Annotated in this window: 111 protein-coding genes and 1 pseudogene (2 of these 112 running past the window's edge); 65 read left to right on the top strand and 47 right to left on the bottom strand. The window is 67.8% G+C overall.

Translation table 11 applies throughout. The features are described from left to right. The 8 genes in view from cbiG to NO878_RS04055 are tightly spaced (at most 2 nt apart) and all read left to right on the top strand, a layout consistent with a single transcriptional unit that may run on beyond the window. Window positions 1–89, top strand: the final stretch of a protein-coding gene (gene cbiG / locus NO878_RS04090) for a cobalt-precorrin 5A hydrolase (protein ID WP_256404685.1). Its footprint begins 880 nt before the window's first position; 89 of the gene's 969 nt are visible here — the last part of the coding sequence; the start codon falls outside the window, past its left edge; it ends in the stop codon at window positions 87–89. Next, window positions 86–901, top strand: a complete 816-nt coding sequence (locus NO878_RS04085; protein ID WP_256404684.1) for a precorrin-3B C(17)-methyltransferase — start codon at window positions 86–88, stop codon at window positions 899–901. The genes cbiG and NO878_RS04085 overlap by 4 nt, the downstream gene beginning before the upstream one ends. A gap of 2 nt (window positions 902–903) precedes the next feature. Then, window positions 904–1920 (top strand): precorrin-3B C(17)-methyltransferase, encoded by a 1017-nt coding sequence (gene cobJ / locus NO878_RS04080; RefSeq protein WP_256404683.1) that lies wholly within the window; start codon window positions 904–906, stop codon window positions 1918–1920. Between the two features lies 1 nt (window position 1921). Then, the gene (locus NO878_RS04075; RefSeq protein ID WP_256404682.1) at window positions 1922–2164 is read left to right on the top strand and encodes a ferredoxin; all 243 of its coding nucleotides are present in this window, start codon (window positions 1922–1924) and stop codon (window positions 2162–2164) included. Beyond that, on the top strand, window positions 2161–2820 hold the full coding sequence (locus tag NO878_RS04070) for a cobalamin biosynthesis protein (protein ID WP_256404681.1): 660 nt from the start codon (window positions 2161–2163) through the stop codon (window positions 2818–2820). The genes NO878_RS04075 and NO878_RS04070 overlap by 4 nt, the downstream gene beginning before the upstream one ends. After that, window positions 2817–4028 carry a CbiX/SirB N-terminal domain-containing protein gene (locus tag NO878_RS04065; RefSeq protein WP_256404680.1) on the top strand — a complete coding sequence of 404 codons (1212 nt, stop codon included), beginning with the start codon at window positions 2817–2819 and terminating at the stop codon, window positions 4026–4028. Before NO878_RS04070 ends, NO878_RS04065 begins: the two co-directional genes overlap by 4 nt. Beyond that, window positions 4028–4405: a DUF3209 family protein gene (locus NO878_RS04060; protein WP_256404679.1), complete on the top strand. Its 378-nt coding sequence runs from the start codon at window positions 4028–4030 to the stop codon at window positions 4403–4405. Before NO878_RS04065 ends, NO878_RS04060 begins: the two co-directional genes overlap by 1 nt. Next, on the top strand, window positions 4405–5637 hold the full coding sequence (locus NO878_RS04055; RefSeq protein WP_256404678.1) for an outer membrane protein assembly factor BamB family protein: 1233 nt from the start codon (window positions 4405–4407) through the stop codon (window positions 5635–5637). Before NO878_RS04060 ends, NO878_RS04055 begins: the two co-directional genes overlap by 1 nt. Here the strand turns inward: NO878_RS04055 and NO878_RS04050 are convergent. Next, on the bottom strand, window positions 5634–7817 hold the full coding sequence (locus NO878_RS04050) for an ATP-binding protein (RefSeq protein WP_256404677.1): 2184 nt from the start codon (window positions 7815–7817) through the stop codon (window positions 5634–5636). The two genes, NO878_RS04055 and NO878_RS04050, sit on opposite strands and share 4 nt — an antisense overlap. Before the next feature lie 49 nt (window positions 7818–7866). Between NO878_RS04050 and cobN the strand changes: the two genes are divergently transcribed. From cobN to NO878_RS04030, 4 genes are read left to right on the top strand one after another with little or no spacing between them, the layout of a single operon-like run. Continuing rightward, complete coding sequence (cobN, locus tag NO878_RS04045; protein ID WP_256404676.1) at window positions 7867–11673, top strand: cobaltochelatase subunit CobN; 3807 nt, start codon at window positions 7867–7869, stop codon at window positions 11671–11673. Next, window positions 11666–12343, top strand: a complete 678-nt coding sequence (locus NO878_RS04040; RefSeq protein WP_256404675.1) for a precorrin-8X methylmutase — start codon at window positions 11666–11668, stop codon at window positions 12341–12343. Before cobN ends, NO878_RS04040 begins: the two co-directional genes overlap by 8 nt. After that, a complete protein-coding gene (locus NO878_RS04035; RefSeq protein WP_256404674.1) occupies window positions 12336–13103 on the top strand; it encodes a cobalt-precorrin-7 (C(5))-methyltransferase in 768 nt (255 codons plus the stop codon). The genes NO878_RS04040 and NO878_RS04035 overlap by 8 nt, the downstream gene beginning before the upstream one ends. Continuing rightward, entirely contained in the window at window positions 13100–14407 is a 1308-nt protein-coding gene (locus NO878_RS04030; RefSeq protein ID WP_256404673.1) for a cobyrinic acid a,c-diamide synthase, read from the top strand. The genes NO878_RS04035 and NO878_RS04030 overlap by 4 nt, the downstream gene beginning before the upstream one ends. Window positions 14408–14442: 35 nt before the next feature. Here the strand turns inward: NO878_RS04030 and NO878_RS04025 are convergent, their stop codons facing one another. Then, a complete protein-coding gene (locus NO878_RS04025) occupies window positions 14443–16248 on the bottom strand; it encodes a PAS domain S-box protein (RefSeq protein ID WP_256404672.1) in 1806 nt (601 codons plus the stop codon). Window positions 16249–16387: 139 nt separating this feature from the next. Here NO878_RS04025 and NO878_RS04020 point away from each other — a divergent pair, with 139 nt between their 5' ends. From NO878_RS04020 to NO878_RS04000, 5 genes and pseudogenes are all read left to right on the top strand, one after another. Beyond that, window positions 16388–17902, top strand: a complete 1515-nt coding sequence (locus tag NO878_RS04020; protein ID WP_256404671.1) for a sensor histidine kinase — start codon at window positions 16388–16390, stop codon at window positions 17900–17902. 2 nt (window positions 17903–17904) lie between these two features. Further along, window positions 17905–18342 (top strand): response regulator, encoded by a 438-nt coding sequence (locus NO878_RS04015; RefSeq protein WP_256404670.1) that lies wholly within the window; start codon window positions 17905–17907, stop codon window positions 18340–18342. Between the two features lies 1 nt (window position 18343). Continuing rightward, window positions 18344–19444: an ATP-binding response regulator gene (locus NO878_RS04010; protein ID WP_256404669.1), complete on the top strand. Its 1101-nt coding sequence runs from the start codon at window positions 18344–18346 to the stop codon at window positions 19442–19444. A gap of 221 nt (window positions 19445–19665) precedes the next feature. Continuing rightward, on the top strand, window positions 19666–20082 hold the full coding sequence (locus NO878_RS04005) for a DUF8009 family protein (RefSeq protein ID WP_256404668.1): 417 nt from the start codon (window positions 19666–19668) through the stop codon (window positions 20080–20082). A 319-nt stretch (window positions 20083–20401) separates the two neighbouring features. Continuing rightward, window positions 20402–20626: pseudogene (locus NO878_RS04000) on the top strand (potassium transporter TrkG); the annotation flags it as partial. A gap of 253 nt (window positions 20627–20879) precedes the next feature. Here the strand turns inward: NO878_RS04000 and NO878_RS03995 are convergent. The 3 genes from NO878_RS03995 to NO878_RS03985 all read right to left on the bottom strand — a co-directional run bounded on the left by NO878_RS03995 (window position 20880) and on the right by NO878_RS03985 (window position 23127). Further along, window positions 20880–21851, bottom strand: coding sequence for a tyrosine-type recombinase/integrase (locus tag NO878_RS03995; RefSeq protein ID WP_256405458.1), 972 nt, complete (start codon window positions 21849–21851; stop codon window positions 20880–20882). Between the two features lie 38 nt (window positions 21852–21889). Next, the gene (locus NO878_RS03990) at window positions 21890–22264 is read right to left on the bottom strand and encodes a DUF5805 domain-containing protein (protein ID WP_256404666.1); all 375 of its coding nucleotides are present in this window, start codon (window positions 22262–22264) and stop codon (window positions 21890–21892) included. A gap of 176 nt (window positions 22265–22440) precedes the next feature. Next, window positions 22441–23127, bottom strand: coding sequence for an SOS response-associated peptidase (locus NO878_RS03985; protein ID WP_256404665.1), 687 nt, complete (start codon window positions 23125–23127; stop codon window positions 22441–22443). Between the two features lie 560 nt (window positions 23128–23687). On the opposite strand from NO878_RS03985, the gene NO878_RS03980 reads away from it, so the two are divergent. The 14 genes from NO878_RS03980 (at window position 23688) to NO878_RS03915 (ending at window position 42702) form a co-directional block, all read left to right on the top strand. After that, entirely contained in the window at window positions 23688–27482 is a 3795-nt protein-coding gene (locus tag NO878_RS03980) for a PAS domain S-box protein (protein WP_256404664.1), read from the top strand. Between the two features lie 352 nt (window positions 27483–27834). Continuing rightward, the gene (locus NO878_RS03975; protein WP_256404663.1) at window positions 27835–31380 is read left to right on the top strand and encodes a PAS domain S-box protein; all 3546 of its coding nucleotides are present in this window, start codon (window positions 27835–27837) and stop codon (window positions 31378–31380) included. Between the two features lie 90 nt (window positions 31381–31470). Further along, window positions 31471–31839 (top strand): ArsR/SmtB family transcription factor, encoded by a 369-nt coding sequence (locus NO878_RS03970; protein WP_256404662.1) that lies wholly within the window; start codon window positions 31471–31473, stop codon window positions 31837–31839. 343 nt (window positions 31840–32182) lie between these two features. After that, window positions 32183–32782, top strand: coding sequence for an SRPBCC family protein (locus NO878_RS03965; RefSeq protein WP_256404661.1), 600 nt, complete (start codon window positions 32183–32185; stop codon window positions 32780–32782). Between the two features lie 2 nt (window positions 32783–32784). Beyond that, on the top strand, window positions 32785–33285 hold the full coding sequence (locus NO878_RS03960) for a (2Fe-2S)-binding protein (protein ID WP_256404660.1): 501 nt from the start codon (window positions 32785–32787) through the stop codon (window positions 33283–33285). A gap of 2 nt (window positions 33286–33287) precedes the next feature. Next, window positions 33288–35684 (top strand): xanthine dehydrogenase family protein molybdopterin-binding subunit, encoded by a 2397-nt coding sequence (locus tag NO878_RS03955; RefSeq protein ID WP_256404659.1) that lies wholly within the window; start codon window positions 33288–33290, stop codon window positions 35682–35684. Next, window positions 35684–36571, top strand: a complete 888-nt coding sequence (locus NO878_RS03950; RefSeq protein ID WP_256404658.1) for an FAD binding domain-containing protein — start codon at window positions 35684–35686, stop codon at window positions 36569–36571. The genes NO878_RS03955 and NO878_RS03950 overlap by 1 nt, the downstream gene beginning before the upstream one ends. Window positions 36572–36589: 18 nt before the next feature. Continuing rightward, complete coding sequence (locus NO878_RS03945) at window positions 36590–37510, top strand: AAA family ATPase (protein ID WP_256404657.1); 921 nt, start codon at window positions 36590–36592, stop codon at window positions 37508–37510. Continuing rightward, entirely contained in the window at window positions 37507–38835 is a 1329-nt protein-coding gene (locus tag NO878_RS03940; protein ID WP_256404656.1) for a vWA domain-containing protein, read from the top strand. The genes NO878_RS03945 and NO878_RS03940 overlap by 4 nt, the downstream gene beginning before the upstream one ends. 91 nt (window positions 38836–38926) lie before the next feature. Further along, window positions 38927–40066 carry an XdhC family protein gene (locus tag NO878_RS03935; RefSeq protein ID WP_256404655.1) on the top strand — a complete coding sequence of 380 codons (1140 nt, stop codon included), beginning with the start codon at window positions 38927–38929 and terminating at the stop codon, window positions 40064–40066. Further along, the gene (locus tag NO878_RS03930) at window positions 40063–40257 is read left to right on the top strand and encodes a hypothetical protein (RefSeq protein ID WP_256404654.1); all 195 of its coding nucleotides are present in this window, start codon (window positions 40063–40065) and stop codon (window positions 40255–40257) included. The genes NO878_RS03935 and NO878_RS03930 overlap by 4 nt, the downstream gene beginning before the upstream one ends. 72 nt (window positions 40258–40329) lie before the next feature. Next, entirely contained in the window at window positions 40330–41136 is an 807-nt protein-coding gene (locus NO878_RS03925; RefSeq protein ID WP_256404653.1) for a DUF7847 domain-containing protein, read from the top strand. A 45-nt stretch (window positions 41137–41181) separates the two neighbouring features. Continuing rightward, entirely contained in the window at window positions 41182–41931 is a 750-nt protein-coding gene (locus tag NO878_RS03920) for a ribonuclease H-like domain-containing protein (RefSeq protein WP_256404652.1), read from the top strand. Between the two features lie 42 nt (window positions 41932–41973). Then, complete coding sequence (locus NO878_RS03915) at window positions 41974–42702, top strand: dolichyl-phosphate hexose transferase (protein WP_256404651.1); 729 nt, start codon at window positions 41974–41976, stop codon at window positions 42700–42702. Here the strand turns inward: NO878_RS03915 and NO878_RS03910 are convergent. Next, window positions 42699–42896: a DUF5800 family protein gene (locus tag NO878_RS03910; RefSeq protein WP_256404649.1), complete on the bottom strand. Its 198-nt coding sequence runs from the start codon at window positions 42894–42896 to the stop codon at window positions 42699–42701. The genes NO878_RS03915 and NO878_RS03910 overlap by 4 nt on opposite strands. A 114-nt stretch (window positions 42897–43010) precedes the next feature. Between NO878_RS03910 and NO878_RS03905 the strand changes: the two genes are divergently transcribed. Then, entirely contained in the window at window positions 43011–43862 is an 852-nt protein-coding gene (locus NO878_RS03905; protein WP_256404648.1) for a polymer-forming cytoskeletal protein, read from the top strand. A gap of 10 nt (window positions 43863–43872) precedes the next feature. On the opposite strand, the gene NO878_RS03900 is transcribed toward NO878_RS03905, so the two are convergent. Then, complete coding sequence (locus NO878_RS03900; RefSeq protein WP_256404647.1) at window positions 43873–44301, bottom strand: type II toxin-antitoxin system VapC family toxin; 429 nt, start codon at window positions 44299–44301, stop codon at window positions 43873–43875. Continuing rightward, on the bottom strand, window positions 44298–44573 hold the full coding sequence (locus tag NO878_RS03895) for a hypothetical protein (RefSeq protein ID WP_256404646.1): 276 nt from the start codon (window positions 44571–44573) through the stop codon (window positions 44298–44300). The genes NO878_RS03900 and NO878_RS03895 overlap by 4 nt, the downstream gene beginning before the upstream one ends. A 120-nt stretch (window positions 44574–44693) precedes the next feature. Between NO878_RS03895 and NO878_RS03890 the strand changes: the two genes are divergently transcribed. Then, complete coding sequence (locus tag NO878_RS03890; RefSeq protein WP_256404645.1) at window positions 44694–45875, top strand: redox-regulated ATPase YchF; 1182 nt, start codon at window positions 44694–44696, stop codon at window positions 45873–45875. A gap of 216 nt (window positions 45876–46091) precedes the next feature. Here the strand turns inward: NO878_RS03890 and NO878_RS03885 are convergent, their stop codons facing one another. After that, window positions 46092–47213: a pyridoxal phosphate-dependent aminotransferase gene (locus tag NO878_RS03885; RefSeq protein ID WP_256404644.1), complete on the bottom strand. Its 1122-nt coding sequence runs from the start codon at window positions 47211–47213 to the stop codon at window positions 46092–46094. Then, window positions 47213–47371: a hypothetical protein gene (locus tag NO878_RS03880; protein WP_256404643.1), complete on the bottom strand. Its 159-nt coding sequence runs from the start codon at window positions 47369–47371 to the stop codon at window positions 47213–47215. The genes NO878_RS03885 and NO878_RS03880 overlap by 1 nt, the downstream gene beginning before the upstream one ends. 51 nt (window positions 47372–47422) lie before the next feature. Here NO878_RS03880 and NO878_RS03875 point away from each other — a divergent pair, with 51 nt between their 5' ends. Then, window positions 47423–48769, top strand: a complete 1347-nt coding sequence (locus NO878_RS03875; protein WP_256404642.1) for a DEAD/DEAH box helicase — start codon at window positions 47423–47425, stop codon at window positions 48767–48769. A 91-nt stretch (window positions 48770–48860) separates the two neighbouring features. Here NO878_RS03875 and NO878_RS03870 read toward each other — a convergent pair whose 3' ends face one another. Both NO878_RS03870 and NO878_RS03865 read right to left on the bottom strand, forming a co-directional pair. After that, complete coding sequence (locus tag NO878_RS03870; protein ID WP_256404641.1) at window positions 48861–50204, bottom strand: APC family permease; 1344 nt, start codon at window positions 50202–50204, stop codon at window positions 48861–48863. A gap of 179 nt (window positions 50205–50383) precedes the next feature. Then, a complete protein-coding gene (locus NO878_RS03865; RefSeq protein ID WP_256404640.1) occupies window positions 50384–50770 on the bottom strand; it encodes a transcriptional initiation protein Tat in 387 nt (128 codons plus the stop codon). A gap of 88 nt (window positions 50771–50858) precedes the next feature. Between NO878_RS03865 and NO878_RS03860 the strand changes: the two genes are divergently transcribed. After that, window positions 50859–52361: a DUF790 family protein gene (locus tag NO878_RS03860; protein WP_256404639.1), complete on the top strand. Its 1503-nt coding sequence runs from the start codon at window positions 50859–50861 to the stop codon at window positions 52359–52361. A 116-nt stretch (window positions 52362–52477) separates the two neighbouring features. Here NO878_RS03860 and NO878_RS03855 read toward each other — a convergent pair whose 3' ends face one another. From NO878_RS03855 to NO878_RS03840, 4 genes are read right to left on the bottom strand one after another with little or no spacing between them, the layout of a single operon-like run. Then, window positions 52478–53278 carry an energy-coupling factor ABC transporter ATP-binding protein gene (locus NO878_RS03855; RefSeq protein WP_256404638.1) on the bottom strand — a complete coding sequence of 267 codons (801 nt, stop codon included), beginning with the start codon at window positions 53276–53278 and terminating at the stop codon, window positions 52478–52480. Continuing rightward, entirely contained in the window at window positions 53266–54078 is an 813-nt protein-coding gene (gene cbiQ, locus NO878_RS03850; protein WP_256404637.1) for a cobalt ECF transporter T component CbiQ, read from the bottom strand. The genes NO878_RS03855 and cbiQ overlap by 13 nt, the downstream gene beginning before the upstream one ends. Then, on the bottom strand, window positions 54075–54374 hold the full coding sequence (locus NO878_RS03845) for a PDGLE domain-containing protein (RefSeq protein WP_256404636.1): 300 nt from the start codon (window positions 54372–54374) through the stop codon (window positions 54075–54077). The genes cbiQ and NO878_RS03845 overlap by 4 nt, the downstream gene beginning before the upstream one ends. Next, window positions 54371–55024, bottom strand: coding sequence for an energy-coupling factor ABC transporter permease (locus NO878_RS03840; RefSeq protein ID WP_256404635.1), 654 nt, complete (start codon window positions 55022–55024; stop codon window positions 54371–54373). The genes NO878_RS03845 and NO878_RS03840 overlap by 4 nt, the downstream gene beginning before the upstream one ends. A 127-nt stretch (window positions 55025–55151) precedes the next feature. Between NO878_RS03840 and NO878_RS03835 the strand changes: the two genes are divergently transcribed. Together NO878_RS03835 and NO878_RS03830 are read left to right on the top strand one after the other, a co-directional pair. Beyond that, on the top strand, window positions 55152–55580 hold the full coding sequence (locus tag NO878_RS03835) for a CopG family ribbon-helix-helix protein (RefSeq protein ID WP_256404634.1): 429 nt from the start codon (window positions 55152–55154) through the stop codon (window positions 55578–55580). A gap of 587 nt (window positions 55581–56167) precedes the next feature. After that, entirely contained in the window at window positions 56168–56971 is an 804-nt protein-coding gene (locus NO878_RS03830) for a TrmB family transcriptional regulator (RefSeq protein ID WP_256404633.1), read from the top strand. Between the two features lie 45 nt (window positions 56972–57016). Here the strand turns inward: NO878_RS03830 and NO878_RS03825 are convergent, their stop codons facing one another. Then, entirely contained in the window at window positions 57017–57319 is a 303-nt protein-coding gene (locus NO878_RS03825; protein ID WP_256404632.1) for a HalOD1 output domain-containing protein, read from the bottom strand. A gap of 181 nt (window positions 57320–57500) precedes the next feature. Between NO878_RS03825 and NO878_RS03820 the strand changes: the two genes are divergently transcribed. The 4 genes from NO878_RS03820 to NO878_RS03805 all read left to right on the top strand — a co-directional run bounded on the left by NO878_RS03820 (window position 57501) and on the right by NO878_RS03805 (window position 62295). Next, window positions 57501–57974, top strand: a complete 474-nt coding sequence (locus tag NO878_RS03820) for an Lrp/AsnC family transcriptional regulator (protein WP_256404631.1) — start codon at window positions 57501–57503, stop codon at window positions 57972–57974. Window positions 57975–58154: 180 nt separating this feature from the next. Further along, the gene (locus tag NO878_RS03815) at window positions 58155–59639 is read left to right on the top strand and encodes a proton-conducting transporter transmembrane domain-containing protein (protein ID WP_256404630.1); all 1485 of its coding nucleotides are present in this window, start codon (window positions 58155–58157) and stop codon (window positions 59637–59639) included. Further along, window positions 59629–62019, top strand: coding sequence for a DUF2309 domain-containing protein (locus NO878_RS03810; protein WP_256404629.1), 2391 nt, complete (start codon window positions 59629–59631; stop codon window positions 62017–62019). The genes NO878_RS03815 and NO878_RS03810 overlap by 11 nt, the downstream gene beginning before the upstream one ends. Before the next feature lie 126 nt (window positions 62020–62145). Further along, window positions 62146–62295, top strand: coding sequence for a hypothetical protein (locus tag NO878_RS03805; RefSeq protein ID WP_256404628.1), 150 nt, complete (start codon window positions 62146–62148; stop codon window positions 62293–62295). 20 nt (window positions 62296–62315) lie between these two features. Here NO878_RS03805 and NO878_RS03800 read toward each other — a convergent pair whose 3' ends face one another. The 4 genes from NO878_RS03800 to NO878_RS03785 all read right to left on the bottom strand — a co-directional run bounded on the left by NO878_RS03800 (window position 62316) and on the right by NO878_RS03785 (window position 65747). After that, window positions 62316–62831 carry a DUF7122 family protein gene (locus tag NO878_RS03800; RefSeq protein ID WP_256404627.1) on the bottom strand — a complete coding sequence of 172 codons (516 nt, stop codon included), beginning with the start codon at window positions 62829–62831 and terminating at the stop codon, window positions 62316–62318. Next, window positions 62828–63760 carry an RsmB/NOP family class I SAM-dependent RNA methyltransferase gene (locus NO878_RS03795; RefSeq protein ID WP_256404626.1) on the bottom strand — a complete coding sequence of 311 codons (933 nt, stop codon included), beginning with the start codon at window positions 63758–63760 and terminating at the stop codon, window positions 62828–62830. Before NO878_RS03795 ends, NO878_RS03800 begins: the two co-directional genes overlap by 4 nt. A 55-nt stretch (window positions 63761–63815) precedes the next feature. Further along, window positions 63816–64493 (bottom strand): 6-hydroxymethylpterin diphosphokinase MptE-like protein, encoded by a 678-nt coding sequence (locus NO878_RS03790; protein WP_256404625.1) that lies wholly within the window; start codon window positions 64491–64493, stop codon window positions 63816–63818. Between the two features lie 105 nt (window positions 64494–64598). Next, the gene (locus NO878_RS03785; RefSeq protein WP_256404624.1) at window positions 64599–65747 is read right to left on the bottom strand and encodes a dihydropteroate synthase; all 1149 of its coding nucleotides are present in this window, start codon (window positions 65745–65747) and stop codon (window positions 64599–64601) included. Between the two features lie 167 nt (window positions 65748–65914). On the opposite strand from NO878_RS03785, the gene NO878_RS03780 reads away from it, so the two are divergent. Both NO878_RS03780 and NO878_RS03775 read left to right on the top strand, forming a co-directional pair. Beyond that, a complete protein-coding gene (locus tag NO878_RS03780) occupies window positions 65915–66499 on the top strand; it encodes a DUF8114 family protein (RefSeq protein WP_256404623.1) in 585 nt (194 codons plus the stop codon). Continuing rightward, window positions 66496–67263 (top strand): RNA methyltransferase, encoded by a 768-nt coding sequence (locus tag NO878_RS03775; protein ID WP_256404622.1) that lies wholly within the window; start codon window positions 66496–66498, stop codon window positions 67261–67263. The genes NO878_RS03780 and NO878_RS03775 overlap by 4 nt, the downstream gene beginning before the upstream one ends. Window positions 67264–67344: 81 nt before the next feature. Here NO878_RS03775 and NO878_RS03770 read toward each other — a convergent pair whose 3' ends face one another. Together NO878_RS03770 and NO878_RS03765 are read right to left on the bottom strand one after the other, a co-directional pair. After that, entirely contained in the window at window positions 67345–67782 is a 438-nt protein-coding gene (locus tag NO878_RS03770; RefSeq protein WP_256404621.1) for a MaoC/PaaZ C-terminal domain-containing protein, read from the bottom strand. 86 nt (window positions 67783–67868) lie between these two features. Then, on the bottom strand, window positions 67869–68789 hold the full coding sequence (locus tag NO878_RS03765; RefSeq protein ID WP_256404620.1) for an HhH-GPD family protein: 921 nt from the start codon (window positions 68787–68789) through the stop codon (window positions 67869–67871). A gap of 88 nt (window positions 68790–68877) precedes the next feature. Here NO878_RS03765 and NO878_RS03760 point away from each other — a divergent pair, with 88 nt between their 5' ends. From NO878_RS03760 to NO878_RS03745, 4 genes are all read left to right on the top strand, one after another. Then, complete coding sequence (locus tag NO878_RS03760) at window positions 68878–69207, top strand: ribbon-helix-helix protein (protein ID WP_256404619.1); 330 nt, start codon at window positions 68878–68880, stop codon at window positions 69205–69207. Between the two features lie 75 nt (window positions 69208–69282). Continuing rightward, window positions 69283–70470 (top strand): UxaA family hydrolase, encoded by a 1188-nt coding sequence (locus NO878_RS03755; RefSeq protein WP_256404618.1) that lies wholly within the window; start codon window positions 69283–69285, stop codon window positions 70468–70470. Continuing rightward, window positions 70467–70778, top strand: a complete 312-nt coding sequence (locus tag NO878_RS03750; RefSeq protein WP_256404617.1) for a UxaA family hydrolase — start codon at window positions 70467–70469, stop codon at window positions 70776–70778. Before NO878_RS03755 ends, NO878_RS03750 begins: the two co-directional genes overlap by 4 nt. Next, complete coding sequence (locus NO878_RS03745; protein WP_256404616.1) at window positions 70778–71917, top strand: UxaA family hydrolase; 1140 nt, start codon at window positions 70778–70780, stop codon at window positions 71915–71917. Before NO878_RS03750 ends, NO878_RS03745 begins: the two co-directional genes overlap by 1 nt. A 70-nt stretch (window positions 71918–71987) precedes the next feature. On the opposite strand, the gene NO878_RS03740 is transcribed toward NO878_RS03745, so the two are convergent. Continuing rightward, a complete protein-coding gene (locus NO878_RS03740; protein WP_256404615.1) occupies window positions 71988–72434 on the bottom strand; it encodes a ribbon-helix-helix domain-containing protein in 447 nt (148 codons plus the stop codon). 130 nt (window positions 72435–72564) lie between these two features. Here NO878_RS03740 and NO878_RS03735 point away from each other — a divergent pair, with 130 nt between their 5' ends. From NO878_RS03735 to NO878_RS03725, 3 genes are all read left to right on the top strand, one after another. Further along, window positions 72565–72828, top strand: a complete 264-nt coding sequence (locus NO878_RS03735; protein ID WP_256404614.1) for a BolA family protein — start codon at window positions 72565–72567, stop codon at window positions 72826–72828. 43 nt (window positions 72829–72871) lie between these two features. Continuing rightward, window positions 72872–74290, top strand: coding sequence for a class II fumarate hydratase (locus tag NO878_RS03730; RefSeq protein ID WP_256404613.1), 1419 nt, complete (start codon window positions 72872–72874; stop codon window positions 74288–74290). Window positions 74291–74425: 135 nt separating this feature from the next. Next, entirely contained in the window at window positions 74426–74584 is a 159-nt protein-coding gene (locus NO878_RS03725; RefSeq protein ID WP_256404612.1) for an HVO_2901 family zinc finger protein, read from the top strand. On the opposite strand, the gene NO878_RS03720 is transcribed toward NO878_RS03725, so the two are convergent. After that, the gene (locus tag NO878_RS03720) at window positions 74585–76186 is read right to left on the bottom strand and encodes a M61 metallopeptidase family protein (RefSeq protein WP_256404611.1); all 1602 of its coding nucleotides are present in this window, start codon (window positions 76184–76186) and stop codon (window positions 74585–74587) included. 91 nt (window positions 76187–76277) lie between these two features. Between NO878_RS03720 and NO878_RS03715 the strand changes: the two genes are divergently transcribed. The 4 genes from NO878_RS03715 (at window position 76278) to NO878_RS03700 (ending at window position 81266) form a co-directional block, all read left to right on the top strand. Next, complete coding sequence (locus NO878_RS03715; protein ID WP_256404610.1) at window positions 76278–78062, top strand: PAS domain-containing protein; 1785 nt, start codon at window positions 76278–76280, stop codon at window positions 78060–78062. Between the two features lie 38 nt (window positions 78063–78100). Next, window positions 78101–79387 (top strand): cytosine deaminase, encoded by a 1287-nt coding sequence (locus NO878_RS03710; RefSeq protein WP_256404609.1) that lies wholly within the window; start codon window positions 78101–78103, stop codon window positions 79385–79387. A 48-nt stretch (window positions 79388–79435) separates the two neighbouring features. Next, window positions 79436–79975, top strand: a complete 540-nt coding sequence (locus NO878_RS03705; protein ID WP_256404608.1) for a helix-turn-helix domain-containing protein — start codon at window positions 79436–79438, stop codon at window positions 79973–79975. Between the two features lie 88 nt (window positions 79976–80063). After that, window positions 80064–81266 (top strand): alanyl-tRNA editing protein, encoded by a 1203-nt coding sequence (locus NO878_RS03700; protein ID WP_256404607.1) that lies wholly within the window; start codon window positions 80064–80066, stop codon window positions 81264–81266. Here NO878_RS03700 and NO878_RS03695 read toward each other — a convergent pair. Next, entirely contained in the window at window positions 81263–82483 is a 1221-nt protein-coding gene (locus tag NO878_RS03695; protein ID WP_256404606.1) for a carboxypeptidase-like regulatory domain-containing protein, read from the bottom strand. The two genes, NO878_RS03700 and NO878_RS03695, sit on opposite strands and share 4 nt — an antisense overlap. A 171-nt stretch (window positions 82484–82654) precedes the next feature. Between NO878_RS03695 and NO878_RS03690 the strand changes: the two genes are divergently transcribed. The 3 genes from NO878_RS03690 to NO878_RS03680 all read left to right on the top strand — a co-directional run bounded on the left by NO878_RS03690 (window position 82655) and on the right by NO878_RS03680 (window position 85815). After that, window positions 82655–83221 carry an HAD family hydrolase gene (locus NO878_RS03690; protein WP_256404605.1) on the top strand — a complete coding sequence of 189 codons (567 nt, stop codon included), beginning with the start codon at window positions 82655–82657 and terminating at the stop codon, window positions 83219–83221. A gap of 198 nt (window positions 83222–83419) precedes the next feature. Next, window positions 83420–84772 (top strand): ribonuclease J, encoded by a 1353-nt coding sequence (locus NO878_RS03685; RefSeq protein WP_256405457.1) that lies wholly within the window; start codon window positions 83420–83422, stop codon window positions 84770–84772. Continuing rightward, the gene (locus tag NO878_RS03680) at window positions 84769–85815 is read left to right on the top strand and encodes a polyprenyl synthetase family protein (protein ID WP_256404604.1); all 1047 of its coding nucleotides are present in this window, start codon (window positions 84769–84771) and stop codon (window positions 85813–85815) included. The genes NO878_RS03685 and NO878_RS03680 overlap by 4 nt, the downstream gene beginning before the upstream one ends. Window positions 85816–85836: 21 nt before the next feature. On the opposite strand, the gene NO878_RS03675 is transcribed toward NO878_RS03680, so the two are convergent. The 8 genes from NO878_RS03675 to NO878_RS03640 all read right to left on the bottom strand — a co-directional run bounded on the left by NO878_RS03675 (window position 85837) and on the right by NO878_RS03640 (window position 90850). After that, the gene (locus tag NO878_RS03675; RefSeq protein ID WP_256404603.1) at window positions 85837–86790 is read right to left on the bottom strand and encodes a metal-dependent hydrolase; all 954 of its coding nucleotides are present in this window, start codon (window positions 86788–86790) and stop codon (window positions 85837–85839) included. A gap of 72 nt (window positions 86791–86862) precedes the next feature. Next, complete coding sequence (locus tag NO878_RS03670) at window positions 86863–87414, bottom strand: mechanosensitive ion channel domain-containing protein (RefSeq protein WP_256404602.1); 552 nt, start codon at window positions 87412–87414, stop codon at window positions 86863–86865. A gap of 41 nt (window positions 87415–87455) precedes the next feature. Next, entirely contained in the window at window positions 87456–87800 is a 345-nt protein-coding gene (locus NO878_RS03665; protein WP_256404601.1) for a DUF7116 family protein, read from the bottom strand. 50 nt (window positions 87801–87850) lie between these two features. Beyond that, window positions 87851–88120, bottom strand: a complete 270-nt coding sequence (locus NO878_RS03660) for a DUF5816 domain-containing protein (protein WP_379823876.1) — start codon at window positions 88118–88120, stop codon at window positions 87851–87853. Then, window positions 88098–88463, bottom strand: a complete 366-nt coding sequence (locus tag NO878_RS03655; protein WP_256404600.1) for a HesB/IscA family protein — start codon at window positions 88461–88463, stop codon at window positions 88098–88100. Before NO878_RS03655 ends, NO878_RS03660 begins: the two co-directional genes overlap by 23 nt. Before the next feature lie 48 nt (window positions 88464–88511). Continuing rightward, window positions 88512–89192: a DUF8071 domain-containing protein gene (locus tag NO878_RS03650; RefSeq protein ID WP_256404599.1), complete on the bottom strand. Its 681-nt coding sequence runs from the start codon at window positions 89190–89192 to the stop codon at window positions 88512–88514. A gap of 40 nt (window positions 89193–89232) precedes the next feature. Further along, on the bottom strand, window positions 89233–90501 hold the full coding sequence (gene hisD / locus NO878_RS03645) for a histidinol dehydrogenase (protein WP_256404598.1): 1269 nt from the start codon (window positions 90499–90501) through the stop codon (window positions 89233–89235). A 70-nt stretch (window positions 90502–90571) separates the two neighbouring features. Further along, window positions 90572–90850 carry a DUF8028 family protein gene (locus NO878_RS03640; protein WP_256404597.1) on the bottom strand — a complete coding sequence of 93 codons (279 nt, stop codon included), beginning with the start codon at window positions 90848–90850 and terminating at the stop codon, window positions 90572–90574. 298 nt (window positions 90851–91148) lie between these two features. Between NO878_RS03640 and NO878_RS03635 the strand changes: the two genes are divergently transcribed. Next, a complete protein-coding gene (locus NO878_RS03635; RefSeq protein WP_256405455.1) occupies window positions 91149–92231 on the top strand; it encodes a putative sulfate/molybdate transporter in 1083 nt (360 codons plus the stop codon). On the opposite strand, the gene ggt is transcribed toward NO878_RS03635, so the two are convergent. Both ggt and eif1A read right to left on the bottom strand, forming a co-directional pair. Further along, window positions 92228–93847, bottom strand: coding sequence for a gamma-glutamyltransferase (ggt, locus tag NO878_RS03630; protein ID WP_256404596.1), 1620 nt, complete (start codon window positions 93845–93847; stop codon window positions 92228–92230). The two genes, NO878_RS03635 and ggt, sit on opposite strands and share 4 nt — an antisense overlap. Window positions 93848–94083: 236 nt before the next feature. Beyond that, complete coding sequence (eif1A, locus tag NO878_RS03625; protein ID WP_256404595.1) at window positions 94084–94368, bottom strand: translation initiation factor eIF-1A; 285 nt, start codon at window positions 94366–94368, stop codon at window positions 94084–94086. A gap of 161 nt (window positions 94369–94529) precedes the next feature. Here eif1A and NO878_RS03620 point away from each other — a divergent pair, with 161 nt between their 5' ends. Beyond that, window positions 94530–95549 (top strand): alcohol dehydrogenase catalytic domain-containing protein, encoded by a 1020-nt coding sequence (locus NO878_RS03620; protein ID WP_256404594.1) that lies wholly within the window; start codon window positions 94530–94532, stop codon window positions 95547–95549. A gap of 8 nt (window positions 95550–95557) precedes the next feature. Here NO878_RS03620 and NO878_RS03615 read toward each other — a convergent pair whose 3' ends face one another. Continuing rightward, a complete protein-coding gene (locus NO878_RS03615; RefSeq protein ID WP_256404593.1) occupies window positions 95558–97204 on the bottom strand; it encodes a potassium channel family protein in 1647 nt (548 codons plus the stop codon). Window positions 97205–97207: 3 nt separating this feature from the next. Next, window positions 97208–98530, bottom strand: coding sequence for an MFS transporter (locus tag NO878_RS03610; protein ID WP_256404592.1), 1323 nt, complete (start codon window positions 98528–98530; stop codon window positions 97208–97210). 91 nt (window positions 98531–98621) lie between these two features. Here NO878_RS03610 and NO878_RS03605 point away from each other — a divergent pair, with 91 nt between their 5' ends. Then, entirely contained in the window at window positions 98622–99629 is a 1008-nt protein-coding gene (locus NO878_RS03605) for a sodium:calcium antiporter (RefSeq protein ID WP_256404591.1), read from the top strand. 21 nt (window positions 99630–99650) lie between these two features. Here the strand turns inward: NO878_RS03605 and NO878_RS03600 are convergent, their stop codons facing one another. Both NO878_RS03600 and NO878_RS03595 read right to left on the bottom strand, forming a co-directional pair. Beyond that, on the bottom strand, window positions 99651–101492 hold the full coding sequence (locus NO878_RS03600; RefSeq protein ID WP_256404590.1) for a formate/nitrite transporter family protein: 1842 nt from the start codon (window positions 101490–101492) through the stop codon (window positions 99651–99653). Window positions 101493–101570: 78 nt separating this feature from the next. Next, window positions 101571–102602 (bottom strand): proline racemase family protein, encoded by a 1032-nt coding sequence (locus NO878_RS03595; protein ID WP_256404589.1) that lies wholly within the window; start codon window positions 102600–102602, stop codon window positions 101571–101573. Window positions 102603–102968: 366 nt separating this feature from the next. Here NO878_RS03595 and NO878_RS03590 point away from each other — a divergent pair, with 366 nt between their 5' ends. Then, complete coding sequence (locus NO878_RS03590; RefSeq protein WP_256404588.1) at window positions 102969–104327, top strand: cytochrome P450; 1359 nt, start codon at window positions 102969–102971, stop codon at window positions 104325–104327. Window positions 104328–104389: 62 nt separating this feature from the next. On the opposite strand, the gene NO878_RS03585 is transcribed toward NO878_RS03590, so the two are convergent. Continuing rightward, window positions 104390–106930 carry a DUF5059 domain-containing protein gene (locus tag NO878_RS03585; RefSeq protein WP_256404587.1) on the bottom strand — a complete coding sequence of 847 codons (2541 nt, stop codon included), beginning with the start codon at window positions 106928–106930 and terminating at the stop codon, window positions 104390–104392. 160 nt (window positions 106931–107090) lie between these two features. Then, complete coding sequence (locus NO878_RS03580) at window positions 107091–108599, bottom strand: uracil-xanthine permease family protein (RefSeq protein WP_256404586.1); 1509 nt, start codon at window positions 108597–108599, stop codon at window positions 107091–107093. 107 nt (window positions 108600–108706) lie between these two features. On the opposite strand from NO878_RS03580, the gene NO878_RS03575 reads away from it, so the two are divergent. Continuing rightward, window positions 108707–109342: a hypothetical protein gene (locus NO878_RS03575; protein ID WP_256404585.1), complete on the top strand. Its 636-nt coding sequence runs from the start codon at window positions 108707–108709 to the stop codon at window positions 109340–109342. A 46-nt stretch (window positions 109343–109388) separates the two neighbouring features. Beyond that, window positions 109389–110186 (top strand): RIO1 family regulatory kinase/ATPase domain-containing protein, encoded by a 798-nt coding sequence (locus tag NO878_RS03570; protein ID WP_256404584.1) that lies wholly within the window; start codon window positions 109389–109391, stop codon window positions 110184–110186. Window positions 110187–110472: 286 nt separating this feature from the next. On the opposite strand, the gene NO878_RS03565 is transcribed toward NO878_RS03570, so the two are convergent. From NO878_RS03565 to NO878_RS03550, 4 genes are all read right to left on the bottom strand, one after another. Then, complete coding sequence (locus NO878_RS03565) at window positions 110473–111282, bottom strand: carbon-nitrogen family hydrolase (protein WP_256404583.1); 810 nt, start codon at window positions 111280–111282, stop codon at window positions 110473–110475. 1 nt (window position 111283) lies between these two features. Then, on the bottom strand, window positions 111284–111709 hold the full coding sequence (locus tag NO878_RS03560; protein WP_256404582.1) for an SRPBCC family protein: 426 nt from the start codon (window positions 111707–111709) through the stop codon (window positions 111284–111286). A 37-nt stretch (window positions 111710–111746) separates the two neighbouring features. After that, window positions 111747–111971 (bottom strand): DUF7123 family protein, encoded by a 225-nt coding sequence (locus tag NO878_RS03555; protein WP_114586681.1) that lies wholly within the window; start codon window positions 111969–111971, stop codon window positions 111747–111749. Between the two features lie 67 nt (window positions 111972–112038). Beyond that, window positions 112039–112221: a DUF7525 family protein gene (locus NO878_RS03550; RefSeq protein ID WP_256404581.1), complete on the bottom strand. Its 183-nt coding sequence runs from the start codon at window positions 112219–112221 to the stop codon at window positions 112039–112041. A 91-nt stretch (window positions 112222–112312) separates the two neighbouring features. On the opposite strand from NO878_RS03550, the gene NO878_RS03545 reads away from it, so the two are divergent. Both NO878_RS03545 and NO878_RS03540 read left to right on the top strand, forming a co-directional pair. After that, a complete protein-coding gene (locus tag NO878_RS03545) occupies window positions 112313–113452 on the top strand; it encodes an acyl-CoA dehydrogenase family protein (protein WP_256404580.1) in 1140 nt (379 codons plus the stop codon). A 41-nt stretch (window positions 113453–113493) separates the two neighbouring features. Beyond that, the gene (locus tag NO878_RS03540; RefSeq protein ID WP_256404579.1) at window positions 113494–113760 is read left to right on the top strand and encodes a DUF7111 family protein; all 267 of its coding nucleotides are present in this window, start codon (window positions 113494–113496) and stop codon (window positions 113758–113760) included. 11 nt (window positions 113761–113771) lie between these two features. On the opposite strand, the gene NO878_RS03535 is transcribed toward NO878_RS03540, so the two are convergent. Further along, window positions 113772–113901, bottom strand: the 3' portion of a protein-coding gene (locus tag NO878_RS03535) for a protein sorting system archaetidylserine synthase (protein ID WP_256404578.1). The gene runs 551 nt beyond the window's last position; the window shows 130 of its 681 coding nt (coding positions 552–681); its start codon lies off the right edge, out of view; its stop codon occupies window positions 113772–113774.

Raw genomic sequence — 113901 nt, 5'->3', positions numbered from 1 at the left:
CGAGCGCCATCGCCGCCGGCCGCGAGCACGAACTCCTCATCGAGAAGCGGCGACACGACGATGCGGTCACCGTGGCGGTGGGTCGATGACCGACGGTCACGGGACGCTCTACGTTGTCGGCATCGGCCCCGGACTTCCCGCACACATGACCCAGCGCGCCCGGGAGGTCATCACCGGCGCCGACTGTGTCATCGCCTCGAATCTCTACCAGGAGTTTCTCCGGGACGACGGGACCCTCCCGCCGGAGGGCGAGGAGCGCGACACGGACCCAGAGGTCGTCCGCTCGTCGATGGGCCAGCAGGTCGAACTCACCCGTGAGGCGTTCGAACGCGTCCGCGCTGGCGAGGACGTCGCCCACGTCTCGGGCGGCGACCCGAACGTCTACGGCAAGTCCGACCTCGTGTTTACGATGGCCGACGCGGACGACGCGACGGACGTCCCCATCGAAATCGTCCCCGGCGTCACCGCGGCGCTCGGCGGCGCGGCCATGATGGGCGCACCCCTCTCGAATGACTTCTGCACGATTTCGCTGTCCGATAAGTGGCGAGGCTGGGACGAAATCGAGGAGAAACTCCGGGCGGCCGCGGTTAGCAACTTCGTGATCGTCCTCTACAACTGTTGGCGGAACTACGAGCGGGCGATCACCATCCTCCGCGAGGAACGGGCCGACGATGTGCCGGTCGGCATCTTCAACGACGCCGGTCGCGGCGACGCCGGACGGAACGTCGACGGCGAGGCGTTCACCGTCACGACCCTCGGCGACGCGACGGCCCACGAGGAAGAGGTCGGCGGGATGGGGACGTCCATCCTCGTCGGCACCCACGAGACCGACACGTGGAGCAACGACTTCGAAACGTATCTCGTCACCCCGCGCGGCGGGCGTGACGTTGAGGACTTCTAACCATGAGCGAGAGCAACGCGAACGACGGATCGACGTGTGGCGCGACGACCGAGGCCGACACGGAGTCGACCGGTGCCTCGGAGTCGAAGTGTGGCGGAGCGACTGAGGCCGACACGGAGTCGGCCGATACCTCGGAGTCGACCTGTGGCGGGTCGAGCACCGAGACGTCGGGATCGACGTGCGGCGGGTCGAAATCCGACACGACCGACGAGAACGTCGCGGCGACGGCCGACGACTTCGACGCCGACCCCGGCCGCCTCGTCGCCGTCGGTCTCGGCCCTGGTGAACCGAGTGGCATGACCGCCCGAGCCATCGAGGCGCTCCGGGGTGTCGAGCATATCGTCGGCTACACCACGTACGTCGACCTCCTGCCGGACGACGTCGTCGAGGGCGCCGAGGATATCTACTCGACGCCGATGTGCGGCGAGGTGTCGCGCACGGAGGAGGCTGTCGACCGGGCGCTCGCCGGCAACGACGTCGCCATCATCGGGAGCGGCGACCCGAACGTCTACGCGCTCGGTGGCCTCGCACTCGAAATTCTGGAGTCGAAGGGTGGATTGGCCAGCGCCGTCGACTTCGAGGTCGTACCCGGGGTGCCGGCCGCCCAGTCGTGTGCGGCCCGCCTGGGTGCCCCGCTCGTGAACGACACCGTCAGCATCAGCCTCTCGGACCATCTGACGCCGATGTCGACCATCGAGTCCCGACTCCACGCGGCCGCCAAGGAGGGGTTCACGATTGCGGTCTACAACCCCTGGAGCCGCAAGCGCCGCGAGAACTACGAGAAGTGCTGTGAGATCCTCCTCGAACACCGCGACCCCGAAACGCCGGTCGGAATCGTCCACGCCGCAGGCCGCGAGGACGAGGAGATCGAAATCGTGGAACTGCGCGACCTCCCCGAACTCGGCGAGTCGGATCTCGTCGACATGACGACGACGCTACTGGTCGGCAACGACGAGACCTACGTCTGGGACGGCCGGATGGTAACGCCGCGTGGCTACGAGCGAAAGTACGAGTACTGAGATGTTCCGCATCGAAATCGACCGCGAGGCCTGCGACGGCATCTTCGCCTGTCTCGCCCGCGACGACCGCTTCGTCGAGGACGAGACCGGCCTCGCGACTATCGACCCCACGGCCGAGAGCGTGATCAGCGTCGAGCGGTCGGACGAGCGGGTGATCGCCACCGTCGACGGCGACTACGAGGACGCCACCCTGGCCGCGCGGGCCTGCCCGCCCGACGCCATCACCGTTCAGGAGGAGCCATGACCGCCGACAGCCCGTCCTCCCTGCTGGAGTGCCACCCCGAGACGGCCTACTTCTGGGGACACGTCGCCGGCGACGGCGAGGTGCGAGCGGACGACCTCACCGTCCGAGCGCCGGACGAGGGCTGTGCCGACCGCCTCGTCGCTATCGCGGGCGGCGGCGACGTCGACCACCACCGGACGGAACGGGAGTACGCCCACGACACGTCGATCACCCGAACCGAGGACGAGTACCACGTCACCGTCGCCGGCGACGTGGCCGCGCGGGGAAGCGCCGCCTTCGGTCTCCCGACGGGCGAGAACCGGGGTGGTTACCGCTTCGACGCCCTCGCCGACGCCAACCGCCAACTCCTCCGTGGCCTCCTGGAGAGTTGCGGGACGGTCTGTTTCAAGTCCTCGGCCGGCGTCGTCGGCATCTCCTTCGTCCACGACGACCGGACGCTTCTGGAGACGATCCAGGGGCGTCTGGACGCCTGCCCGGTCGACGTCCCGACCGACGACATCGCGGAGACGTCCTCCGGGGGCTACTGGTTCGGCGTCGACGACGCGGCCGGGGACCGGTTCGGCCGGTGGGTGTACGACGGAAGCGAAGCGACCGACCTCTTCGCACCGACGCGTCGACAGAAACTGCTGCGGAGCCTGGAGCAGGCCGAGGGATGATCGACGAGCAACCGCTCGACGACGACGCGATCCTCCTCGTTGGCCACGGCTCCCGCCGCGAGAAGGCAAACGAGCAGGTGCGGACGCTGGCGGCGGACCTCGAAGCCGAACTCGACCTGCCGGTCGACGCGGCCTACCTCGAACTCGCGGACCCACCAATCGGGGAGGCTATCGAGACGCTCGCGCCCGCCTGCCGGACCCTGACCGTCGTGCCGCTGTCGCTGTTCGGCGCGAGTCACGTCAAAAACGACGTGCCACTAGCCGTCCAGACGGCGCGGGCCCAACACGACGACCTGACGATCCACTACGGCTCACACCTGGGCGTCCACCCGTCGCTCGTGGACTTGCTGGATGACCGTGTTCGCGCCGTCGAGGCCGACCTCGGGGTCGACCGGACCGAGGACGACGTAGCCGTCGTCGTCTGCGCCCGAGGGTCGAGCGACCCGGATTCGAACGCCGACGTCCACAAACTCGCGCGCCTCCTCTACGAGGGTCGCGAGTTCCACCGTGTCGAGGCCTCGTTTATCGGCGTGACGTCGCCGCTGCTCGACGAGACACTCCACACCGTCACGAAGAGCCGTCCGGACGCGGTGGTGGTCGTTCCCTACATGCTCGGCGACGGGACGCTGACGGGCCGCATCGTCGACACGGCTGAGTCCTTCGACGACGAGTACCCGTACGTCGCCGCGGGTGCGGGCGACCCCCTCGGGGTCGACGACCGCGTGGTCGACGTCCTCGCCGACCGCTGGCGGGCGGCCCGCTCCGACAGCGTCGAGATGTCCTGTGACACCTGCAAGTACAAGGTCGAACTCTCGGGCTACGAGGACGACCAGGGGGGCGCGCGGGCGATGCTTCGCTCGCTCGTCCACCAGGCGGAACACGCCGACCGCGAGGACGTCGACGACGACCCGCACGTCCACGACGCACCCGAAAAGCACGTGGCGGTCTGCACCAACCAGACGTGTGCCGAGAGCGGGTCGGCGGCGGTCATCGAACGGCTCCGACAGGAGGTCCGCGACGCCGAGGACTGCGACGCCCGGATCACCCGCACCTCCTGTCTCGGCCAGTGCGGCGACGGCCCGATGGTCGCTGTCTACCCCGACGGCGTCTGGTACGGCGGCGTCACCGCCGACGACACCGACCGCATCGTCTCGTCCCACCTCGACCGGGACCGCATCGTCTCCGACCTCGTACACCAGACACTATAATGGCTTGCGCAGAACTCGAAGCACTCCGACTCGCACTGATGAATCTGACCGGCACCGTCGACGAGAGCGTCAAACAACACGCCGAGGCCGAAATCGGCGACGAACTGGCGGCCGGCGGCCCCATCGCGGCGCTGGCCGAGGCCGAGACGCTCGACGAGATACAGCGACACCTCGAAGCGGCCCTAATCGACTTAGAGGAGGAGGCCATGGCCGCCGACGCCACCGACCCCCAAGGAGCGTATCTCCGAGGACGGGTCGTCGCCGTCCGCGACGCCGAGCGCACGGTGCGCCGTCTCCGTGAACGCACCGACGCCATGCTCGACGATTTCGGCGAGGCTCACCACACGCTCCACGAGACGTTCCCGACCGAGGAGTGATGTCCACACTCGCCGACCCGGCGCGCCGTCTCCTAGACGACCTTCCCCCTGCGGGGAGCCGTCACAACTGGTCGCGCTCCGCGGTGTCCATCGTCGACGGCCGGATCGTCACGGGTGGCCCCGACGGGCACGTCACCGCCCACCACCCCGACGCGACGCCCGTCGACGGCTGGACGGGGCCGGGCGATTCGGCGGCTGGCGAGCGCTACGCCGTATCGCTGGCAGCGGCTGCCGACCGACTCGTCGTCGGCCAGCGTGGCCCCGACGGGCGCGTCGCCGTGCTGTCGCCCGCCACGGGCGCGGTTCGGTGGCGCCACGAGACGTCCGCGGACGTCGGGACGGCGAGCCGGGAGTCCCTCCTTTTCCAGCCCTACGTCGTCGACGTCGCCGTGGCCGGCGACACGACGGTCGTCGCCGCCAGGCGGTACGAACGCGACGGCGACGAGCGAACCTGGTCGAGTGTCGTCCTCGGAATCGACCCCGACGGGACGGTTCGGTGGCGCTACCACGCCCGCGCCTCACCTATTTCCCTCGCTGCTGACGACGGGCGCGTCGCCGTCGCGTACAACCGCTGTTCGGCCGACCACGTCCACGGCCTGGTCGTCCTCGACACCGACTCCGGGACCCTCCTCGCCAACTGGGACCCCGGAACGGAGGGCGACCGCCGCGTCGGCGACGTGGCGGTTCTCGACGGCGGCATCGCCGTCGCGAGTCACGGCGACAAACACGGCTACCTGCTCGACCACGACGGTGGCGAGCGGTGGCGCGTCGACCTGGCGAGCGAGCGGTCGGTCGACGGCGAGACGGTCTACGCCTATCCGACCCACGTCGCCGCCGTCGACGGGACCGCCGTCTTCGTGACGGGCAACACCTTCGCCGCATCGACACGCGACCCGGACGCCCGCCACCCGCGGGAACATACGGTCGTCGCCGTCGACGGCGGTGACGTGGCCTGGACCCACGAGGTCGGCGGCTTCGCCCGCGGCCTCGCCGTCGACGGGTCGCTCCTCGCCGTCCCCTCGGCCCAACACTTCCGCGAGCGGTCGGCGGACACCCACGCCGTCCACCTCCTCGATTCGGCTCGGGGTCACCTCGACTCGCAGCCGATTCCCGGTATCGCGTCGGCCGCGGCGCTCGGTGACGGGACGCTCGCCGTCGTCGAGGAACCCGTCGAGTACCACGACGAGGGTGTCACCCGCGGGGCCCATCGCCTCCACGTCTGGCGGGATTAGGCGTCGTCGGCCGACGCCGCCGCGTCGGCGACGACGTCGGCGGTAAGCTCGGACAGGGGAATCCGTCGCCCGCCGGTCTCGGCCTCGATGACGCCCGTCACGCCCGCACCGCCGTCGCCGGCGTCGACGAGGACGACCGACGCGTCACTCTCGGCTAGTCGGCCGGCCGCGGCACGGGTCGCCGCGGTCGGACTCCCCTCGGCGACGTTCGCGCGGCCGTCGGTCACGACGACGACCAGTCCCGCGTCCGCGTCGGAGCGGGTCACGAGTCGGGTCGCCGTATCGAGTCCGTCCGGGAGGGGCGTCCGGTCGCCGGTCGGCAACTGCTTGAGGTGGCGGGCCGCGAGCGTGACGCTGTCCGTCGGCGGGAGTAACACCTCCGCCGCGTCGCCGGCGACGGCGACGAACGCCACCTCGTCTCGCCGCTCGTACGCGTCGCGCAGGAGCGCCATGACCGTCCCCTTGGTCTCGCGCATGGCTGGGCGCATCGACGCGCTCGCGTCGACGACGAAGACGACGAGCGTCCCCGCCGTTCCGCGTCGCACCGACCGCCGCAGGTCCTCTTCGCCCACCTCGGTCCGCCCCGCGGCCGCGGCGGCCCGCACCGACGCCGCCGGGTCCACGTCGTCGCCCGGGTCCGCACGCTCGGTCCGCACCCGCGAGCCACGCGACCCCTCGGCGGCCTCCGCGCGGGCGCGCGATCCACTTCCCTCGCCCGTCGACGCCGTCACCTCGTCGACGGGTGGGGACGCCGCCTCACCAACCTCCGCCCGCCGCTGGCCCGGGACGAGCGGCGTCGCTTCCTCGTCGGCGTCCGTGTCGCCGTCGGAGTCCTCCCCGTCACCGTCCCTGCCGTCGCCATCGTCCGATCCCGACGGATCGGCGCCCGAGGGCGTCGGCTCCCGGGCGGGACCGTCGTCGGGTCCGTCGTCGCCGTCCCCGTCGCTCCCCCGGTCGCCGTCGCCCGGTTCGTCCTCGGGTCCGTCGCCGTCCCCGTCGCTCCCCCGGTCGCCGTCGCCCGGTTCGTCCTCGGGTCCGTCGCCGTCGCCCGCATCCTCCGTTCCACTCTCGCCGTCGCCATCACCGTCAGCGCCCCCTCCCTCGTCGTCGCCCTCACCGTCGCCGTCAGCGTTGCCTTCCTCACCGTCGCCCTCGGAGCCGTTCCCCTCGTCCTCGTCGTCGAAGTGATCGTCGAGGACGTCGTCGGGGTCGGGTTCGTCGTCGAAGGGGCGGCGCCGGAGTCGGTGGGGGAGCGCGAACATCGCCGCCTCGCGGATATCGGAGCGGAGCACTTTCGTCCGGCCGTCGAGTGCCGCGAGCGTCCGCGCGGTGCGGGCGGTGGCGATGTCGGCCCGGTGGCCGTCGACGCCCGCGTCGCGGCAGAGTTCGGCGATGTCGGCTTTGAACTCCTCGGGAAGCGTCACGTCGTCGACGAGTCGTCGCGCGTCGCACAGTCGCTCGCGGAGGGCGTCGGTCTCCGCTTCGTACGCCGTCGCGAAGCCCTCGGGGTCGTCGTTTCGGTCGAGGGCGCGGTCGATGACAGCCACGCGGTCCTCGACGGCCTCACAGCCCGTGACCGTCGCCTGGAGGGCGAACCGGTCGCGAAGCTGTGGCCGGAGGTCCCCCTCTTCGGGGTTCATCGTGCCGACGAGCGTGAACTCCGCCGGGTGGGTGCGGCTCACGCCGTCGCGTTCGACGCGGTTGACGCCGCTCGCGGCCGCATCCAGCAGAACGTCCACGAGATGGTCGTCGAGGAGGTTCACCTCGTCGATATAGAGGACTCCCCGGTTGGCGCGGGCGAGAAGGCCGGGATCGAACGACGCGTCGCCGTCAAGGGCGTCGGCGACCGACAGCGTCCCGACCACGCGCTCGCGGGTCGCACCCAGCGGGAGCGTCACGAGGGGGACGGGTCGCGTCTCGACCGGCGGGTCGACCCGCTCCCGACACGACACACACTGTCGCTCCGGGTCGTCCGGCGGACAGCCGTACGGGCAGTCTGCCACCGCACGTTGGTCGGGTAACAGGTCGACCAGCGCTCGGACGGCCGTCGACTTGGCCGTCCCCTTCTCCCCGCGGACCAGCAGGCCGTCGAGCGCGTCGTTCGTCCCAACGGCAAGCAACGCCCGCTTCAACTCCTCCTGCCCGACGATTGCCGGGAACGGTGTGTGGCGACGCTCCATGTGAATACGAAAGTTTACTTGTAGTACCGCAATAACGCTTTATCAACTCATGCCGACCATCGGGCTGTACACGGCGACCGAAAACGAGTTGGGCGCGGTCCAGCGGGCGGCGGGGCGGTTGGACGATATCGATCTGGTGGTCCGCTCCGAAAGCGACCTCGACGATACGACCGACACCGACGCGTTCGTCGACGAGGTGGAGTCCGCGACTGCCGTGGTGCTCTGGTTACACGGCTCGGAGGGGAGCATGCCCGGCTACGATCATGCCATCGAGCGACTCCGGGACGCGGGCGTCCCCCTGATCGTCAAGGCGACGGGCGACGCCTTCGCGTTCGAGGATACGACCGTCGCCGCGAGCGACCGCGACCGAGTGTACGAGTACCTCGACGGCGGCGGCGTGGTGAACCTCGCCAACTGCTGTCGCTATCTCGTCGCCGCGTACGACGACGCCGACGTCGCGTACGACGACCCCGTCGCCCTTCCGACTGAGGGCGTCTACCACCCCGACCACCCCGGAATCGAGTACGAGGAACTCCTGGCGACCCACGACCCCGACAAGCCCACCGTCGGCGTCTGGTTCTACGAGTCCCACTGGACGCACGCGAACACGCGATACGTTGACGCGCTCGTCCGAAAACTGGAGGCGTTGGGGGCGAACGTCCTCCCGGCGTTCTGTAACCCGGCGACCGACAAGGACGGCCAGGAGAACGCCGAGTGGGTCGCGCGCAACTGGTTCAGCGACGACGACGGCCCCCTCGTCGACGCCGTCGTGAGTTCGTTCATGTTCTCGCTGTCGATGAGCGAGCGCGGCCGTGCCGCGAGCGACGAGGGCGAGGACGCCGAGGAGGTCTTTCTCACCGAACTGGGCGTGCCCGTCCTCCAGGCCATCACGACCATGCGCTCCCGGTCGCGCTACGAGGCGAGCGACACGGGCGTGATGGGCTTCGAACTCGCACTGTCGGTCGCGCTCCCCGAGTTCGACGGCAACGTGGTTACCCACCCAATCAGCGGCAAGGAGCGCATGGACGACGAAGCTGGCATCGGGAGCGCTCCGAAACAGCATTTCCCCATCGACGACCGGATCGACCACGTCGCCCGCCTCGCGATCAACTGGGCGCGTCTCGGCTACCTCCCCAACGCCGAGAAGGACGTGGCGGTCGTCCTCCACAACTACCCGCCGAGTGACGACGGCATCGGGACCGCCTTCGGCCTCGACAGCCCCGAGAGCACCGTCAACTTGCTCGACGAACTCGACGGGCGAGACTATACGGTCGAGGACCCCCCGACGGACGGCGCGGCGCTCATCGACCGACTCACCGCCCAGTTGACCCTCGACTCGCGGTGGGTGGCGCCCGAGGATGTCCGCGAGATGAGCGTCGACGTGGTCGATCCCGAGCAGTACGCCGCGTGGTTCGCCGACGCCGACGAGCGGTTTCGCGAGGCGGTGATCGAGGAGTGGGGCGACCCGCCAGACCGTCCCTTCGCCGTCCCCGGCGTCGAGTACGGGAACGTCCTCGTGACCGTCCAGCCACCTCGCGGGTTCGGGATGGACCCCTCGAAGGTGTATCACGACTCTGACCTCCAGCCACCACACGACTACTACGCCTTCTACGCGTGGCTCCGCGAGGAGTTCGACGCCGACGCAGTCGTCCACCTCGGTACCCACGGGAGCCTGGAGTGGCTCCCCGGCAAGACCGTCGGCCTGAACGGTGCGAGTGCGCCGGATCAGTTGATCGACGACCTCCCGAACGTCTACCCGTACATCGTCAACAACCCCGGCGAGGGAACACAGGCCAAGCGTCGCTCCTACGCGGCGGTCGTCGACTATCTGACGCCGGTGATGCAGACGGCCGGCACCTACGACGAACTGGCGGACTTAGAGGAACTCGTCCGGGAGTACCGCCGCGCGGGGATGGAAGACGCCCGCGCCGACGACGGGGAACAACTCCGCGAGCGGATCGAGGCGGCCGTTGCCGACCTCGACCTCGCGACCGACCTCGGCGTCGACGACGCCGACGCCCTCCACTTCGACGAACTCGTCGAGCGAGTGCACGAGTATCTCACGGACGTGAAGACCACGCAGATCCGGATGGGCCTGCATACGATGGGCGAACCGCCGACCGGCGACCGCCTCGTCGAGTATCTGGTCGCGCTCACGCGCCTGGAGAACCCCGGTGCCCCGAGCCTCCGCGCGGCCGTCGCGGGCGTCCTCGGCGTCGACTACGACCGGATGCTGAACGAACCGGGGGCATACGACGCGGACCTGGGCATGTACCTCTCGGAGGCGGCGGATCGTGTCCACGAACAGTCAATCGAACTCGTCGAGACGCTCGCCGCCAACGACTTCGACGTGCCGGCGTCCGAGGCGGCGGCCGGCCCCGACGACGAGGTGAACATGAACCTGCTGGTGGTCGATATCGACCCCTTAGGGGATGCCCGCGCCAAACGAGGGGCGCACGACGACCTCCGGGAGATTCTGGCGTACATCTGCGAGGAGGCGGCCCCGCGGGTCGCGGGCGCGAACGCGGAGATTCCACGGACGGCGGACGCACTGAACGGCGCGTACGTCCCGCCGGGTGGGAGCGGGGCGCCGACCCGCGGTGGGGTGGACCTGCTGCCGACGGCACGGAACTTCTACACGCTCGATCCGCGGAAGGTCCCCGCGAAGACGGCCTGGGAAGTAGGTCGGCGGGTGGCCGATGGCGTCGCCGAGCGCCACCGCGACGAGCAGGGGTCGTACCCCGAGGAAATCGGCGTCGTGGCGTGGGGGACGCCGACGGTGCGGACCCGCGGCGAGACGGTCGCGCAGGTGCTCGCGCTCATGGGCGTCGAACCCGTCTGGACCGACGCCGGCCGCGTCGACGACGTGGAGCCGATCCCGCTGGACGAACTCGGGCGGCCGCGCATCGACGTGACGACCCGGGTCTCCGGACTCTTCCGTGACGCCTTCCCGCAGGCTGCGAGCGTCGTCCACGACGCCGTCGACGCCGTCGTCGGCCTGGACGAACCACACGACCGGAACTACGTGAAAAAACACGTCGAGGCGGAGGCGGCGGCCCTCGAAGCCGACGGCGTGGACGAAGACGAGGCCGTCGACCTGGCGAAACAGCGTGTCTTCACGACAAAACCTGGCGGTTACGGCGCGGGGACGAACAAGGCCGTCGACGAGGGCGAGTGGGACGACCGAAGCGACCTCGCGGACGTCTACGTCCAGTGGGGCGGCTACGCTCTCGGCTCCCGCGGCCGGGTCTCGGAGGCACACGAGAGCTTCGAGCGCCGCCTCGGCTCCGTTGAGGCGACGGTGAAAATCGAGGATACGGCCGAGCAAGACGAGTTCGACTCCTCGGACTGGTACGCCTTCCACGGCGGGTTCGTGTCGGCGGTCGGTGAAATCTCGGGTACCGACCCCGCCTCCTACGTCGGCGACTCCAGCGACCCCGAGAATGTGACCGTCTACACCAACGAGGAGAAGGTGCGCAAGACGATGCGGGCCCGCGTCCTCAATCCCGACTGGCTGGAGAGCATGGAGGAACACGGCTACAAGGGTGCCGGCGACCTCTCGACGACCGTCGACGTGGCCCTCGGCTGGGACGCGACGACCGGCGTCGTGAGTGACACGCTCTGGGCCGACCTCGCGGACGCGTACGCGTTCGACGCGGACCGCCAGGAGTGGATGCGGGACGTGAACCCCTGGGCGCTAGAGAGCATCACCGCGACGCTGCTAGAGGCCATCGACCGCGACCTCTGGGACGCCGCCCCCGAGGTGGCGGACCGACTGCGCGACATCAACCTCTCGGTCGAGGGCGACCTGGAGGCAAAGACCAGCGACACGAACGAGGCACTCTCCGATGACTGACGAAGACTACGCCGACCTCGGCGCGACGACAGAAGAGGCGATGGATATCGCGGAGACGAGCATGGACATCGTTCACTCGTTTGTCCCCGCGGACACACTGAACGACCGGTTGCGGGCAAAAGCGGTCCACTCGACGGGCTCCCCGGACTTTCAGCACCTGATGCGGTTTCAGAACGACCCCGTGGTCGCCGGTGCGCGGGCCGTCCTCGACGAGCGACCCATCGTGACTGACATCACGATGGCCAAGGCGGGGATCACGGGCCGGGGTCACGACTGTCCGGTTCGGAAGGCTATTGGGAGCGGGGCGGAGTTGGCCGCCGAGACGGGGATGACCCGGACGGCGGCGTCGGTCCTCGAACTCGACCGCGAAGGAGTCTACGACGGCGCTATCGCCGTCGTGGGCAACGCTCCGACCGGCGCTCTCGCGCTCTGTGACTGCATCGAGGACGGCACTCGCCCGGCCGTCGTCGTCGCGACGCCAGTCGGCTTCGTCAAGGCCGCCGACAGTCGCAAGCGGGTCCGTGCGGTCGCCGCCGAGTACGGGATTCCCGCCGTCACGAACGTCGGCACCCGCGGCGGGAGCGGTCTCGGTGCGGCGCTCGTAAACGAACTCGTCCACGTTGCCAGCGACGCGCGCGAAGGCGACGTGACCCTGCCCGGCGATGACTGAGGACTACGACCTCGATTCGGGGCCGGACCCGGCAGCGGCCGCCGCGGCGACGCCCGAATCCGACGCGGACGCCGCCGACGATACGGTTCGGGCCGTCGGGATCGGCCCCGGCAATCCGGACTACCTCACCCGCCGTGCCGCGCGCGCGGTCCGCGAGGCGGACGTGGTCGTCGGCTTCGAGACGGTCGTCGATTTCGTCGCCGACGAGACGACGGCCGACCTGCTCACCTGTGGCTACGCCGACGAGGCGGCGACGCTCGCGGCGTTCGCCGAACGGGTGGCCGCCGGCGACCGCGGGACGGCCGTCCTGATGGGCGACCCCAACCACTCGGGCTACCAGTTTCTCGGCAAGGTCGAGCGGGCGGTCGACACGCCGGTGACGGTGATTCCGGGGGTTTCGTCGCTTCAAGTCGCCGCGAGTCGGGCGCGGACGCCGATGGAAGACGCTGCGTTCGTCACCCTGCACAAGAGCGGTGACCTCGACCCCGACCGGGCCCGCCTCGTCGACGCCGTCGGCGACCGACACCTGCTGGTCCTCCCACGGCCGTTCGACTGGATGCCCGGGGACATCGCGGACCTGCTGGTCGAGTCGGGCGCCGATCCCACGCTCGACGCCCTCGTGTTCGAACGCCTGACCCACCCGGACGAGCGCGTGACGCGGACGACCCTCGACGACCTCCGCGTATCGGCCGGTGGAGGCGACCGTGAGTCGACACCGTACTCCGATCTCTCCGTGCTCGTCGTGCGGGCCGACCCATGAAGGGCGTCGTCCTCGCGGGGACGAAGTCGGGCGTCGGCAAGACCGTCGCGACCCTCGCCGTCCTCCAGGCCCTGGACTCCGAGGGATACGACGTCCAGCCGGCGAAGGCCGGCCCCGACTTCATCGATCCGAGCCACCACGAGGCCGTGACGGACACCGCCTCCCGAACCCTCGATCTGTGGCTCGAAGGGTCGGAGGGCCTGCGCCGCAACTACGTGCGCGGCGACGGCGATATCTGCGTTGTCGAGGGGGTGATGGGCCTCTACGACGGTGACTGCTCCAGTACCGCGATGGTCGCGGAGGCGCTCGACTTACCGGTGGTGCTGGTCGTCGACGCGAAGGCGGGCATGGAGAGCGTCGCCGCGACGGCCCACGGCTTCCGCGAGTACGCGACCCACGCGGGGCGAGACGTCGATGTCGTCGGCGTGATCGCCCAGCGCGCCCACGGCGGCCGCCACGAGTCGGGAATCCGCGAGGCGCTGCCCGACGATCTCGCCTACCTCGGCCGAATTACGCCGCGCGAGGATCTGTCGATCCCGGAGCGCCACCTCGGTCTCCACATGGGCGCCGAGGCACCGCTCGACGAGTCGGCTCTCGACGCGACCGCCGAATCGATCCGGACGGACCGACTGGTGGACGTGGCGCGGACGCCGCCGCGGGCCAGTCCCACCACCGTCGGCGACCCGACTGGGGCACGGATTGCGGTCGCCCGCGACGCCGCCTTCGGATTCGTCTACCCGGCGACGGTCGAGCGACTGCGCGACCGGGCGACGGTCGTCACGTTCTCGCCGCTCGCAGGCGACGACCTGCCCGCCTGTGACGGCGTCTACCTCCCAGGGGGCTATCCGGAACTTCACGCCGCCGACCTCGCGGCGAGTCCGACGCTGGACGCTCTCGCGGCGGCGGCCGCCGACGGCACCGCTATCCTCGGCGAATGTGGGGGGCTGATGGCACTCACCGAGTCGCTCACCACGGCCGACGACGAACGACACGGGATGGCAGGCGTTCTACCGGCCGAGGTCCGGATGCACGAGCGGTACCAAGCCCTGGATCACGTCGAGTTGCGAGCGCGGCAGGACACCCTGACCGCCGCGGCCGGCGACCGGCGGCGGGGACACGAGTTTCACTACTCCAGTGCGACCGTCGACGGCGACGCCCGCTTTGCCTTCGACGTCGTCCGAGGATCGGGCATCGACGACGACCGGGACGGCCTGGTCGAACACCGGACGCTCGGCACCTACTGTCACCTCCACCCCGAGAGCGGGGCCTTCGATGCGTTCGTCGAGCGGGCAGCCGAACGGTGACGCTGGTGTGCGGCGAGCACCCAACTAGACGCCCGTTACGATCCGCCGACTCCCTGCACGTCGAAGCGGGCGCCGCCCGCCTCGCTTTCGGTCACGTCGACCGTCCAGTCGTGGATATCCGCGAACTCGCGGACGATTTCGAGGCCGAAGCCCGTTCCGTCGGCGTTCGTCGAGTAGCCCGCCTTGAAGACGTCGTCACGTTTGTCTTCGGGAATGCCGGGGCCGTCGTCGGCGACGTAGAAGCCGTCCGCTGTCTCACCCACGGTGACGACCACCTCGTCGCCGCCGTGTTCCACCGCGTTGCCGAGGAGGTTCGTCAGAAGCCGTCGGAACCGGCGTGATTCGGCGCTGACAGTCCGGTCCGTCTCGACCCGCAGTGTTGCCGACCGGGTCTCGATGTCGGCCCAGCACCGCTCGACCATCTCCGACAGCGACAGGCGTTCCCACTCGATGTCGCCCTCGGTGTCTCGGACCAGCGTCAGGAGGTCGTCGATCAGTGCCTCCATCCGGTCGTGGGCGTCCGCGACGGCATCGAGGTGTTCGTGGCCGTCCTCGGTCGCACACCGGGCGAGTTCGAGTTCCCCTGCCGCCACCGTCAGCGGATTTCGGAGGTCGTGAGAGAGCACGCCGGCGAAGCGTTCGAGGCGTTCGTTCTGCCGTTCGAGCCGACGACGGTACCGGCGGCGCTCGGTCACGTCCTCCTGGAAGCCAACCCAGCGGGCCACCTCGCCGTCGTCGTCGTGGAGCGGCGCGACGCTCACGCGGTTCCAGAACGGGTCGCCGTCCTTCCGGTAGTTCCGGAGGGTGACCGTCGCCGACTCGCCGGCCTCGATGGCGTCGCTCAGCCGCTCGACCGCCTCGGTCCGCGTCTCCGGTCCCTGCAGGAACCGGCAGTTGCGGTCGAGGGCCTCCTCGCGGTCGTAGCCCGTCATTTCGACGAACGCGTCGTTGACGTAGATCATCGGGTTGTCCGCCCGGGACGGATCGGTCATCGCGATTCCCGTCGGCGCCTCGTCCATGGCGCGGGTCTTGTAGCGGAGTTCGCGTCGGCGCTGTCGCTCGGTCGAGATATCACGGAGGATGCCGACGCTCCCCTCGAAACACTCACCGTCGTACGGGAGAGCAGCCATGTGGTCACGACACCGGATCGGCTCGCCCTCCTTCGGGACGATGTCGACCTCGAACTGGGTGGTGTTGGGACCCGTCGAGGAGAGGATGCGACCGAGTTCCGACTCGGCCTGCTCGACGGCCGCCTCGTCTTTGATCAGTGCGGGGGAGCTACCGATGATCGTCTCCCGGTCGTACCCCGTGAGTTCCGCGAGGGGTTCGTTGACGAACTCGAACTGTCCGTCGTCGTCGACGACGTATATCGGGTAGCCCAGCGCTTCGAGGACCGTCGAATAGCGGTCGGCGACGGCCTGTGTCCGGCGATCCTCGAGGACCTGTTCGACGCGGTTGGCGAGGCGACGCTGCTGGTCCGGCCCGCCTTTCTGGAAGTAGCCGGTGACGCCGGCGTTGAGCGCTTGGCTGGCGATTTCCTCGCTTCCTTTGCCCGTATAGAGAATAAACGGCGTCGTGATCCCGTGATCGCGAAGTGCCTCGAAGAACGCCAACCCGTCCATCCCGGGCATGTCGTAATCGCTGATGATACAGTCGACGTTGACGCCGGCGTCGGACGCCTCGGCGTCGTCGACGATCCGCGAGAGCGCCACCTCCGGCTTGGGCTCGGTTAGCGTCGTGACCTCCCAGTCGAGTTCCCGGTCGAGAAATGCCGACGTGAGATCCAGGATCGCCGGATCGTCGTCGACGTGTAACAGCCGAAACGTGTCGGTCGCACTCATGTGGTCGCGGTGTATCGCAGTCGGTTCGCCATGATTCACGTCTGATAAGGGCGCCACGGCAAAATACGCGTCCCTACGATTACCAGCTGTGAAAACAGGAGCGACAGACGACTAAGTGCGCCCCCGGTACTGTCAGCGAATGCCACCGAATCGACGGACGTCCCTGGTCGTGCTGTCCGGCATTGGGGCGATACTTGCTGGTGTGTTGCTGTTCGACGTTTACGAGGACTGGCAGGTACAGGGAACCACCCTCACCTCGACCGTCGTCGAGAATGCGCTCCCGTTCGTGCTTCTCCTGGGAACGTTTTACTTGATTCGACGGCTCTACCGCGGAGCATACGACGACGCCTTCGTGGGGACCGTGACGATGTGGACGGCCGCGGGCGCGTTAACGATTGGTGGCCTCGTGGCTTGGGTCGTCGGCATCCAGGTCCTGCAAAACGAGATCAAACCCGTCATCATCGTGTTGCAGACGGCGGTGGTCGGCACCGCCGCGGGACTGCTCGTCGGGCAACGAACCGCTAGCGTCCAGCAGGAACAGGAGCGGACCCGCCGCGAGAAAGAGCGGTTCCGGGCACTCTTCGAGAACGACCCCTCCGGAATCGCCTCGCTCCGGCGACACGGCGACCGCCTCGTCGTCGAGTCGGCGAACCCGAGTTTCGCGTCGCTGTTCGGATCGACCGAGGGCAAGGCGTTGGAGGCCGCACTCCCACAACTGGCCGCGGAAGCGGTCGCGGCCTTCCGGGAACACACGACCGAGCGCGAGCGATTCACGACGGAGACGACACTCCGGACCGAAGACGGGACGAAACACTTCGTGATCGAGTTGGTGCCGTTCGGTGCCGAGGAGGTAGCCGAGCCACAGAGTTACGTCATCTTCCAGGACGTAACCGAAATCAGAGAGACGAAGGCGGAACTCGAACGGACCGTCGAACAGCTCGAACGCTCCAACGAACAGCTCCAGCAGTTCGCCTACGTCGCCTCCCACGACTTGCAGGAGCCGTTGCGGATGGTCTCTAGTTACGTCGACCTGCTCGCCTCGGAGTACGAGGACGAACTCGACGACGAGGCCGACGAGTACATCGAGTTCGCGGTCGACGGCGCCCAGCGGATGCAGGCGATGATCGACGACCTCTTGCAGTACTCCCGGGTCCACACGCAGGGCGAGGACTTCGCGGAGACCGACCCCACGGCGGTCCTCGAACGGGTGTTACGGGACCTCGAACTGCTGATCGAGGAGCAGTCGGCGACGGTTACACACGGTGACCTCCCCGCCGTCGTCGCCGACGAGAACCAACTCGGCCAGCTCTTCCAGAACCTCCTCAGCAACGCCATCGAACACGCGGGCGACGCCGACGACCCGCCGACGGTCCACGTCGACGGCGAGGAACGCACGGACACGGTCGTGTTCTCGGTCACTGACGACGGGCCGGGCATCCCCGAGGATCAGCAAGAACGGATGTTCGAACTCTTCGAGCAGTCCAGCCGCGACGACGAAGGGACGGGCATCGGTCTCGCCGTCTGCCGGCGGATCGTCGACCGCCACGAGGGGGACATCTGGATCGAATCCGCGGCGGGCGAGGGGACGACGTTCCACATCGCACTCCCTACGCGTGCGCCCCAACAGTCAACATCTAGCGGCCGCATAGAGTGATTATGTCGGAGCGCGAGCCTGTCGAAATCCTCCTAGCGGAGGACAATCCAGGGGACGTCAAGCTAACACGAAAGGCCCTGGAGAAAGGGCGACTGGCGAACAACCTCCACGTCGCCAACGACGGGGTCGAGACGATGCAGTTCCTCCGAGGGGAAGGCGACTACGCGGAGACGCCGCGGCCGGATCTCGTCTTGCTCGATCTGAACATGCCGCGGAAGGACGGCCGGGAAGTCCTCGCGGAGATCAAAGAGAGCGACGACCTCCGGCGTATTCCGGTGATCGTCCTGACGAGTTCGGAGGCCGAGGAGGACGTGATCAAGTCCTACGAACACCACGCGAACGCCTACCTGACAAAGCCCGTCGACTTCGACGGCTTCATCGACGTCGTCGGCACGCTGGAGAAGTTCTGGTTGCAGGTGGTCAAACTCCCACCCGAGTGAGATGCCGAGCGAACCGGAAGAGCCGCTCGATGTCCTCCTCGTCGAGGACAACGACGGCGATGCCCAACTGATCCGCCACCACCTCCGCGTCGACACCAGCAGTGTCTTCCAGCCGCCGAATCTGACACACGTCGAGTCGCTCCCAGCCGCCGTCGACCGACTCGCCGCATCGACGTACGACCTCGTCTTGCTCGACCTCGGCCTCGCGGACAGTCAGGGCATCGAGACCCTCGAACGCCTGACCGAACGCATCGAGGCTGACGACGACCTTGCTCCGCTCCCGGTCGTGGTGCTGACGGGACTTTCGGACGACGAGACGGCGCTCCAAGCCATCCAAGCCGGGGCCCAGGATTACCTTCTCAAGAACAACCTTGACGGTGCCCTCCTCGAACGGGCGATTCGCTACGCGATGGAGCGCCACCGCCAAGAGCGCCGGCTGAAACGACAAAACGAACGCCTCGAACGCTTCGCCAGCATCGTCTCTCACGACCTCCGGAACCCGCTGAACGTCGCACAGGGACGACTCTCCCACGAGATGGGTCGGCGCGAAGGGACCGACGTCTCGACCGAACACGTCGCGGAGGCCGTCGACGCCATAGATCGGATGGAGGAACTCGTCGACGACCTGCTTACGCTCGCTCGCGATGGACGGACGGTCGACGAGTTCGAGACAATCGACCTCGCGTCCCACCTCCGGTCGGCTTGGGAGAACGTCGCGGCGCCAGCCAGCGAACTCCACGTCGACGTCTCGGGGACCGCCGCCGCCGATCCCGGCCGTCTGACACAGTTGTTCGAGAATCTGTTTCGGAATAGTGTCGAACATAGTTCGACGGGCAGCCGGACAGAGTCCGACGGCGTGACGATCACGGTCGGGCGAGTCGGAGACGGCCTCTACGTCGCCGACGACGGGCCAGGCATCCCCGAGGACGAACGTGACGACGTCTTCGAGGCGGGTTACTCGACGAACGCGGACGGAACGGGCTTCGGCCTCGAAATCGTCCGAGAGATTGCCGACGCTCACGGCTGGACGGTCGGAGTGACCGAGAGTGCGGCGGGTGGCGCCCGCTTCGAGATCACCGGGATGGGACTCGACGGCGAGTAGCCGTCGTCGATTCCGATCCCACCCCGTGGTAACATTTAACACGGGGAGTGTCGTACAGTATCGTGATGTCGGAAGGGTCGCCACTCGAATGCGAGTCGTGTAACCAGCGTGTGAGTCCCATCTCCTACCGAGCGACGTGTCCCGACTGTGGCGGCACGTTGCGACGCACGCCGGTACGGTAGCCGAGACGTTTTCCCTCCGGTGGTCCCTACAAGTGGTCGATGTCGGACGACGACGCGACCGATCCGACGGCCATCACTCTGATCGCGGTCACCGTCGAAGACGTGGTGACCGCCCTCGAAACCAACCGACGGAGCGACCGCCACACCGTCCTCCGGGTCACTCCGCCGTTCTCGGGGCGCATGCGGGCCCGCATCCACCGGCCCGCCGCCGCCGACCCGTCGGCGATCCACCTCGATCCGTCGGCGTTCGTCGAGGACCCGCCCCCGTACCCTCACCCCGACGAGACGGCGGACCGCCTCCGCGAGGCCGGGCGGTACACCACCGAACGTCACCACGACCGCCACACCGCGGCCGTCGACGCGTGGCGTGACACCATCCGGGATACCCTCGCCGACACCGTTGACCTGCCCGCTTCCGACGGTTCCCACCCCGTCGACGTCGCGTATCTGGGGTGACTGAACGGAGTCGGCCACCCCTCGGCAGGGATTGGCTGTTCGGACCGTTCGACAACGAACGGTCGCTGACAGTAACCCCGACTGAAGCTGAACGGATCGGGACTTGCCGCCCCTATGCATACAGGAATCGTCCTGCGCTACTTCGGAAGCACACCGGTTCCAAGCCGGACCCCCGGCGAACACGAGAGCGCAGTTGCTCACCCCGACTGAGCACACCGAGGTTAGCTATGAGTGTTTCCTGCCGGTGGATCGGTCAGTCACCGGTAAACGCTTCGAGTGTCTCTTCAGTGACGCCTGACCGGGAGTGAATCGTGACGAGGTCCTTCTCCGCGTGCTCTCACCGGCTCACCCACTCGAGTACGTCATCTTCGACGTGATGAGCGCACAGAGTAACGTCGGCCTCAGCAGCGGTATCACCGGGCCAACCATGCCAGCTACCGCAAAGGCGATGTTGATCCTCAATATGTGGGTCGGACGGCTCGAAATCATTCCCATCGCGGTGCTAATCGGATCCGTCCTACAGCGACTCAATCTCTACCGTTGAGGGAGGCCAGACTGGCGGACGTCGGCATTCGCAACTTCGTCCGTCGAACGGATTTTCACGATCCATCGAGTGTCGACGTAGTAGAACGGCCTGTTTCCCTGTCGCTTAGCAAAACTACTCAGTCTCACCCTGGGTGCCAGCGGAGGTAGGTACCCGTTTGCTCGCCGATTTCTAAGCTGCTAGCCTCTGCTCGGCCACGCGACCGATTTGGTATCGCGACATATGATTTATTGCTTCGTCTCTCGCAGCGGGTTCAAGTCAACTCGTAGATATTTTCCTCGTACGTCCGGCGGACGCGGTCCCCCCAGTCGTGGGTGTAGGTATCGATGATGTCGCTGGCAACGTCTCCGCGGAGGTACTTGACGATGCCCCGGTCGCCGGTTCGGTCCCGGAGGTGGGTCGTGAAGAAGTGCCGAAAGTAGTGGGGCGTGACGTTCTCCTCGGCGCCGCCGCCGTCGCGGTGCCACCCGTGATCGCTCGCGTGGGTTTCGACAGCGTGGTGGACGACGTGAGGTGTCACCCGCCGGCCCCAGCTATCGCCGGTCCCCACGAACAGGGGATCCGCGCGGGAGACTGAATCGGGCCGAACGGCCAACCAGCGGACGAGGCTCCGACGGAGTTCGTCGTCGACGGGGATTACCGTCGCCCGCTTGCGCTTGTTGGCCGCCGTCCGGCGTTCGCCTTCGGTGACATCGCCCACGGCGCGGTCGGCGGCGACGAACAGCGCATCGCCCCGGCCGTCGAGTTGTGGGCGGACAGCCACGTCGAGTGTCTCCCGGGTCTCCGGAATCGAGAGGTCCCGCAGATCTAGGTTACAGAGTTCACCGACTCGGACCCCGGTCTTGAGCATCGTCACCAGGAGCGCACGGTCGAGCGGGTGGGCGATATCGCCGAGGAAGGTCCGCATCTCGGAGACCGAAATCTCACGGCGCGTCGGGTCGGTGTTGATCCGCTCGTCCATTTCCTCGACGACGAGAGTCATCGGGTTGCCGTCGAAGGTCCCCACCTGCGTCATGTAGGCATAAAATCGGTGGAGGTACGCCGCGTAAGTCGCGACAGTGCTCTCCGCGACGGTGCCGCGCAATCGGTGAATCCACGCCATGCAGTCCCGGTGCTCGGCCGCCGCGGGACCCACGCCCTGTTCCTCGTCGAGAAACGTCTCGAACTTCCGCAAGACACGCTCGTAGGCCGCGCGCGTGCGGTCGGTCTTCCCGTGGTAGGTCATGTCTTGGAGGAAATACCCCACAGGGTCGTCGGTGTCGCTCACGGGTCCTCCACGAGGCGGTAGCCACCCGCCCGGCCGCTGTACTGGACCACGTTCTGCTCTTGTAGGTCCGCAAGTGTCTCTTCGAGGCGGTTCTCGATGTCCTCGGTGACGTGCGCGAGGAGGTCGTCCCACGAACATCCGTCCTCCCCGGTTAACGCGTCTTTCACCCGGGGTTCGAGCCCCGAACTCTCTGCTTCACCGGGTTCCTCGCGCTCGGCCGGATCGGGCACCTCGAAGTCCCGGCGGCCAGCTTGGACCATCGTCCGCACGAACTCGCTTTGACTCATCCCTAAGCGGTCGGCGTGCTCTCGCCAGCGGTCCTTCTGGTACGGTGGCACGTAGGTCTTCACCGCGACGCTATCGTTGCCCATACACCCTCCTGTATCGCCGGGGACTTCAAGGTAGTCCCACTCACCGAGATAAGTGGACTTATTTAGATTTGTAGTACCATCTTACCGCCGCATTAGGTTGGTTATTTGTGAGTACAGTACTACTCTTCGCGGATGAGTAGTGACAGATTCACAAATACATATTCACGCCGTGACTCCTACGCCTCGACCGGTTCGATCAGATCCGGTGAGTCGTTTCGCGGATCGTTTACGCGCGTCGAGACTGGGTATGCTTGCATCTCCGCCGCCGGATGTGGCTCTAGGAGTGCCGCCGCCTCGTCGACGGAGCCGTGGAGCCACGTCGACTCCGCCTCCGGGTCCAGGATGACCGCCATGCGGTGGTGCAGGTCGGCGACGAGGTCGTTCGGCTCCGTCGTCACGACGGCGAAGGATTCCACCGGATCGGGGTCGGCGGAGACGTCTCCCGCGCCGAACTCGCCGAGACCGGTCTGTCGCGACGGCGGTTCCCAACTCGACCAGATCCCCGCCATCGCGAAGGCCCGGTCGTCTTCGAAGGCCACGCGGTAGGGACGCTTGCCCGCCGAGCGGTCGACCCACTCGTAGAACCCGTCGGCAGGGACGAGACAGCGGCGCTGCTCGAACGCGTCCGCGAAACTCGGCTTCTCGGTCAGGGTCTCGGCCCGAGCATTGATCAGATCCGTCGACGCTTGGTCGGCCCACGATGGCACCAACCCCCACTGTTGGGTCCGCATTCGGTCGTCCGCGGTCACGACCGGTAATGTCTGCCCCGGCGCGCAGTTGTACCGCGGTGACCACTCCACGTCCACCCCGAACCTGTCCGCCAGCGCTTCGGCCGGCGTGAACAGGCTGTACCGCCCACACATGCACGCCGGTTTGGTCGCTCCGGGCATAACCGTTCGGACACGCCCGACTGTGGATTCACGGACAGAGCTCAAAGCCTTGCACCCATCCGGTCCGTACCGGGCCACTCCGAACGCTTCCCGACGGAGCGTGCTGACTGTCCCGTCTACGGCCGTCCGTCTCGGACTCCGGGAACCCTTTCGTATATCGTATGTCGCTATATCGAATAGCGACACAGACTCACTCCCATCGATAACCGTGCTTGCGTAGTCTCGATGAAGGGGTCTGGCCCCTCGACGCCTGCTGACGGTGGAAGTCGATGGCGATGTGGCCGGACTGATGAGCAGTTCAGACACAGGACCCTGGCTTGCCCAATCGGGGCATACCAACGGGTGAGGTTGCATCCGCCACAGGAGCGTATTCCAAAAATACCATCCGTGATTATCTACACTACGGGGACAGGTGACGGTTCAGAGCCAGTATGACCCAATCGCTGCCTGAAGGGCTCGATCTCCTCGGCGAACCCGTTCTTCTGTTCGATAGCGAGGGGCAAGTAATCGGGTATAACGACTGTGTTGCGGATATGATCGGTGACCCTCTCGAACAGGGTGCTGTGGAAGCGCAACTCAGTTGGGAGGACAGCCAGGAGAGTATTCGTCGAATCGGGAGTCGCGGAGAGCCGTTCGAAACCACGGCAGAGATGTCACTCAGTACAAAAGCACCCGACACCCGACGATTCACATTCAGCCTTCGGAAGCTTCCCGCTGCGGAGACTGGAGCAGTGATTGGGGTCGGCCGGGAACGCACAGACACTCGGGCGGAGTCAGACCGCACTAACGCTACGCAAGGGGGGCAGCGGACACTGGCGGCGCGCGAACGCGCGCTCCGACGAGCGTACGACATCATCGCCGACTCGGAACGCTCCTTGGAGCAGAAGATACACGACATGCTCGGTGTCGTCCGTGAGACAATCGGGACGGATTTCGCCACGCTGTCCCAAATCGACGGCACGGAGTACATCATCGAAGCTGTCGATGGACCACGTGACGTTACGTTCGAAGGGCCCGACGGAAACGCCATCACCGAGGGCGATTCAGTTCCGCTGTCGTTTACGAACTGCCAACGGGTCGTCGCCGACACAGAGACACTCGCTATCGAAGATATCGACGCCGATGCGCCAAAACTGGCCGACCGACCGGTCAACGCCGAACTGGGCATCTCGTGTTATCTCGGTACTCCGGTCACTGTTGAAGGTGAGAACTACGGAACGTTCTGTTTTTATGATCTGGCGCCGCGGAGCGACCAGTTCACCGACTGGGAGGTTACCTTCGTCGAGTTGCTCGGCAATTGGGTGGGATACGAACTGGAACGCGAGCGATTGATGGAACAGATCCGCACTGAGGAACGCGAGCGATACGAAACGCTCGTGAAACAAAGCAGCGACGGCGTCGCCGTCGTCCAAGATGGCCGGTGTGTCTTTGCTAACGATCGGTTTCTCGAACTTATCGGTCGACCCCGAAAAAGCGTATATGGAAGCTCCATTGAGCAATATTTCGCCCCTGAATATCGAGATGTCGTCACAGACCAGCATCGACCCATCATCGACGACGAAGGGTCACCGAACCGGTACGACGTCGAGATCGAAACCCCGAACGGAACGGTTCGGACACTCGAACTCGCCAGGTCCCGAATCGAACACAACGGCGAGCCAGCGATGCTGGCTACGTTCCGTGACATCACGGCCCGCAAGCGCCGCGAAGAGTCCATCAGAGCACTCCAGCGGGCCACGAGCAGGATGCAAACGGCGGAAACCCCCGAACAGATTGCGGAGATAGCTGTACACGCGGCCAGAGATGCACTCGAATTGCCGCTCTCGATCTGCTGGTTCTACGAATCTGACGAAGAGCGGCTAGAGCCGGTCGCAGCGACGGATCCGGTTCGGGACGGTGGGTATTTCGAGCCGCTATCCCCGGACCAGTACGAGTTCGACGCGTTTCGCGATGGTGCAGTCGTCCACTACAATCCGACGGACACGGGCTATGACCGGTTGGAGACCGGTGTCTTGCTCCCACTGGGAGACCACGGCTTGCTGGCGGCTGGCCAGAGCAGCCTCACTGACCACGACGCTGTCGTGCTCGACGTTGCCCGGACGCTCTCGGAACACACACGGATTGCGCTCGATAGGATCGAACGGACCAGGGAACTCGAACGCACTCAGGCTCGGTTCCGGGCACTGACAGAGAACACCTCGTACGGTGTCGTCACTATCGACGATACTAGTACCGTCAGGTACGCAAGCAGCGGTATCTCGGATGTACTCGGCTACGAACCAGCCGAGCTGGAAGGAGGCTCGCTGCTGGGCATTATGCCCGAACGGTTCCATCAGACCCACGAGAGTGCCCTTGCGCGATATCTTCGCGAAGGAGACAAACAGCTCGACTGGAGTTGGATCGAGTTGCCTGGTGTCCACAAGGAGGGACACGAGGTTCCGCTTGGCATCTCGTTCGGTGAAGCCACGGTCGACGGTGACCGGCGGTTCTCGGCGGTCATCAGGGATATCAGCGAACAAAAACAGCGCCAGCAGGAACTCCGCGAAGAGCGTGCGTTCACCGAGAGCATATTCGCTGCGTTGCCGGACGTGTTCTATGCGTTTGACGAACAGGGGGAGTTTCTCCGCTGGAACGGTCAGTTGAGGGAGGTCACGGGATACACGGACGAGGAAATCGCGTCGATGCATCCCACGGAGTTCATCGCCGCCGACGATCAGGCGGAGGTCATTACAGCCATCGCCGAGGTGTTCGAACACGATACCACCGTGACCGTCGAAGCACAGTTCGAGACGAAAGACGGCACCCGTATTCCGTACGAACTCACCGGCGCAAAGCTCACCGACGATACCGACGAAGTACGTGGGCTTGTCGGGATCGGGCGTGACATCTCCGACCGTAAAAAGCGGCAGCGTCGCTTCGAAGCAGTGTTCGACAATACGTACCAATTCACCGGCCTCATGCAGCCAGACGGAACACTGATCGAAGTCAACGAGGCAGCACGCGAGTTCGGCGATCTCGACCGCGCGGACGTCGTCGGGAGCAAAGTGTGGAACGCCTTCTGGTTCACTCATTCCGAAGACCTCCAAAGACAGGTACAGTCAGCGGTCGAGCGTGCGGCAGAGGGCGAGTTCGTCCGCGACGAGATCCCGGTCCAGGGTTCCGAACGAGAGGCGATTATCGACTTCTCGATCCGACCCGTTCGTGACGACAACGGGGCGGTGACGTTGCTGATTCCGGAAGGCCGGGATATCACCGAACTCAAAGAGCAGGAAGAGGAACTCCGACGGGAGCGAGATCACGTCCGCCGTACCGAAGAACTGGCCAATGTCGGGGGCTGGGAGTTCATTCCGGAGACAGAGACGTGCTACTGGACACAGGGCACACGGCAACTCTGCGAGGTAGGGGAGTCCTTCACGCCGACGGCGGAGAAAGCACTGGAGTTTGTCCACCCAGAGGACAGAGATGCAGTTACGCAGGCACTCACAACCTGTCGGGAGACGGGGAATCCGTTCAATCTCGAAATTCGGATTGTCACGGCACAGGGGCGAACGCGATGGATCCGAATCGAAGGCGAGCAGGTCGATGACGATGGGACAAAGAAGCTGCGTGGGGTTATCGGTGATATCACCGACCGCAAGGAGCGTGAACAGCGCTTGATGGTACTGAACCGAATCCTCCGACATAACCTTCGGAACAAGCTCTCTGTGGTCTCTGGCTTTGCCGATAGGCTAGAAGCGGTACTGAACACAGCGCCAGCGGAACGTGACACGTCGGTCGATGAAACGGTGCAGTTCACACAGAAGATCAAAGAGAATGCGAGCGACTTGATCACGCTGGGTGAGAAGGCCAGAGCGTTCGAACGCGCAGTTGAGGAAGCTGACACGACGGGATTCGTCGCGGTCCAACCGGTCGTCAGCGAGGTCGTGTCCACATACCGCGAGCAGCACCCTGCTGCCACGATTACGACCGAGCTGACCGACGTTGCCATCCAGGGTAACGCCGAATTTCTACGGCTTGCTGTGCGAGAGCTTATCGATAACGCAATTCGTCACAGTGAACTCTCCGATCCGACAGTCACCATTGAAACGTCCCGCGTTTCGAGTGAACAGGTCGAAATCAGGATTTCGGACAATGGCCCGGGGATTCCGGAGATGGAACGCAAGACCCTGACCGAAGGGGAGGAAAGTCCGCTTCTCCACGGGAGTGGCCTCGGTCTCTGGACGGTCAATTGGCTCGTAACCCGCATTGGAGGTCACATCTCTATTACGGACAATGATCCGACGGGAACGGTCGCGGTGCTTCGACTCCCGACGAGAACAGATCAGTGAACCACTGTCGAGATATCCACCATCTTCCGTATCACGCTCGTAGACGCCCGGTCCTGTGTGCCGTTGTGACTGTGTTTCTACGGAGTATCGGTGCCTCTGACTGCGTTTCGTGAGATCAACGCGGTCGTGTCGAAGCGCCCAGGTATTCGCCGGGGTGAGCATCGTGGCAAATCGTACGTGACTGATCCAGACGACCCCGCCGCACCTACGTTGCGTTCATCCGCAGGAATCTCCGGGCACGCCGGGGCACGGCCTGCATGTGGCCTCGAACGCTCTCGATGCGGCCGCCCAGCGTGGTTACGCGACCGGTCGCCGCCGAACGTTTTTGAGTATTCGGAACGGCCGATGAGTCATGTCATCGCTCCGTTCCGGACCGATTACCGTCGCCGTCGTCGGCACCGACGGAACGGTGGCCGCGTTCCGGTCGGGGGTCGATGCCGACACGTCTCCGGTACACGTCGAGACCGTTCCACCCGCCACCGCACCCGAGGCAGACGCCGACTGCCTCCTCGTCGACGACGACGCCCCCGGCGTCGACGGTGCGGCTGTCACCGACGCCGCCACGGGTCCCGTCGCGGTACTGGTCGACGACAGCTACGAGCGGACGACGGCGGCCCTGTCGGCCGGGGCAGCCGCCGTCCTCCCTCGCCGTCTCGTCGTGGACGACCCCGACCTGTTGGTGAGTCGTCTCACCGCAATCGTGGACTGCGAACACGAACGGGCCGTGGCCGAGGAACGGGAGAAGTACTCGACGCTGGTCGAGCAGAGTTCGGACGGCGTCGCCGTCGTACAGGACGGAGAGTTCACCTTCGTCAACGAGCGGTTCGTGGATATCACCGGCTACGACCGCGAGACGCTTCTCGATGGGCCGTTCCACGAGGTGTTCACGCCGGAGAGCCAGGCATTGGTCCGGGACCGCTACCAGCGCCGCGTCGCCGGCGAGTCGCCGCCGGATCGGTACGACGTTCGCGTCGAGACGGCCGGCGGCGACGTCCGGACACTCGACCTAGTCGTTTCGCGCATCCGGCACGGCGGGGAGCCGGCGACGATGGTCAACTTCAGAGACGTGACCGAGCGCCGGCGCCGCGAGCGCGAGTACGAACAGATCTTCGACGGCGTCAACGACACCGTCTCGGTTCACGACCCCGAATCCGGCGAAATGATCGACGCCAACGAGAGCCTGTGTACGCTCCTCGGCTACGAGAAATCCGAGTTGCTCGACGTGGGGGCGGCGGCAATCAGCGTCGAACACGAGGGGTTCACCGAGGAGCGCGGCAAGGAGATCATCGAGTCGGTCGTCGAGTCCGGCGAGTCGAAGCAAGTCGAGTGGCAAGTCGAGACGCGCGACGGCGAGCGCCGGTGGTTGGAGATCAGCGGGACGACCGCCCGAATCGGCGGCGAGACGCGCTATCTGGCCATCGGCCGCGACGTGACCGAGCGGAGGCGTCGCCGCCGCGAGTACGAGCAGATCTTCAACGGCGTCACCGACGTCATCAACGTCTACGATCCCGAGTCGGCCTCCATCGTCGCGACCAACGACGCGATGTGTGACCTGACCGGCTACGACCGCGAGACGATCCTCGGAAGCGGGCTAGAGACCGTTACCGCGGACGGCGAGGGGTACACCGCCGACCGGGCGGTCGAACTGATCCAGGAGACTGCGGACACCGGCGAGCCCCAAGAACTGGAGTGGGCACTGGAGACGGCCAACGGCGAGATCCGATGGCTCGACGTCACCGCGACACCGACGACGATCAACGGCGAGGACCGACTGCTCACCATCTCGCGTGACGTGACCGAGCGCCGGCGCTCGGAGCGCCGACTGCGGGCGATCCTCGACCGCATCGACGAGGCGGTCTTTCTGGGCCGGGTGGACGAACTCGATCACGCCTCGCCCAACCCCGACTTCCTGAGTTCCGGCTACGAGGAGATCTGGGGACAGCCGCTCTCGACGCTCCACGAGCGGTATCCGGACGGCTTCTTCGGCACGCTCCACGAGGACGACGAGACGGAGTACCGCGCCTCCATCGAGGGGATTCAGCGGGACGTCGCCGGCGGGTCGGCCGCGGATCGCTACGCCCACGAGTACCGGATCGAGCGCCCGGACGGCGAGATCCGGTGGGTCCACTCCGACTTCTACCCAATCGCCTGGACGAACGGGCCGACACGGATCGTGATCGTCAGCCGCGACGTGACAGAGCGAAAGGCCCGCGAGCGCCGGATGGCGTCGTTCAACACCGCGACCGAGGACATCGCGACCGCGGACCACCCGGCCGAGGCCGCACGGATGGCCGTCGAGGCGGCGACCGAAACGCTCGATCTCTCCGTGGTCTGTGCCTTCCTCTACGACGACAGCGACGGCGTCCTCCGGCCCGAGGTGTGTGCCGGTCGCGTCCCCGAGGGTCTCCACGGGCGGACCGTCGGTGCCGACGGCGGACCGCTCTGGGACGCGTTCGCGACCGGGACGGTCGCCACACCGGCCGACGACGGGAAGATTACTGGTCTCGCCGACTGGCGGGCGCTCGCGCTCGGCAACCACGGCGCCCTCCTGGTTGGAACCCCCGACCACTCGCTCGATCCGGACACGATCCAGGCCGCTCACGTCCTGGCGGCGACACTCGACGCCGCGCTCAATCACCTGCGAGGCAAGCGACGCCTCGCCGCACAGGAGGAACGCCTCCGCACCCAGACGGAACGCGCCGAGCGTCTGGACCGCATCGCGACCCTCACCCAGCGGGTCGAAGCGGCGATCACCGACGCCTCGGGCGCCTCGGAGGTCGAACGAGCGGTGTGTAACCGCCTGGCCGACGCCGGGCCGTACGAACGCGCCTGGATCGGCGGCGTCGAGGTCGGTGCCGACCGACTCACCCCACGCGTCGCCGCCGGCGTGTCGCCGGAAGCCGTCGCTCCCGCGGGGACGGCCCTCTCGACGGCGGCCGCTGGTCCCGACCCGCACCCTGCCGTCCGAGCCTGGCGGTCCGACGACGTACAGGTCGCCGAGTCGGTGGTCGGCGACGGGCCGAGCGCCGACTGGCGCCGGGCGGCGCTCGCCGACGGTGTCCAGTCGGTCTGTGCCGTCCCCCTAATCTACGATGGCATCACGCACGGCGTCCTCGTGGTTGGTGCCTCCTCGCCGAATGCCTTCGGCGACCGGGTGCGGGACGTCCTCGACCAACTCGGCACGTCGGTCGGCTACGCCCTGGTCGCCATCCAACGCCGACGCGCCTTGGAGTCCGACGAGACGGTCGAACTCGTCTTCCGGGGAGACGACGCCGTCTCGGTGCCGTTCTCGCGGGCCGCGCGCATGGCCGACTGCCGGGTACAACACGAGCGCACCGTCGCGCGGGACGGCGGCGTGAGCGTCTTTTTCACCCTCGAAACCGACGCCGACACCGCCGAGTCGGTGGCCGACCGCACCCTTCCCGGATCGACATCGGTCGTGACCGACGACGCCGACTCCACGCTCGTCGAGGCCCGGACGGATTCCTGGTTCGGGTCGCCGCTCGCGGAGTACGGCGCCGTCCTCCGGCGGGCGGTGGCGACCCCTGCCGAGACGACCATCGTCGTCGAGGTGTCGGCCCAGGCCGACGTGCGTTCGTTCGCCGACCGTCTCCGCGAACTCGCCCCCGCGGTCGAACTGGTCGCGAAACGACAACACAGCCGCCAGGACCGGACGGCGGGGGAACTCCGCGACCGGGTGACCGAGCGGCTCACCGACCGCCAGCAGGAGGCCCTGACCACGGCGCTCGCGGCAGGGTACTTCGAGTGGCCCCGCGAGAGCGACGGCTGTGCGGTCGCGGAACGCCTCGACATCACACAGCCGACGCTCAACAAACACCTCCGTCTCGCCGAGCGGAAGACGTTCTCCCTGCTGTTCGACGACGCCGACGGCGGCTAACACAATACATATAGCCCCAGACGCAGACAGGGGCGACGCTCGTAGACAGCAGGATTGGGTGGTCGGAGCGAGAGTGTTCAGGTGAAATCGATGACGTCGTATACGCCGTCTTCTACCCCAGACGAGCAACGGGACACGGATCGAACCGACGAGGTGTTGGCCCTCTTGGAGGACGACTACAGTCGGGCCATCCTCGAAGCACTCCACGCCGAACCGCGGGCGGCCCGAGGCCTGGTCGAGGCGTGTGAGGCGTCTCGTGCGACGATTTACCGTCGCCTAGACCGCCTCGAAGACGCCGGGCTGGTGGATTCGCGGCTATCGTACGACGCCGACGGGCACCACCGTACCGTCTTCGAAACCACCCTCGACGCCGTGACCGTGGGACTCGACGCCGACGGCATCGGCGTGACCGTCAGCACCGACGACGTGCCTGCTGACAGCTCCGTCGTTGGCGACTGATTCCAGTCTACCTTCTCTCCTAAACGGTCCGGAGACAGATTCCGGCCACGGACGGCGTCGAGTAGCGGTCATTCGATGTCGTCCCCAGCGACTCGGCCCCGTGCGCGTTCCGGTCGAATATGGTCACAGACGAAACCGAATATAGTTTCTCAATCTGAGAGTGGCAGCCAAAGTGTGGTATATTCAGCGTCCTAGCCTGAAGCGCTAGCGCAGAGTAATTGCTTTCAGTTTCTATTGCACGCAAAATCTTTATTATGTTCGTTGTAATGGTTACTGCCACAGTAGTTCACTAATGATAGCACAATCACTTAACATCGGCACGTCTGACGGGGTGACCCGGTAGATGGAGTTCGACGGAACGTTCGGACTGGCGGATGTGACGACCGAGGAGGTGTGGCTCGCCCTTTCGGACCCGGTGATGATCAAGAACGCGTTGCCGGGGTGTCAGTTCCTCGTCGAGGTGGACAACCCCGACGACGTCGACTTCGACGCACTTGAGGAAGCGGCGGCCGAGGAGGAGGATCCGGCGACACTTCCCGAGGCGGATCCGGAGGAGGTAGCCGAACGGGGCTTGGCCCAAGGGGGTCACTACGCCGCCCTCGTGCAGGTCGGCGTCGGGAGCGTCAAACCCCGATTCGAGACGGTCGTGACCATCGACCGACGGGAGTTCCCCGAGATGGACGCCTCCGGGCAGGGGAGTGCGAGCGACTCCTCGTTCGAGATGGATTCGGGCATGACGCTCGTCGAGACGGACGACGGCGTCGACGTGGAGTGGTGGACCGAGGCGGACGTGTTCGGCCGAGTCGCCCAGATGGGCCAACGCGTCATCAACCCGGTCGCTAACCGCGTCGTCGGTCGGTTCTTCAAACAGGTACAGAAGGAACTCAGCGACGTTGGCGACGAATCGTCCGGTCTCCGTGACCGTATCAGCAGCTACATCTGACGATGACACGTGACATTTCACTCACGGTAAACGGCACCGAACACGAACTGAGCGTCGAGCCACGCGCCCTACTGATCAGCGTCCTCCGGGACGAACTCGACTACACCGGCCCGAACGTCGGCTGTGAGAGCAGCATGTGTGGGGCGTGTACGGTCCACCTCGACGGCGAAGCTGTCAAGTCCTGCACCGTTCTCGCGGTTCAGGCCGACGGCTGCGACGTAACCACCGTCGAGGGACTCGCCACTGACGGCGAGTTCCACCCCATCCAGCAGGGGTTCCAGGAGGAACACGGCCTGCAGTGTGGTTACTGTACGCCCGGCATGATGATGACCGCGACCGAACTGCTGGATCGAAATCCGGACCCGAGCGAGGAAGAGATCCGGGAGGCACTCGAAGGCAACCTCTGTCGGTGTACCGGCTATCAGAACATCGTCCGCGCGGTGGAGAACGCGGCCGAGAAGATGCAACAGGAACCGGCGGTCGCCGACGGGGGAGGTGACTGACGATGGGTGCCGAATCCGAGTCCGGATCGGGCGTCCAGTCGGTCGACCCCGACGACGTCGACGCCGCGGACATCCTCGGCTCTGCCATCGAACGCCGCGAGGACCCGGCGCTTCTGACCGGCGACGCCGAGTACACCGACGACATCGAACTGCCTGGGATGGTCCACATGACCATCAAGCGAAGCCGGCACGCCCACGCCCGCATCGAGAATATCGACACGAGCGAGGCGGAGGCGATGGACGGCGTGATCGAGGTGTTCACGGCCGCGGACATCGAGGCGCCGGGCAACCTGCCGACCGGCTGGTTGCTCGACTCACTCGAACAGGTCGATCACCCGATTCTCGCCGAGGACCGCGTCCGCTATCAGGGCGACGCCCTCGCGGTGGTGGTCGCCGAGGAGCGCTACATCGCCCACGACGCGACCGACCGGATCGACGTGGACTACGACCGCCTCGGCGCGGTGACGGAGCCGAGCGAGGCGCTCGCCGACGACGCGCCGGCCGTCCACGACGACGCCAGCGGCAACGTCGCCTTCGACTGGGATATCGGCGACGCCGAGAAGACCGACGCCGCCTTCGACGACGCCGACCACGTCGTCGACCTCGACTTGGAGAACCAACTCCTGATCCCGAACGCGATGGAACCCCGGGCGGCGGTGGCGGAGTACAACCCCTCGAACGATGAGCTGGCGGTCCACATGACCTCCCAGAACCCGCACCTGCACCGCCTGCTCATGTCCGGTGTCATCGACCACCCCGAACACAAACTCCAGGTCCGTGCGCCGGACGTCGGCGGTGGCTTCGGGAGCAAGATCCACCACTACGCCGACGAGGCGCTGGTCGCGCTGGCGGCAAAGCGCCACGAGCGCCCGGTGAAGTGGACGGCCACCCGCACCGAGACGTACCTCACCGACGCCCAGGGGCGAGGCCACGACACCCACGCCGAGATGGCGCTCTCCGACGACGGCGACATCCTCGGGTTCCGTGTCGACACCGCCGCCAACCTCGGCGCGTACCTCTCGACGTTCGCGCCCGCGGTGCCGACGTACCTGTACGGCACGCTCCTGTCCGGGCAGTACGACATTCCGGCCATCTACTGTTCGGTCACCGGGGCGTTCACGAACGTGCCGCCGGTCGACGCCTACCGCGGCGCCGGCCGTCCCGAGGCGTCCTTCGTCGTCGAGCGGATGATCCACCGCGCCGCAAAGGAGGTGGGAATGGATCCCGCGGAGTTCCGGCGACGCAACTTCGTCGAGGAGTTCCCCTACCAGACGCAGGTGGCCGTCGAGTACGACAGCGGTGACTACGAGAAGACACTCGACCGAGCGCTCGACCTCCTCGATTACGACGAACTCCGCGAGCGGCAGGAAGCGGCGCGTGCGGAGGGGAAGTACGTCGGCGTCGGTCTCTCGGCGTACATCGAAGCCTGCGGGCTGGCTCCCTCGGAACTCGCCGGTGAACTCGGCGCTCAGGCCGGTCTCTGGGAGAGCGGGCTCGTCCGATTCCACCCCTCGGGGAAGGTGACCGCGTACTGCGGGACCTCCGGCCACGGCCAGGGACACGACACCACGTACGCCCAAATCGTCGCCAACGAACTCGGCGTCGACTACGAGGACGTGGAGGTCGTCGAGGGCGACACCGACGAGATTCCACAGGGGATGGGAACCTACGGCAGTCGGAGCGCCGCCGTCGGCGGCAGTGCGCTCGTGAAGAGTTCCCAGAAACTCGTCGAGAAGGCAAAGCGAATCGCGGCCCACCAGCTCGAAGCCGCCCCCGAGGACATCGAGTTCGAGAACGGCGACTTCCACGTCGCCGGCGCACCCGACCGCTCCATGCACATCGCCGAGATTGCCACGCAGGCGTATCTCGCTCACGACATGCCCGACGACATGGAGCCTGGACTGGAAGCGACCTCGTTCTACGACCCCGATAACTTCGTGTTCCCGTTCGGCCTCCACGCCGCCGTCGTTGAGGTCGACCCCGACACCGGCGAAATCGACATCGAGCGCTACGTTGCCGTCGACGACGTGGGCAACCAGATCAACCCCAAAATCGTCGAGGGACAGATCCACGGTGGCGTCGCCCAAGGCATCGGCCAGGCGCTCTACGAGGGCGCCGAGTACGACGACAACGGCCAACTTGTGACGGGGTCGATGCAGGACTACACGGTGCCGAAGGCCGAACACATCCCGTCGATGGAAACCGACTCCACGTGCACGCCGAGTCCGGTGAACCCCCTCGGCGTGAAAGGCGTCGGCGAGGCCGGCACTATCGCCGCGCCGCAGGCGGTGGTCAACGCCGTCTGTGACGCACTCGACGTCGACCAAATCGGGATGCCGATGAAGGCCGAACGCGTCTGGCGCGCGGCTAACGCCGCGACCGACGGGGGTGAGCACTGATGTTCCCCGACGAGTTCGAGTACGAGCGGCCGGAGACGGTCGACGAAGCGGTCGACCTGCTGGTCGACCACCCCGAGGCGGAGATTCTCGCCGGCGGACACAGCCTCCTGCCGACGATGAAATCGGGGTTAGCGAGCCCCGATCTGCTCGTCGACATCGGCCACATCGACGCCATGCAGGGGATCGACCACGCGGACGGAACCGTCTCGGTCGGCGCGCTCACGAACTACGCGACGGTCGACGACTCCCCAGTGATGCGGGAGAACGTCACGGTGTTCGCGGAGACGGCCCACGCCGTCGGTGACGTGCAGGTACGCAACCGTGGCACCGTCGGCGGAAATCTCGCTCACGCCGACCCCGCCTCGGACCTCCCGGCGGCCGCGCTCGCGGCCGACGCGACGATGGTCCTGCAGGGGCCTGACGGGGAGCGGCGGGTCGACGCCGACGACTTCTTCCTCGGCATGTACGCGACCGACGTGGCCGAGGACGAACTCCTCACGCGAATCGAGTTCCCGGCGCGGCCGGAGGCGACGGGCGCGTATGCGAAAAAGCCGAGTCCGTCCTCGGGGTACGCCATGGTCGGCGTCGCCGTCTCGATGACGGTCGACGCCGGTCGCGTCGAGGACGTCGGCGTCGCCGCCAACGGGATCATGGATCACGGCGTTCGCCTCGACCCCGTCGAGGACGCCCTCGCGGGGACGAACCCGGACGGTGAGACGGTCGCCACGGCCGCCACGAACGCGGCCAACGACCTCGACGAGATGATGATGATGGACGACCTCCAGGCCTCGGCCGAGTTCCGGGCGCAGTTGCTCGAAACCTACGCCGAGCGGGCCATCACGGACGCGGCGACGGGGACCGGTGTCGTCGCTGCCGGACCGTCGTAACGCCGGGTCACACACCCTATGACGGACGCCATTCACGACGACTTCGAGACGCTGACGAGCGAGCGACTGCAGTCGCTGTTCGACGCCAGTGATTACGTCGCCGAAGACGAGATTACGACGACGGTGTTGCTCGCGCTGAAACTCGGGCGCCCGCTCCTCGTCGAGGGAGAACCCGGCGCCGGTAAGACCGAACTCGCCAAGGTGCTGGCGGCGGGCTTCGACACCGACCTCGTTCGCCTCCAGTGCTACGAGGGGCTGGCGGCCGAAAGCGCCCTGTACGAGTGGAACTACACGAAGCAACTGCTCGCGGTCCAGTCCGGGCGGGACGGCGACGAGCGGTCGGTGTTCACGGAGGAGTACCTGCTGGAGCGGCCGCTTCTCCGTGCCCTCCACCACAGCGGCGAGCGCCCACCCGTGCTGTTGATCGACGAGGTCGACCGCGCCGACGAGGAGTTCGAGGCGCTGCTGTTGGAGGTGCTCTCGGATTTCCAGGTGTCGATTCCTGAACTCGGAACGGTCGACGCCGACACGGCGCCTATCGTCATCATCACGTCCAACCGGACGCGGGGCCTGAGCGACGCGCTCAAGCGCCGGTGTCTGTACCTCCACGTCGAACCGCCGTCCTTCGAGAAAGAGCAGGCTATCGTCCGGCGGAAGGTCCCGGAACTGGACGAGACCGTCGTCGCCGCGGTCTGTGGCGTCACCGAACGGCTCCGGGAGGAGTCGCTCCTGAAACCGCCGGGCGTCGCCGAGACGCTCGACTGGGCGCGTGCGCTCACCGCGCTCGACGGCGTGCCGACCGACGGCGACCACCCCCTCACGGCGACCGACATTCGCACCACCCTCGGCTGTCTCCTGAAGGAAGTCGAGGACGTCGAACGGGTTGACGACGAAACCATGTCGGCCCTCCTCGCGGCGGCCGAGACGTCCAGTGAATGACCGACATGTCCCCCGAGCCCGATCCCGGACTCGATCCATCTCGTCTCGGTGACGGCGACGGGACGGACCACCCGCTCGACGTCACGAGACGGGTTCGATCCGCGCTGGTCCGGTTCGTCGGCGCCCTTCGGACGGCGGGCGTCGCGGTGCCGGCCGACGGATCGCTCGTCGCCGCCGAGGTACTCGCCGTCGTCGGCTTCGACGACGAAGACGAGGCGCGAACGGCACTCCGAGCGGCGCTTGTCTCCAATCCGACGGACGCGGCGACGTTCGACCGCCTCTTCGACCGGTTCTGGCGGCAGGTGACACACGCCGTCGACGACCCTGCGGGTGGCGTCGACACCGAATCACTCGACGGAGGCTTCGCATCGGACGCGGCCGGCGATGACGCCCCGACCGACCGCGGAGCCGACGACGCCCGCGACTCCGGCGACGACCGACAGTCGTCGGTGTCCCGACGTCTCGGGGGTGCGGACGCCTCGGAGACGGCCGGTGGCGACGCGGGAACGCGCGCGCAATTCAGCCCGAACGCTCCGTCGGACCGTGTCGAGACCGACCCACTCGAGGCGAGCGCCGTCGCCGATCCGACGCCGGCGGTGCGGGCGCTCACCGATGCGATAGCCAGCCTGCCCGGCCGGCGGCGGACGCCGGCATCCGAGGGGCGCCCGGACGTGCGTCGGGCGATGCGACAGACACACGCCACCGGCGGCGTCGTGATGGAGGTGCCACAGCGAGCGCGGCGTCCCGACGCCGTGCGGGGGCTGATCCTCGTCGACGTGAGCCGGTCGGTCCTCGATATCGTCGACCGCGGGTTCCTAGTGCGCATGCTCCGGGTCCTGACCGACGAGTGGCGGACCGCCCGCACGTTTCTCTTCGACACCGACGTGACCGAGGTGACGACGGCGTTGCAGGCCGCATCACCCGACGCGACGCTCCGGGAGTTCGACCGCCTCGAAGCCGCGTGGGGCGGCGGAACCCGCATCGGCCACGCGCTGACGACGATCCGTGACCGCGCGCCCGACGCCGTCGACCGCGAGACGGTCCTCCTCGTCGTCAGCGACGGCCTCGAAACCGGGGATCTGTCCGACCTGGAGGCGGGCATGACGTGGCTCGACCGTCGGGCGCAGCGGGTGTTCTGGCTCAACCCGCTCGCGGCCTCGACGGCCTACGAGCCGGCCTGCCGGGGGATGGTAACCGCCCTGCCACACGTCGACGGCCTGTTTGCGTTCGCGGAGCCGGCCGACCTATTCGACATGGCACGACAGCTTCGACACCGACAGCGGCCAGTCGGCTACGAACACGACTGGCGACGAACCGACCGATGACACGACGACACACCACACCGACGACCGTATCGACCGACGACCGACCGCGCCTCGCGTGGCCGACTGCGGGGCCGCTCCGGGGTGACTCGCCGTGAGTGACGCCGACCTCGTTCCCGACGACGAGTGGAGCGCCCCCGAGTCGGCGGTGATGGCGTCGATCCGCCGCGGTATCGAGGCCGACGAGACGCCGGTCCTCGCGACCATCGTCGGCGTCGAGGGGAGCGCGTACCGCGGGCCGGGGGCGAAGATGCTCGTGGCCGACGACACCGGCCTCGGGAGTATCACCGCCGGCTGTCTGGAAGACGTGTTGATCGACCTCGCGGCGGAGGTTCGAACCGAGGGCCACCCCCGCGTCGAGCGGTTCGACCTGACGGGCGACGACGACGTCTGGGGACTCGGCGTCGGCTGTAACGGCGTCATCGACGTGTTGCTCGAACCGCTCGACGGATCGCTTCGCTCTGCGCTCGACGCGTACGACGACGGGCGCGAGTCGCTCGTCTACACCGTCGTCGACGCCGATCACGCCGCGGCCCCGGTCGGGGCGCGTGCGGTCGCCGTCGGCGACGACCCGACGCCTGCGGCCCCGCCCGAGTGGTTCGGCGATGATCTCGCGTCGGCCGCCCGCGAGTGCCGCCGCGCCGGCGACTCGAAGACAGTCGAGTGCCCGCGGCCGGACGGACGGATCGAGGTGTTCGTCGATCACGTCACACCCCCGGCCGACCTCGTCGTCTTCGGGACCGGTCACGACGTCCGCCCGGTTATCGAACTCGCCCGCCGGGCCGACTTCCGGGTCACCGTCGCGGGGTTCCGGGGCGCCGACGCGACGGCCGAGCGCTTCCCCGCGGCCGACACCGTCCGGTCCCTGTCGCCCGCCCAGATCCGCTCGGAACTCGACCTCGGTCCCAACACCTACACGGTAGTGATGACACACAACTTCGTCGACGACGCCATCGCGGTCGGTGAACTCCTCGAGAGCGACGTTCCGTACGTGGGACTGATGGGACCGGCCGAGCGGTTCGAGGAGATTGCCGACGAGTGGCGCACGGAGGGGCGCGACCCACCCACGGCGGCGCTACAACGCCTCTATACGCCCGTCGGACTCGACCTCGGTGGCGGCACGCCGTACCAGATCGCACACAGCATCGTCGCCGAACTCCTTGCCGTCCGGTACGGGCGAACGCCGGCGCACCTCCGGGCCGGCGAGTCGCTCGAACGTCGATTACGGCCATGAGTGACGGGACCAGCATGCTCGCGCGGGAGTGGGTGATCGCCGCCCGATTCCACGAGCCTGCCGACTACGGCATCCCCGAGGCACCCGTTCTCCCCGCCGTCGAGTGTGACGCGGGTGAACTCTCGCTCCGGGGCACCGACTCCGACGCCGTCGTGCTGGTCGCCGAGTCGCCCGTGCACGTCCGCCGGTGAGGACCGGCCCCGCCGTGACCGCCGTCGGACCGCAATTTTATGTCGGGTGACACAACTCGTATACACGTCCCTATGACACTGGATATCCCCGCTGCTATCGAGGACGGACTCACCCGTCTCCCGACGCGCGTGGCCGCGATCCTCTTCGTGGCCTACCTCGTCATCGGCGTACTGTCGACGGCTACGGCCCAGACGCTCGGCGCGGCGTTTACCGACTGGCTCGGCAGCGCGGCCCCCGCCCAACCCGGAGCGGGCGGGATGCCGGCCGGGGGAATGGGTCCCGGTCCGGCCGCCGGCGGTGGCTCCCCACTCGCCATCGACGTTGGCCTGGCTGTCGCTCTCGTCCTCTTTCTGGTACAGGCCGTCCTCGCGCAGGCCGTCGGAGTCGTCACCATCCGAACGTTCGTGAGCGACGCCCGGCAACGCTTTCCCGACGGTGTCGACCGCCGATTCGGCTGGGTCCTCCTGAACGCAATAGTCGCCGGTATCGTCGTCGACATCGCGACGTTCGTCGGGGCCATCTTCCTCATCATCCCCGGGATCTACGTCGCGGTCGCCCTCTATTTCGTCCAGTTCGAGGTAATCGTCGAGGACAAGGGCGTCATCGACGCGCTCAGCGACGGTTGGGCGCTGACCGCCGGCGAGCGCCTCAGTGTGTTCCTCCTCCTCGTGGTGGTGTTGGTCATCGGGTTGCTCAGCGCCGTCCCCGGCTTCCTGCTTGGACTGGCGGGCGTGCCACAGATTGCCACTGTCGCGATCAGCGTGGCCATCAGCGCGGTCACGGGCCTCGTCACCGTCGCCATCGCCTCGCGCGCGTACGTTCAACTGAAAGGTGAGGACTGGACACCACCCGGATCGGCGTCGCCGTTCGCGTACTGACCGCGTGACGCGAGGTTTTTGACGCCCGCCACGACAGTACCACCTGTGCGTATCGAGAACAGCTTCATCCCGATCCGTGGCGTGGGGGAGACGACCGAGCGACGCCTCTGGGAGGCGGGTGTCACCCACTGGGAGTCGTTCGACGGCTCTGTCGTCGGTCCGAAGACAGCCGAACGCATCGAGGCGTTCGTCGACGTGGCGACCGACCATCTCCGTCGCGACGACGCCCGCTTTTTCGACGAGTCGTTCCCCACCGGCGAGCGCTGGCGTCTCTACGAGAACTTCCGTGACGACGCCCTCTTTTTCGACATCGAGACCACGGGTCTCGACGCCGACCGCAACGACGTGACGACCGTGAGCTGTTACCGCGGGGGCGACGTCGAGACGCTCGTCCGCGGCGACAACCTCACCCCTGGCGCGCTCCGCGAGCAGTTCACCGACGCCCCGCTGCTCGTCTCGTTCAACGGCGCCCGCTTCGACGTCCCCTTCCTCGAACAGTCCTTCGACCTCTCTATCGACGCGCCCCACCTCGATCTGATGTACCCCTGTCGTCGCCTCGACCTGACCGGCGGCCTCAAACACATCGAGACCGAAGTGGGCATCGACCGCGACCGGCCGGACCTCTCCGGGAAGGACGCCGTCCGCCTCTGGCGCGAGTACGAACGCGGCGACGACGCCGCCCTCGAGACGCTCGTCTCGTACAACCGCGAGGACACGGAGAACCTCGAACGCCTCGCCGACCACGTCACTGGCCGCCTCCACGAGGCCGTCAGCCCCGACACGGCGACGTTTTAGGCAAACCTAAACGTTCAAGTGCGAACGTCCGTAGATAGGCGTATGAGCGACTACACCTTCGACGACGTAACCGTCGTCATGGGGACCTACAACGAGGAGGAAGCCATCGGGAGCGTCTTGGCGGACATCGACCGCGTCACGGACGGTCGGGCCGCAGTCGTCTGTGTCGACGGGTCGAGCGACCGGACGCCCGAAATCGCTCGCGGGATGGGTGCCCGAGTGATCGAACAGGAGCCACAGGGCTACGGCGTCGCCGTCCGAAAGGCGGTGCTCACGCCGGAGCGGCCGGTGGTCGTCACCACCGACTGTGACGACACTTACCCCATGGAGCGACTCCCCGACTTCCTCGACCGGATCAACGAGGGGTACGACGTGGTCAGCGGCGACCGGATTTCGCCGCGACCGGAGACGATGCCGGCGCTGAACCGCCTCGGCAACCGCGCGTTTGCCACACTCGCCAGTCTTCTCCTCGGCCACCGTTTGCACGACGTGACGACGGGGATGCGCGCCTACCGCCGTGACCTGCTTCACCGCATCGACTGGACGGAGAACACGGGGCTCTCGGCGGAACTGCTGATGCGCCCCGTCGCGAGGGGGTATCGCGTGACTGAGGTGCCCATCGACTACGACGAGCGAGCGGGCGAGACGAAACTCGACCCCATCCGTGGCGGCGCCGCCATCGCCAGGTCCATCCTGCGTGTCGGGTTCGCCGAGCGATTCGACCGCCGCCTCGACCCTACCTCGGAGCGGGTCGAGCGCGTCGACACCTAGTTCACGATGTCGCCGATCCGTCGCGGTTCGCCGGTCAGCGACGGCTCCTTTTCGACCATCTTCAACACCTCGTGGTCGGTCACGTCGGGGTAGGTCTTGCCGACCGCATCCTCGATCAGTGCCTTCTCCAGTCGGAACTCTGTTCCCTCGTAGACGACGTCGACGCCGCCGTCGTCGAAGGAGAGCGTTGTCATAGACCGGCGTAGTCGGTCGGGACTCAAAACCCTGCCTGTCCGCCCCCGCGCTCGCGCCGTCGTCGGACGACCGTCTGACGGCCGTTTTAATACGAGAAGCCTGTAGTCACGCGCGTGTCACTCGGGAGGGATCCGCTCGACGCGCTCGAGATCCCCGACGGGACCACCGTCGAGGAACACGACCTCGTGACCGACGGGGACGTGATCGTCGGCGGCCAGAGCACCGTCGAGTTCGGTGTCCGCGGGCGGAACGTGATCGCGGGCGAGCGGGCCCAATTCGGCGGCGACATCGAGGCCGAGGGGAACTGTCGGCTCGACATGTGGTGTGACGTGGCCGGTAACGTCCTCGTCGGCGACGACGCCTACCTCGGCGAACGGGTCCACGTCGGCGGCCAACTCATGGTCTCGGGCGACCTCGACATCGGCGACGACGTCGAAATCGACGAGGGGTTCGAGGCCAACGGCTGGATCGTCATCCGGAACCCCGTCCCGACGCTCGTCTTTTATTTCATCGTCCTCTCGCAGTTGCTCCGGGTGGGAGAACAGGGCGCTGCCGATGAAATCGCGGAGGCGCTCTCGGGGGACGCCCCCGAGGATCCGCTGGTGATCCCCCGCGGGAGCGAAGTCTCCGACGACGCCTGGCAGGTGTCGACGCCAGCCAGCGTCGGCGACGACTGCCGTCTCCACGGCAATCTCCGTGCCGAGTCCATCGACGTCGGCGCCGACAACAACGTCTTCGGGAGCCTCCGCGCCCGCGGCGACGTAACCGTCGCCGAGCGGACCCGCATCCACGGCGACGTGACCACCCGCGGCGGCACGGTCCGTCTCGACCCGGACGTGCGCGTCCTCGGCGATGTCTCCTGTACCGACCTCGAACTCCACGAGGACGCCGTCGTCGACGGGACGATCCGCTCGCGCGGCGAGATGCGGATCGTTCGGTCCGAGGCAGACCGGGAAATCGAGTGAGTGGGGCCCCTCAATCCCCCGGGTCGATCCGGTCGACGAGGCCGTCGAAGTCGGCGTCGAAGCTCAACACGGCGTCGATACCGCGGGACTCACACTGCGCGACGACGGTCGCGTCGGTGAAACTCAGGTCGTGGTCGTCGTACCGACGAAAGGTCGTGAGTGACGCCCGAACGTCGTCCGGTTCCACGTGTAGTGTCTCGACGACGTGTGGAAACGGGTCCTCGCCGAGGATTCGACGGGCGACGGTGTCCGCCGCCTCGAACGATCCCGTTCTCGTTCGGGTGAGCGTGACCGTCTCGTCGAGCACGTAGTCGTTCGTGTACGGTTGGCCGTACGTCCCATCGAGCAGTTCCTCGAACGCGCCGACGGCCGCCTCGTGTCGCTCCGCGTCCGTGTCGTGGTGTGCGTAGAACACGCCCGTATCGACGAGGACGCTCATCCGTACAGCACGTCGTCGATGTCCCCCTCGCTCGTCGTGACGCCCGAGGAAACCATCCCCTCGTGAAACGCCGCGCGCTCCGCGTCGGCGAGGGGCACGCGTTCCTCGCGGAACGAGTCGACGAGGTCGGCCTTGGACTCGATTGCGTCCTCGACGAGTCGCGCCAGCAGTTCCTGCTGGGTTACGCGCCGGCCCGTCTGTAGCCGAATCTCGGCCTGGAGGCGTTCGAGGCGGGCCTTGGTATCGTCGTCCATCTTCACGGACGTTGCCATACCCGCTTGTAGCGTCTTCTACTGCGTAAACGTTTCCACCAGAACGTGCGACGGACACGGACGACGGTTCGACACCGAGTCGACCGAAACTAAATTCCCCGCGACCCGCCACGGTTCACTATGCTCTCTCTCGCACTCGCGGGCAAGCCCAACGCGGGCAAGTCCACGTTCTATCAGGCCGCCACCCGCGCGGAGGTGGACGTGGGGAACTACCCCTTCACGACCATCGACGCCAACCGCGGGGTGACCCACGCCCGCACCGACTGCCCCTGTCTCGACCGCGACGAGCGCTGTGGCAACGAGCGCTGTCGAAACGGCACGCGCTACGTCCCCGTCGAACTCCTCGACGTGGCGGGACTGGTTCCGGGTGCCCACGAAGGGAAAGGATTGGGCAACCAGTTTCTCGACGAACTCACCGACGCCGACGCCATCCTCAACGTCGTCGACGCCTCGGGCGGGACCAACGCCGAGGGCGAACCCGTCGAGGTCGGCACCTACGACCCGGTCGAGGAGGTGGACTTCGTCGAGCGCGAGATGGACCAGTGGCTCGCGGGTATCATCGACCGCAACTGGGAGGGCGTCGAGCGCAAGTCCCGGTCGCCCGACTTCGACATCGACGAGGTTCTCACGGACATGCTCACCGGCTTCGGGGCGACGGTCGCGGACGTGGCCGCCAGCCTCCGGGCACTCGACTATCCCGAGGACCCGATCCAGTGGACCGACGACCACCGGGCCGCGCTCGCCCGCGAGGTCCGCGCACGCACCAAACCGCTGGTCGTCGTCGCCAACAAGGCCGACGTGGCGCCCGCGGAGGATCTGGAGCGACTGCGCGCGACCGACAAGCCTGTCGTCCCGGCGACGGCCGAGGGCGAACTCGCCTTGCGAACCGCCGCGGACGCCGGCGCCGTCGACTACGGCCCCGGCGACCCCGAATTCGACGTCGCCGGCGACGTGAGCGACGCCCAGCGCGAGGGACTCGACCGCATCCGCGAGGTGATGGCGACCCAGGGCGGCACCGGCGTCCAGGCCGCTATCGACACTGCCGTCTACGACCTACTCGACCGGATCACCGTCTTCCCGGTTCAAAACGAAACGCGGTGGACCGACGGCGCCGGGAACGTTCTTCCCGACGCCGTCTTGCTCCCGCGGGGGGCTACCCCGCCCGACCTCGCGTACGCCATCCACACCGACATCGGCGACGGGTACCTCCACGCCGTCGACGCCCGCTCCGACCGGCGGATCGGCGAGGATCACGAACTCTCGGAGGGCGACGTGATTAAGATCGTCAGCACTGCGAACTGAGACCGTCGAAGAGAGCGAGCGCGGGTGGCGCTCGCGTTCATCCAACCAGGATGTGCGGCGAGGGGAGGAACGGAGCCGTCAGCGGGCGAATAAACTCACGTCACGTGGCTAGTTTAATGCGTCGCTGACACTACGATCACCAGTTTATTGCAGTTTATCCCCGGCGTGCCGAGACAATTCCCTCCGCCGGGTCCCGAACGGTCGGTTCGTGGTCGGTCAGCGAAGGTCCGCGACCACGTCGGCCATCACGTCGAGCGCCTCGCGGAGCGTGTCGGCGTCGTTGGCGTAGGAAACCCGGGCGTGGCCCGCGCCGTTCGCGCCGAAGGCGTCGCCGGGGACGACGATTACGTCCCGTTCGATGCAGGCGTCGACGAACCCGTCCGGTACCTTCGGCATGGCGTAGAAGGCACCCCGCGGAGTCGGTACCTCGACGCCCATCGCCTCGAACCGGTCGAGGAGGAGGTCACGCCGCTCTCGGAAGGTGTCACACATCTCGTCGACGACGTCCTGTGAACCGGAGAGGGCCGCCTCCGCGGCGTACTGTGCCGGCGCGGAGGCACACGCTTGAATGTACTGGTGGACGCGGAGCATCCGCTCGATCCGGCGGGTGGAGGCGGTGACCCAGCCGAGTCGCCACCCCGTCATGGAGTAGGTCTTCGAACAGCCGTTGACGACGACCACGCTGTCGGTGTCGGCGTATGAGAGCGGCGAGTGGTGGTCGCCGCCGAAGACGAAGTGTTCGTACACCTCGTCGGAGAGACAGACCACGTCGTGTTCGTCGGCGATGCGGGCGAACTCCCGGACGTCCTCCTCGGGGGAGACGGCGCCCGTCGGATTACCGGGGCTGTTGACGACGAACATCGCGGTGTCGTCGGTGATGGCGTCCTCCACCGCGGCGGGATCGAGTGTCAGGTCCTCGCGTACGGGGACCGGCACCGGCTTCCCGCCCGCGAGTTTCGTCAGTGCGTCGTAGGAGACGAACCCTGGGTCGGGGATCAGCACCTCCTGGCCGGCGTCGACGTGGGCCTCGAGAGCGAGGTGGAGCGCCTCGCTCCCGCCGGCGGTTGCGATGACGTCCCCGGGATCGACCGCGACGCCCTGATCCCGTTCGTGCTTGGCGGCGATGGCCTCGCGGAGCGGCCGGATTCCCTTGTTACCCGTGTAGGCGTCGGCCTTCCCGGCCTCGATGGCCTCGACGGCCGCCGCGCGAGCGTGTTCCGGCGTCGGAAAGTCCGGTTGACCGAGACCGAGATTGATCGCGTCCTCGCCGGCAGCCTCGAACACCTCGCGGATGCCGCTGATGGATATCGCCTCGACGCGTGGAGAGAACTCGGACATCACTCCCCCTCGTATGCGTCTCGCAGGGTGGAGACGTGATCGCCGAGTTCCGAGAGCGCGCTGTCGGCGTCGACGTACCCGTCGTCGTACTCGTCGTAGACGCGTTCGGCGGCGTCGAGGAAGGACGCCACCTCGGCGTCGAGATCTTCTGATGCCATGTGTGACGGGGGGTGCGGAGGGCATATATTTCCACCCCTCGAAGTCCGGCCGTGACCCTCGTCGCCCGATTCGCCGACGGCACGGTCCGTCTCGACGGCGACCTCGACTCTGCCGTCGCCGACGCCCTCCCCGTCGCGTTCGACGAGCGAAGCGGCACTCTCCGGGCGCCGGCGCACCGATATGCCGCGCTCCGGGACGCCCTCGACGCTGCCGGCGTCGGCTACGAGGATCAAGTGTTCGACCTCCCTACCCTCGACCTGTCGACGACGTACGACCTCCGGGACTACCAGTCCGCGGCGCTCGCGGCGTGGACGGAGGCGGGTAGACGGGGGGTCCTCGAACTCCCGACGGGGAGTGGGAAGACCGTCGTCGCGGTCCGCGCGATGGCCGACCTGTCGACGCCGACGCTCGTGGTCGTGCCGACGGTCGACCTCCTGACCCAGTGGCGCCGCGAACTGGAGACGGAGTTTGCCGTCCCGGTCGGCCAACTGGGCGGCGGCGAGCAACGCCTCGAAGCCCTGACGGTCGCCACCTACGACTCCGCGTACCTCCGGGCCGACGAGGTGGGCGACCAGTTCGGCTTCGTGGTCTTCGACGAAGTTCACCACCTCGGGGGCGAGGGCTACCGCGACATCGCCCGCTTACTCCCGGCGCCCGCCCGCCTGGGGCTGACCGCCACCTTCGAGCGCCCGGACGGCGCTCACGAGGTAGTCGCGGACCTCGTCGGCCCCGTCGTCTACGACCGCTCGGTCGACGACCTGGCTGGCGACCACCTCGCGGACTACGAACTCCGGCGTGTCGAGGTGGAACTCACGCCCACCGAGCGCGAGGCCTACGAGGACGCCCAGGGAACCTTCGTCGACTACCTCAAGACCTCGAATCTCTCGCTGTCCAGCGGGAGCGACTACCGCGAACTCGTCAAGCGGTCGGGGAGCGATCCACGGGCCCGGGAGGCGCTGTTGGCCAAACAGGAGGCCCGCGAGATCATGATGAACTCGGCGGCGAAGGTCGACGCCTTGGAGCGCATCTTCGCGCGCCACCCGGAGGCACGAACCATCGTCTTTACCGCCCACACCGACCTCGTCTACCGACTCTCGGAGCGATTTCTCGCCCCGGCGATCACCGCCGAGACAGGGGCGAGCGAGCGACGCGCCATCCTCGACCGATTCCGCGAGGGGACGTACACGCGTGTCGTGGCCGCGAACGTCCTCGACGAGGGCGTCGACGTGCCCGACGCGAGCGTGGGCGTGATCCTCTCGGGGAGTGGGAGCGAACGCGAGTTTACCCAGCGCCTCGGGCGGGTGCTCCGCCCGAAGGCCGACGGCCGAAGCGCCGTCTGCTACGAGGTGGTGAGCGCCGAGACGGCCGAGGAGCGTGTGGCCGACCGACGGCGGTGAGCCGACCCTGCCTGCTGGCCGAGGGGCGTCTCGAACGCCGGTCGTGACAACCTACGAAGGCGACGATATCGATTCGCGCACGCCGGGCCGGTCACGGATCGACGTCGGCGGGGTTGAACGACCGCCGCTCGACGTAGAGGGACTCGACGAGAAAGACGAACGTGAAGATGCCGACGACCCAGAGCAGTATCTCGACGTCGGTGCGATAGAGGTGATACAGCACCGTCGGGAGGGCGATTCCCGTGCCGAGCAGTCCAAGCGTGGGAATGAGGCGATTCGCCCCCGTCTCGTCGGCGAGGACGACGCTCGTGTAGTTCGTGATGGTAAACGAGAGCAGAAACGCCACCGATCCGAACTCGGTGATCTGCTTGAGCGTCCCGAGAGCGGCAAGCGCCGCGGTCAGTCCACCGATGGTCAACAGCGAGTAGACGGGGATTCCCTCGCGGTTTCGAAAGGAGAACAGGCGTGGCAGCGCCCCCTCTGTGGCGATCTTATGGACCAGCCGCGAGGTACCAAAGAGGGTCGCGTTGATGCCCGAGGAGGTGCTTTTCATGGCCGAGAGGATGACGAGGACGAATCCGGCACCCCCCAGCACTGGGATGTTGGACACTGCCTCCGCGAGGGCGACCTCTTGATGGGCGAGAAGTTGTGCCGGTGTGAGATGGAGTGTCGCCATGAACGACACCGAGACGTAGATTAGCATCGAGAGCAGGATGGCGGCGTACATCCCGACGGGCAACACCCGTTCTACGTTCTCGATGTCCTCGTAGTCATAGACCAGCAGTTGGAACCCTTCGTAGGAGACGAAGATGACGGCAAAGCCAGTGAGCGGGCTGAACACGCCCTTATCGAAGAAGTCGAGTGCCGTCACGCTTCCGTCGTAGAAGACGACGCCGAGTGCCGAGAGGGACAGCAGGATCACGACTTTGACGTACACCGCGATGTCCTCGAAGAGGCCAGTCTCGTGGACGCCCCGGACGTTGAGACCGACAAATGCAGCGACGATCAACGCCGAGATGATCGGCCGCAGAAGCTGTGGGAGATGTATCCCCACGATGGCCCGCGCGGCGGTGAGCGTGTACGCGCCGAAGGCGAAGGCGTACATCGCCATCACGCCCACGTAGCCGACGATGAGTACCCAGCCGACGTACGCGGCGACGGTCGGATCGTCGACGACGTGTTCTACGAAGGAGAAGACGCCACCGCGTTCGCCGAAATGCAGCGTGAGTTCCAGATAGGAGTAGGCCGTGAGAAGCGTAATGATCCCCGCGACGAGATACGAGAGCGGGACGGCGTTGCCCGCTTGGCGCATCGCGACGCCGAGGACGGCGTAGATTCCCCCCGAAACCATCCCGCCGACCCCCATCGCGATCACCTCCGGGAGACCGAGCCGCCCCGAGCGGGATCGATCCAGCCAGGTGGTGAGTCGGCTCATGACGCGAACCGGACGCCGCACGGAGTCCCGGATCGAGGGGGTCCTTGGAGAGTGAGACACAGTACCGGCGGCTCGCGTCCCGAGCGCCGCGACTGGATCGAGCGGCGATCATCACGTCGCCGAAGCATGTGTGTTCGGTGATAGGATACTCACCCGGCTTATGGCTTGTGTCGCCGGCCTCACTCGAGGCGCGACTGCAACGAGCCACCGCCGGTGAAGTCGTCGTAAGGGACCGTCTCGAAGTCGACGGCCACCTCCTGGTCGGCGTCGGCGGGCACGGTCACCTCGCGACGCCGCTCGGTCGTCGTTCCCCCGACGGTGACGGCGACGACGAGCGTCCGCGTCCGCTCGGTTCCCGTCGGATTTTGCACCGTCGCCAGCACCCGCAGGTGGCCGTCGTCGCCCGCCTCGAAGTCCTGGTCGGTGATGCGCAACTCCCCGTTCTCGCCGGCCGCGGGGGAACGCTCGCCCGGTGTCGGCGGGGTTCGTGGGCCGGTCGCACCGGGCGTGGCGCACCCGGGGGAGAGCGCGAGTCCGAGGAGGGCGAGGACGCGACGCCTGTCCATACCGGACCGACCCCGGCGAGCGACAAGAGCGTTGTCCTCGCGCCCGACCGTCGGCGGGACTTTATTCGCGGAGCGCCCAGCGTCGGGCGTGCTCCGGAAGAATCTTCTCCGGGTGTCGCGGGCCGGCGGCGGCTACCGTCCGCAGTTCGCCGAGCGCGCCGACCGGCCGCTGGCCGCGCGCGTCCTCGGGACCGTCGCCGACCACGTGGATGAGCCGCGGTCGGCACTCGATGCCGCGCTCGAAGACCTAGAGCGCGAGGCCGACGACTTCAAACTCGTCCGCGGGTTCGCGGCGCTGTGTGAACGGGACGCAACCTTCGAGACGCGTGCGGCAATCCCTCCCGAACGGGCCAGGCGAGTCGCGTTCGAGGCCGCGGCGGCGGTGGGTGTCGTCACCGAGGCCGACCGGGATCGGGCGCTCGGCCGCGCCGCCGACCGACTCGGCGTCGACGCCGCGGCCGTCGCCGACTCGCTGTACGCTGACCGCGAGACGCGGCAGGTGCTCGCCGAGTTCGATCCTCGGTGGACGCCCGACGAACTCCTCGCTCAGTACGATCTGTCGCTCGCTCAGACCGCGCTGTTCGACGCCGTCGAGGTGCGGGTCCGCAGTTCCGACCCGAAGGCGCTGATCTCGGCGGTCAAGCGTCTGGGGCTGATGTACGAGATTCACCGAACCGACGCCGGGCGTGAGGTGGTGGTGACCGGTCCCGATCACCTCTTCCGGCGAACCCGGCGGTACGGAACGGCCTTCGCCCGGCTGTTGCGGTCGGTCGCGACGGCAGCCGACTGGCGACTGGTGGCGACGATAGACGACCGCGGCACCGAGCGCGAACTCGTCCTCACGGACGCGGACGTGGGGGTGCCGGGCGTCGACCCGATCACCGAACCGACCTACGACAGCGGCGTCGAGGCCGACTTTGCGGCCCGGTTTGCCGCGCTCGACCTGGACTGGGACCTCGTGCGCGAACCCGAGCCGCTGGCCGTCGGGCGGCGCGTGATGATCCCCGATTTCGCCTTCGACTACCGCTTTGCCGACTTTCGCGTCTTCTTCGAGATCATGGGCTTTTGGACCCCCGAGTACGTCGAGAAGAAACTCGGGCAACTCGCCGACGTGGAGGACGTCGAGTTGCTCGTCGCGGTCGACGAGAGCCTCGGCGTCAGCGACGAAATCGAGGCCCGAGACCACCGCGCGATCACCTACTCGGGGACCGTCCGGGTGAAAGACGTCGTCGATGCCCTCCGGCGCTACGAGACCGACCTCGTCGAGGAGACGCGGGCGAGCCTGCCCGACGAACTCCGACCCGAGGCGGACGTGGTGTCTCTCGCCGACCTCGCGGCGACCCACGGGGTCAGCGAGGACGCCCTCGATACCGTCGCCGTCCCCGACCACGAACGGGTTGGACGGACGCTGGTCCGCCCCGAGATTCTGGCCGACCTCGACGCGGCGCTCGAACCTGGACAACCGCTCGATGCCGTCGAGGAACGGCTGTCGGCGGTGGGTCTCTCGGAGACGAGCGCGGTCCTGTCGCGACTTGGCTACCGGGTGGCGTGGGATGGTCTGAGCGGCGGGACGATCCGCGAGACGGAGTGATCCCGCTGTCCGGCCCACGGCCCGCAAGGCATCGACGTACCGCACCCGTCGCCCGAACGACGTCCCGTCACGACTGCTCTGTGGGTGACGCCGTTCGGGTGTGGGCCGACTCGGTGCTACCCCAACTCGTCCAGAAGGTAGGCCCGTGCGTCCGAGACGGTCAGCGGCACGTCGTCGGCGTCGAGAATCCCCTCGAACAGCGTCACCGTCGCCGGCGGTCGAAGTCCGTTCGCTTGCAGCAACGTGCTATCTGTCAGCACGTCTCGAACAGACCCGTCCGCGGCTATCGACCCGTCCGGTCCGACGACGATCACTCGGTCGGCGACGTCGGCCACGACGTCCAGCGACGGCGTGAACAGGACGACCGTCCCCTCGTGGTCGGTCACCAGTTTCAGGATTCGGTCTCGATAGTGGGCGTCGACGGCACCGAACGGTTCGTCGAGCAAGAGCACGTCCGGCTCGAACGCGAGGACGCTCGCGACCGCTGCCCGCTGTTTCTCCCCTCCTGACAAGCGGAACGGCGGGCGATCCAGCAGGGCATCGAGACCGAGTTCGGCAGCGACGTGTGCGACCCGCTGTGTTGCCGCCTCGCGGGACATCCCGAGCTGTGCCGGTCCGTATTCGAGGTCCTCGCGGACCGTCGTGTTGAACAGGTAGTCGTCCGGGTCTTGGAGCAACACGCCCAGTCGGTCCCTGACGGCTTCGGCGTCTGTGGTCTCGTCGAAGTACCTTACCGTGCCCGCTGTCGGCTCGACGAGTCCGCCGAGGGCGAGTTGCAGCGTGCTCTTGCCCGACCCGTTCGCACCGATGACTGCGACCCGCTCGCCCTCGTCGATGGAGACTGTCACGTCTTGGATTGCCGTCGTTCCGTCCGGATACGCGTGTGTCAGTCCCCGCGCTTCGATCACAGGCCCCATCGGACCACCCCCGAGCCGACGACGGCGATGACGGCGAGTGCGACTAGCGCGTAATCGCCCCTATCGACGGTCCGTGACCGGCTGTACGGTGACGGTGGTCGGGCACCGCCACGGGCCTGCATCGCGCGGCCGACGCGTTCGCCACGGTCGAGTGTCCGTAACAGGAACGTCCCGACGAGCCGTTTTGCGTCGCGCCATCCGCCACGGAGGCTCGAGCGTCCGGTCGTGCGACTGTTCCGCGCCAGCACGAGCCGCTGTAACTCGTCGAAAAACAGAAACAGATACCGATAGGTGACGGCGATGACCCACACGAGAGCGACCGGAACGTGCAGTTCCCGCATGGCCGCAACGACCGCCGAGAACGGTGTCGTCATCACGATCAGCGAGAGCAACGCGACGCCGACGCCGACACGGAGCGTGAACAGGACGACGTACGCGACGCCGTCGACGGTGACCGAAAGCCCGAACGCCCGCACGAGCGTGTCTCCGGGCAATACCACGACCTGCGGGAGAACGATAACGGCGGAGACGAGCGGGACGGCCAGCGAACGTGCGAGCAACCGTCGGAGTGGCACGGCCGATAGCCTCGCCAGAATCACCGTCACGGCGCCGAAACAGAGGGTAACCGCGATGGTGCGGGTGATCATCACCGCCAGCGCGAGGCCGGCGACCGAACACACGGCGACGCGAGGGTCGCGTCGCTGGAGCAATCCGTCGGCCGAGGCCACCTGCTCGGCCGTGAAGACAGTCCGAAGCGCCCCCGTGATGGATTCGACCGAGCGGCCGACGACGCCGGTCACCGTTCGAGGAGGCGACCGCCCCCAACTGCAACCGCCAGCGTGAGTGCCGTCCCGACGGCCGCCGAGACGAGCGTTCCGAGCGGCGGGTTGAGGCCGGGCACGGCGTACTCCGGGAGCAGTCCGGGGGTGATCGGATCGGCCGCATCGGACGCACCGGTCTCGGCGGCGGCGGTTTCGAGCGGCTCGGTGTATCCGACGACGCCGGACGCCCAGCCGAACACGGGGGCCAAGACGACGAGGACGAGCAGTCCGAGAAGCGCCCGTCGCTCCCACGAGTCCGACACGAGGGCGCTCACAGCCCCACCTCCAGGGACAGCGAGTCGTCGCCCCGCCCGAGAACGAGGTCCGGGCGAGCGTTCGCGACGTAGCCGTAGACCGCTGCCGTAATCGCGCCCTCGACGAGGCCCAACAACGCGTGGCCGACGACCATGATGGGAACGGTTACGCTCAACTCGTAGCTGAACGCCGAGGAAAGCCCGACGCCGACGCCGACGGCCAGCGCCGCGGCGGTGATCGCTCCCCACCCCGCGACGAACGCAGCGCCGGTTTCGTGGACGCCTCGGAGTGCCCGGAAGAGGGCGTACCCGACGAGGACGTCGACGACAGCCATCGCGAAGAGGTTCCCGCCGAGCGCGATAATGCCCCCATCGCCGAACACGAGCGCCTGTATCGTCACGACGGCGGTCATCGCGAGGACGCCGAGAGATGGGCCGAGGAGCATACCAGCGAACGCACCGCCCACGAAGTGTGCGCTGGTCCCACCCGGAATCGGCCAGTTCAGCATCTGTGCAGCGAAGATGCCCGCCGCCACGACCCCGAGCAGCGGCGTTCGTTCGTCCCCGAGTTCGTCGCGAGCGCGTCTCACTGCGAGGCCGATGGCGACGCCGGAACCGAGCCAGAGGAGGCCCGCCACCCACGGGTCCAGGAATCCATCCGGGATGTGCATTCGTATCTGGCGCGTCATGTGGCGCGGCAATAATACTTTTCTTCCAAATCGTAATACTGTGCGGTATGACGGAGACACCAGACCGGCGCTACCAACGACTAAACGGCTGCTGGAAAAAGGCCAGGTCATGAGCCAAGACGTCGACCGAATGAGCGTCACGCTCCCACCGAGTCTGCTCACCGAACTCGATGAGGTGGTAGACGCTGGCGAGTACGACAGCCGCTCAGAGGCGACCAGAGACGCCCTCCGGGCGTTCGTCACGGACTTCAGTCGACAGACCGACCTCTCGGGGAGCCTCAGCGGCACCGTGGTCGTTCTCTACGAACACGACCACAGCGGCGTGACCGACGAGATGACCGAGTTACAACACGACTTCACCGAGACTATCATCGCAGTACATCACGTCCATCTCAGCGACCACCTCTGTCTAGAGTCGATTGCCGTCGACGGGACGGGTGAACGGATCGAGGAGCTACTGTCCCGGATTCGGCCACTGAAAGGCGTTCACCAGGTCAAACTCACCGTCGTCGATGCGGGGGTAGCGAACGAGTTGTGAGCGGGGTGTCGACGAACGAGCGTTTCAGCCCGACGAATCGAGGGCATCAGCCCCGACTACGGGGAGCGGGTGGGCGGAGTCCGACCCGACTGGAGGGCCGGCGACGTGAACGTCCGACCGCTCGCCGTCCGCGGCGACGGTAACGGCCGTCGGACCACCGTGTTGATCGAATCGTGTGCCTCCCAGCGGTGCGGGGGGCGTCCCACCTCTGTAACCCGGTTAATCAAAAACGATGTGCACGCGTAATTTATTGACATTTCTCACAGGTAACATTTTTTGTGGGCGGCATAGTAGGGGCTGTCACACGAGTAACTGCCCGAATGGACAACCGATCATGCGCTACGTATGCTTGACACCGATGGAAGCGCCTCTGTACTGCCCGATATGAGACGGAGCGTCGACGACTACGTTCCCGGGACCGCGGTCAGTCGTCGATTGGGTGGGCCTTCCGCCGGGAAAGTGGGGCTTCCCACAACCGCGACACACCGACACGGGACGCGGCCGAAGGTGGTGCCCGACCGCGACAGGCTAGCATGGGCGTTCGAGCACGGGACCACGGCTCGCGACAACGGGGCGGTTGGGACACAATGAACGTATCCGAAGACATCGACGAGGCGATTGAAACACTCCAGCAACTCGGGCTGAAGGAGTACGAGGCACGGTGTTTCGTGGGTCTCTCACGGGTCGATACGGGAACGGCCAAGAAGCTCAGCCAGATGACGGAAGTGCCCCGAACGCGGGTGTACGACGCGATCCGGGTGTTAGAAGCACAGGGCTTGGTCCAGGTCCAACACTCGAGTCCACAGCAGTTTCGTGCGGTCCCACTGGACGAAGCGACCGAGACTCTGCGCGATCAGTACGAGGCCCGCGTCGAGCGCCTTCACGACGCCCTCGATACCATCGAAGTCGACAACGACAGCGACGAAACGCCGGTGCAGGAGGTGTGGGCGATGTCCGGGAACGAGGGGATCGAAAACCGGACGGAGGAACTCATCGAGACGGCGACCGAGGAAGTCGTCCTCGTGATCGGTGACGAATCGCTGTTGACGGCGGATCTCATCGCCGCCCTCGACGAGGTCGGCAGCGACGTCGAGTTGCTCATCGGGGCGCTGACCGAACCGCTACAAGAACAGATTCAGACCGCCGTCCCCGACGCCACGACGTTCATCTCGGGGCTAGAGTGGTTACACGGCGAGGACGCCACCGAAGACGAGGCCGCAATCGGCCGTCTGTTGTTGATCGACCGCTCGACGATTCTCGTGAGTTCCATCATGCCGGACACGAAAGCCGAACAGGCAATCTTCGGCGAGGGATTCGGAAACGGTCTCGTCGTCATCGCCCGCCGACTCATGGCACAGGGGCTCTTGACCGAGCGTGACCCCGCGACGTGAGACCGCCGGCTGTCCGTGCCCGGCGGTCACCCGGCCGCTGGCCACTCAGCGGTTTGATCCCTCGGTGGCTCCGGGGCCGCGTTCGTTGCGGCTCCGGGAGTCGATAGGGTGTAGCGTGAGGTACTCACCGTTATCGACCGTGACCCGGCACTTGCCGTAAACGAACGTGAGGCGGCCACCCGGCCGGGGGGTGCCGTCGGTCCGTGCCCCGAACAGCGCGTCCAACGCATCGGGGTCGAGTATCTCGACGAGCGGTCGGAGCGACAGCGGATCACGGCCTTCGACGGCGCTCACCGCACGCACCACCACCGTGCTCACCGCTTCGTCCGCCCCAATCTCGTATTCCATACCATCGCCTCGTGGCGAACGACGAAAAGCGGGGCAAATTTTCATCTGGATTATCAAAGCGATGATCCTCGGTCGGACGCTACGTGGCCGGGTGCGTGACTGCCGTGGGCTGTGCCTCCCGGCCGTGACCCGTCGTGGGACGTGAGCCACCCTCAAGTGGTCCCGTCGCGGACGACCACGTATGAGCGACGAGGCAATCGACGACGTGGACAGAGCGATCCTGTACGCGCTCCAGGAGGACGCCCGAAACATGTCGTCCGGCGACATCGCGGAACGAACCGGCACCTCGGACAGCACCGTTCGCAAGCGCATCCAGCGACTCGAAGACGACGGCGTCATCAAGGGGTACAGCGCCGACGTCGACTACCAGCAGTCGGGATATCCGCTCCGGATGTTGCTCTACTGCACCGCCTCGATTCCCGAACGCGGCGACACGTTACCCGATATTCTGGCCATCGACGGTGTCGTCTCGGTCCAGGAACTGGTCACCGGCGAACAGAACCTCCTCGTGACCGTCGTCGGCGAGTCTGATAGCGACATCACGCCCGTGGCACAGGAACTTCTCGACATGGGACTGACCGTGGCCGACGAAGTGCTCGTCCGAAGCCACGAGACGACGCCGTTCGGGACGTTCGACGCCGAGAAAGAGGACTGACTGGCAGTCCCCCCGTCGCCGCACCGCTCAGAAAACATAATGTTCTATAATACGCATTTTGTGTAACGATATGGTAGTATAGATAGATTTAATAGACATTCTGTTCGTACACTTGGGTAGACACGACCGGGAACGGTCGTCCGGGTTCGTCCCGGTCGCCCCTCCCGTCGGACGCGAACGATGTCAGGAGAACACTCGACGACGACGGTCGGATCGCTCCCGGACGCGACGGCAACGTCACCGCTCGCACCGGTCGCACTCACGTGGCTCGTGTGGTCGCTGTTCGTGGCGAGTGTCGCCACGCTCGCCGTCTACGTCCGAACCGCCGGGGCTTCGTGGGCCGTCCCGGGGGTCGTCGCCGTCGACGGGCTGACCGTCCTGCTGTGGGTGGCCGTCACGTTCTTCAGTGGCATCGTCCACAGCTACTCGCGGCGCTACATGGCCGGAAGCGCGCACGAAACGACGTTTTTCTACACCGTGTTCGGGTTCACGGTCGCCGTGATGGGGCTGGTCGCGGCCGACCACGTCGCCCTGTTCGGACTCCTGTGGCTGGCGATGGGACTGCTGATGTCGCGGCTCGTGGGCATCGCCGACGGCTGGACCCAGGCGCAGGCGGCCGCACGGATCGCGCGGACGTACTTTCTCGCCAGCAGCGCGCTCCTCGGCGTCGCGCTGACGGCGCTGTGGTGGGCGACCGGCGCGACCACGATCACCGGAATCGTCGCGGCCACCGGGTCGCTCGGCGGCCCCGTCTGGCTGGTCGCCGCCGCGGCGCTCGTGCTCGCGGCGATGGTGCAGTCCGCGCTCGTCCCCTTCCACGGGTGGCTGCTCTCCTCGATGACCGCCCCGACGCCGGCGTCGGCGCTGATGCACGCCGGCTTCGTCAACGCGGGCGGGATCCTGCTGACCCGCTTTGCCCCCGTCCTCACCGTCGACACCACGCTCATGCTCGCCGTGGTGGTCGTCGGGGCGACCAGCGCCGTTGCCGGAAAGCTCATGAAGTCAGTTCGGACGGACATCAAGGGCGAACTCGGCTGCTCGACGGTCGGCCAGATGGGCTTTATGATCGTCCAGGCCGGTCTCGGCTTCTTCGGGGCTGCCGTCACCCACCTCATCCTGCACGGCTGCTACAAGGCCTATCAGTTCCTGAGTTCGGGCGCACGCGTCGAACGCACCACGCCCGGGGCGGAGGCCTCCGCGACGAGCGAGACGGGCGTCGGCGGCGTCGTCGTCACCCTGCTGACCGGTCTCGTCGGCGGCGTGCTGTTCGCGGCGCTGACCGGCAAAGGAACGACGGTCGACAGCGGCCTCCTGTTGGTCATCTTCGTGGTCTTTACCACGCTCCACGCGGCCCGCAGCGCAGTCCGGCACACCGGGCTTTCGGCCCCCGTCCGCTACGGGGCCGTGCCGCTCGTCTTCGTCCCGGCCATCGTCGTCTATGCCGGGGTCTACCATGCCGTCTCGGGACTGCTGCCCGTCGCCGCGGCACCGACGGAACTGACCGCCGTCCACGGCCTCGTCGCCGCCGTCTTCATTGCCGTCTACGTTGGCACCGAGGCCGGTATCCACGAACGCAGCCGGTGGCTCTACGCGACGCTTTTGAACGCCAGCCAGCCGGCACCCGACACCGTGTTGACCGCTACGGAGGAGTACGATGAACGCTGAACCTACCATCGACGACAGTATCGACGAGGCAGCAGCCGTCGTCGGATCGCTCTGGCCGATCCACTCGTTCGTGACGTCGAACCCCCTCTCGGGGTTCGAGGACCGGCCGTTCGACGAGGCGGTCCGGCAGGCGGCCGACCTACTGGGCGGCCGTGGCTATCCCGAGGCCGAGACGTTTCGCACGGCGCTACGGCGTGGACGGATCGACCCCGAACGGCTCCGTTCGGAACTCGCCGCGGTCGGCTACGACGCCGCCCCCGAGACGCTCCTCGACCGGGTGGCCGACGCGGCCGACGGCGGGGAGTCCGACACCGACCCTGCCCGCGCCCGTGTCGACCGGGTGTTGAGCAAGTGGCTGTCGGCCTTCCTCGACGAGGGGAACGCACGCTGGCCGATGCCGGACCGCGAGGCCGGGTTCTACGCCGTCTTCCGCGCGATGGCCGGGCACGACGGCCAGATTCCCGATCAGGGTATCGTCACCGACCTGCCCGAGACGCCGGGCGAGGCCATCGAGACGGTGCTAGCGCCGTATCCGGTCGATCAGTGGAAGGGGGTCTTCGAGGCGGAGTTGGCCGCCCTCCCGGGTTGGGCGGGGTTCATCAAGCAGCGCGCCGCCGACGCCGGTGCGTGGCAGTCGACGCACCCGATCACGCTGAAGGGCTATCTCGCGACGCGGTTGGCGTTGCTCGACGCCGTCGGCGCCGCGGTCGAACCCGCGGACGCCGACCCCGACCCGACCCCAGCCGACGAAATCGCCGGGGCGTTCCTGCGTGCGTGGGAGGCAACGTACCGCGAGTCCCTCGTCGAGGCCGTCGCCGCCGAGGGGCGGTCGCGGACCGACAGCGACGCCTCGGAGCGCCCGGACGCCCAACTGGTCTTCTGTATCGATACCCGCTCGGAGGGGATCCGCCGGCACGTCGAAGCGGCGGGTAACTACGCAACCGACGGCTACGCCGGCTTCTTTGGCATCCCTATGGAGTACCGGGGGTACGACGACGCGCCGGTCGACGCCTGCCCGCCGATCCTCGACCCACAGCACCGCATCGTCGCCTCACCCGTCGACGACGAGACGCGGGAGCGCCACGACCACCGGTCGGGCCTCCGCGAGGCCGCCGCCGAGGCCGTCGAGGCGCTGGAGGCAAACGCCGCCGCGGCCTACGGCTTCGTCGAGACGGCCGGCAGTGGCTACGGCCTCGCACTCGCGGCCCGGACGCTCGTCCCCGACCGCGTCCGCGACCTGTTCGACGCCGTCGCCGCGCCCGACGAACACGAGTTCTGCGAGCCGGTAGTCCAGCATCAGCACACCTACGCCGGTGATCTGCCGGTGGGGCTGACCACCGAGGAGAAAGTCGAGTACGCCGCCACCGCGTTCGATCTGATGGGCTGGACGACGTTCGGCCGCCTCGTCGTCTTCGTCGGCCACGCCAGCGAGACGACCAACAACCCCCACGGATCAGCCCTCGACTGTGGGGCCTGCGCCGGCAATCCCGGCGGACCGAGCGCTCGCGTGCTCGCGACCGTCTGTAACGATCCCGAGGTCAAGGCGGCGCTCCGCGAACGCGGGGTCGACCTCCCCGAGGACACCGTCTTCCTCGCCGCCGAGCACAACACGACGACCGACGAGATCGACCTGTACGACGACGGGGTGCCCGAAAGCCACGCCGCCGACCTCGAACAGTTGCGCGCCGACCTCGCGGTCGCGAGCGAGAACGCGGCCGCCGAACGCGCCGCGTCGATGGGCGCCGACCGGGCCGCGGGCGCCGACGAGACAGCCCGTCGTGCCGCCGACTGGGCCGAGACCCGCCCCGAGTGGGGGCTGGCCGGCAACGCTGGGTTCGTCATCGGCCCCCGCGATCTGACGAGCGACCTCGACCTCGACGGGCGTGCCTTCCTCCACTCGTACGACTGGTCGACCGACCCCGAGGGCGAGGCGCTGGACGCGATACTCGCCGGGCCGGCGGTCGTCACCCAGTGGATCAACGCCCAGTACTACTTTTCGACGGTCGACAACGCCGTCTACGGCGGCGGGTCGAAGGTGACACACAACCCCGTCGGCAACGTCGGCGTCTACCAGGGCAACGGTGGCGACCTGATGACCGGTCTCCCGAGTCAGTCGCTTACGACCCCCGACGGCGAGCCGTACCACCAGCCGCTCCGCCTCTCGACGGTCGTCCACGCGCCCGTCGAACGCGTCGAACGCGTTCTCGCCGACCGGGAGGCGGTGGCATCGCTGCTCGACAACGACTGGCTCTCGCTGACCGTCGTCGATCCGACACGCGACCACCGCGCCTTCCAGTACGAGAGCGACGCGACGTGGACGCCAGACCCCGCGTCGGCGACCGCACCGGAGTCACAGTCGCCCGCCGTCGCGGACGACTGATCTCGCCGGCGGACCCAAGGGCTATGTCCGTCCGTCCGGTAAACTGGGTATGAACCAGCGGAGTGCGAACGCGAGGGCGCGCCGGACGACGGCGGCCCGCGAACGCGACGGCGAGGTGACGGCATAATGCCCTGGGGAGTCAACACCGAATTCACCGAGGAAGAGGGTCCGGAAGTGGAGATCGACGAGGATCAAGAGAAGGTCGAGCGAAGCGAGGAGGGATCGGAAACCACCGAGGACTTCGACATCGACGAGGCGCTCTCGAATCTCGATTGAGCGCGGCGGGGCGTCGCCGGTCACTCCCGGGTCGGCAGCGACGCCCGGCGTCCCTTCGGAACCACCGACCGCAACTCGTCGTGGACGTAGAGACCGACACCGATGGGTTCGCGCTCGCCGGCGATCCGGTGAGCGACGAGCAGGTACCCCCAATCGCCATCCCACGCCGGAGTGAGATCCTCCCCGGCGAGAAAGCGCCGCGCCTCGTCGGGATCTAACTCGATCACGTTTCGCGTCGCCGCGCCCCCGAACCGCTGGACGGCGTTGGTCGTCGGTTTCCAGTGCTCCTGTCGTGTCCGGAGGAACGTCATGCCGACGCCCTCGCAGTCCACGGGACTGGGGAGGTCGGCGGCGAAGATCCAGATCTTTCCTGCGCCCTTCTCCCAGAAGGTGTAGCCGTCGAAGGTATCCGCGTCGAGGCCGAACCGGTCGACCCACCAGTCGATCACCTCGGCGCGACTCGCCCGTCCCGCCACCTCACGCTCCGCGGCCGTCGCGGGCAGGCGGTCGAACCGCTGGCCGTCGTTGTCGGTCACGCCCCCACCTCCAACTTCGCACAGAAGAACCCGCCCGTGTCGTTGTGATGCGGGTAGATTCGGAGCGCCTTCGCGACGCTCGGATCGAACCGCTCGCCCGCCCACTCGGTGACGCCGGGGACGCCCTCCAGCGGGGCGTCGATGTCGACCAGTCGGCAGTCCTCGGCGTCGAGGACGTGATCCAGCACCGCCTCGTTCTCCTCTGGCGCGAAGGTACAGGTGGAGTAGACGACGGTTCCGCCGGGACGGGTTGCCTGGACCGCCCGCCGGAGGATTCCTTTCTGGACGCCCGCGACGCTGCGGACGTGATCCAGCGACCACGTGTCGAAGGCGTCGGGGTTCTTGCGGATCGTTCCCTCGCAGGAACAGGGGGCGTCGACGAGCGCGTGATCGAAGGCATCGACGGCGGTGGGCCGATCCGACCCCTCACCCAGCGGCTTCAGCGAGAAGTTGCGCGCATCCCGGTTCGTGACGGCGATGTTCGTCACGCCGAGGCGTTCGGCGTTGTGACGGAGCGCCGAGAGCCGTCCGAGATTGTTGTCGTTGCCGACGAGGAGACCACGGTCGTCCATCAGCGCCGCCAACTGCGTGGTCTTGCTTCCCGGGGCAGCACAGGCGTCCCACACCCGGTCACCGGGGTCGGGGTCGAGCACCAGTGCCGGGAGGTTCGATACCTCCTCTTGGCCGTGAATCCAGCCGTGAGCGTGGGGCCAGTTTCGCCCCGGTGAGTCCTCGGGCAGGCGGAGCACGCCCGGATGCCAGTCGGTCGGTTCGTGGGCGATACCCTCGCTATCGAGGGCGTCCCGTGCCCGGTCGACGGTCGTTTTGATCGTGTTGACGCGGACGACGGCGGGCAACGGCCGGTCACAGGCCGCACGGAACGCCGCGACATCGTCGACGAGCGATTCGTACCGCTCCAGCGGAGTCATCGCCAACCTTTCGTCGGGGGTGGGTTAGTGGGTTTGGGTTGGCGGTCGCCGCCCGTCAGAGCGGGTCGATCCCCGCTCGCCGGCCGTCGAGGACGGCGAATCGCTCGCCGCGCCGGCGTTCCAGCCAGGCGAGCAATCGCTCGGCCCAGGCCAGTTTCCGGCGTTTCGCCGCGCTCACCGTGGCGTCGTCGAAGTCCCACCCCGGGAACCGAAGCGTCTCGGCGCCGGCGGCGTCCGCGAGAAATGCCGCCCGGTCGCCGTCGGTGAACCCGCCGTAGTTGACGACCGGCCCCCGCGGTGCGGCCTGTGTGGTCGGGACGACGTGGTCGCCGTCGAGACGCGGCACCCACCGCTCCACCGCGGGGACGTTGTCGCCGTGGGCGTGGACCGCGACCGGGACGCCCTCGTGGGTCAGGTCGCGGGCCGTCTCCGGCGTCTTGTCGAGGTCGGTCACCATCAGGTCGACGCCGACGCCGGCCGCGCGGAGGGTTCGCGCCGCGGCCGAGGCGGCGACGACGACGTCGGCGGCGGCGGCCGCGTCGGTTTCGTCGTCGAGCGAGGGACCGGCGCCGGCGACGGCGACGGTGGCGTCCGCGAGGGGGGCGAACCGCGACTCGTCGACCGGATCGACCAGTCCCGCGAGGACGTCACGGGCGCGTTCGTCGGCGGCGCGGCTGTACCCGAAATCGGACAGGATACGCTCGTACACCGGCTCCCACGTCTCGTAGTTCATCGGCCAATAAGATCACAGTAGCCGGATCGACACCAAGTACCCCTACCCGTGTGTCGTTCCGGCTTCCACAGGATAGTTTTCGAAGCGTTGGGCATAAGCTTTCTCTTAGTCCGGGGCAGCGTCGACGGCGGCGAGTGCCCGGTCGAGGGCCGCCGAGGGACTGTTCGCAGCCTCGGCGACGGCCGAGAGGGCTGCCGTCGTCCCGACGAGCAGTCGCCGGTCGTCGTCCGGCGCACCGGCGACGGCGGCGTCGGTTCCCGCGGTGGCGGTCGCCAGGGCGTCGCGTTCGGCCGGGGCGAGTCCCCCGAGTTCGAAGACGCGAACCGTCCCCCGTCTGGCGGCCGTCTCGTCGGCGTCGAGGCGGTCGAGGTGGCGGCGGAGTTCTCGGTCGGTCGTCACGTCGAGTTCCTCGACGGTCACGTCGCCGTCGGTCGTCCGAACCCGGTCCCGGGCGAATGCGTCGCCGATGAGGGCGGCATCGCGCGTCTCGGCGACGTCGTGGGTCCGGATCACGTGAGCGCCGCGCTCGACGGCCATCGCGGTGGCAGCGAGGCTCACGGGCAGGGCCTCCTCGGTCGAGCGGCCGGCGAGGTCACGGAGGAAGTTCTTGCGGTTGATCGAGACGAGAATCGGGCGGTCGAGGCCGCGGAACTCCCGGAGGCGGTCGAACGTCTCGCGGTCGTCCGCGAGAGTCTTCTCCTCGCTCCAACCGCCGAAGGCGGGGTCGACGATGGTCTTGTCGGTGAGTCCCTCCCGCTGGAGGGCGTCGTAGATGTCGTCGACCGCCTCGACGGCACCCGGGCGTTCGAGGTCCGGCGGGCTGGCCATCTTTGCGACCGCCACGTCGCGCTCGGCGCAGATCCGAGGCATCGCAGGGTCGGCGAAGCCACAGATGTCGTTTACCATGTCGAAGCCGGCGTCGAGCGCTGCCTCCGCTACCTCGTGATAGCGCGTCTCGATGGAGAAGACGGCGTCGCCGGAGACACTCTCCATGGCCGCCACGGCGGTGTCGAGGCGTTCGAGTTCCTCCTCGGCGGAGAGCACCTCGAAGCGCTTGTTCGCGGATTCGAGCCCGATGTCGACGATGTCGGCCCCTTCGTCGATGAGTTCCTCGTCCACGTACGCGGCCGCCTCGCCCGCGTCGTCGAAGACGCTCGGATCGTAGGGTGACTCTCGGCTGACGTTCAACACGCCCATGAGTCGCGGCGGATAGTCGTCGCCGATACCGAGTCCCGCGGCGTCCACGTTTCGCATGGGACGCCTTCGGGTCCCGATCACCATATGCGGATCGGTCAAGGGGGGTGGTGCCTTGCCGGATCGTATCCTGCCGCGTCCTGAGGTGGGTCGCCGCTACCCCAGTCGGTGCCGTCCGGCTGCCGAAGACGCGCTCTTTTTATCCGGCCGCCCGATAGGCTGGGCCAATGGCAAAGGTCAGTATCGGGCTTCGCGGCTGGCGCTTCGAGGAGTCCGACGTGTTCACCGACGACGGGGAGTTCAAACCCCTCGACGAGATGCCGGCGGACGACCGGGACCGACTCGTCCGACTCGCTCGACTCGTCGACGAACCCTGTGACGCCTGCTATCTGGTTCACGGCGAGGACGACGTTTCGCGGTGTACCCCCGCGGCCATCGTCTACGGCGAACCCGGCGAGGAAGTCCTCCTCTGTGCGGACCACGAGGCTGACTTCCTCTACTGGTACCGGGAGGCCGGGGGGACGGCCCACCGCGGCGAGCCAACCTTCCGCGACGAGTTCCACGAGTGGTTCCACGGCGGCGGGCGGGCACCGGAGGGGTACGGCGGCCTCGAACACGTCGAGACCGACCGGGACAGCCTCCCTTCGCCCCCCGATCCGGAGGAGATCAACCGGCGGCTCAACGAGGCGTTCGACGGGCGGAAGATCGACCTGCACGAGGACGAGACGGCGGAGGGAGCAGAGAGCGCGGCCGACGACGCGGACCTCGACCTCGACGACGTCGACCTCGGCACCGACTATCCGTCCCGATGAGCCGTCAGCGACCGGTGGTGGTCGTCGTCGACGCCGAGACGCCGGGCAACGTCGGCACCATCGCCCGTGCGATGAAGAACTTCGGGTTGACGGAGCTGAAACTGGTGAACCCGCCGGAACTCGATCCCGACGGGGAGGCCTACGGCTTCGCCGGCCACGCCCGCGAGGATGTCCTCCCGAACGCCGAGACGGTGACCTTCGAGTCGGTCGTCGACACCTACCACACGGTCGGCTGTACGGCGATCACCGGCGAGGATAGCCGCCGACACGTCCGGTTCCCGTTCAAGACGCCGCGGGAACTCGCCGAGAGCCTGCGGACCGTCGACGCGCCGACCGCGCTGGTGTTCGGCCGTGAGGGCCGTGGCCTCGACAACGAGGAACTCAGCCGACTCGACGAGGTGTGTTCGATCCCGGCGAGTTCGGCGTATCCCGTCCTGAATCTCGGCCAGGCGGCGACGATCATGCTGTACGAACTCCGGGGGTTGACCGTCGAGGAGACCCAACTGCCGGACGTAGAGTGCGAACGGGCCGACGAGGCCGACATCGAACGCTTCCACGACTTCGTCGACGAGTTTCTGGACGCCAGCGGCTACAAGGACGTCAAACGCGACAAGACGCGGCGACTGGTACGTCGGCTGATCGGCCGCGCCCATCCGACGGATCGAGAGATCCACACGCTACTCGGCGTGTTGCGCCGCGCGACCGGACAGCTAAGCCACCGGCAGGAGCTTCTCGCGGAGTACGACGAACCCGACCGGTGGTGACCGGCGGCTCACGAACAGACGACGACGAAATCCAGTAGCGCCGCGAGGCCGCGAACCACGCTCCAAACGCGCCAGCCCACGTTACGACGTCGAGACGAGGACGAGCGCTTCAAGCGCCAGCACCGTCTTATCGCCGGCAGTCGTCTCGACGCCCCAGCGGACCGTCCCGTACTCGTCGGTGTCGTCGCCCTCGTCGACGCCGTGGATCGACGAGTGGATGGTGAGTTCGTCACCCGGGACGACCGGTGCGGGCCAGCGGAGCCGATCCAATCCCTTCGCGCCGACCGACGCCGTCTCCGAGAGGAAGCCGTCGACGAACAGCCGCATCGACATCGAGGCGGTGTGCCATCCGCTGGCGATCAGGTCGCCGTACATGGAGTCGGCCGCACGCTCCGGATCGGTGTGGAACCACTGTGGATCGTACTGCTCTGCGAACTCCAGGATCTCGGCTTCGGTGACCGCGTAGGTTCCGTACGACTCGTCGTCCCAACGCTCGATATCGTCGAGAAAGACCGTCATCGAATCGATGATCGGCGGCCGGCATAAAGTGCATTCCCCTCGATTCGCGCCGACATCTCGGCGGGCTCCCCGCACCTCGGCTGCCCTCACTCCCGCAGTCGAGCGACCGTCTCATCGCCCTGTCGCTCGACATCGACGAGGCCGTCGTCGGCGAGGTCGGCGAGCAACCCTCGGAGCCACTCCCGGCCGTATTCGCCGTCGGGCGCGTAGTCGACGCGCACCTTCGGCCCGAGTTCGTCCAGTGGGACCGCCTCCCGTTCGGCGAGGGCGGCGACGACCCGCCCACGCTTCTGTCGCCGACTCCCCTCGAAACTCGGCTGGGTCGGCACGTCTGGAGCGGTGAAATCACCGGTCTCGTAGGCCCGACACCAGCGCCGCCACGGACACCCCGCTTCGTCACACCGGGGCGTCTTGCCGCAGGCCACGCCCCCGAGTTCCATGATGGCGTTGTTCCAGACGCGGGATTCCCCGGCCGGCATGAGGGCGTTCGCTAGCTCCTCGTACGGCGGCTCGTCCCCACTATCGACGTCCGCAAATGCACGGTAGAGCACCCGCTCAACGTTAGTGTCGACGACGGCGTCGCCGGCATTGAACGCAAAGCTCGCCACGGCGTTGGCCGTGTAGGGGCCGACGCCCATCAGCGCCTCCAGTTCGTCGGGGCGTTCGGGCCACTCGCCGTCGAACTCCCCGACGATCTGGCCGGCGGCTTCGTGGAGGTATCGCGCCCGGTTGTTGTAGCCGAGTCGCTGGTCGGACCAGAACGCGACCACCTCGCTCCGGTCGGCGGCCGCCAGGTCGTCGACGGTCGGCCACCGGTCGAGGAAGGCCGCCCAGGCGTCGACGACGCGATCCAGCTGGGTCTGCTGGCTCATCACCTCGGAGACGAGGATCTCGTACGGGTCGGTCGTCCGCCGCCAGGGGAACTCGCGGTGGTCCGCCTCGTACCACTCGACGAGCGCCGAGCGGACAGCCGCTAAGTCCTCCGACGGCAGGGCGTCCTCGCTCATCGTCGGACGGTGGTGACACGACCGGTTAGGCGTGCTGGTTCCGGGCGGGAGCCGAAAGCCGTATTCGGCGCCCCGGCCTTGCCGGCGTATGAGCCTCGACCGACTCACCGCGGACGTGCGAGACGCCTACGGCGACATCGGCGACGACGTTACCGTCGAGTTGGACCGCGAGACACGCAACGAACTCGCCATGCTCTCGGCGGTCTTCGACGCGCCGAACGAGGGGGAGTTGATCCGGCGCGCGGTCCACGCACTCTACCGCTCGACGGTCGACACCGGCAACCTCGATTTCCATCTCCGGCGAGCCTACGACGTGACCTACGACGAGTATCTGTACGGCGAGTTGGAGGACACCTACGAGGAGGCGGGGGGACACCCCGGTCTCGACCGCGACGACGAACGGCGCTACCAGCAGTGAGGAGGGCCAGTTCGGCGCCCAGCCGACGGTTCTGACGGTGGAAACCCTTTAGTTCGCAGGGGGTGAGCCGAAGGTATGCCGACTTTCGAGGGCTACGAACGGTCAGACGGCCCTGCAGGCGTCAGAAACTACGTCGCCGTGTTGCCGGTCTCCATTGCGGCGTCGGCTATCGCCGACGAGATTGCAGACCGCGCGGGCGAGCAGGTCCGGTCGACGCCACACCAGATGGGGCGTGATCCGCCGGCGGCCGCCAGAGCGCAGATCGAGCGCACGCTCACGGGCGTGGGGCGCAACCCCAACGTGGGCGCAGCGCTGGTCGTCGCCTTCGGCACCGAGCGGATCGACGCCGACGAGATTGCGGACGGAATCGTCGCCGCCGGACGACCGGTCGAGACGCTCTCGGTCAGAGAGTCCGGTGGGACCACCGCCGCCGTCGAGGCCGGCGTCGACGCCGTGGGTGGTCTGTGGGACGAGATCGGTGATCACCGACGCGTCGAGTGTGACGTGAGCGAACTCCGCTTTGGCGTCGAGTGTGGCGGCTCGGACGCGACCAGCGGTATCGCGGCGAATCCCGCGGTCGGCGTCGCCTGCGACCGCCTCGTCGAGGACGGCGGCACCGCGACCTTCTCGGAGACGCCGGAGTTTATCGGGGCCGAACATATCCTCGCGGAGCGCTGTGTCGACGAGTCGGTCCGCGAACGACTCCTCGAACGTGTCGACCGACGGGAGTCGGCGGCGGAGCTGATGGGTGTCGACCTCCGGGGGGCCCAGCCCACCCCCGGCAACCAGGAGGGAGGCTTGACCACCATCGAGGAGAAGAGTCTCGGTGCGATCACCAAAGGCGGGACGACGCCGGTCCGTGGCATCGTCGACTACGCGGCGGAACTTCCGGTCGGCGGCGGACTGGTCCTCATGGACACCCCGGGCTACGACGTCGAGAGCGTGGTCGGCAAGGTTGCCGGCGGCGCACAGGTCGTCGCGTTCACGACCGGTCGCGGTTCGACGACGGGCAACCCCATCGCGCCGGTCATCAAGGTAACCGGGAACCCGAAGACGGCCGACCGCCTCGCGAACAACATGGACGTCGACGCGAGCACGGTTCTCGACGGCGAGTCGCTCGACGCCGTCGGTGACCGGATTTACGACCGGCTTCAGTCGGTCGCCAGCGGCGAGCGGACGGCCGCCGAGCGCCGCCGCCTCGAGGAGTTCGCGATCAACGAACTCCAGCCAAACGAACTCGCGGAACTGCGGGGTGAGGTATGAAAGGCGAGGTGCTCGGTGGCTGCGGCCTCCACATGGCCGCCGAGGACAACGTCGTCACGGCCATCGACGACCTAGAAGCAGGGACGACGATTCCGTACGGCGGCGAGCGGATCGAACTCGATGCTGACGTCCCGTTCGGCCACAAGGTGGCGCTGGTCGCGTTCGACCCCGGCGACGCCGTCGTGAAGTACGGCGAGGTGATCGGGCAGGCGACCGAGACCATCGACCCGGGCGAGTGGGTCCACACGCACAACGCCGAGAGCCGACGCGGGCGCGGCGACGTCGCCGCCGAGGGGGAGGTGGCCTGATGTCGGCCCCCGACACCTCACTCTCGGATGACGCCTCCGAGCCGCTGTCGGCCCCGCTCGAAGCGTACGCCCGTGACGACGGCGTTGGCGTCCGCAACCGTGTGTTGGTCGTCCCCTCGGTGATCTGTTCGCACATCGTCGCCCAGCGAATCGCCGACGCCGTCGACCGAGCGGTCTGTGCGCCCCACGATCACGGCTGTGCACAGATCGGCGCCGACCACGAGCAGACCGAGCGGACGCTATTGAACGTGACCCGCAACCCCAACGTCGCCGGCGCGACGGTCGTCGGTCTGGGGTGTGAACACCTCCAGAGCGGGCCGTTCGCCGAGCGGATCGCGGACCACGACGTGCCGGTTCGCGAGGCCGCGATCCAAGACGTCGGCGGTTCCGACGCCTGTATCGAGGTTGGCACGGAGGCGACGCGGGACCTCGCCACGGCGGCGGCCGCCGACCGGACCGAGGCGTCGCTCGCCGACCTCACCGTCGGCGTCGTCGGGTCGGACCTCGCGGCGTCGACCCGCGAGGTGGCCGACCCGCTCGTCGGCGAGACGGTGGACGCACTCCGGTCGGCGGGGGCGCGGGTCGCCGTCGCCGGCACCGAACGGCTCGCGCCCCACGCCGAGGCGGCCGCCAACCGCGCGGCCACCGACGCCGTCGCCGAGCGGATACGGGCCGCGGCCGAACGCACCGCCGACGAACCGGGGAACGTCCGCGGGCTGGTCCGACGGGCCGCCGACCTGTCGTTCGACGAGGTGGTCGGCGCGTGGGGCGACTCCCCGGTCGCGGAGTTCGTCCCCTACGGAGGTCGGATGACTGCCGCGGAGGGCCTCGCCGTCGTCGATACACCCTCCCGCTTCGAGGAGGCGGCGACGGCGCTTGCGGCCGCCGGCGCTTCGGTCGTCGTCCACGTCACCGCCGAGGGTATCCCGAGCGGGCACCCCATCGTCCCGGTGCTCAAGGTGACCGGCGACGGCGAGACGGCGGCGATCCTTCCGGACGATGTCGACGTCGACGCCCGGTCGACGACCCCCGACGCACTGCTCGACGAACTCCGGCGTGTCGCCGACGGCGAGCAGACGGCGACGGAGCGCCACGGTCTCACGAAGTTCGCGATCAACCGCGTCGGGCCGTCGATGTAGGTCGGGAGGCTCCGGCCGCCGACCGTCGTTCAGTCTAGACTGCTTCGACCGGGCGTACCTATTGGCGCGATTACCGCTCCTGTTCGGCGGGGTGGGGGTCACGGCTGGGCGGGTCGACCGGTGCCCTCGTCGCCGCGTCGGCGCGGTACAGGCGGAGGAGTTCCTCGAGGAGGATGGCGTGCCGGTCGCCGGCGGCGTACTGGTGATCGATGAAGTCCTCCGCGTCGTTGAACTTCCCGCGAAGCGCGAGTTTCCGGACGAACGACACGGATTCGAGGAAGGGCGGATGCTCCGTGTCGGCGTCGGTTCCCAGTTCGCGCTCTGCCTCCGGCATCACCTCCGATTTGATCTCCGCGTAGTCGATGGTCTCGGGGTCGTAGTCGTCGAGAACCTGGTTCAGCACGTAGTCGGTCGAGAAGCGATAGAACTCCGACTTGCTCTCGAATCGGTCCTCCTCGACGAGCGTTTCGATTTCCTCGACCACCGATTCGGGAAATCGCACCGTACTCTTTACCATAATATCCAACCACTCACTGTGGGATATTATACCTTTGTCAGACGATAGATTCGGCCGGAGACCGCCTCGATATTATCGGTGCCGTCGACCACACCCCGCCGTTTTTGTGCGCCCGCCGTCGGGATACGGTATGGACACCGCCGAGGTCGAACGACTCATCGAGGAGGGCATCGAGGATGCGGAGGCGACGGTCACGAAACCGCGGGTACCCGACGAGGACCACGAAGACGCCCACTTCGCCGCCGTCGTCGTTTCGCCGGCTTTCGAGGGACTCTCGCTCGTCCAGCAACACGAACTGGTGTACGATGCGCTGGAGGGGTACATGACGACAGACATCCACGCCTTGGAGATGAAGACGTACACGCCCGAGGCGTACGAGGAACACGGGGCGTAACGGTAACGGTACTTTTTACGCGACGGCTGCCGTTCGCTCGCCCATGAGCGACGACTCCGACTTCCGCGTCGAACGGGACAGTCTCGGCGAGATCCGCGTGCCGGCGGACGCGTACTGGGGCGCACAGACCCAGCGTGCGGTCGAGAACTTCCCGATCAGCGACGCACGCTTCGGACGGCGGTTCGTCCGGGCGCTCGGCATCGTCAAGAAGTCCGCGGCGCGGGCCAACCGTGATCTGGACCTCGTCGAGGCGGACGTCGCCGACGCGGTCGTCGCGGCGGCCGACGAGGTCATCGCCGGCGACCACGACGAGCAGTTCCCGGTCGACGTCTTCCAGACCGGATCGGGCACCTCCTCGAACATGAACGCAAACGAGGTGATCGCCAACCGCGCGGCGGAGTTGATGGGGGCGGAGGTCGGCGACCGTGTCGTCCACCCGAACGACCACGTCAACTTCGGGCAGTCCTCGAACGACGTGATCCCGACGGCGATGCACGTCGCCGCCTTGGAGGCGGTCGAGAAGGACCTGATCCCCGCGCTGGAGACGCTCGCTGAGGCACTGGACGAGAAGGCCGAGGCGTTCGACGGCGTCGTCAAGACCGGCCGCACCCACCTGCAGGACGCCACACCCGTCCGCCTCGGGCAGGAGTTCGGTGGCTACCGCACGCAGGTCGAGAAGGGGATCGAGCGCTGTGAGTCGGTCGCGCCGCGACTCGCCGAACTCGCCCTCGGCGGGACAGCGACGGGAACGGGCCTCAACACCCACCCCGAGTTCCCTGAGCGGGCGGCCGCGTACATCGCCGAGGAGACGGAACTCGACTTCCGCGAGGCCGACGACCACTTCGAGGCACAGGCCGCCCACGACGCGATGGGCGAGGCCCACGGCGCACTCCGGACGGTCGCGGGGTCGATGAACAAAATCGCGAACGACCTTCGACTGCTCGCCTCCGGCCCACGGAACGGTCTCGGCGAGATCGAACAGCCGGAGAACCAGCCCGGGAGTTCGATCATGCCCGGGAAGATCAACCCGGTCGTCGCGGAGGCGGTCAATCAGGTCCACACGCAGGTCGTCGGCAACGACGCCGCCGTCTCCGCCGGCGCCGCGGGCGGCCAGATCGACCTCAACCTCTACAAACCCGTGATCGCGCACAACTTCCTGCAGTCGGCGTCCCTGCTCGCGAACGCCGCCGAGACGTTCGCCGACAAGTTCGTGGCGAAACTGGAGGCCAACGAGGAGCACTGTGCCGACGCCGTCCAGCGGTCGATGGCGCTCGCGACGGCGCTCAATCCCGCCATCGGCTACGACAAGGCCTCGGAGGTCGCCAAGGCGGCGCTGAAAGACGGCCGGACCGTCCGCGAGGTGGCCGTCGAGAAAGGGTATCTCACCCCGGACGAAGCCGACGAGGTTCTCGACCCCGAGCGGATGACCCACCGGGGCATCCTGCGCGGCGACGACGAGTGACCGGCGGTGTGTCTCGGGACGCCGACGTGACCGCATCCGGGTGACGACGGCGCGATCCCACCGCGTTCGGCCGGTACTGCCAACCTATGGAACCGAAACGACACGTTCATAGTGGATGCTGTCGATGCTCAGAATATGCCGCAGAGCCACCTCTCCGCCCGCCGTGATCTCCTCGTCTGTCGAAAGTGCGACGCCGAGTTCCCGGAGGGCCGCGCCACGAAGGATGGCTGGACCTACGAGTGTCCGGAGTGTGGCGAGGCGACCGGTCTCGGCGAGGGTCTCCGTCGCGTCTGATCACTCCCGCCGTCGGCACAGCGCGCCACACACCAGAAGTGCCACGGCAGCGACACCTGCGCCCACACCGAACCCGGGTGCCGACCCCTCCGTATTGGTGCGAGCCGTCCCCGTCTCCTCTTCACTTTCGGTTCCCGTGTTCTCGCCCTCAGTCTCTGCCGCGGTGGTCGACGCCGTCGTCGGGTCCGTCTCGGTGGCGACGATGCCGTCCGGCCCCGCGCCCGCAACGAACGGGTGCTGGCCGCGGTCCACTTCCGCGCCGCTCGCCGTCCCATCGCTGTCGGGGTCGAGTTCCGGCGCAGCCACGTAGTACCGCGGATTATCGGGCAGGGGCGGCAGGGCGTCGGTGGTGACGTACCGATCCAACCACGGCCCCAGCGACTCGTCGTCCGCCACCTCGATTACTGCCCCGCGGAAGGCCTGGTAGTCGGCGAACGGCTCCGAGCGCCCCGAGAATACGTCACGGAGCGTCCGATCCTCGTTGGTACGGCGCCTGATCTCCGCGTCTAAGGCGGCGAGGACGTGTGCGCCTTTGTCGTAGTGGGCGGTGGTTCCCGTCCACGTCTGGGGGTCGCTCAGGACCACCGACCGATTGTCCGGCGCGTACGCGTCCGCCTGGAGGTCGGCACGGAAGGACTCGTAGGTCCCGACGCCGTCGTTGAGGGCGAACAGGTGGCCGTAATACTCCGCGCTCCCTTCGTTCAGCCACGTCGCGTCGCGAGTGCCGACCGTTCCCAGTCGCGTGTGGACGTACTCGTGGGAGAACACCGCCCCCGTCTCGTCTAGGCGGAGGCCCGACTCCCCGACCCAGAACGCCGTGTCGACGGTGGCGGCGTCGACGTTCGCGGTGCTCTCGTCGGTAACAGGGAGGACGAACACCGTGATGCGGTCGTGGCGGACGCCGAAGTCGAAGTGCTCGTTCGCGGTTCGCAGGAAGGTCGTCGCCCGCGTCGCGTTGGCGTCCGTGGCTCCGAGGACGAACGTCGCGTTCTCGTCGGCGGCGGTCACGTTCCGGCGCTCGTGTTCGCCGAGGTAGGCGAGGTGGCTGCTCGCGTACCCGGGCTCCGAGTCGGCAACCCCGAAGGTCGTCGTCCGGACCGGCTGTGTGTCGGCGCGGACCTGCATCCGCGTGTTTGGCTGGGAGACGAGCGCCCAGCCGTCGCGCTCGACGCCGCGGACGCCGTCGCCGAGCGTGTCGCCGACGGCGAGACGGAGCGAGACGCTCGGTCGCTCGGTTTCGGTGTCCCAGCGGAATCGTGTCTCGCCCTCGCGCTCGAAGCCGTCGGTCCCCTCGACGGTGATGCCCGACAGCGAGAGCACCGGCACCGCGACCCGAAGCCCGGACACCGCGTCCGGAATCCGGTACGCGAAGGTGAGTGTCACGCTCCCGGGGTCGTCGTTTCGCGAGGCGACGATGCGTTCCCCGAGCGTCGTGGCGGCTTGCTGTGTGAGCGTCCCGTCCGACGGGGACGCGTCGGCGGCCGGTCGCCACCGTTCGGTCGGGAGGGCGTCGGTTTCGCCCGTCGCTGCGAGCGCGGGTGCTACGCCCGCAACGACGAGTAATACGACGACAAACAGCGTCCGACCCCGACGTGCCGACATGGCCGGGATTGGGCGGCGGCCGACAAGTATCTGTGGCCCTCTGCTGCCTCGGGGCCAAGGCTTATTTGACGACTCCGCACACGTTCACCGGATGCCTTCGAGTGATGCCGAGCGACTGGGCGACAGCGTGAGCGACCCGGTACGACGACGGGCGCTCGACGCCTTGCCTCTCGGCGTCGTCATCACCGATCCAACGGCGGCGGACAACCCCATCGTCTACGCCAACGACGCGTTCTACCGCCTCACCGGGTACGGGCCAGACGAGACCCTCGGCCGGAACTGTCGGTTTCTCCAAGGTCCGGAGACCGACTCCGACCGGGTCGCGGAACTCCGGGCCGCCGTCGACTCCGAGGAGTCGGCGTCGGTGGTCCTCCGGAACTACCGGCGCGACGGGAGCGTCTTCTGGAATCACGTCGAGGTTACGCCGCTCACGGACGCAGACGGGGCCGTCACCCACTTCCTCGGGGTCCAACACGACATCACGGATCTGAAGCGTCGCGAGCGAGAGATTACGGAGCGCCAGCGGCGCTTCGAGACGCTCCACGGCGCGAGCCGTGACTTCATGGACGCGACGGGACCCGAGGAGGTGGCACAGATCACCACCGACGCGGCGAACCACATCCTCGGGTACGCACACACCACGCTCCGTCTGGCCGACGAGGCCGACGGCCTGTTGCGGACAGTCGTCGGCGCCGCCGAGGCCGGCGCGCCCCCGGACTGCCGGATCGATGGCGACACGCCCGTCGCGCGTGTCTACCGCACGGGCGACCCGCTACTCTACGACGAACTCGCCACGGCGACCGACGGGAACGACCGGGACGACGCTCAGGCCGGCATGTACCTCCCCGTCGGCGAGTACGGCGTCCTGAGCGTCGGCGACCCCAATTCGGGTGCCTTCGACGATACCGACCTCGAAACCGCGGGCGTCCTTGCCAAACTCGTCGCCGGGGCGCTGTCGCGGCTGGAGTCCGAGCGGACGATCCAGCGGCGCAACGAACGCCTCGAGCGGTTCGCCGACATCGTCGCACACGACCTCCGCAACCCGCTCGGCATCGCCCGCGGACGACTCGAACTCGCCCGCGAAACCCACGACGGTGACGACTTCGCGGCCGTCGCTCGCGCCCACGACCGGATGTCGGCGCTCATCGACGACCTCCTCACGCTCGCCAGGGAGGGCGGCCCCGTGACAGCGGCCGACGCCGACTCGCTCGACCTCGGAGAGATTGTCCGCGAATGCTGGCGACACGTCGAGACTCCGAACGCCGAACTCCAGGTGGCCGACTCGCGGGCCGTCCGGGCCGACGAAGCGCGACTGCGACGCCTCGTCGAGAACCTGTTTCGGAATAGCGTGGAGCATGGCTCCACGGACAACCGGACAGAGTCCGGTGACAGCGTCGAACACGGTTCGACGAGCAGTCGGACAGAGTCCGACGACAGCGTGGAGCATGGCGCCACGGACAACCGGACAGAGTCCGGTGACAGCATCGAACACGGTTCGACGGACGGTCGACCGGACGCCGACGGGGCGACCGAAACCGCCCCCGATACCCTGACCGTCACCGTCGGCATCCTCGACGACTTCGTCAGGGGAGCGACCGACGACGCGTCGACCGCCGCGTCCGCGGCCGGCGACCGATGCGAGTTCGGGTTCTACGTCGAGGACGACGGCGTCGGCGTCCCCGTCGAGCGACGCGAGCGCATCCTCGACGATGGCTACTCGTCGCTTCCCGCCGGGACGGGCTTTGGTCTCTCCATCGTTCGGGAGATTGCCGACGCCCACGGCTGGACGGTGCGGGTCGCCGAGAGCGCGGGCGGCGGCGCCCGCTTCGAGTTCCGCGGCGTCGAGGGGCCGCACCCGGAGCCGAGCGACCCCTGAGTGCCAAGGAATATGTGCCGGCTGACCGACGCGTGGGTATGTCCGAGTACATCGTCACTGGCGGCCGACGGCTGGACGGCACGGCCATCGACATCGAGATTCGCGAGGGGCGCATCGACCGGATCGTCCCCGCGGGCGAGGGAGATCCGTCGTCGTTCCCATCCGACCGCCGGCACGACGCCGATGGGCGCCTGGTGACGCCGCCGCTGATCGAACCGCACGTCCACCTCGACGCGACTGGGACCGCCGGCGATCCATCTTGGAACGAGAGCGGGACGCTCGCCGAGGGAATCGACGTGTGGGCGGCCTACAAGGAGGACATCACCGTCGCGGACATCGTCGAACGGGCGACCCGGACCGTCGAGTGGTACGCGGCCAACGGCGTGACGCGGATTCGGACCCACGCCGACACGACCGAGCCGTCGCTGACGACCGTCGAAGCGTTGCTCGAACTGCGCGACCGAGTGTCCGACCTCGTCGACCTGCAGGTGGTCGCCTTCCCGCAGGACGGCATCTTCACCGCCGAAGGCCACGAGGACCTCCTCCGGGAGGCCGTCGAGATGGGCGTCGACGTGATCGGGGCGATTCCGCACAACGAACACACCCGCGAGGACGGCGTCGAGAGCGTCCGGACGGTCTGTGACCTCGCCGAGCGCCACGACCGTCCCCTCGACCTCCACATCGACGAGACGGACGATCCCGGCTCGCGGTTCACGGAGGTGCTGGCGAGCGAGGCGCTCAAGCGGGGTATCGGCGACCGGACGACGGCGAGTCACACGACCGCGATGCACTCCTACAACAACGCCTACGCGGACAAACTGATCTCGTTGCTCGCCGAGAGCGGCGTGGACGTCGTGACGAACCCCCCAGACAACTCGGTGCTCCAGGGAAGCTACGACGACTACCCGCGGCGGCGCGGCCACACCCGTATCGACGAACTCCGGGCAGCCGGGGTCACCGTCGGCCTGGGTCACGATTCGGTGCTCGACCCGTGGTATCACTACGGACAGGCCGATCCGCTCGACGCCGCGTTCGTCCTCCTCCACTACGCTCACATGGCCGGCCGTAGCGACGTGTCCCGACTGTGGGAGATGCTGACGGCGGCGAACGCCGCGGTGTTCGGGGTCGACGACTACGGCCTGCAGGAGGGCGGGGAGGGATCGCTCGTCGTCTTCGACAGCCCCGACGGATTCAACGCGCTCCGCACTCGCGCGCCCCGGAGCCTCGTGCTCCGCGAGGGTGTCACGACGGCGCGAACGGAGCCGGCACGGACGACGGTCCACCGCGACGACGGGACGCGCTCGGTCGACTTCCACCGAGAGTAACGGCCGGTCGGGCAGGGAGTTGAAATAGGACGACCGGATACACCGGATATGGCAAAATACTCTACGGGCTCCGGCGGTGGCGGGGACGACGGCGACGCCTGCGAACTCTGCGGTCACGAGACGTCGTCACTCGAACAGGCGACAGTCGCGGGTGCGAACCTGCTCGTCTGTTCCGAGTGTGCGCCACACGGCGAGACGGAGGGGCGTGGGTCAGGGTCGCACTCCGGAGCGGACGGCTCCGGCTCGGGGTCGCGAACCGACGCCGACGAGCCAAATCGCCGGAAGCGTGCCGCCCAGAACACCGCCCGCGTCTACGACGCCGCCCGAAGCAACACGAAGCGCTGGGAGGAGGAGGGCACCGACTACGAGTCCGACCGGCTCCCGTACCTCGTCTCCGACTACGGTGAGCGGATCGAGGCCGCCCGTCAGGACGCCGGTCTCACCGTCGAGGAGGTTGCCGACGAACTCGACGTCGACGAGGCGGACGTCCACGCGCTGGAGGAAGGACGCGCGACGAGCGCCGGCGTGGGCGGCTCTCTCGTCCGCGCCGTCGAGGAACGGTTCGGGATCGACATCGTCGACGAGTGAGCGGCCTGGCAGGTCAGCGGTCACCGAGCGGCCGACGCCCTGCACGCGAGCCGACCGGATTTATGGGTTGGGCGTCCGACCCCTGCCCATGCAGACGCGCGCTCCTGCCGAGCCCGACGTACGGGAGTTTGAGGCGACCGTCGCGGCCGTGACCGACGGTGAGACGGGTTGTGCAGTGGTTCTCGACCGGACGTACTTCTACGCCGAGAGCGGCGGCCAGCCGGCCGACCGCGGCACGCTCGCCGGCGTCCCCGTGACGGACGTACAGGCCGGCGACGAGGGTGTGGTACACCACCTGGCCGCGGACGCGGACCTGTCGCCCGGGGACGAGGTGGCCGGCGTGATCGACGACGAGTTCCGGACCTACTGCACCCGTGCCCACACGGCGAGTCACCTCCTCTATGGGGCGGGCCGGCGGCTCCTCGATGGCCTCGGCTACGGTGGGTTCGATATCGACGCGGAGAAGGTCCGCGTCGACCTCGCGACGACGACCGATATCGACGATTCGGTGCTGGTGGAACTCGAACGCCTCACCAACCGTGCGGTGTGGGACTCCCGTCCCGTCTCGTGGGAGGAGGTCCCGGTCGAGGCGGCCCGCGACCGCGAGGCGGTGGCGTTCAACACCAAGACCGAGGAGGGTGTGATGAGCGGCGCCGATACGGTCCGCCTCGTCGAGGTCGAAGACTGGGACGTGGCCGCCTGTGGCGGCACACACGTCCGAAACACCCGCGAGATCGGGCCGGTCGAGATTCTCGGCCGGTCGAACCCCGGAGAGGGACTCACGCGCGTCGAGTTCGCGGTAGGTCCAAGCGCCATCGACCGCCGGGCGACGGTCCGGCGTGCCGCCCGCGACGCCGCCCGCGACCTCGATACGAACGTCACCGCCCTCGACGAGGCGGTCACGGCGCTGCGGGCGGAACGCGACGACCTCGCGTCCGAGGTGGCGGCGTACAAATCGGAGGTGCTCGGCGCGCGACTGGGCGCCCTCCCGACGGTCGAACGCGACGGGGCGGTCTGGCGGGTCGGCACCGTCGCCGACTTCGGTCCCAACGAGGTCGGCGAGGCGGCACAGGAGCGGGTCGGCGACGGCGTCGACGCCCTCGCCGTCGTCGGCGAGGGGCCGGCCCCGTACGTGGTCGTCGCGACGACCGGTGACGTGGATGCCGGCGACGTCGTCGACGGGGTGACCGACCGGTTCGGTGGTGGCGGCGGCGGCGGGCCGACGTTCGCTCAGGGGGGCGGCCTCGACGCCGACCCTGCCGACGTCGTCGCGGCCCTGCGAGACGCCTAGCGGCGCCGGAGCGCGACGACGAGAACGGCGAGGAGGGCGAGGACGGTGAGAATTCCGAACCCGGGGCTGGTCCCCGTCGTCGTCGGTTCGGTCGCCGTGGGGTCTGCCTCTTCTGTCCCTGTCGCGCCGGGCGGCGTCGTAGCGCCCTCGTCGTCGCCGATGGCTTCGACCTGCACCTCGTTCGACCGGACGCCGTCGTTCGTGACGTAGAGCGTGTGTGTGCCGGGGTCGGTGATCCGCACCGTGACCTCGCCGTCGCTGTCGGTGGTGCCGACCTGCTCCCCGTCGAGAACGACCGTCGCGACCGCCGCGCCGTCGCCGTAGGCGTTGGTCGCCCGGAGAACCGTGCGTTCGCCCGCTACCACCCGCTCGTTTATGGCTTCCAGCGTGATCGACCGCGTGCGCGAGAGGTCGACCGCGACATCCTCGGCGTCCTCACCGACCGTCACCTCGCGTTCGGCGGTACGATAGCCGTCGCGGGTCACCCGCAGGGTCGCCTCGGTGTTGACCGGGGCGGTCAGGGTTGCGTTCCCGCTGGCGTTTGTTCGGTCGGTGGCGACGTCACCGAAGGCGACGGTCGCCCCGGAGACGGACTCCGGCGGGTCGAAGTAGGGGTCGACGACCCGGACGTTCACCGACACCGATCCGCGTCTGAGTGCCACCCGGTTTGTGATCGATCCCTCGATTTCGAGGGACTTTTCGCGGGTGTAGTAGCCGGGCTTGTTGACGACGACGGTGTACGTCCCTGCCGCCAGCGTCTCGGACTCGAAGACGCCGTCCGAGCCGGTGGTCCCCGTCTGGTAGGTCAGTCCGCCTCGTTCGATCACGACCGACGCGTCGGCCACCGAGCCGTCGTCGTCGCTCACTTCCAAGCGGACGGTACTCTTCCGGTACACGTCGATCTCCACGTCCGTTTCGCTCGCCGACTCGACGACGTACGGCGAGTTGCGGACGTACCGTGGGTGTGTGACGGCAATCTCGACTGTGGCACCGGTGGGCGCGTCCACGAACGCCTTGCCGTTGGCTGCGGTCGTGGCCGTCGTCGACCCGTCCTCCCACGTCGCGTCGAGGTCGGTGTCGCTAACGGGGTCGCCGTCGGTGTCGCGGACGGTAATCGTCAGGGTGACCGTATCGCCGGACTGGGCTGTGACCGGGGCGACCGGGGCGACGAGCACGAGGACCAGAACAGCGCTCAGGACCGTGGGGGGACGGAACATGAGAACGTGTACGACACCCGACAACAAATAGCTCGTGGCAGGGTCCACGGCGGCCGTCGGCACAGAGCCGGCTATCCAGCGCGCCCCGAACAGGGGGGTGACGGGAGCCGTTGCCGTCGCACGACCGTGGCGACCGAAGACGCCATTATCCGGGGACGCGTATCGCAAGGCGTGAGCACCCGTATCGACGACTACGGCGCCATCGTCTACGACCTCGACGGGACACTGGTCAGACTGGCGGTCAACTGGAAGGCCGCCGCCGAGGAGGCGACGGCAGTCTTCGCCGACGCGGGCGTCGACGCCGACGCCGACCTCTGGTCGTTGCTCGAAGTCGCGCCCGAACACGGCCTCGGGGAGAAACTGGAGTCGATCCTCGCGGCCCACGAGCGACAGGGCGCCGAGCGCTCCATCCGTCTCCCTCTCGCCGACCGTCTCCCGCACCGCGACCGACCGGTCGGCGTCTGTTCGCTCAACGCCGAGTCGGCCTGTCGGCTGGCGCTCGACCGCCACGACTTGTCTGCCCACGTCGGGGCCGTCGTCGGGCGGGATTCGGTGACGACACACAAACCCGATCCGGCGCCGTTGCTGGCGACCGTCGACCGTCTCGGAGCCGACCCTGAGACGACGCTGTTCGTCGGCGACTCCGAACGCGACGCCGTGACCGCCGAGCGTGCGGGCGTCGCCTTCGCGTGGGCCGACACCGTGGCCGACGGTGACGGTGTCCCCGCCGAGCGGTAGTGCGGCCGCGGAGCGGACCCACGTAGTTTTTATCACCCCGGTGTGTAGTGGCTCGTACCAACGACCCGCGGGCAAGTGCGGCAGCGGCCGCACGCGGGGACCAGCGACCGACGTGCTGTAAGACGCCGGGGCCGGTGGCCCCCGAGGACGGGATTTGAGTGAGCGGTCCGCCACGCGCGTGGCGTTTCAATGCTAACCATGGAAATCGAAATCGCAACCATTGGCGGCTACGAGGAAGTCGGTCGGCAGATGACTGCCGTCCGCGCCGGCGACGACGTCGTCGTCTTCGACATGGGTCTGAACCTCTCGCAGGTACTGATCCACGACAACGTCGAAACCGAACAGATGCACAGTCTCGACCTGATCGACATGGGCGCTATCCCCGACGACCGGGTGATGAGTGACCTCGAAGGGGACGTCCAGGCAATCGTTCCGACCCACGGGCACCTCGACCACATCGGCGCCATCTCGAAACTCGCCCACCGGTACGACGCCCCCGTCGTCGCGACGCCCTTTACCATCGAACTGGTGAAACAGCAGGTGCAGGGCGAGAACAAGTTCAACGTCGACAACGATCTGGTGAAGATGGACGCGGGCGAGACGATGTCCATCGGTGACTCCGGGTCGGTCGAACTGGAGTTCGTGAACGTCACCCACTCGATCATCGACGCGATCAACCCGGTCCTCCACACGCCGGAGGGGTCGGTCGTCTACGGGTTGGACAAGCGGATGGACCACACGCCGGTGATCGGCGACCCGATCGACATGAAGCGGTTCCGTGAGATCGGTCGTGAGGGTGAGGGTGTCCTCTGTTACATCGAGGACTGCACGAACGCCGGATCGAAGGGCCGAACGCCGAGCGAGTCCGTCGCCCGGAAGCACCTTCGAGACGTGATGTACTCCGTCGAGGACTACGACGGGGGAATCGTCGCCACGACGTTCAGTTCCCACATCGCACGGGTCACCAGCCTCGTCGAGTTCGCCAAGGATATCGGCCGTCAGCCGGTCCTCCTCGGCCGCTCGATGGAGAAGTACTCGGGCACCGCCGAGCGCTTGGACTTCGTCGACTTCCCCGAGGATCTGGGGATGTACGGCCACCGGAAGTCCGTCGACCGCACGTTCAAGCGGATCATGAAGGAGGGCAAGGAGAACTACCTGCCCATCGTCACGGGCCACCAGGGAGAACCGCGGGCGATGCTGACGCGGATGGGCCGTGGCGAGACGCCCTACGAACTGGACGACGGGGACAAGGTGCTGTTCTCGGCACGGGTGATCCCCGAGCCGACCAACGAGGGCCAGCGTTACCAGTCCGAGCGGCTGCTCCGGATGCAGGGCGCGCGCATCTACGACGACATCCATGTCTCGGGGCACCTCCGCCAGGAGGGTCACTACGAGATGCTCGACGCTCTCCAGCCCCAGCACATCGTTCCCGCCCACCAGGACCTCGAAGGGTTCGCCCCCTACGTCGACCTGTGTGAGAGTCAGGGCTACGCCCTGGGCCGTGACCTGCACGTCACGCGCAACGGCAACATGATCCAGCTGGTGGAATGACGACCGACTCGACGGAAGAGCGGGTGCTCGCGGCAGTTCGCGAGCGCCGCGAGCGTGTCAACGCAGCCTTGGACGAGGACCTCCCACTCGTAGAGCCCGAACGGCTCTGGGAGGCCTCACGGTACCTGCTGAAGGCAGGCGGGAAGCGACTCCGACCGACGGTGTCACTGCTCGTCGCCGAGGCCATCGCAGACGTGCCCCCGCTCTCCGTCGACTACCGGCAGTTTCCCGCGCTCGATGGCGGCGAGGTGGACGTGATGGCCGGGGCGCTGAGCCTCGAAGTCATCCAGTCGTTCACCCTCATCCACGACGACATCATGGACGACGACGCGCTCCGGCGCGGGGTGCCGGCCGTCCACGAGGCCTACGACGTCGATACCGCCATTCTAGCGGGAGATACGCTCTACTCGACGGCCTTCGAGATCATGGCCGAGACGGGAGCGGCCCCCGCGAACGCTCTCGAGGCGATGCGGATGCTCGCGAACACCTGTACGCGCATCTGCGAGGGGCAGGCCCTCGACGTCGAGTTCGAACACCGAACCGAGGTGTTGCCCGAGGAGTACCTAGAGATGATCGAGTCGAAGACCGCCGTGTTGTACGGCGACGCGGCGGCGACACCGGGGATCCTGCTCGGCGCCGACGAGGCGGTCGTCGACGCGCTCTCCGACTACGGCATCCACTCCGGGACCGCGTTTCAGATCCAGGACGACGTCCTCGATCTGACAGTCCCGTCGAAGCATCTCGGCAAACAGCGCGGGTCTGACCTCGTCGAAAACAAGGAGACGCTCATTACCCTTCACGCCCGACAACAGGGGGTCGACGTGGACGGACTGGTCGACGCCGAGGACGCCGAGTCGCTCACCGACGAGGCCGTCGAGTCGGCAGTCGAGACGCTCCACGAGGCGGGAAGCATCGAGTACGCCCGCGAGAAGGCCCGCTCGCTCGTCGAGCAGAGCAAGGCCGACCTCGATGCCCTCCCCGACAACGAGGCCCGATCCCTTCTCGAGGACCTCGCCGAGTATCTCATCTCGCGGGGCTACTGAGCCGCCGTATCTCCGTTTCGGTCACCCGACGACTACGTAGGCAACGGTGTAGGCTAGCCACGCGACCGTGATTGCCGACAGGCCGGTCAGGAGGGCGGGGAGCCACCCGGGCGGTTCGACGGTCGGTCTGTCGGCGGTGCCGACCAGACGCACCGTCGGCAGGGCGCCGACGAGGCCGACCCCGAGCACCGAGAACACGAACGGGTAGGACAGATCGAGCGTCGGCGCCGGGATGAGGAGGATACTCGCCGCGTAGCCTGCGCCGAGGGTGGCCCGCGGGGACACGGCAGTCCGGGGCCGAAGACCGGTCGCGGCGCCGGCGACGGCGACGGCCGCCCAGATGGTCGCGAGTTCGACTCCGAACGCCGCGAGCAGGTGGAGAGTCGGGTCGGCCGCGAGGACGAGTCGGTCGGTCACGAGCGCCGTCTCGAAGGGATAGAGCATCGCCGGCGGTTCGCCCGTCACGAGGTCACCGAAGGGGTGGGAGACGAGACCGACCACCCCGACGGCGAACACCGTCGCCGGAGGGAGGTCGGTGTACCGACGTGCGAGGATTCCGATGGCCGCCGCGCCGAGGACGAAAGGCACGGTGACGACGGCCCCGAGCGGTCCGCTCACGGTCAAAGCGAGGGCGACGACGCCGACACCGAGGGTGAGGGCGACGAGTCGAGTGGCCCGACGGGACGGGCCGGCGAGCGCCGCGACGAGGGCGACCGGCGGGGCGAGCACCAGCGAGTGGGTGACCGTGCGGTGAACGAGGTTGCCCGTCGACCAGAACGCGGACGCGAGGGTCAAGGCGTCGCCGCTCGCGGCGGACACGACACCCACGAGGGCGTACGCGATGTCGACGTCGGGAAGCGAAGCGAACGCTCCCGCCAGCAGGCCGACGGTGAGGGCTCGCTCCGCGGTCCAGCCGCGACCAACCGCGACGCCCGCGACGATGGCGAACGCGACGGCGGCGTGACCCACGAACATGACCTAATTTCTCGCGGCGCGACTATAAAGTGCGCGGGCGACGTGACAACGGACCGCACAGAATCGCCGGTGTCAGCCCCGCTCGCCGCCGACTTTCGTCCAACGAGCCTCGATATCGGCGTTTCCGCGGACGACGACGTCGCCGTCGACGCCGAAGCGGGTCTTCCGGAGTTCGATGGACCGGACGACCCCCTCCATGTCGCCGACGCGGACGGTGTCGCCGGCCTCGAAGTCGGGGTCGCGAAGCAGATAGATTCCGGCGACGGCGTCGGCGATCATGTCGCTGGTGGCGTAGGAGACACCGAGCGCCACGAAGCCGGCGGCGGTGCCGAGCGAGGCGGCGATGCCTTCCAGTCCCACCACCGAAAGCGTCGAGAGGCCGACGCCGAACCAGAGGAAGACGGCGACGACCGTCGTCAGGAACTGTCGGTAGACGGGCGACTGCCCGCGCATCGTTCGGGCGAGCACCGCGTTCAGGACCACGAGGACGAGTTTGACGAGAAGCGCCGCCAAGATGAGAAAAACCACGCCCGTGATGACGGTCGGCAGCGTGTTGACGAGGCGCTCGATGAACGCGACGAGCGCCCGCCGAACGAGGGCGGACTGGAAGACGAACTCGGCCATATCCTACGGGCGGGGGCGAGGAAGGTAAAGGTGCGGCGCGACTACGCCGCCGTTTCGACGCGGTCGACGACCGTGTAGTCGTCATCCTCGGCGTCGACGCCGATGACCGCCCACTCGTAGTTCGGATCGAGCCCCGCGAGTCGGTCGCGGAGCGTCCCTGCGGATTCCATCCACGTGACGAAACAGCGGAGGTGATATTCGGATCGGCCGCCGTCCGCGCGCAACTGTCGCGGCGCGGACGCCTCATCGGCGTCGAGTGCGGTCACGTGGACGGTTCGCCACTTTCGCTCGGCCCGAAGATCGGTCCCGTCGCCGTCGACGGAGTAGCCGAGGCGACGGAAGATCCGTCGGGCCTCTTCGACGGGTGGCATGGTAACAGGGGCCATGTACCCTCTACTACGGCGGGTCGGATGATAAGTGTTGTCACGGTAAGGAGTCACTCGTGGGCGGCGTCCCAGCGATCCGGTTTCCGGAGATTTCCGCAGGCGTTGCATTCGATCCGTCCCATGGTGTCCATGGCGGTGTCGAAGGCGTCGCAGTTGCCACAGAGATATCCCCACGGACGGTCGCGTTCGGAAGTGCAGTAAGCGATGAAAAAGGGGCCGTGGGTGCCGCGGTCGGGGGCCGCCCGGTCGATGTAGACCGTCGTGTCGTCGGGCGCCGAACGGCGCACGAGCGACGCATCAGGTTCGGAAGGATTCCCCACAGCCACACTCCGAGACGACGTTCGGGTTCTCGACGTGGAAGCCCTCCGCTTGGAGGCCGGCCTCGTATGCGAGGACGGAGCCGCCGATGTAGTCGGCGCTGGCAGGGTCGACGAACACGCGCAGGTCGTGAGACTCGACCACTAAATCGTCTTCCTCGGGTTCGTCGTCGAACCGCATGCCGTAGGAGAGCCCCGCACAGCCGCCCTGCTGGACGAACAGTCGTAGACCGCCGACGTCGCAGTCCATCCCCTCTCGATCCATCAGGTCGAGGGCTTGCGTGGCGGCTTCGGGGGTGATCTCAACCACGCTGTCGCTTGCCCCAGTCACGCTCTCGGTACTCATAGCTCTCTGTACACCGCCGAGCCTGTTAACCCTGACGGGGCGACGTAATCACTCAACGTTACGTTCCCCGCGCTCTGCCCGGACGATCCGAACGGCACGCCGGGTGGCGGCCCCCAGCGGGTAGCCGACGACGACGACGGCGACGCTTCCGACGGCGGCCACGCCGGCCGCGATGGCGACTGCTTCCGGGAGAGAGACGACTCGCTCGCCGCCGTACGTGGACACGGTGGTTCCGTAGCGGGTGACGGCGACGCCGAAGACCGGGGCGGCGACGAGGACGCCTGTTGGGACCAGTCCCGCCCGCGCGACGGCGCCCGCGGCGGCCAGACCGACGAGCAGGGCTGCGCCGACGAAGACGGCGACTCGGGGGGCGGTGCCGGTCCAGGTGCCGACGAGCCACCGTTCGAGCGGGTGGTAGCCGACTGTCGTCGCCACGAGACCGGCGGTCAGAACCGCGAGAACCGGCGCGACTCCCGCGAGGATCACAGAGACGGCGGCTCGGCGGCCGAGGACGAGCGCGGCGAGCGGCCCGCGGACGACGCGGACGACCGGGCCGCGGAGGGCGGCGACGGCGGCGCCGAGGCGGTGGAGGCCGGTCCCGGTCCACCCGAGAAGCGCCACGACTCCCGCGGCGAGGACGGCGGCGAGCCAGCGCAGTCCCGAGAACAGGTATCCGAGCGACGAGCGGGTTCGATCCAGGGCGGTCGGAACGGGGTTGGAGGGAGGCATCGTCGTCCCATTGACACGCCTGGCCCCTCAACGTTGTGGACTACTCGAACCGACGGCGGACGCTGTCGGCGTGGCCGTACAGCCCCTCGGCTTCGGCGAGGGTGGTGATCGTCCCCGAGAGGGAATCGAGGGCGTCCCGGTCGAGTCGCTGAACGGTCGTCGAGCGCAGGAACGTCTCGACGGAGAGGCCGCCGAAGCGCTTTGCCTCGCCGCCGGTCGGGAGCACGTGATTGGTGCCGGAGGCGTAGTCACCGGCCGCGACGGGCGTGTACGGACCGAGAAAGACACTTCCGGCGCTGTCGATCCGGTCCAGTAGTGCCTCGTCGTCCGCCGCCTGGATCGAGAGGTGTTCGGCGGCGTACTCCTCGGCAAAGAGGACAGCCTCGGACATCGAACGCGCGAGGAAGACGCCGCTGGCGTCGTTTTCGAGCGCCGCCGCGGCCGTCTCGCGCCGTGCCATCTCGGGGAGGCGGGCGTCGAGTTCCTCGACGACTGCCGTCGCGAGCGCAGGATCGTCCGTCACCGCGACGACCGAGGCGTGGTCATCGTGTTCGGCCTGAGCCAGCAGGTCGGCGGCGACGTAGCCCGGCTCGGCGGTTTCGTCCGCGAGGACGAGCACCTCGCTCGGGCCGGCAAGAAAGTCGATGTCGACGTCGCCCCGAACCTCGGCTTTGGCGGCGGTCACCCAGCGGTTGCCCGGGCCGACCACCTTCTGGACGGGCGTCACCGTCTCCGTGCCGTAGGCCACGGCGGCGACCGCTTGAGCGCCGCCGATGCTGTAGACGGCGTCTGCGCCCGCCTCGTGGATGGCCGCGAGCGTCGCCGGGTTCAGTTCCTCGGCCGGCGGCGTCGTCACCACGACGTGATCGACGCCCGCCACCGTCGCGGGGACGATTCCCATCAGCGCGCTGGAAGGGTAGGCGGCCGCGCCGCCGGGGACGTAGACGCCGACGCTGTCGAGCGGGCGGAATCGCCGCCCGAGTTCGCGGCCGCCGAAGTCCTCGCGCCAGTCGTCGGGGCGCTGTCGCTCGTGGAACTCGCGGACGTTGTCGGCGGCGTCTCTGATCGCTGCCAGCAGTTCCGGATCGGCGTCCTCGTGGGCGGCCGCCGCGGCGTCGGTCACGTCCAGGTTACCGACCTCGACGCCGTCGAACTCGCGACAGAACTCCCGAACGGCCACGTCGCCCTCGTCGCGGACGCGGTCGACGATCCCACGCACGTCCTCACGGACGCTCTCGACCCCCGCATCACGGTCGAACAGTGCCGCCCGCTCCGCGGGGCCGAGCCCCTCGATTTCGCGTACTTCCATACCGACACCTTGCGCAGGCGGGCGAAAATGAATTCCGGTTCCCCCAACAGAGCCAGCCGACCGCGGGCGGTCACTCGGGCCGATTGTACGAGTGGCCGACGACGAACGCCACGGTGTTCAGGCCGAGCAACCCCGCAAAGCCAAGCTGGTTGCCGGTCACCACGCCCATCGCCAGCAACGGGACGTACGTCAGCGGGAGCAGCGTCGCCACCCAGAAGGCGACGAAACGAACCGGCAGGGCGGCGTACGCGAGTGCCGCACGGAGGGTATTCTGGAGGGCCGGAAGCGGGTCGGTGGCGGTGCCGTCGAGGAGCGTGGATTCGGGGGTGGACATGGTGACTGGCTGCACTCACCGCTTGTCCCCCCACCTCCATATAGGGGGCAAATCGTTGCGGTGTCTTCGCGTCGTTTCGCCCCATCACCGCTCACGACCGTTCGGTTTGGGTCGTTTTACGACGGCCCTAGAGATTTTTAGAGAGTTTATCGGCGTTGCATATCGCTCTATACCGGACCAATCTGATCCACCCCGCCCGATGAGTTCGGGATCGTCGGACATAACCGAAAACGATTACGCCAACGCCGAAACGTGACATATATCATTTTCTCGATAGATCTTTGCCTTTAGAGCGGGAATATAGGACCAAGTGATATCGCTGGCCAGTTGGCGGGAGACGCGGTTCGACATCGCCTGGGGCGAGGTGACGGGTGCCGTCGGTGACACCGTCACCGTCCTCCCAATCGTCGTCGCCGTCGCGGCGCTCACCGACCTCGCTCTGGGGCGTCTCCTCCTCGGGTTTGGAGTCTTCCAAGTCGTGTGGGGCCTCTACTACGGCTATCCGCTGTCCGTCGAGCCGATGAAGGCACTCGCCGCGTTGGTGATCGCCGGCGGCCTCTCGGGCGGGGAGTACGTCGCCGCGGGACTGCTCGCCGGCGGAACCCTGCTCCTGGTCGGGGTGACCGGGACGCTCGACCGCCTGGCGCCGTACGTCGGGGAACCGGTCGTTCGCGGCATCCAAGTCGGGGTTGCGCTCGTTCTCCTCCGGACGGGCGTGACGACGGGACTCGGTTCCCCGCGACTCGCCGCGCTCTCCGTCGCCGTCGCCCTCGTCGCCGTCGCGATGGGCTATCGGAACACCGCCGCGCTGGCCGTCCTCGCGATGGGCGGCATCATCGCTGCGGGCGCCGCCGGCACCGTCACGCCTCGCCTTCCGACGCCCGTTCTCCTCGATCCCTCGACGCTCACCGTCTCCCGGAACGCCGTCGGTGCGACGCTCGGCCAACTGGCGATGACCGTCGGCAACGCCGCCGTCGCCACCGCGCTGCTCGTCGACGAGTACTTCGACGCCGACACCTCACCGGACGACCTCTCGACCAGTATGGGCCTGATGAACCTGCTGGCGGTCCCGCTGGGAGCGATGCCCATGTGTCACGGGAGCGGCGGCGTCGCCGGCAAGTACGCCTTCGGCGCCCGCACCGCCACCGCGAACGTCATCCTCGGCGGGTTCTACGTCCTGCTCGCCGTCGTCGCCGTCGACCTCGTGGCCGCATTTCCGATGGCCGTCCTCGGCGTCGTTCTCGTTCTCGTGGCGGTGGAACTCGGACGGGCGGGCGCCGACACGGACGATCCGCTGTTGACTGGCGGTATCGGCGTTCTCGCGCTCCTGACGAACGTCGGAATCGCCTTCGTCGCCGGCCTCGTCGGCTACCACGCCCTCGCCCGACTCCGCTAGAACCCCGCGGCGGTCCCATCCTTGCGCGGTTCGGTCGCGCCCGAGATGACGCCGTCGGCGACCCGGGTGATCTGGCCGCCGCCGAACTCTGTGGCCGGCTTGACGACCACGTCGTGGCCCCGACGGGCGAGTTTCGGGAGGAGGCCGGCGGGGAACCGGTCCTCGACCGCCAGCGATCCATCCTCGAGGTAGCGCCAGCGCGGCGCGTCGAGCGCTGCCTGGAGCGGCATGTCGTAGTCGAGGAGGTTCGCAAGCACTTGGAGGTGGCCCTGGGGTTGCATATACCCGCCCATGACGCCGAAGGCCGCCCAGTCGTCGCTATCGAAGCGGGCGAGTCCCGGGATGAGGGTGTGGAACGGCCGCTTGCCGGGTTCGATCCGGTTCGGGTGGTCGGGGTCGAGCGAGAACGAACTCCCGCGATTCTGGAGTGTGATCCCCGTCCCGGGCACGACGACGCCGCTCCCGAAGTGGCCGAAAATGGAGTTGATAAAGGAGACGACGTTGCCCGCCGCGTCGGCGACGGTCAGGAGGACGGTGTCGCCGTCGCCGGGGGCGGCCGGCCCGCCGACCGAAACCGAGCCCGCCTGCTCGCCGACCGTTGCCGCCCGCTCGGCAGCGTGAGCCGTCGAACCCAGCGCCGGGACGTCCTCGAACGTAGGGTCGGTGATGTAGTGGTGGCCATCGTGGAAGGCCCGCTTCAGCGACTCGGCGAAGTAGTGAACTCGCTCGGGGGAGTCGTAGTCGTACGACCCGGCGTCCAGTTCCGCCGCGATGTTCAGCGCCTCCAGAGCGATCAACCCCTGGTTGTTGGGCGGGAGTTCGTACACCTCCGCGCCGCGGTAGGTCGTCGAGACGGGATCGACGTACTCCGGTTCGAAGCCCGCGAGGTCGTCGGCCGTCAGCAGGCCGCCTCGCTCGCGCACCGACTCCCCGATGCGCTCGGCGAGCGCCCCCTCGTAGAAGGCGTCGGCCCCCTCCGTGGCGATGGTGCGAAGCGTCGAGCCGAGGTCCGGGAGCGTCATCACCTCGCCCGTCTCGGGCGCACGCCCGTCGAGCAGATACTCCTCGCGGGCGTCCGTCTCGGTGAACAGCGTCTCGGCGGCCGTCCACATGCCGGCGATCACCTCGCTGACCGGGAACCCCTCGGTCGCGTAGTCGATGGCCGGTCGAAGCGCCTGCGACAGCGACAGGGTGCCGTGGTCGGCGAGCAGCGTCTCCCACCCGCGGACGGTGCCGGGGACGGTGACGGCGAGCGGGCCGTCATCGGGCATCGACGCCGCCTCGGGATCGGTTCCCGTTCGCTCCGCCACGCGCTCCCGGACGGTCCCGGCGGTCGCTGCGGCGGGTGCCCCGCCGCAGGCGCGGAAGGCTCCCACGTCGCCGTCGGCGGTGCGATAGAGCGCGAAGGCGTCGCCGCCGATGCCCGTACTCATCGGCTCGACGACGTTCAGCGCCGCCGCCGTCGTCACCGCCGCATCGAAGGCGTTACCCCCCTCGCGAAGCGCCGTGACTCCCGCTTGCGCGGCGAGTGGCTGGCTCGTCGCCACCATACCGTCCTGTGCGTACGCCGTCGACCGCCGCGAATCGAAGCGGTCGAGATCCGGGTTTCCGTCCATGGCCACTAGCCCCGGGGATAGCACAAAAGTCGTTGGGTATGGGGCCAGTATAACCGTAAGAACGGACGGGAGTTCCGGGATCGTCGGCTCTTCGTGCAGTACGCCCAGAGACGCATACGCGGGGACGTCCGGCGCCTCGGAACTGTGTCGCGACTCGGCGACTGTCGTCTGATAAAAGATACGCCGTGCGTTCCCGGTCGGCCGTCTCGCAGCCACGGCGGCCGCCACCGGCCGAATCAGTCGATGTGGCCTTCGCGGCGCAGTTGGTCGGCGTCCTTTCCGGAGTAGCGCCACTCGATGTTTGCCTTCTCGTCTTGCCAGTCCCACGGCTCGACGAGCACCACGTCGCCCTCGTTGATCCAGGTGCGGTACTTCATGCGGCCGGGGATACGCCCCATCCGGTTCTCGCCGTCCTCACAGCGGACGCGGACGTGATTCCCACCGTTGTGCTCTGTTACTACGGCGAACAGCTCGTCGTCGTCGGGCATTCGGAGGTCCCGACGCCCTGTCTCTTCGCTCATACCGTTCTTTCGCGGTCCGGACGGTTAAGTCATCGGAGACGCCCGGTAACGTTTCACATTATTCGTCGGGTCAGAGTCGTTTACCGAGGGACCGAACGCTCCGAGTCGGGCTGGTGGCGCCAACCCCCAGCCTTACGTCGCCGGCGCCGCATTTCCGACCGATGCGTGCCGCTGCATTCACCGAGCTAACGGGACCGAACGGCGTCAGCGTCGTCGATCAGTCGACCCCGGAACCGGGACGGGGCGAGGCGACTGTCGACGTCGCAGCCTGCTCGATCAACCACCACGACCTCTGGATTCTGAACGGCGCGTCGGCGATGGTCGACCCGACCGACCTCCCCTTCGTCAGCGGTCTCGACGTGGCCGGGACGGTTCGCGCCGTCGGCGAGGGGGTCGCCGACGTCGACCCCGGCGACCGGGTGCTGCTCTGCCCGAACGAGACGTGTGGGGACTGTCGGTTCTGTCGCGAAGGCCCGGAGAACCTCTGTGCGTCCTACTCGCTGTACCACGGGGGACTCGCGGAGACGGCCTGCGTGGAGGCGTCGCGTCTGATCCCCCTGCCCGACGGCGTGGACGCCACGACTGCCGCGGCGCTCCCAACGGCGTATCTGACCGCCTACCACATGCTCCGCCGGGCGGAGTTAGAGCCTGGCGACCTGCTCTTCGTCCCCGGCGCGACCGGCGGCGTCGGCGTTGCCGCCATTCAGTTGGCCGACGTCCTCGGCGTCCGGAGCATCGGAACTTCCGCCTCGGCGTCGAAACTGGAGACCGTCGCGGCGTTGGGCGCCGATCACACCGTCCAGGGGACCGACCCCGAGGACCTCCGGGAAGCCGTCGCGTCCATCGGCGCGCCCGACGCCGTCATCAACCACCTCGGGGGCGAGTTCACCGATCTCGGGATGGACGTGATGCGCCGCGGCGGGCGGATGATCGTCTGTGGACGCACCGCGGGGCCGACCTCCGAGATCGACATTGCCGACCTGTTCCGCGGCCACAAGCGAATCATCGGGAGCACGATGGGGACACAGACGGATCTCGAACGACTGGTCGACCTCGTCGCGACGGGCGACCTGTCGCCGCGGATCGACCGCACCTTCCCGCTCGACGAGACCGGCGAGGCCTTCCGGACCATGGAAGAGCGCGACACACTCGGCAAACTCGTCGTGACGACGGGGGAGTGAACGCCCGGTCAGTCGCTCCGTGACCCCATCGTCTCGGTGAAGCTGTTTGTCCCCGCGTCGGTGCCGGCGATGACGAGTTCGTCACCCTCCTCGATCCGGAACGCGGGGCCGAGATCGGTCACCATCTCGCCGTCCCGTTCGACGCCGACGACCGTACACCCTGTGCGTGCGCGCACGTCCGCCTCGCCGAGCGTCCGTCCGACGAGGCCAGGGGCGTGGGTGCGAATCACCTCCACCTGCTTGTCCAGCGAGATCACCTCCTCGTCTTCCAGAATCGTCGAGGCGAGCATCCGGCCGCTGACCGTCGCCAGCGACAGGACGTAGTCCGCGCCGGCGCGGTACATCTTCTGGACGTTCTCGGTCTCCTCGGCCCGGGCGATCAACTCGACCGACGGGTTCAGATCGCGCGCGACGAGGATGGCGAACTCGGTGAGCGTGTCGTCGGGGAGCGCGAGGATGAGAGTGCCAGCGTCTTCGATACCAGCCCGGACGAGCGCCTCGGGATCGGTCGCGTCGCCAACCACGTCGACCGTCGGATCTTCCGCGCGATCCATGACGACGTGGGCGATATCCGCCGCCGAGAGCGCATCGGCGACCGTCCCTCCGACCTCGCCGTGGCCGACGACGACGGTCCGCCCCCGGCCGAGCGAGCGAACGTCCGACAGCGTCATATCCTTCAGGCGTTCCAGTTGCGTCTCGCGGCCGCTGACCAGCAACACGGTGCCGCCGTCGATCACGGCGTCGGGTGCCGGTGGACTCTCGAACTCCCCGCGGAACCACGCACCGACGACGTTCGCGCCCGACTGCTCGCGAATCCCACTCTCGGCGATGGTGCGGCCGACGAGGTCGCTCCCCCGGTGGACCGGAAGCTCCGCCACCTCGAAGTCCTCGCCAATCTCGATGGCTTCGCCGAGTTCCGTCGAGATACCTGTCGTTACCTTGGCGGCGAGTCCCTCGCCGAGCAGCGCCCGAGGCGAGAGGACGTCGTCGGCGCCCGCGAGGCGGTGGTACCGCTCCCGGTCGGGGTCGTCGACGACGCTCACCGTTCGGACGTCCGGCGCGACCTCCTCGGCGGTCAAGACGATGCTCGTGTTTACGGGGTCGGTGTCGTCGGCGACGAGGGCCTGTGCCGTAGAGAGGCTGGCGGCTTCCAAGCCGTCGACGGACTGCGGATCGGCGTGGACCACGTCGTACCCCTCCTCGTAGCGGTCCCGGGCGCGCTCGCGGTCGGGTTCGAGGATCAGGTGTTCGACGTCCCAGGAATCGAGTTCGTCGACGAGGGTCTCACCCCGCGGCGTGAGCGTACAGACGACGACGTGATCCGAGAGGTCCTCGTCGGCGGCCGTGGGCACCGTCGTCGACATAGCCTCCTCGAACAGCGGGAAGACGAGGACCGGAAGCGCGAGAAAGATGAGCACCACGCCCGAGAGGTCCATCGCGATGACAAAGAGGTTCATCGCGGCGCTCGACCACGGGGCGTCGGAGCCGTAGCCCGTGGTCGTGAACGTCTCGACGACGACCTGGAGTGCGTGCAGAAAGCTGATCGGCGAGCCCTCGAAGAGGCTCATGCCGGCGTCGTACGCCGCCGCGTAGCCGAGCATCACCCCAACGAGGACGACCACGTAGATCAGCGTCCGCCGCTGCCAGGTATCCATACCTCACCCTGGACCGTCCGTGGAATAAACCGTCCGCTCCGTGTCGGCGGCGCGGTCACGCCCGACGCGTCGCCGGAGGAGGAGCACGACCACCGCGCCCGCGGCGACGAGGCCGCCGGCCACGCCGAACGTGCGAAGGTAGCCGGTCGCCGCCAGCCACCCGCCGACGACGCTCCCGACGCCGCTCGCGAACGTCGAGAGGGCGCTGTACACCCCGAGTGCTTCCCCGCGGACGGTTGGCGGGGAGAGCCGCGTGACGAGCGTTCCAGCGGAGACGGCGATGACCGCCCACGCGAGGCCGACGGCGACGAACAGGGCGACGGTCGGCGCCAGCGCCCCGCCGGTCAGGACGAGAGCCGGAAATGCGACGCCTCTGACCGCCAGCGCGCCGACGTGGACCAGCGTCACCTCGTAGCGTGCCGTGAGCGTCGCGGCGACGCCGAAGCAGGCGGCCGCGGCGACGTTCAAGACCAGATAGAGGCCGAAGACGCCGGAGTCACCGACGCCGACGCCCGCGAGGTAGGCTGGCAGCGGAGCGAAGAAGGCGCCAAAGCCCGCGAACGCGAGCGTGATGGCGAGGAAAAAGACCGCGAGTTCGGGGGTGAATCGCCGGACGAACCGCCGTGGATGGAGTCCACGGACGTCCATCCGTCGGGCGGTGAACGGGAAGCTCGCGCCGCGGACGCCGAAAGGTCGCACGTCGCGGAGTGCGCGGCGCAGGCGACGCGGTGTCGGGGCGGCGCTCGGGGAGTCCGGGTCGGGATCGGCGGGCAGTGAGCGGGCGGCGACGACCCCGCCGACGCCCGTACTCGCCGCACAGATCAGACACACGGCCCGCTGGGCGGTGACCGCCGCCCAGCCGAGTCGGTCGCCCGCGAGGACGACCACGAACCCGACGAGCAGGCCGAGCGCCCATCCCACACCCTGTATCTCGTTGAGCCGGGCGATCCGGTCGCTCCACGCCGACTCCGGCGTATCCACGACGGCGAGGAGGGTAAGGACCGGCACCGCGGCGGCGAACGCGAGCCAAATCGCCGCGTTCGCGACCACGACGGCAGCGATGGCGTCGAGGGCGGGCACGGCCGCGAGCGAGACGGCGACGACGCCGACGGCCGCGAGCACGTACCGCCGGCGCCGGCCGGTGCGGTCGGCGAGCCACCCGATGCCGAGAGCTCCGGGCGTTCCGGCCGCCGCGGCCGCGGCCGCGAGAATTCCGAGCGTCGCTGGGCCGCCGCCCAACTCCACGACGTACAGCGGCACGATGAGCGACGCACCGCCGAGTCCCAGCGAGGCCAACCCCCACGCGTAGAGCCACCGGTCGGACACGTCCGGCTACTCGCCCCCTCGGGACTTATACCGGGCGGTCGCCCGACCCGAGGAGGGGGGTTTTTGCCCGTTCCCGTCGACAACCCGGGCGGTGCTCGGACCCACGCTCGCGGCCGGCCTCCTGGTCGCTTCGACCGCCGTCATCTGGATGGGGAGTGAACGCCTCGAATCGGCGGCGGCACGGCTCAGCCGCTACTACGGGCTGCCGGTCGCCGTCCACGGCGCCGTCGTCGTCGCCGTCGGATCGAGCTTTCCGGAGCTCAGCTCCGTCGTCATCAGCACGCTCCTCCACGGCGATTTCTCGCTCGGTGTCGGCGCCATCGTCGGCAGCGCCATCTTCAACCTGCTGGTGATCCCCGCTGTCGCCGCCCTCGCGAGCGAGGAACTGGAGACGACCCGTGACATCGTCCACAAGGACGCCCAGTTCTACATCATCAGCGTCCTCGTTCTCTTTCTCACGTTCGCCCTCGGCGCCACGTACGTCCCCGACGGGACAGTCGAGGCGGCGGTGCTCACGCCGACGCTCGCGGTCCTTCCCCTGCTCACCTACGGCGTCTACGTCTTCCTCCAGTATCAGGACACGCGCGAGCATACCGCCACCCCGTCGTCCGACATCGCGGTGGGTCGGGAGTGGGGCTGGCTCGTCGTCGCGCTCATCCTCATCGCCGTCGGCGTCGAGGGCATCGTGCGGGCCGCCCTCGCGTTCGGCGCCTTCTTCGGGACGCCCTCCTTTCTCTGGGGGATCACCGTCATCGCCGCGGCGACTAGCCTGCCCGATGCGTTCGTCAGCGTCCGCGCCGCTACGGACGACGACGCCGTTACCAGCCTCACGAACGTCCTCGGGAGCAACACGTTCAATCTGCTCGTAGCCATTCCCGTGGGCGTCCTGCTCGGCGGGTCCGTGACCGTCGACTTCCGGGTCGCCACCCCCATGCTCGGGTTTCTCGCCTTCGCGACGATTGTCTTCGTCGTGCTTACCCGGACACATCTCGAACTGACCGATCCCGAGGCGTACGCGTTGCTCGGCCTCTATCTGATCTTCCTCGGGTGGATGACCCTCGAGACGGCTGGCGTCGTCGACGGGGTACAGGGAATCTGAGCCGCGGACCGAACCGACGAGTCAGCGCTTGGTCGGCTCCCGGGGGTCGGCCCGCCGGCCGAACAGTCGCTCGCGGAGGCTCCGGGGCGACGCACGTTCGGCCAGCAACACCGAACAGTCGACTTCGTCGACGACGTCGAGCCTGAGCGAGTCGGTGACGAGACGGGGGAGCAGTCCACGTTCGACCGCGCCGATGACGACCAGCGAGTGGTCGGCCGACGCCGTCGCGATGGCGCCCTCGACGTCGCCGGCGGTGTCGACGACGCGTTCGGCGTCGTCGAGGCCGTGATCGGTCGCCCACCGGTCGAGGAACGCCTCACCCGCCTCGCGGGCGTCCGGGCCGTCGACGACGTGGAGGAGCGTACTCGACGCGCCGGCAGTCGATCCGAGCGCCCTGGCCATCTCGCTCCCGAGCGCGCAGTCGGCCGAGTCGACGGTCGGCAGGAGGATTCGCGAGGTGTCGAGGTCACGGTCCCGCAGGGCAAGGAAGTCACACGGCGGCGCGCCACGCAGGTCCGTCAGCGACCGTCCGCCGCGGCCGGTCGTCCACGGGCGGTTGTCGTCCCAGCCGATCATTAGCAGGTCGGCGTTCTCGCGTTCGGCCACGTCGAATATCTCGTCGAACGACCGGTGGGAGACGATGGTCGACGTTTCGACGTCGACATCGTGGGTTCGGACCGTCTCGCGGACCCCTTCGAGGAGTTCGTCGGACTCGTCGATGATCCGGCGGTGTTGGCCGGCACCGTATCCGCCGGCCCGTTGGCTGGGCACCTGCACCACGTGGACCGGGTGGACGACCGCCGCCTCCCGGTCGCGCGCGACGAGACAGGCGAGTTCGATCAGGCGTCGCTCGGTCCGTGGGTTGGCTATCGGGACGATAATTCGGTACGGTCCGTCGTCGTCGGCGACGCGTTCGCCCGTGTTGACCAGCGGGACGTACGGTCGGCCGGCGAGGCCGCCGAGAACCCACTCGCGGGGCGACAGCTGGCGTTTCGCCCCCTCGAACCGCGCGGATTCGAGCCGGTGTTCGGTCGTCTGGAAGTAGTTGACGACGGTCACCAGCAGGACGCCGCCGACGGTGTTGCCAAGCAGGACCGGGAGTGCGAACTCCGTGACGCCGACGACGATTGAGAGGTCGTCGACGAGGACCAGATAGACCATCTCGGTGTACGAGACGACGATGTGAAACAGGTTGCCGAGCGGCACCGCGAGGAAGGCGAGATAGACGACGGCGATCCGGGAGACGGTGTCGCGAGCGGCGTATTCGACCCACACGACGCCGGCGACGATCAGGCCGGCGAAGGCGGCCTTGACGAACAGCGTCGATGGCGCCGTCTCGACGCCCTTTCGCCCGAGTTCGACGGCTGTCGCGGCCGTCGACGGGGAGAAGACGCCGCCCCACGCGAGCGCGGCAGCCCCGATGGTTCCCCCTGTGAAGTTGCCCGCGAGAACGACCGTCCAGTTTCGCAACAGCGCCGGCACGCTCACCAAGCGTTCGAGCGTCAGCGCCACCGGAGGGAGCGTATTCTCCGTGTACAGCTGATACCCCCCGATGATGATGTAGATGAATCCCAGTGGGTACAGCATCGCGCTCAACACGGGGTGACCGTCGGTCGATGCCGTCAGCGACGCGTACAGCAGGAACGTGATCGTGATGGCGAAGCCGGCTGCCAGCCCCGAAAAGAACAGCTCACGGCTCCCCGCGGTGATCTCCTCGTCGGCCGCCGCGACGATACGCTGGAACACCTCGTCCGTCGAGAATCGGTCTCGGACCACCTCCCCGACCGCTGGCGCGCCGCTCCGAGACCGCTCGACGGCCTCCCGCACTGTCTCCTCCGGATCCGGCGACTCGTCAGAACTCATGCGCGAGGAGACTGGTCGAAGCAACTAATCCTTTGATGCACGCTCACGGCAGGGCCGGACGGCGGCCTTCTCGATCAACTAGCCGTCCGACGCGGAGAGACTGAACCCGCTCAGCCCGTCCCGCGGGTCCTTCAGGAAGGTGTGACGGCCCGTGATCCGGGCGCTACCGGTAATCGTGGGGACGGTCGTCTCGACCCCGTCTCGCTCTCTCGTCTCGACGATCCGCCCCTGGAACCGCGTTCCGATGATGCTCTCGTGGACGTACTGGTCGCCGACCGAGAGTCGGCCGGTCTCGTACAGCAGCGTCATCTTCGCACACGTGCCGGTGCCACAGGGGGAGCGGTCCACCTGGCCGTCGCCGAAGACGACGATACTCCGGTCGGCGTCGTCACCCGATTCGTATATTTCGGTGATCGACACGCGGGCCGCGTCACCGGTGAGGGGGTTGACGACGTCGAGACGCTCGTTGACGGCGTCCCGGATGTCGAGGCCCCACTCGACGAGTGCGTCCGTCGGGGTGGTTTCGAGGGAGCCGTCCAAGTGGGCGGCGTCGACGAGCGCGAAGAAGTTCCCGGCGTAGACGACATCGACTGGGAGCGACGCGTCCGAACACGGACTCGGAATCGTCACTCTCTCGTAGACGAACGATTCGACCATCCGGAGTGTGACGGCGTCGACCCCCTCGTCGGTACATCGTGGCCGTGCTTCGACGACCCCCGCCGGGGTCTCGACGCGAACCGTCGGATCGGCGGAAAGTTCCCCTAACTCGACGAGCGCCGAGACGACGCCGATGGTCCCGTGACCGCACATGTCCAGATATCCGTCGGCGTCCAGGAAGAACACGCCGAGGTCGGCGTCGTCGTCGTGTGGGTCGACGACCACCGCACCGAACATGTCGTCGTGACCTCGCGGTTCGCGCATCAGCAGTTCGCGGACCCAGTCGTACTGAGCAGCGAACGAATCGCGCCGGGCGCGGACACTGTCGCCCGCCAGGGTCGAACTGTCGACCCCATCGAGAAGGATCCGCGTCGGCTCTCCCGCCGTGTGCGTATCGACCGTGGTGAAGGTTGCCTCTGCGGGCACGGCGTCGAGTTCGACGTCCACGTTCATCCCCCGACTGACCCCCGTTGCCCGCCCGGTGTGTCGTGGGGACGGCGACGATTCCGGAGTGCGCCGGTGGGGACGATGCTCGCAGCGCCGGCCGGCGTGAACGACCGGTGGACCGTTCTCTGCCATCCGCCCGCGGGCATCGTATTTGGGTTCCGCATCTCGAATCGAGACGGACGGCGGGAACGCATATATCTATTCCCTCCGATGACGTCTCCCAGTATCTCCCGTACGGGGGAAGTGGGCGTCACACTTCCATCGCCGATCCGGGTGCGAAAGGAGACCCTGCCGTTCGCTGCCCGGTCGTGTTGCCCTGACGCCGCCGCCGTGATCCCCGAGGTATAAGCCTCGGAAACGAGACATACCGGTATGTCATCGGGCGACGGCGCGGCGGCCCCACTGCCGCCCTACCCTTCGACGCTCGGTCACCCGCTGACCCACACCGTCGGGGCGATGCGCGACGTCTTCGGCTTCCGGACCCGAGCGATGGCCGAACACGATTTCGTCCGCGTCAAACTCCTCGGCCCGGGCGACGTCTACCACCTCGGCCACCCGAACCACTTCGAGCACGTTCTCCTGAGCGGCCGCGACGACTTCCGGAAGTCCGACGACTTCAGAATCGCCTTCGACGGCGGACTCGTGGCCGTCGAGGGGGATAGCTGGCGCCGCCAGCGTGGGGTGTTACAACCCCTGTTCGCCCGGGACCGACTCCTCGATCACGCCGAGGAAATGGTCGCGCAGGTCGAGCGCCGGTGTCGCCGCTGGGCGGACGGCGACCGGATCGACCTCGCCGCGGAGACGGGGCAGTTGAGTCTGGATATGCTGTTCGCGACGCTCTTCGGGCGCGAACTCGCCTTGGACGGCGACGAGTCGATCCGGACGGCCGCCGACCGCCTACAGGACTGGTTTACCCCTACCTCCTACCCGCTCCCGCGCTGGGTGCCGACGCCGGCCCGTCGGCGGTTCGAACGCGGGAAGGAACGCCTCCACGCCGTCGCCGGCGACCTGCTCGACTCGGCGGCGGACGATCCGCCGGCCGATCCGTCGGCGGCCGACGACCTCCTCTCTCTGCTGGTCGCGCTCCGGGAATCGGGGGCGGCCCCCGAGGGGGCGCTGGACGACGACCACCTTCGGGACCAGGTGGTGACGATGATCTTCGCCGGGCACGACACCACCTCGACGGCCATCGCCTTCGCGTTCTACGCGCTGGCGACCAACCCGGACGTGCGGGCGCGGTTCCACGCCGAGGTCGATTCCCTCGATGGGCCGCCGACGGTCGACGATGTCGACGCTCTCGGCATGACCGAACGGGTCGTGACCGAGACGCTCCGCAAGTATCCGCCGGTGTATACGATCCCTCGCGAGGCGGCGACCGACGTGACCCTGGACGGCTATCGCATCCCCGAAGGGGCGGCGACGTGGCTCACCGTCGATCAGGTGCACCGCGACCCACGGTTTTACGATGACCCCGACGCCTTCCGTCCCGAGCGCTGGGCGACCGACCTCCGCGAGCGCCTGCCGGATTTCGCGTACGCACCCTTCGGCGGCGGCCCGCGTCGCTGTATCGGGCGCCAGTTCGCCCTGCTGGAGGCGACACTCGCCCTGGCGACGGTCGGCCGCGAGTACGACCTCCGCTGGCCGGGCGACCCCGACGCGGACCCGCCGCTGGTCGGCGCGATGACGGCACGCATGAAGCCCGGCACGGAGTTCGTCGTCGAACGGCGATAGCGGAGGAAAAGCCCACGGCAGGGGACCGGTGTCGGTGGAGGGTCAGGGACCCCGTTGTCGGGTCACTCCTCGACGACGACGGTGCCCTCCATCCCCGCGGCCTCGTGCGGGATACAGAAGTAGCCGTGTTCGCCGGCCGTCTCGAAGGTGTGAACGTAGGAGTGACCGGGCGCGACGTAGCCCCGACCGTTCTCCCAGCCCTCGCGAGCGGCCTCCTCGGAGTCGAAGTCACCGGACGCCCAGTAGCTCGCCCCCTCGGGAATCCCGTCGGCGTAGGCCGTGACGCTGTGGGGTTCGCCGCCGGTGTGCTGCCAGGCAACCGTCTCGCCGACCGAAACGGTGAGTTCGGCGGGATCGAACGCGACGGCCGTCATATCGACGACGTGGTCGGCGTCGTCGGGGACGCCCTCGACGACGTTGGGGCCGCCCTCGAAGTCACCGCCACCACCGTGGCCACCCTCGCCGCGGCCATCACCGCCGTGGCCGCCCTCGCCGTGGCCGCCGGACATCTCCGGCGCGTCGTCCACGGCGCCCGAGACGGCGAAGAAGGCAGTCCGCGTCGCTTGTGCGAACCGCTCGGCCGGGGCGTCGACGTCGCCGCCTTCGAGTGCACTGATGTAGTCCGAAAGCGCCGTCTCGAACGTCTCGTAGGCCTCGCCATCTCCCGCTTCGAGTGCCTCGTGGACGCGGGCGTTCTCGAAGGTCGCGAACACGTCGCTCATCAGGGGTCCGACGTTCGCCTCGCCACCGCTCCCGCCGCTCTCGACGACAGCGTAGATTGCGGCGGTCGCCTCGTCGGCGAACGTCGTCGCGGCGTCGTACGCGCCGACGGACTCCGTCTGGCTGCCCGAGGAGCGTGGCTCCTCGCTGTCGCCGGTCGTCGCCGAGCGAACGGCACCTAGTGCCTCCTCGAAGGCGTGGTACCGCTCCTCGCTGGCCTCCTCGACGGCCTCGTGGAAGCCGTTCGCCCCCGCCTCGAAGTACTCGAAGGCGGCGGTAGCGACCGTTTCGGCGCGGTCGGTCGCGCCGAGTGTCGCGAGGGCGCCCGCGTCGCCGGCACGCCCGGTCATGTACGTCGCGGCGGCCGCGCTGGCGACGGGCGTCGACGCCGACGCCTCGAACTCGATCAGGGCGTCGGTCGCCCCTGTGAGATGGGTATCGACGGCGTCGTCGTCGCCTCCGCGGAAGGCGTCTGGCAGGGCCGTCAGGTGTTCCTCCTCGAAGGTGTGATAGAGGTCCTCGCTTTCCTCCTCTAGGCTCTCGTGGAAGTCGGCCTCGTTCTCCTCGAAGCGGGCGAAGAGGTCCTCCGCAACCGTCGCGGCAGCCTCGCCGTTGCCCTGGGTGTAGTGCTCGCGTGCGTCGCCGAGCCGAGCGCGGAAGAACCCGGATTCGAGCACGGGCGCTGCCCCGCCGGCGAGGGACTCGATACCGGCCGTGAGACCGTCGTGAGTCGTCGCTACCGCGTCCGCGACGCCGGCGTCGTCGCCGTTCTCGATGGCCTCGATCAGCGATTCGAGTCCCTCGTGTTCGAACTGTTCGTAGGCGTCCTCGCTGGCCGCTTCGAGGGCCTCGTGGGCGCGAGCCCCTTCGAAGTGCTGGAAGATAGACTGGGCGGCGGTCGTCGCCGCCTCGGGGTCTCCGGCCTCGTAGAGCCACGCGGCGTCACGGACGCGGGCGCGGTAGCCGTTCAGGCTAGCGGCGTGTGCAAGACCGAGTCCCGGGCCGCCCAGGCCGGCGGCCATCTCGGTGTCGAAGCCGACGGCGCCCAGCAGAGAGAGGTGGCCAACGCCGGCCACCCCGTCCGGAACGAGTTCGTACGCGGCGTCGACGACGCCCTGTGACGCCGACAGCGTCGCCTCGTGGACGGCGCCGGCGTCACCCTCCTGAGCGGCCGAGACGGCGTCTTCCAGGCCGCCCTCGAAGGCCTCGTAATACTCCTGGCCGGCCGATTCGATGGTGTCGTGGACCGCCGCCTGCTCGAAGTCGGCGAGGGCGGCTTGCCCGACTGTCGCGGCCGCGTCGGTCAGGCCGGCGCTAGCGAGGGCGTCGACGTTCCGGACGCGCGAGGCGAACACGAACAGGGAGAACACCTCGGCGGCGGCGTCACCGGTTCGCTCCTGTTGGGCCGACAGCAGTTCGTCCCCCGCGACGTCAAGGGCGCTGATGGCGTCGTCGGAACCGCCTGCCTCGAACGCCGAACGAGCGTCGCCGAGGCTCCCCTCGAAGGCCTCGTAGGCCTCCTCGCTGGTCGATTCGAGGCCCTCGTGGGCGCCGTACTCGCCACCGGCGTTCTCGAACCGGGCGAATACGTCGCCGACGAGCGTCGCGGCCGTGGCGGCGTGGTCGGTGCGGCCGAGTGCCACCGCGTCGTGGAGTCGCGCTCGCATGACGTTCCACTCGGCTGCGAGCGCCGTGTCCACGGATGCCTCCGCGGCCGGCGTCTCGGTCGCCGTAGCGTCGGCCGTCTCGGTCGCGGTGGATTCGGACGTCCCGTCTTCCGTCCCTTCGGCCGCGCCAGTTCCACTCTCGCCGCCACAGCCGGCCAGTCCGGCGCCGAGCGCAACGCCCGCCGCCTGAATCATCCGTCTTCTCGTGTGTCGCATAGATTTTAGGCTGACCTAAAAATACAAAAGCCCGTCGGTTTTTCGGCGCGCCTAAAAATTCGCGCGCCGGCCGGCACCCCCTCGTCGGTTGGGATGTAGTGGCGGCAGCAACGGCGGCGTCAGATACGTATTTAGGACGGCCTAAAAGAGTACCGACCCGTCAGTCGTCGCGGAGGAACCGGTCGAACGCGGAGCGGAAGGCGGCATCCTCCTCGGTCGCCTGCTCCCACTCTACGAGGCCGCGTTCCTCGCGGGTGCCTTCGATGGTGTTGTCGAGGACGAACGCCACGAGGCCGCCGACGGCCATGCCGGTCGAACCGATGACGTAGATCGTATCGGCGACGGCGCGGGCGCCGAGCACCGGACCGAGGACGGCGACGCCTCGCATCCCTTCCCGGAACGCCGCGGCGCTGCCGACGTTGCCCATGTAGGCTGGGACGGCGAGGCCGGTAAACAGCGCGATACCGACGACGAAGACGTTCCGCGAGGAGTCTAAGTCGACGTACTCCAAGTTCGAGAGGCCGACCGCGACGATCTGTCCGAACATGGCGACGTAGAGACCGCCGACGATGGGGTCGGGGATGGTTGCGATCAACTGGCCGAAGTAGCCGACGAAGCCGACGACGAGCATCACCGCGGCACCGATCTGGACGACGTACCGCGAGGCGACGCCGGTCAGGCCGATGGCGCCGATGTTCTCGGAGTAGGAGGTCGACCCCCCGGTTCCCATGAGGCCGGCAAAGACGTTCATTAGCCCTTCCATCCCGATGCCGTGGTTGATCCGCTCCTCGCTCGGCGCGCCGACCCCCGAGAGTCGCGCGACAGCGTGGTAGTCACCGAACGACTCCAGCATCGACGCCGCGACGCCGGCGAGCATGCCGATCACGAACGCCGTCTCGATCTGTGGAACACCCCACTGGAGCGGGTAGATCGGCATCAGCGCCGGTGCCGACGCCACGGAGGCGAGGTCGACGAACCCGGACGTCTCGGGACCGTAGACGCCAATCACCGAGAGGACGGCGGCGATGATCCAAGCGACGACGACGCCGAGCAGGACCGGGAACAGTTGAAACGCCCGCGAGGCGTCCCCGAGGTACTGCGAGAACAGGACGATCAGGACGAGTGTCAGGCCGAGCAACCACCAGTTGCCCGAGGCGGCGGTCACCTGTGGTGCGTTGAACAGCGCCAGGCCGATCAGAGCGATGGTCGGCGCGATGATGACCGGCGAGATGTACGACCGCAGACGGCCGAGCAAGCCGAGATAGCCGACCGCAACCTCAACGACTGCCGCGACGACGATTGCCCCCTGTAACTGGAGGAGTGCGGCCTCCCAGGCCGGTCCTGCGGGGTTGCTCGCCTGTACGACGCCGATGACTGCAAGCGCCGGCGCGAGCATCGAAAAGGGCGCCCCCTGAACGATGGGATAGCGGTTCCCGAAGGTTGTCTGCGCCAGCGTCGCGATGCCCGAGACGACGAAGAAGGTGCCGACGAATCGCGGAACGACCGCGTCGGGCATCCCCAGTGCCCCCGCGAGAATAAGCGGCACCGCGACGTTCGCCCCGACCATCGTCAGGTAATGTTGAACCCCGAGCAGTATCGACGTCGGGATCGGCGGTCTGTCCTCGATACCGTACTCCACGAACCCGGAAGGACCGTCGGAGTCGCTCATGCTATCGTCTCACCGAGACCCATACCGCGAATTCGCGCACCCAGCCGTTAAAATTCGACCGAAACCAGCCGAAAGGGTAAGGACCGGGGGCGCCCTCTCCCCGAGCGATGGACGAGGGGGTTACGGGCGTGAGCGGGCGTGGAGACGACGCCGCCACCCATCCGACGAACGCGGCGTCCGAGGCGGAGCGATACTGTTACGACGGCGAGTCAGTCGTCACCGCGACGCCGCTCGGCACCGGGTGGGCAGCCGTCACCAGCCACCGGGTGGTCGCGTACAACCCGGCGGCCGACGGCCGCCGGTTCGAGGCGGTCGACCGGCCGAACGTCGCAGGCATGAGCGTCGACGCCGCGGGCGACCGACGGCTCCTCGGGTGGGGGATTCGGGCGCTGGGCTACGGACTGGCCGCCGCCGCCGGCGGTGCCATCCTCCGGGCGATGGACCTCGGCGCGACGCTGTCGATAGGGTCTGGGGCGGCCGGCACAGCCCCCGTCGGGGGCGTCCTGACGGTGATCGACGTGCTGGCGTCGGCGCTCGCGACCCTCACGACGTTGCTGTTGTTCGGCGGCCTCGCCCTGTCGTTCGTCGGCCTCGCCTTACTAGCCCGGTATCTCCGGACGCGCCGGTCGGCGCTCGTGATCGAGCGGTTCGGCGACGAGCCGGTTCGTCTGTCCGTCCCGCAATCCGACGGCGAACGGGCGGTACGGGCGCTGTCCGGGTCACTCGACGAGCCTTCGACGTAGTCACAGCGACGAACATATATCCCTCCCGACCGCGTATCGACTGCTGATGGAAGTCAGGCGGTTCCTCCGCGGCCGGGTCGACGACGACCGCCTCGACCAGGTGATCACAGCGGTCGCGGAGCGGTACGACCACGAGGAGCCGTCCGTCCGCTATCTCGATGCCGACAACTGGCTCTCGACGCCGCTCGTCCTCGACGAGGAACTCTTCGTGAAGGTGATCTCCAAGCAGAACTCCCTCGTCCACGCGCTCATCACCACCGGCCGGAACATCGGCGTCTTCTCCGCGGGAACCGAGGGCTTCTTCGAGCATTTCGGCACGCCCTATCAGATGGCGACCCACGAACTGGAAGCGACCGAGCGGATGCGCGAGACCGGATTGAACGCGCCCGAACCCCTCGAAGCGCTCGAAATCGCTGGTCTCGGGGTCGTCGTCCTCGAGTATCTGCCCGAGTTCCGACCGCTCGACGAACTCGACCGGGAGGCCGCGCGGGAGCTCGCTCCCGACCTGTTCGCCGCGCTCCGGACGATGCACGACCACGGCCTCGCCCACGGCGACCTCCGAGCCGAGAACGTTCTCGTCCTCGGGGACGAACTCTACTTCATCGACGCGACCAACATCGGGAGCGAGGGGCGGGCGGACGCCCGGGCGTACGACATCGCCTGTGGACTCGCCGCCCTCGAACCACTCGTCGGCGCGACGGCGACGGTCGACGCCGCGGCGACGGCCTACGACACCGAGGATCTGATCGCCGCACTGGACTTCGTCGATTTCGTCAACATCCGCCCGGATCACGACTGCGACGCCGCGGCGCTCAAAGGCGAAGTCGAGAAGCACGCGGCGTGAGACAGACTGTCGTACGTCGGTACCGGTTGCTCACCGAGTCACTGGAACACAGATCAGACCCGCGTACAAAGGGGCGGACGAGAGGGAGGCGGGATCGGGACGTCGAGTCGCTCCTGCCGGGCGAGGGGAGCGACCCGACCGGGGCGAGCGACGACGTGGTGGATGTTGATGCCGAGTCTCGACGAGAAAAGCGTCGATACGTCGGCATCCTTCGGTAGTGTTCTCTCCGTGATAAAGGCTCCGACAGCGGCAGGGGTCGCTGGCGTCGCTCGCCCCGTTGGTCGCCTCAGTCCCGCCGGTCGCGCAGCGCCGGGAACTCCTCGCGAACGGCGTCGATCCGGTCGGGATCGAGGTCGGCGACGACGAGAGTCCCCTCGTCGCCGGCGCTCGCGAGTGTCGTTCCCCAGGGATCGTAGACGGTCGACCGCCCGAGGAGGGTCGCATCCTCGAAGGTCGCGGCGCCGTTGGCCGCCGCCACGTAGGTGAGGTTCTCGATGGCGCGGGCCCGCGCCAGCGTCCGCCAGTGTTCGACCCGGGGGTAGGGCCACGCGCTCGGCACGCAGACGAGCGTCGTCCCGCGGTCCGCGAGCCGACGGTACAGCTCCGGGAACCGCAGGTCGTAACACGTCGACATACCGACGGTAAAGCCCTCGAAGTCGACGGTCGAGAGTGACTCCCCGGGCGTGAGCAGGCGCGTCTCGGCGGACTCGTACCCAAAGAGGTGGTGTTTGCGATAGACCGCTCGGCGGCGGCCGTCGCGGTCGTAGAAGACACAGGTGTTGGCGAGGCCGTCGGCCGCGGGCGTCTCGACGCCGGCGGCAGCACTCTCAGCGAGGTCCTCGACGTGACTCCCCGCGAGGAGACCGACGCCGTGATCGGCCGCGGCGTCGGCGAGACGGGTGAACGTGGGACCGTCCAGTCCCTCCGCGGCGCGGTTGTAGGCGTCGAACGCGAAGTAGCCGACGGTGAACAGTTCGGGGAGGACGACCAGGTCGGCGCCGCGGCCGGCGGCGTCGGCGACGGCCGTGATCGCCCGGTCGACGTTTCCCTCGACGTCGCCGGCGGTCTGGTCGAGTTGGGCGAGCGCGAGTTTCATCTCAGGCCGGCAGCCCCAGTTCGCGCCTGAGCGCCGCTTCGAGGTTGTCGAGTTCGTTGTCGAGGCGTTTCTTGAAGAAGCGCTCGACGCCCGGAAGCCGACCGTCGACGACGAACTCGTTGTGGAGGCGCGAGCCCGTTTCGGTCTCCTCGATGCGGTGTTCGCCGGTGACCCGGAGGACCGACGAACGGCCGACGAACTTCACATATTGAGGCTCGTCTCGTTCGACGTCCTCGGTCTCGACGGTCGCGGTGCGGTCGATCAGCGGAAGATCGAGGTCGATCTCCCAGGTCGCGCTGTTGCCGTCGACCTCGAAGTCGCGGACGACACTGATCGCGCCGGCCCGCTTGCCGGGATCAGCGATAAACTCCCAGACCTGTTCGGGTGGTGTCTCGAACTCGAACGCCCGACGAACGCGTACGGTCATGGACGAACCTCCGGCCGTACGCTGAAAAATCCGAGGGTCACCCCTGCGTGACGCGCCACGTTGTCGACCGGGCGCGCCCCCACTTCTCGATTTCGACGTCCTCGGACTTCTCGGCCAGTCGCGGGAGCCGAGAGCCGACCTGCTTGGCCGTCAGCCCGATGGCGTCGGCGATATTCTTCGCGCGGAAGTAGCGCTCACCCCGGGAAACGCTGTCGTGGAGGTACGCGAGGATCCGCCGTTCCTCTTCGGTCAGAGAGGTCATCGTTCACCCGTTGTAGGGGATTCAGCATCTTAACTCTTTCAAGCCCGGGTGCCCGACCGCCGGACAATCAGGCGTACGCCTGGATCGAGACGACCGCGAGAAGCGCCGCCACGAGGCCCAAGGCGAACCCCCAGGCCTTGGTCAACTGTCCGGGTGCGGCCAGCATCGCCAGCGCGCCTCCGGCCGCGAGAATCGAGAACAGCATGCCGAACCCGACACCCCTGTCCGTCGCCGCGGCGTCGTGTGCCATATCGGTACGTCCGCCGGGGTGTACTTAGCTCATTCGGCTCCGGCCGAACCGGGGACCCAGATATAAGACGACGGGCCGCCGTACGACAGGTATGGACCTCAGCCACTCCGCCGAGCAGGCCCAGATGCGTGACATGGTGGCCGACTTCGTCGACGCGGAGGTCGTCCCGGTCGCGGCCGAAATCGACGAAACCGACGAGTTCCCGGCCGAACTAGTGTCACAGATGGCCGACCTCGGGCTGATGGGAATGCCCTTCGACGAGGCCTACGGGGGCGCCGGTCTCGACTATCACGCCTACGCCGCCTGTCTCGCGGAGATCAGCCGCGGGAGCGGCGGTCTCGGGACGATTGTCGCCGCCCACACGAGTCTCGCGGGCGGAATGCTCGACGCCTTCGGCACCGACGCCCAGATGGAGGAGTATCTGACGCCACTGAACGAGGGGACTGACATCGGGGCTTTCGCGCTCTCGGAGGCGGGCGCCGGGAGCGACGTCCCGGCCATGGAGACGACGGCCGTCCGCGAGGGCGACGAGTACGTCGTCGACGGCGACAAACTCTGGATATCGAACGGGTCGGTCGCCGACACGGTGATCCTCTTTGCCAAGACCGACCCGGACGCGGGTCGGGACGGCATCTCCTCGTTCGTCGTCCGGCCCGCGGAGGACGACGGCTTCCACGTCGAGGGGACCGAACACAAACTCGGCGACAAGGGCTGTCCGACGGCGGAACTGCGCTTTTCCGAGCTTCGACTCCCGGCCGACCGCCGCCTCGGCGCGGAGGGCGACGGGTTCGTCCAGGCGCTGAAGACGCTCAACGCGGGACGGATCACCATCGCGGCCCGTGGCGTGGGCATCGCCCGAGCGGCGCTAGACGAGGCCGTGGCGTACGCGAACGAGCGCGAGCAGTTCGGCCAGCCCATCGGCGACTTCCAGGCGGTCGGTCACAAACTCGCGGACATGGATACGAAAGTGGAGACGGCACGGTTGTTGATGCACCGAGCGGCCGACCGGAAGATGCGCGGCGAGCGGTTCGTCAAGGCGGCCGCCCAGGCCAAACTCCACGCGAGCGAGGTGAGTCGTGAGGTGGCAAACGAGGCGATCCAGGTCCACGGGGGGTACGGCTACACAAAGGACTTCCCAGTCGAGCGGTTCTACCGCGACGCCAAGCTAAACGAGATATACGAGGGGACCAGCGAGGTGTTGCGCAGCACCATCGCCGACGAGATTCGCTGATCGACCGCAAGGTTCGACAGGCCGGAGACCAACAGACAAGTATGACCGACCACGACGGTGACATCGCCGCGCGATACTACGAGTCCGGTGGGGAACGGGTCCTGACGTTCGAACGCGATGGCCGGACGGCAACGCTCGCACAGAACAGCGAGGGGTACGCCATGGTGAGGGTGCGTCCCGACCCGGACGGCGACGAACTGGAGCGGTACTACGGCTTCGACATGGCACTCGATCACGCCGCGGAACTGCTCGGCGTCGGCGTCGCGAACCTCCCGGTGCCCGACGAGGCAGCCGACATGGGGATGTAGGCTGACGGTCGTCAGCTAGTCCAGTAGAATCGCGGCCCGAGCGTGAGGTAGGCGAGCGCCAGAAATAGGAGCGCGAACGCGAACACCTCCCCCGGCCGCCCTCGCAGGAGGATGGCGAGCCCTTGGACGACGCCCATCACG

Source organism: Haloplanus ruber, assembly GCF_024494725.1.
In the GTDB taxonomy this organism is placed as follows: domain Archaea; phylum Halobacteriota; class Halobacteria; order Halobacteriales; family Haloferacaceae; genus Haloplanus; species Haloplanus ruber.
Note: the sequence above shows the minus strand (reverse complement) of the source record. Positions and strands in the feature narration are given on the sequence as shown.

Bases quoted from the DNA above. Each gene is read 5' to 3' on its own strand.
- cobJ (WP_256404683.1), top strand. From the start codon at position 904: ATGAGCGAGAGCAACGCGAACGACGGATCGACGTGTGGCGCGACGACC.
- NO878_RS03755 (WP_256404618.1), top strand. From the start codon at position 69,283: ATGCCGACTTTCGAGGGCTACGAACGGTCAGACGGCCCTGCAGGCGTC.
- NO878_RS03760 (WP_256404619.1), top strand. From the start codon at position 68,878: ATGAGCCTCGACCGACTCACCGCGGACGTGCGAGACGCCTACGGCGAC.
- NO878_RS03820 (WP_256404631.1), top strand. From the start codon at position 57,501: ATGAGCGACGAGGCAATCGACGACGTGGACAGAGCGATCCTGTACGCG.
- NO878_RS04030 (WP_256404673.1), top strand. From the start codon at position 13,100: ATGAAGGGCGTCGTCCTCGCGGGGACGAAGTCGGGCGTCGGCAAGACC.
- NO878_RS03825 (WP_256404632.1), bottom strand. From the start codon at position 57,319: ATGGAATACGAGATTGGGGCGGACGAAGCGGTGAGCACGGTGGTGGTG.
- NO878_RS04050 (WP_256404677.1), bottom strand. From the start codon at position 7,817: ATGGAGCGTCGCCACACACCGTTCCCGGCAATCGTCGGGCAGGAGGAG.
- NO878_RS03665 (WP_256404601.1), bottom strand. From the start codon at position 87,800: ATGGCCCCTGTTACCATGCCACCCGTCGAAGAGGCCCGACGGATCTTC.
- NO878_RS03960 (WP_256404660.1), top strand. From the start codon at position 32,785: ATGACACGTGACATTTCACTCACGGTAAACGGCACCGAACACGAACTG.
- NO878_RS03880 (WP_256404643.1), bottom strand. From the start codon at position 47,371: ATGGCATCAGAAGATCTCGACGCCGAGGTGGCGTCCTTCCTCGACGCC.
- NO878_RS04085 (WP_256404684.1), top strand. From the start codon at position 86: ATGACCGACGGTCACGGGACGCTCTACGTTGTCGGCATCGGCCCCGGA.
- NO878_RS04020 (WP_256404671.1), top strand. From the start codon at position 16,388: ATGCCACCGAATCGACGGACGTCCCTGGTCGTGCTGTCCGGCATTGGG.
- NO878_RS03680 (WP_256404604.1), top strand. From the start codon at position 84,769: ATGACGACCGACTCGACGGAAGAGCGGGTGCTCGCGGCAGTTCGCGAG.
- NO878_RS03780 (WP_256404623.1), top strand. From the start codon at position 65,915: ATGGCAAAGGTCAGTATCGGGCTTCGCGGCTGGCGCTTCGAGGAGTCC.
- NO878_RS03650 (WP_256404599.1), bottom strand. From the start codon at position 89,192: ATGCCTCCCTCCAACCCCGTTCCGACCGCCCTGGATCGAACCCGCTCG.
- NO878_RS03655 (WP_256404600.1), bottom strand. From the start codon at position 88,463: ATGAGTACCGAGAGCGTGACTGGGGCAAGCGACAGCGTGGTTGAGATC.
- NO878_RS03980 (WP_256404664.1), top strand. From the start codon at position 23,688: ATGATCGGTGACCCTCTCGAACAGGGTGCTGTGGAAGCGCAACTCAGT.
- cobN (WP_256404676.1), top strand. From the start codon at position 7,867: ATGCCGACCATCGGGCTGTACACGGCGACCGAAAACGAGTTGGGCGCG.
- NO878_RS03815 (WP_256404630.1), top strand. From the start codon at position 58,155: ATGTCAGGAGAACACTCGACGACGACGGTCGGATCGCTCCCGGACGCG.
- NO878_RS03695 (WP_256404606.1), bottom strand. From the start codon at position 82,483: ATGTTCCGTCCCCCCACGGTCCTGAGCGCTGTTCTGGTCCTCGTGCTC.
- NO878_RS03670 (WP_256404602.1), bottom strand. From the start codon at position 87,414: ATGGCCGAGTTCGTCTTCCAGTCCGCCCTCGTTCGGCGGGCGCTCGTC.
- NO878_RS03730 (WP_256404613.1), top strand. From the start codon at position 72,872: ATGAGCGACGACTCCGACTTCCGCGTCGAACGGGACAGTCTCGGCGAG.
- NO878_RS03565 (WP_256404583.1), bottom strand. From the start codon at position 111,282: ATGAAACTCGCGCTCGCCCAACTCGACCAGACCGCCGGCGACGTCGAG.
- NO878_RS04060 (WP_256404679.1), top strand. From the start codon at position 4,028: ATGGCTTGCGCAGAACTCGAAGCACTCCGACTCGCACTGATGAATCTG.
- NO878_RS03615 (WP_256404593.1), bottom strand. From the start codon at position 97,204: ATGGATACCTGGCAGCGGCGGACGCTGATCTACGTGGTCGTCCTCGTT.
- NO878_RS03745 (WP_256404616.1), top strand. From the start codon at position 70,778: ATGTCGGCCCCCGACACCTCACTCTCGGATGACGCCTCCGAGCCGCTG.
- NO878_RS03910 (WP_256404649.1), bottom strand. From the start codon at position 42,896: ATGACAACGCTCTCCTTCGACGACGGCGGCGTCGACGTCGTCTACGAG.
- NO878_RS03890 (WP_256404645.1), top strand. From the start codon at position 44,694: ATGCTCTCTCTCGCACTCGCGGGCAAGCCCAACGCGGGCAAGTCCACG.
- NO878_RS03580 (WP_256404586.1), bottom strand. From the start codon at position 108,599: ATGAGCGACTCCGACGGTCCTTCCGGGTTCGTGGAGTACGGTATCGAG.
- NO878_RS03810 (WP_256404629.1), top strand. From the start codon at position 59,629: ATGAACGCTGAACCTACCATCGACGACAGTATCGACGAGGCAGCAGCC.
- NO878_RS03700 (WP_256404607.1), top strand. From the start codon at position 80,064: ATGCAGACGCGCGCTCCTGCCGAGCCCGACGTACGGGAGTTTGAGGCG.
- NO878_RS03740 (WP_256404615.1), bottom strand. From the start codon at position 72,434: ATGGTAAAGAGTACGGTGCGATTTCCCGAATCGGTGGTCGAGGAAATC.
- NO878_RS04025 (WP_256404672.1), bottom strand. From the start codon at position 16,248: ATGAGTGCGACCGACACGTTTCGGCTGTTACACGTCGACGACGATCCG.
- NO878_RS03840 (WP_256404635.1), bottom strand. From the start codon at position 55,024: ATGCACATCCCGGATGGATTCCTGGACCCGTGGGTGGCGGGCCTCCTC.
- NO878_RS04075 (WP_256404682.1), top strand. From the start codon at position 1,922: ATGTTCCGCATCGAAATCGACCGCGAGGCCTGCGACGGCATCTTCGCC.
- NO878_RS03805 (WP_256404628.1), top strand. From the start codon at position 62,146: ATGCCCTGGGGAGTCAACACCGAATTCACCGAGGAAGAGGGTCCGGAA.
- NO878_RS03775 (WP_256404622.1), top strand. From the start codon at position 66,496: ATGAGCCGTCAGCGACCGGTGGTGGTCGTCGTCGACGCCGAGACGCCG.
- NO878_RS04065 (WP_256404680.1), top strand. From the start codon at position 2,817: ATGATCGACGAGCAACCGCTCGACGACGACGCGATCCTCCTCGTTGGC.
- NO878_RS03685 (WP_256405457.1), top strand. From the start codon at position 83,420: ATGGAAATCGAAATCGCAACCATTGGCGGCTACGAGGAAGTCGGTCGG.
- NO878_RS03545 (WP_256404580.1), top strand. From the start codon at position 112,313: ATGGACCTCAGCCACTCCGCCGAGCAGGCCCAGATGCGTGACATGGTG.
- NO878_RS03550 (WP_256404581.1), bottom strand. From the start codon at position 112,221: ATGGCACACGACGCCGCGGCGACGGACAGGGGTGTCGGGTTCGGCATG.
- NO878_RS03555 (WP_114586681.1), bottom strand. From the start codon at position 111,971: ATGACCTCTCTGACCGAAGAGGAACGGCGGATCCTCGCGTACCTCCAC.
- NO878_RS03930 (WP_256404654.1), top strand. From the start codon at position 40,063: ATGAGTGACGGGACCAGCATGCTCGCGCGGGAGTGGGTGATCGCCGCC.
- NO878_RS03585 (WP_256404587.1), bottom strand. From the start codon at position 106,930: ATGCGACACACGAGAAGACGGATGATTCAGGCGGCGGGCGTTGCGCTC.
- NO878_RS03595 (WP_256404589.1), bottom strand. From the start codon at position 102,602: ATGAACGTGGACGTCGAACTCGACGCCGTGCCCGCAGAGGCAACCTTC.
- NO878_RS03750 (WP_256404617.1), top strand. From the start codon at position 70,467: ATGAAAGGCGAGGTGCTCGGTGGCTGCGGCCTCCACATGGCCGCCGAG.
- hisD (WP_256404598.1), bottom strand. From the start codon at position 90,501: ATGGAAGTACGCGAAATCGAGGGGCTCGGCCCCGCGGAGCGGGCGGCA.
- NO878_RS03590 (WP_256404588.1), top strand. From the start codon at position 102,969: ATGTCATCGGGCGACGGCGCGGCGGCCCCACTGCCGCCCTACCCTTCG.
- NO878_RS04070 (WP_256404681.1), top strand. From the start codon at position 2,161: ATGACCGCCGACAGCCCGTCCTCCCTGCTGGAGTGCCACCCCGAGACG.
- NO878_RS03705 (WP_256404608.1), top strand. From the start codon at position 79,436: ATGGCAAAATACTCTACGGGCTCCGGCGGTGGCGGGGACGACGGCGAC.
- NO878_RS03870 (WP_256404641.1), bottom strand. From the start codon at position 50,204: ATGAGCCGACTCACCACCTGGCTGGATCGATCCCGCTCGGGGCGGCTC.
- NO878_RS03895 (WP_256404646.1), bottom strand. From the start codon at position 44,573: ATGGCAACGTCCGTGAAGATGGACGACGATACCAAGGCCCGCCTCGAA.
- eif1A (WP_256404595.1), bottom strand. From the start codon at position 94,368: ATGAGCGAAGAGACAGGGCGTCGGGACCTCCGAATGCCCGACGACGAC.
- NO878_RS03985 (WP_256404665.1), bottom strand. From the start codon at position 23,127: ATGTGTGGGCGGTACAGCCTGTTCACGCCGGCCGAAGCGCTGGCGGAC.
- NO878_RS03790 (WP_256404625.1), bottom strand. From the start codon at position 64,493: ATGAACTACGAGACGTGGGAGCCGGTGTACGAGCGTATCCTGTCCGAT.
- NO878_RS03970 (WP_256404662.1), top strand. From the start codon at position 31,471: ATGACGTCGTATACGCCGTCTTCTACCCCAGACGAGCAACGGGACACG.
- NO878_RS03600 (WP_256404590.1), bottom strand. From the start codon at position 101,492: ATGAGTTCTGACGAGTCGCCGGATCCGGAGGAGACAGTGCGGGAGGCC.
- NO878_RS03990 (WP_256404666.1), bottom strand. From the start codon at position 22,264: ATGGGCAACGATAGCGTCGCGGTGAAGACCTACGTGCCACCGTACCAG.
- NO878_RS03735 (WP_256404614.1), top strand. From the start codon at position 72,565: ATGGACACCGCCGAGGTCGAACGACTCATCGAGGAGGGCATCGAGGAT.
- NO878_RS03720 (WP_256404611.1), bottom strand. From the start codon at position 76,186: ATGTCGGCACGTCGGGGTCGGACGCTGTTTGTCGTCGTATTACTCGTC.
- NO878_RS03940 (WP_256404656.1), top strand. From the start codon at position 37,507: ATGACCGACATGTCCCCCGAGCCCGATCCCGGACTCGATCCATCTCGT.
- NO878_RS03965 (WP_256404661.1), top strand. From the start codon at position 32,183: ATGGAGTTCGACGGAACGTTCGGACTGGCGGATGTGACGACCGAGGAG.
- NO878_RS03855 (WP_256404638.1), bottom strand. From the start codon at position 53,278: ATGGGGCCTGTGATCGAAGCGCGGGGACTGACACACGCGTATCCGGAC.
- NO878_RS03950 (WP_256404658.1), top strand. From the start codon at position 35,684: ATGTTCCCCGACGAGTTCGAGTACGAGCGGCCGGAGACGGTCGACGAA.
- NO878_RS03710 (WP_256404609.1), top strand. From the start codon at position 78,101: ATGTCCGAGTACATCGTCACTGGCGGCCGACGGCTGGACGGCACGGCC.
- NO878_RS03925 (WP_256404653.1), top strand. From the start codon at position 40,330: ATGACACTGGATATCCCCGCTGCTATCGAGGACGGACTCACCCGTCTC.
- NO878_RS03795 (WP_256404626.1), bottom strand. From the start codon at position 63,760: ATGACTCCGCTGGAGCGGTACGAATCGCTCGTCGACGATGTCGCGGCG.
- NO878_RS03770 (WP_256404621.1), bottom strand. From the start codon at position 67,782: ATGACGGTCTTTCTCGACGATATCGAGCGTTGGGACGACGAGTCGTAC.
- NO878_RS03575 (WP_256404585.1), top strand. From the start codon at position 108,707: ATGGACGAGGGGGTTACGGGCGTGAGCGGGCGTGGAGACGACGCCGCC.
- NO878_RS03900 (WP_256404647.1), bottom strand. From the start codon at position 44,301: ATGAGCGTCCTCGTCGATACGGGCGTGTTCTACGCACACCACGACACG.
- NO878_RS03725 (WP_256404612.1), top strand. From the start codon at position 74,426: ATGCCGCAGAGCCACCTCTCCGCCCGCCGTGATCTCCTCGTCTGTCGA.
- NO878_RS04005 (WP_256404668.1), top strand. From the start codon at position 19,666: ATGTCGGACGACGACGCGACCGATCCGACGGCCATCACTCTGATCGCG.
- NO878_RS03995 (WP_256405458.1), bottom strand. From the start codon at position 21,851: ATGACCTACCACGGGAAGACCGACCGCACGCGCGCGGCCTACGAGCGT.
- NO878_RS04015 (WP_256404670.1), top strand. From the start codon at position 17,905: ATGTCGGAGCGCGAGCCTGTCGAAATCCTCCTAGCGGAGGACAATCCA.
- NO878_RS03885 (WP_256404644.1), bottom strand. From the start codon at position 47,213: ATGTCCGAGTTCTCTCCACGCGTCGAGGCGATATCCATCAGCGGCATC.
- NO878_RS04055 (WP_256404678.1), top strand. From the start codon at position 4,405: ATGTCCACACTCGCCGACCCGGCGCGCCGTCTCCTAGACGACCTTCCC.
- NO878_RS03830 (WP_256404633.1), top strand. From the start codon at position 56,168: ATGAACGTATCCGAAGACATCGACGAGGCGATTGAAACACTCCAGCAA.
- NO878_RS03785 (WP_256404624.1), bottom strand. From the start codon at position 65,747: ATGCGAAACGTGGACGCCGCGGGACTCGGTATCGGCGACGACTATCCG.
- ggt (WP_256404596.1), bottom strand. From the start codon at position 93,847: ATGGACGGAAACCCGGATCTCGACCGCTTCGATTCGCGGCGGTCGACG.
- NO878_RS03540 (WP_256404579.1), top strand. From the start codon at position 113,494: ATGACCGACCACGACGGTGACATCGCCGCGCGATACTACGAGTCCGGT.
- NO878_RS03675 (WP_256404603.1), bottom strand. From the start codon at position 86,790: ATGTTCGTGGGTCACGCCGCCGTCGCGTTCGCCATCGTCGCGGGCGTC.
- NO878_RS03715 (WP_256404610.1), top strand. From the start codon at position 76,278: ATGCCTTCGAGTGATGCCGAGCGACTGGGCGACAGCGTGAGCGACCCG.
- NO878_RS04035 (WP_256404674.1), top strand. From the start codon at position 12,336: ATGACTGAGGACTACGACCTCGATTCGGGGCCGGACCCGGCAGCGGCC.
- NO878_RS04010 (WP_256404669.1), top strand. From the start codon at position 18,344: ATGCCGAGCGAACCGGAAGAGCCGCTCGATGTCCTCCTCGTCGAGGAC.
- NO878_RS04040 (WP_256404675.1), top strand. From the start codon at position 11,666: ATGACTGACGAAGACTACGCCGACCTCGGCGCGACGACAGAAGAGGCG.
- NO878_RS03835 (WP_256404634.1), top strand. From the start codon at position 55,152: ATGAGCCAAGACGTCGACCGAATGAGCGTCACGCTCCCACCGAGTCTG.
- NO878_RS03560 (WP_256404582.1), bottom strand. From the start codon at position 111,709: ATGACCGTACGCGTTCGTCGGGCGTTCGAGTTCGAGACACCACCCGAA.
- NO878_RS03975 (WP_256404663.1), top strand. From the start codon at position 27,835: ATGTCATCGCTCCGTTCCGGACCGATTACCGTCGCCGTCGTCGGCACC.
- NO878_RS03620 (WP_256404594.1), top strand. From the start codon at position 94,530: ATGCGTGCCGCTGCATTCACCGAGCTAACGGGACCGAACGGCGTCAGC.
- NO878_RS03865 (WP_256404640.1), bottom strand. From the start codon at position 50,770: ATGGACAGGCGTCGCGTCCTCGCCCTCCTCGGACTCGCGCTCTCCCCC.
- NO878_RS03570 (WP_256404584.1), top strand. From the start codon at position 109,389: ATGGAAGTCAGGCGGTTCCTCCGCGGCCGGGTCGACGACGACCGCCTC.
- NO878_RS03945 (WP_256404657.1), top strand. From the start codon at position 36,590: ATGACGGACGCCATTCACGACGACTTCGAGACGCTGACGAGCGAGCGA.
- NO878_RS03955 (WP_256404659.1), top strand. From the start codon at position 33,288: ATGGGTGCCGAATCCGAGTCCGGATCGGGCGTCCAGTCGGTCGACCCC.
- NO878_RS03915 (WP_256404651.1), top strand. From the start codon at position 41,974: ATGAGCGACTACACCTTCGACGACGTAACCGTCGTCATGGGGACCTAC.
- NO878_RS03765 (WP_256404620.1), bottom strand. From the start codon at position 68,789: ATGAGCGAGGACGCCCTGCCGTCGGAGGACTTAGCGGCTGTCCGCTCG.